The 111,137-nt window shown below is 63.0% G+C and carries 112 protein-coding genes and 1 tRNA gene (1 of these 113 running past the window's edge); 64 read left to right on the top strand and 49 right to left on the bottom strand.

The annotated features are described in order from the left end of the window. The 5 genes from RHIZ70P_RS17165 to RHIZ70P_RS17140 form a co-directional block, all read right to left on the bottom strand. Positions 1-913, bottom strand: the 5' portion of a protein-coding gene (locus RHIZ70P_RS17165) for a replication endonuclease (protein WP_147294016.1). 1,193 nt of this gene lie to the left of the window's left edge; 913 of the gene's 2,106 nt are visible here — the first part of the coding sequence; the start codon lies at positions 911-913; the stop codon falls past the left edge of the window. 141 nt (positions 914-1,054) lie between these two features. Further along, on the bottom strand, positions 1,055-1,348 hold the full coding sequence (locus tag RHIZ70P_RS17155; RefSeq protein WP_115671701.1) for a hypothetical protein: 294 nt from the start codon (positions 1,346-1,348) through the stop codon (positions 1,055-1,057). Further along, positions 1,348-1,536, bottom strand: a complete 189-nt coding sequence (locus tag RHIZ70P_RS17150; protein ID WP_113447224.1) for a hypothetical protein — start codon at positions 1,534-1,536, stop codon at positions 1,348-1,350. Before RHIZ70P_RS17150 ends, RHIZ70P_RS17155 begins: the two co-directional genes overlap by 1 nt. Further along, positions 1,523-1,855: a hypothetical protein gene (locus tag RHIZ70P_RS17145; protein WP_115671700.1), complete on the bottom strand. Its 333-nt coding sequence runs from the start codon at positions 1,853-1,855 to the stop codon at positions 1,523-1,525. The genes RHIZ70P_RS17150 and RHIZ70P_RS17145 overlap by 14 nt, the downstream gene beginning before the upstream one ends. Then, the gene (locus RHIZ70P_RS17140; protein ID WP_113447222.1) at positions 1,852-2,289 is read right to left on the bottom strand and encodes a hypothetical protein; all 438 of its coding nucleotides are present in this window, start codon (positions 2,287-2,289) and stop codon (positions 1,852-1,854) included. The genes RHIZ70P_RS17145 and RHIZ70P_RS17140 overlap by 4 nt, the downstream gene beginning before the upstream one ends. A gap of 979 nt (positions 2,290-3,268) precedes the next feature. Here RHIZ70P_RS17140 and RHIZ70P_RS17135 point away from each other — a divergent pair. Both RHIZ70P_RS17135 and RHIZ70P_RS17130 read left to right on the top strand, forming a co-directional pair. Continuing rightward, positions 3,269-3,505 carry a hypothetical protein gene (locus RHIZ70P_RS17135; RefSeq protein WP_115671699.1) on the top strand — a complete coding sequence of 79 codons (237 nt, stop codon included), beginning with the start codon at positions 3,269-3,271 and terminating at the stop codon, positions 3,503-3,505. A 154-nt stretch (positions 3,506-3,659) separates the two neighbouring features. Then, entirely contained in the window at positions 3,660-3,938 is a 279-nt protein-coding gene (locus RHIZ70P_RS17130) for a hypothetical protein (protein WP_115671698.1), read from the top strand. A 4-nt stretch (positions 3,939-3,942) separates the two neighbouring features. On the opposite strand, the gene RHIZ70P_RS17125 is transcribed toward RHIZ70P_RS17130, so the two are convergent. Together RHIZ70P_RS17125 and RHIZ70P_RS17120 are read right to left on the bottom strand one after the other, a co-directional pair. Then, the gene (locus tag RHIZ70P_RS17125) at positions 3,943-5,628 is read right to left on the bottom strand and encodes a hypothetical protein (protein ID WP_147294015.1); all 1,686 of its coding nucleotides are present in this window, start codon (positions 5,626-5,628) and stop codon (positions 3,943-3,945) included. A 109-nt stretch (positions 5,629-5,737) separates the two neighbouring features. Further along, positions 5,738-5,813: transfer RNA gene (locus tag RHIZ70P_RS17120), tRNA-Ile, on the bottom strand. 155 nt (positions 5,814-5,968) lie between these two features. On the opposite strand from RHIZ70P_RS17120, the gene RHIZ70P_RS17115 reads away from it, so the two are divergent. After that, positions 5,969-6,709 carry an SIMPL domain-containing protein gene (locus tag RHIZ70P_RS17115; RefSeq protein WP_115671696.1) on the top strand — a complete coding sequence of 247 codons (741 nt, stop codon included), beginning with the start codon at positions 5,969-5,971 and terminating at the stop codon, positions 6,707-6,709. Positions 6,710-6,814: 105 nt separating this feature from the next. Here the strand turns inward: RHIZ70P_RS17115 and RHIZ70P_RS17110 are convergent, their stop codons facing one another. After that, positions 6,815-7,180: a hypothetical protein gene (locus RHIZ70P_RS17110; RefSeq protein WP_115671695.1), complete on the bottom strand. Its 366-nt coding sequence runs from the start codon at positions 7,178-7,180 to the stop codon at positions 6,815-6,817. Positions 7,181-7,341: 161 nt separating this feature from the next. After that, positions 7,342-7,764 carry a secondary thiamine-phosphate synthase enzyme YjbQ gene (locus RHIZ70P_RS17105; protein WP_115671721.1) on the bottom strand — a complete coding sequence of 141 codons (423 nt, stop codon included), beginning with the start codon at positions 7,762-7,764 and terminating at the stop codon, positions 7,342-7,344. A 191-nt stretch (positions 7,765-7,955) separates the two neighbouring features. Here RHIZ70P_RS17105 and RHIZ70P_RS17100 point away from each other — a divergent pair, with 191 nt between their 5' ends. Next, on the top strand, positions 7,956-8,432 hold the full coding sequence (locus tag RHIZ70P_RS17100; protein WP_115671694.1) for a heme-degrading domain-containing protein: 477 nt from the start codon (positions 7,956-7,958) through the stop codon (positions 8,430-8,432). Positions 8,433-8,455: 23 nt separating this feature from the next. Here the strand turns inward: RHIZ70P_RS17100 and RHIZ70P_RS17095 are convergent, their stop codons facing one another. Both RHIZ70P_RS17095 and RHIZ70P_RS17090 read right to left on the bottom strand, forming a co-directional pair. After that, on the bottom strand, positions 8,456-8,830 hold the full coding sequence (locus RHIZ70P_RS17095) for a nuclear transport factor 2 family protein (RefSeq protein ID WP_115671693.1): 375 nt from the start codon (positions 8,828-8,830) through the stop codon (positions 8,456-8,458). An 83-nt stretch (positions 8,831-8,913) separates the two neighbouring features. Then, on the bottom strand, positions 8,914-9,804 hold the full coding sequence (locus tag RHIZ70P_RS17090) for a LysR family transcriptional regulator ArgP (protein ID WP_115671692.1): 891 nt from the start codon (positions 9,802-9,804) through the stop codon (positions 8,914-8,916). Between the two features lie 93 nt (positions 9,805-9,897). On the opposite strand from RHIZ70P_RS17090, the gene RHIZ70P_RS17085 reads away from it, so the two are divergent. Then, positions 9,898-10,503 carry a LysE/ArgO family amino acid transporter gene (locus RHIZ70P_RS17085; RefSeq protein ID WP_115671691.1) on the top strand — a complete coding sequence of 202 codons (606 nt, stop codon included), beginning with the start codon at positions 9,898-9,900 and terminating at the stop codon, positions 10,501-10,503. A 33-nt stretch (positions 10,504-10,536) separates the two neighbouring features. Here RHIZ70P_RS17085 and RHIZ70P_RS17080 read toward each other — a convergent pair whose 3' ends face one another. The 4 genes from RHIZ70P_RS17080 to dnaG all read right to left on the bottom strand — a co-directional run bounded on the left by RHIZ70P_RS17080 (position 10,537) and on the right by dnaG (position 17,678). Further along, the gene (locus RHIZ70P_RS17080; RefSeq protein WP_235842261.1) at positions 10,537-11,646 is read right to left on the bottom strand and encodes a DUF930 domain-containing protein; all 1,110 of its coding nucleotides are present in this window, start codon (positions 11,644-11,646) and stop codon (positions 10,537-10,539) included. Positions 11,647-11,808: 162 nt separating this feature from the next. Continuing rightward, the gene (gene rpoD, locus RHIZ70P_RS17075) at positions 11,809-13,863 is read right to left on the bottom strand and encodes an RNA polymerase sigma factor RpoD (protein ID WP_115671689.1); all 2,055 of its coding nucleotides are present in this window, start codon (positions 13,861-13,863) and stop codon (positions 11,809-11,811) included. A 416-nt stretch (positions 13,864-14,279) separates the two neighbouring features. Further along, positions 14,280-15,581, bottom strand: coding sequence for an adenylate/guanylate cyclase domain-containing protein (locus RHIZ70P_RS17070; RefSeq protein WP_235842258.1), 1,302 nt, complete (start codon positions 15,579-15,581; stop codon positions 14,280-14,282). 78 nt (positions 15,582-15,659) lie between these two features. Beyond that, positions 15,660-17,678: a DNA primase gene (gene dnaG, locus RHIZ70P_RS17065; RefSeq protein WP_115671720.1), complete on the bottom strand. Its 2,019-nt coding sequence runs from the start codon at positions 17,676-17,678 to the stop codon at positions 15,660-15,662. Positions 17,679-17,931: 253 nt separating this feature from the next. On the opposite strand from dnaG, the gene RHIZ70P_RS17060 reads away from it, so the two are divergent. Further along, entirely contained in the window at positions 17,932-18,486 is a 555-nt protein-coding gene (locus tag RHIZ70P_RS17060) for a peptidase inhibitor family I36 protein (protein ID WP_147294014.1), read from the top strand. Between the two features lie 146 nt (positions 18,487-18,632). On the opposite strand, the gene RHIZ70P_RS17055 is transcribed toward RHIZ70P_RS17060, so the two are convergent. Further along, complete coding sequence (locus RHIZ70P_RS17055; protein ID WP_115671719.1) at positions 18,633-19,085, bottom strand: GatB/YqeY domain-containing protein; 453 nt, start codon at positions 19,083-19,085, stop codon at positions 18,633-18,635. Positions 19,086-19,411: 326 nt separating this feature from the next. Here RHIZ70P_RS17055 and carA point away from each other — a divergent pair, with 326 nt between their 5' ends. Then, entirely contained in the window at positions 19,412-20,617 is a 1,206-nt protein-coding gene (gene carA, locus RHIZ70P_RS17050; RefSeq protein WP_115671686.1) for a glutamine-hydrolyzing carbamoyl-phosphate synthase small subunit, read from the top strand. Between the two features lie 37 nt (positions 20,618-20,654). On the opposite strand, the gene RHIZ70P_RS17045 is transcribed toward carA, so the two are convergent. The 4 genes from RHIZ70P_RS17045 to RHIZ70P_RS17030 form a co-directional block, all read right to left on the bottom strand. Continuing rightward, complete coding sequence (locus tag RHIZ70P_RS17045) at positions 20,655-22,055, bottom strand: MATE family efflux transporter (protein WP_115671685.1); 1,401 nt, start codon at positions 22,053-22,055, stop codon at positions 20,655-20,657. A gap of 159 nt (positions 22,056-22,214) precedes the next feature. Beyond that, the gene (locus tag RHIZ70P_RS17040; protein ID WP_115671684.1) at positions 22,215-23,141 is read right to left on the bottom strand and encodes a neutral zinc metallopeptidase; all 927 of its coding nucleotides are present in this window, start codon (positions 23,139-23,141) and stop codon (positions 22,215-22,217) included. A gap of 113 nt (positions 23,142-23,254) precedes the next feature. Beyond that, positions 23,255-23,929, bottom strand: a complete 675-nt coding sequence (locus RHIZ70P_RS17035) for a glutathione S-transferase family protein (RefSeq protein ID WP_115671683.1) — start codon at positions 23,927-23,929, stop codon at positions 23,255-23,257. Between the two features lie 109 nt (positions 23,930-24,038). After that, the gene (locus RHIZ70P_RS17030) at positions 24,039-25,565 is read right to left on the bottom strand and encodes an amidase (protein ID WP_235842257.1); all 1,527 of its coding nucleotides are present in this window, start codon (positions 25,563-25,565) and stop codon (positions 24,039-24,041) included. A 226-nt stretch (positions 25,566-25,791) separates the two neighbouring features. Here RHIZ70P_RS17030 and carB point away from each other — a divergent pair, with 226 nt between their 5' ends. The 6 genes from carB to RHIZ70P_RS16995 all read left to right on the top strand — a co-directional run bounded on the left by carB (position 25,792) and on the right by RHIZ70P_RS16995 (position 34,325). Next, positions 25,792-29,274, top strand: a complete 3,483-nt coding sequence (gene carB / locus RHIZ70P_RS17025) for a carbamoyl-phosphate synthase large subunit (RefSeq protein ID WP_115671681.1) — start codon at positions 25,792-25,794, stop codon at positions 29,272-29,274. Positions 29,275-29,529: 255 nt separating this feature from the next. After that, positions 29,530-29,979, top strand: a complete 450-nt coding sequence (locus RHIZ70P_RS17015; RefSeq protein ID WP_115671679.1) for an SRPBCC domain-containing protein — start codon at positions 29,530-29,532, stop codon at positions 29,977-29,979. Between the two features lie 121 nt (positions 29,980-30,100). Then, complete coding sequence (locus RHIZ70P_RS17010; RefSeq protein ID WP_328588190.1) at positions 30,101-31,432, top strand: T6SS phospholipase effector Tle1-like catalytic domain-containing protein; 1,332 nt, start codon at positions 30,101-30,103, stop codon at positions 31,430-31,432. Positions 31,433-31,567: 135 nt separating this feature from the next. Continuing rightward, on the top strand, positions 31,568-32,044 hold the full coding sequence (gene greA, locus RHIZ70P_RS17005) for a transcription elongation factor GreA (protein WP_115671677.1): 477 nt from the start codon (positions 31,568-31,570) through the stop codon (positions 32,042-32,044). Positions 32,045-32,067: 23 nt separating this feature from the next. Continuing rightward, positions 32,068-33,120, top strand: a complete 1,053-nt coding sequence (locus tag RHIZ70P_RS17000) for a glycosyltransferase family 4 protein (protein ID WP_115671676.1) — start codon at positions 32,068-32,070, stop codon at positions 33,118-33,120. Between the two features lie 11 nt (positions 33,121-33,131). Next, positions 33,132-34,325 carry a nitrogen fixation protein FixF gene (locus RHIZ70P_RS16995; protein WP_181904052.1) on the top strand — a complete coding sequence of 398 codons (1,194 nt, stop codon included), beginning with the start codon at positions 33,132-33,134 and terminating at the stop codon, positions 34,323-34,325. On the opposite strand, the gene RHIZ70P_RS16990 is transcribed toward RHIZ70P_RS16995, so the two are convergent. Further along, on the bottom strand, positions 34,283-35,206 hold the full coding sequence (locus RHIZ70P_RS16990) for a glycosyl transferase (protein ID WP_115671718.1): 924 nt from the start codon (positions 35,204-35,206) through the stop codon (positions 34,283-34,285). The genes RHIZ70P_RS16995 and RHIZ70P_RS16990 overlap by 43 nt on opposite strands. Positions 35,207-35,364: 158 nt before the next feature. Between RHIZ70P_RS16990 and RHIZ70P_RS16985 the strand changes: the two genes are divergently transcribed. Both RHIZ70P_RS16985 and RHIZ70P_RS16980 read left to right on the top strand, forming a co-directional pair. Next, positions 35,365-36,408: a polysaccharide pyruvyl transferase family protein gene (locus tag RHIZ70P_RS16985; RefSeq protein ID WP_181904050.1), complete on the top strand. Its 1,044-nt coding sequence runs from the start codon at positions 35,365-35,367 to the stop codon at positions 36,406-36,408. Beyond that, positions 36,405-37,490: a glycosyltransferase family 29 protein gene (locus tag RHIZ70P_RS16980; protein WP_115671673.1), complete on the top strand. Its 1,086-nt coding sequence runs from the start codon at positions 36,405-36,407 to the stop codon at positions 37,488-37,490. Before RHIZ70P_RS16985 ends, RHIZ70P_RS16980 begins: the two co-directional genes overlap by 4 nt. Positions 37,491-37,515: 25 nt before the next feature. On the opposite strand, the gene RHIZ70P_RS16975 is transcribed toward RHIZ70P_RS16980, so the two are convergent. After that, a complete protein-coding gene (locus tag RHIZ70P_RS16975; protein ID WP_115671672.1) occupies positions 37,516-37,983 on the bottom strand; it encodes an Lrp/AsnC family transcriptional regulator in 468 nt (155 codons plus the stop codon). Positions 37,984-38,206: 223 nt separating this feature from the next. On the opposite strand from RHIZ70P_RS16975, the gene trxB reads away from it, so the two are divergent. From trxB to RHIZ70P_RS16950, 5 genes are all read left to right on the top strand, one after another. Beyond that, a complete protein-coding gene (trxB, locus tag RHIZ70P_RS16970) occupies positions 38,207-39,181 on the top strand; it encodes a thioredoxin-disulfide reductase (RefSeq protein ID WP_115671671.1) in 975 nt (324 codons plus the stop codon). Between the two features lie 20 nt (positions 39,182-39,201). Beyond that, positions 39,202-40,098, top strand: a complete 897-nt coding sequence (locus RHIZ70P_RS16965; protein WP_115671670.1) for a LysR family transcriptional regulator VtlR — start codon at positions 39,202-39,204, stop codon at positions 40,096-40,098. A 387-nt stretch (positions 40,099-40,485) separates the two neighbouring features. Further along, positions 40,486-40,779, top strand: a complete 294-nt coding sequence (locus RHIZ70P_RS16960) for an ArsR/SmtB family transcription factor (protein ID WP_115671669.1) — start codon at positions 40,486-40,488, stop codon at positions 40,777-40,779. 61 nt (positions 40,780-40,840) lie between these two features. Next, positions 40,841-41,941, top strand: coding sequence for an alkene reductase (locus RHIZ70P_RS16955; RefSeq protein ID WP_115671668.1), 1,101 nt, complete (start codon positions 40,841-40,843; stop codon positions 41,939-41,941). An 81-nt stretch (positions 41,942-42,022) separates the two neighbouring features. Next, positions 42,023-42,214: a hypothetical protein gene (locus tag RHIZ70P_RS16950; protein WP_115671667.1), complete on the top strand. Its 192-nt coding sequence runs from the start codon at positions 42,023-42,025 to the stop codon at positions 42,212-42,214. Between the two features lie 46 nt (positions 42,215-42,260). Here the strand turns inward: RHIZ70P_RS16950 and RHIZ70P_RS16945 are convergent, their stop codons facing one another. Continuing rightward, positions 42,261-42,527: a DUF2188 domain-containing protein gene (locus RHIZ70P_RS16945; RefSeq protein ID WP_115671666.1), complete on the bottom strand. Its 267-nt coding sequence runs from the start codon at positions 42,525-42,527 to the stop codon at positions 42,261-42,263. A 182-nt stretch (positions 42,528-42,709) separates the two neighbouring features. On the opposite strand from RHIZ70P_RS16945, the gene RHIZ70P_RS16940 reads away from it, so the two are divergent. Both RHIZ70P_RS16940 and RHIZ70P_RS16935 read left to right on the top strand, forming a co-directional pair. After that, on the top strand, positions 42,710-43,756 hold the full coding sequence (locus RHIZ70P_RS16940) for a calcium:proton antiporter (RefSeq protein ID WP_419178309.1): 1,047 nt from the start codon (positions 42,710-42,712) through the stop codon (positions 43,754-43,756). Between the two features lie 155 nt (positions 43,757-43,911). Then, on the top strand, positions 43,912-45,135 hold the full coding sequence (locus RHIZ70P_RS16935; protein ID WP_115671664.1) for an OpgC family protein: 1,224 nt from the start codon (positions 43,912-43,914) through the stop codon (positions 45,133-45,135). A 79-nt stretch (positions 45,136-45,214) separates the two neighbouring features. Here RHIZ70P_RS16935 and RHIZ70P_RS16930 read toward each other — a convergent pair whose 3' ends face one another. Further along, positions 45,215-46,417, bottom strand: coding sequence for a pyridoxal phosphate-dependent aminotransferase (locus RHIZ70P_RS16930; protein WP_115671663.1), 1,203 nt, complete (start codon positions 46,415-46,417; stop codon positions 45,215-45,217). Positions 46,418-46,634: 217 nt separating this feature from the next. On the opposite strand from RHIZ70P_RS16930, the gene RHIZ70P_RS16925 reads away from it, so the two are divergent. From RHIZ70P_RS16925 to RHIZ70P_RS16895, 7 genes are all read left to right on the top strand, one after another. Continuing rightward, positions 46,635-47,561, top strand: a complete 927-nt coding sequence (locus tag RHIZ70P_RS16925; RefSeq protein WP_115671662.1) for an EAL domain-containing protein — start codon at positions 46,635-46,637, stop codon at positions 47,559-47,561. A 163-nt stretch (positions 47,562-47,724) separates the two neighbouring features. Further along, positions 47,725-48,117 (top strand): hypothetical protein, encoded by a 393-nt coding sequence (locus RHIZ70P_RS16920; RefSeq protein ID WP_115671661.1) that lies wholly within the window; start codon positions 47,725-47,727, stop codon positions 48,115-48,117. After that, positions 48,107-48,307 (top strand): hypothetical protein, encoded by a 201-nt coding sequence (locus RHIZ70P_RS16915; RefSeq protein WP_115671660.1) that lies wholly within the window; start codon positions 48,107-48,109, stop codon positions 48,305-48,307. The genes RHIZ70P_RS16920 and RHIZ70P_RS16915 overlap by 11 nt, the downstream gene beginning before the upstream one ends. Positions 48,308-48,401: 94 nt before the next feature. Next, the gene (locus RHIZ70P_RS16910; protein WP_115671659.1) at positions 48,402-49,568 is read left to right on the top strand and encodes a PQQ-dependent sugar dehydrogenase; all 1,167 of its coding nucleotides are present in this window, start codon (positions 48,402-48,404) and stop codon (positions 49,566-49,568) included. A gap of 185 nt (positions 49,569-49,753) precedes the next feature. Further along, positions 49,754-50,647: a DMT family transporter gene (locus RHIZ70P_RS16905; RefSeq protein ID WP_115671658.1), complete on the top strand. Its 894-nt coding sequence runs from the start codon at positions 49,754-49,756 to the stop codon at positions 50,645-50,647. Between the two features lie 456 nt (positions 50,648-51,103). After that, positions 51,104-51,319 carry a cold-shock protein gene (locus RHIZ70P_RS16900; RefSeq protein ID WP_115671657.1) on the top strand — a complete coding sequence of 72 codons (216 nt, stop codon included), beginning with the start codon at positions 51,104-51,106 and terminating at the stop codon, positions 51,317-51,319. 152 nt (positions 51,320-51,471) lie between these two features. Further along, positions 51,472-51,900 carry a BA14K family protein gene (locus RHIZ70P_RS16895; protein WP_115671656.1) on the top strand — a complete coding sequence of 143 codons (429 nt, stop codon included), beginning with the start codon at positions 51,472-51,474 and terminating at the stop codon, positions 51,898-51,900. Positions 51,901-51,976: 76 nt separating this feature from the next. On the opposite strand, the gene RHIZ70P_RS16890 is transcribed toward RHIZ70P_RS16895, so the two are convergent. Next, on the bottom strand, positions 51,977-52,624 hold the full coding sequence (locus tag RHIZ70P_RS16890) for an MBL fold metallo-hydrolase (protein ID WP_115671655.1): 648 nt from the start codon (positions 52,622-52,624) through the stop codon (positions 51,977-51,979). Positions 52,625-52,873: 249 nt separating this feature from the next. On the opposite strand from RHIZ70P_RS16890, the gene RHIZ70P_RS16885 reads away from it, so the two are divergent. The 4 genes from RHIZ70P_RS16885 to RHIZ70P_RS16870 are packed head-to-tail and all read left to right on the top strand — an operon-like array spanning position 52,874 to position 56,116. Beyond that, positions 52,874-53,389, top strand: a complete 516-nt coding sequence (locus RHIZ70P_RS16885; RefSeq protein WP_419178308.1) for a MarR family winged helix-turn-helix transcriptional regulator — start codon at positions 52,874-52,876, stop codon at positions 53,387-53,389. Position 53,390: 1 nt separating this feature from the next. Further along, complete coding sequence (locus tag RHIZ70P_RS16880) at positions 53,391-54,092, top strand: response regulator (RefSeq protein WP_115671653.1); 702 nt, start codon at positions 53,391-53,393, stop codon at positions 54,090-54,092. Between the two features lie 33 nt (positions 54,093-54,125). Continuing rightward, positions 54,126-55,505, top strand: coding sequence for an ATP-binding protein (locus RHIZ70P_RS16875; protein WP_115671652.1), 1,380 nt, complete (start codon positions 54,126-54,128; stop codon positions 55,503-55,505). 23 nt (positions 55,506-55,528) lie between these two features. Further along, entirely contained in the window at positions 55,529-56,116 is a 588-nt protein-coding gene (locus RHIZ70P_RS16870) for a DUF1349 domain-containing protein (protein ID WP_181904049.1), read from the top strand. Between the two features lie 14 nt (positions 56,117-56,130). On the opposite strand, the gene RHIZ70P_RS16865 is transcribed toward RHIZ70P_RS16870, so the two are convergent. The 4 genes from RHIZ70P_RS16865 to RHIZ70P_RS16850 all read right to left on the bottom strand — a co-directional run bounded on the left by RHIZ70P_RS16865 (position 56,131) and on the right by RHIZ70P_RS16850 (position 58,534). Then, entirely contained in the window at positions 56,131-56,490 is a 360-nt protein-coding gene (locus RHIZ70P_RS16865) for a tRNA-binding protein (protein WP_115671651.1), read from the bottom strand. Further along, positions 56,487-57,305, bottom strand: coding sequence for a pyrroline-5-carboxylate reductase (gene proC / locus RHIZ70P_RS16860; RefSeq protein ID WP_115671650.1), 819 nt, complete (start codon positions 57,303-57,305; stop codon positions 56,487-56,489). Before proC ends, RHIZ70P_RS16865 begins: the two co-directional genes overlap by 4 nt. Positions 57,306-57,307: 2 nt before the next feature. Continuing rightward, positions 57,308-57,808: a YbjN domain-containing protein gene (locus RHIZ70P_RS16855; RefSeq protein ID WP_115671649.1), complete on the bottom strand. Its 501-nt coding sequence runs from the start codon at positions 57,806-57,808 to the stop codon at positions 57,308-57,310. 465 nt (positions 57,809-58,273) lie between these two features. Next, the gene (locus RHIZ70P_RS16850) at positions 58,274-58,534 is read right to left on the bottom strand and encodes an accessory factor UbiK family protein (RefSeq protein ID WP_115671648.1); all 261 of its coding nucleotides are present in this window, start codon (positions 58,532-58,534) and stop codon (positions 58,274-58,276) included. A 190-nt stretch (positions 58,535-58,724) separates the two neighbouring features. Between RHIZ70P_RS16850 and lgt the strand changes: the two genes are divergently transcribed. From lgt to RHIZ70P_RS16815, 7 genes are all read left to right on the top strand, one after another. After that, positions 58,725-59,570, top strand: a complete 846-nt coding sequence (gene lgt / locus RHIZ70P_RS16845) for a prolipoprotein diacylglyceryl transferase (protein WP_115671647.1) — start codon at positions 58,725-58,727, stop codon at positions 59,568-59,570. A gap of 21 nt (positions 59,571-59,591) precedes the next feature. Continuing rightward, the gene (locus tag RHIZ70P_RS16840) at positions 59,592-60,692 is read left to right on the top strand and encodes a class I SAM-dependent methyltransferase (RefSeq protein WP_115671646.1); all 1,101 of its coding nucleotides are present in this window, start codon (positions 59,592-59,594) and stop codon (positions 60,690-60,692) included. Between the two features lie 124 nt (positions 60,693-60,816). Next, entirely contained in the window at positions 60,817-61,611 is a 795-nt protein-coding gene (pgeF, locus tag RHIZ70P_RS16835; protein WP_115671645.1) for a peptidoglycan editing factor PgeF, read from the top strand. A 1-nt stretch (position 61,612) separates the two neighbouring features. After that, positions 61,613-62,770, top strand: a complete 1,158-nt coding sequence (locus RHIZ70P_RS16830) for a M24 family metallopeptidase (RefSeq protein WP_115671644.1) — start codon at positions 61,613-61,615, stop codon at positions 62,768-62,770. A gap of 115 nt (positions 62,771-62,885) precedes the next feature. Beyond that, positions 62,886-63,740, top strand: coding sequence for a hypothetical protein (locus RHIZ70P_RS16825; RefSeq protein WP_115671643.1), 855 nt, complete (start codon positions 62,886-62,888; stop codon positions 63,738-63,740). A 116-nt stretch (positions 63,741-63,856) separates the two neighbouring features. After that, entirely contained in the window at positions 63,857-64,789 is a 933-nt protein-coding gene (locus RHIZ70P_RS16820) for a ribose-phosphate pyrophosphokinase (RefSeq protein ID WP_115671642.1), read from the top strand. Positions 64,790-64,904: 115 nt separating this feature from the next. Next, the gene (locus RHIZ70P_RS16815) at positions 64,905-67,184 is read left to right on the top strand and encodes a methyl-accepting chemotaxis protein (RefSeq protein WP_115671641.1); all 2,280 of its coding nucleotides are present in this window, start codon (positions 64,905-64,907) and stop codon (positions 67,182-67,184) included. A 64-nt stretch (positions 67,185-67,248) separates the two neighbouring features. Here RHIZ70P_RS16815 and RHIZ70P_RS16810 read toward each other — a convergent pair whose 3' ends face one another. From RHIZ70P_RS16810 to RHIZ70P_RS16800, 3 genes are all read right to left on the bottom strand, one after another. After that, the gene (locus tag RHIZ70P_RS16810; RefSeq protein WP_115671640.1) at positions 67,249-67,644 is read right to left on the bottom strand and encodes a DUF779 domain-containing protein; all 396 of its coding nucleotides are present in this window, start codon (positions 67,642-67,644) and stop codon (positions 67,249-67,251) included. A gap of 238 nt (positions 67,645-67,882) precedes the next feature. Continuing rightward, the gene (gene adh, locus RHIZ70P_RS16805) at positions 67,883-69,397 is read right to left on the bottom strand and encodes an aldehyde dehydrogenase (protein WP_115671639.1); all 1,515 of its coding nucleotides are present in this window, start codon (positions 69,395-69,397) and stop codon (positions 67,883-67,885) included. Between the two features lie 138 nt (positions 69,398-69,535). After that, positions 69,536-70,495, bottom strand: a complete 960-nt coding sequence (locus RHIZ70P_RS16800) for a helix-turn-helix domain-containing protein (protein ID WP_115671638.1) — start codon at positions 70,493-70,495, stop codon at positions 69,536-69,538. Between the two features lie 359 nt (positions 70,496-70,854). Between RHIZ70P_RS16800 and RHIZ70P_RS16795 the strand changes: the two genes are divergently transcribed. The 6 genes from RHIZ70P_RS16795 to RHIZ70P_RS16770 all read left to right on the top strand — a co-directional run bounded on the left by RHIZ70P_RS16795 (position 70,855) and on the right by RHIZ70P_RS16770 (position 77,119). After that, positions 70,855-71,454 carry a 50S ribosomal protein L25/general stress protein Ctc gene (locus RHIZ70P_RS16795; protein WP_115671637.1) on the top strand — a complete coding sequence of 200 codons (600 nt, stop codon included), beginning with the start codon at positions 70,855-70,857 and terminating at the stop codon, positions 71,452-71,454. 231 nt (positions 71,455-71,685) lie between these two features. After that, positions 71,686-74,061 carry an EAL domain-containing protein gene (locus RHIZ70P_RS16790; RefSeq protein WP_115671636.1) on the top strand — a complete coding sequence of 792 codons (2,376 nt, stop codon included), beginning with the start codon at positions 71,686-71,688 and terminating at the stop codon, positions 74,059-74,061. 30 nt (positions 74,062-74,091) lie between these two features. After that, positions 74,092-74,808 carry a substrate-binding periplasmic protein gene (locus RHIZ70P_RS16785; RefSeq protein WP_115671635.1) on the top strand — a complete coding sequence of 239 codons (717 nt, stop codon included), beginning with the start codon at positions 74,092-74,094 and terminating at the stop codon, positions 74,806-74,808. A 91-nt stretch (positions 74,809-74,899) separates the two neighbouring features. Further along, the gene (gene pth / locus RHIZ70P_RS16780) at positions 74,900-75,628 is read left to right on the top strand and encodes an aminoacyl-tRNA hydrolase (RefSeq protein WP_115671634.1); all 729 of its coding nucleotides are present in this window, start codon (positions 74,900-74,902) and stop codon (positions 75,626-75,628) included. A 4-nt stretch (positions 75,629-75,632) separates the two neighbouring features. Continuing rightward, positions 75,633-76,106 carry a GNAT family N-acetyltransferase gene (locus tag RHIZ70P_RS16775; protein ID WP_115671633.1) on the top strand — a complete coding sequence of 158 codons (474 nt, stop codon included), beginning with the start codon at positions 75,633-75,635 and terminating at the stop codon, positions 76,104-76,106. Between the two features lie 53 nt (positions 76,107-76,159). Beyond that, the gene (locus RHIZ70P_RS16770) at positions 76,160-77,119 is read left to right on the top strand and encodes an oxygenase MpaB family protein (protein ID WP_115671632.1); all 960 of its coding nucleotides are present in this window, start codon (positions 76,160-76,162) and stop codon (positions 77,117-77,119) included. On the opposite strand, the gene clpS is transcribed toward RHIZ70P_RS16770, so the two are convergent. Continuing rightward, on the bottom strand, positions 77,097-77,408 hold the full coding sequence (gene clpS, locus RHIZ70P_RS16765) for an ATP-dependent Clp protease adapter ClpS (RefSeq protein ID WP_115671631.1): 312 nt from the start codon (positions 77,406-77,408) through the stop codon (positions 77,097-77,099). The genes RHIZ70P_RS16770 and clpS overlap by 23 nt on opposite strands. A gap of 191 nt (positions 77,409-77,599) precedes the next feature. On the opposite strand from clpS, the gene ychF reads away from it, so the two are divergent. After that, the gene (gene ychF, locus RHIZ70P_RS16760) at positions 77,600-78,703 is read left to right on the top strand and encodes a redox-regulated ATPase YchF (RefSeq protein WP_115671630.1); all 1,104 of its coding nucleotides are present in this window, start codon (positions 77,600-77,602) and stop codon (positions 78,701-78,703) included. A gap of 147 nt (positions 78,704-78,850) precedes the next feature. Here ychF and RHIZ70P_RS16755 read toward each other — a convergent pair whose 3' ends face one another. Both RHIZ70P_RS16755 and RHIZ70P_RS16750 read right to left on the bottom strand, forming a co-directional pair. Beyond that, a complete protein-coding gene (locus tag RHIZ70P_RS16755; protein WP_115671629.1) occupies positions 78,851-79,057 on the bottom strand; it encodes a YgaP family membrane protein in 207 nt (68 codons plus the stop codon). Positions 79,058-79,134: 77 nt separating this feature from the next. After that, positions 79,135-79,797, bottom strand: coding sequence for a Crp/Fnr family transcriptional regulator (locus RHIZ70P_RS16750; RefSeq protein ID WP_115671628.1), 663 nt, complete (start codon positions 79,795-79,797; stop codon positions 79,135-79,137). 67 nt (positions 79,798-79,864) lie between these two features. Here RHIZ70P_RS16750 and RHIZ70P_RS16745 point away from each other — a divergent pair, with 67 nt between their 5' ends. From RHIZ70P_RS16745 to RHIZ70P_RS23060, 4 genes are all read left to right on the top strand, one after another. After that, on the top strand, positions 79,865-80,332 hold the full coding sequence (locus RHIZ70P_RS16745) for a MaoC family dehydratase (RefSeq protein ID WP_115671627.1): 468 nt from the start codon (positions 79,865-79,867) through the stop codon (positions 80,330-80,332). Then, the gene (locus RHIZ70P_RS16740; protein WP_115671626.1) at positions 80,329-80,811 is read left to right on the top strand and encodes a MaoC family dehydratase; all 483 of its coding nucleotides are present in this window, start codon (positions 80,329-80,331) and stop codon (positions 80,809-80,811) included. The genes RHIZ70P_RS16745 and RHIZ70P_RS16740 overlap by 4 nt, the downstream gene beginning before the upstream one ends. Continuing rightward, positions 80,808-81,287 (top strand): glutathione peroxidase, encoded by a 480-nt coding sequence (locus tag RHIZ70P_RS16735; RefSeq protein WP_115671625.1) that lies wholly within the window; start codon positions 80,808-80,810, stop codon positions 81,285-81,287. The genes RHIZ70P_RS16740 and RHIZ70P_RS16735 overlap by 4 nt, the downstream gene beginning before the upstream one ends. 149 nt (positions 81,288-81,436) lie before the next feature. Beyond that, entirely contained in the window at positions 81,437-81,586 is a 150-nt protein-coding gene (locus tag RHIZ70P_RS23060) for a hypothetical protein (RefSeq protein ID WP_181904048.1), read from the top strand. Positions 81,587-81,660: 74 nt separating this feature from the next. Here RHIZ70P_RS23060 and RHIZ70P_RS16730 read toward each other — a convergent pair whose 3' ends face one another. From RHIZ70P_RS16730 to petA, 4 genes are all read right to left on the bottom strand, one after another. Then, positions 81,661-82,203, bottom strand: a complete 543-nt coding sequence (locus RHIZ70P_RS16730; RefSeq protein WP_115671624.1) for an adenine phosphoribosyltransferase — start codon at positions 82,201-82,203, stop codon at positions 81,661-81,663. A gap of 128 nt (positions 82,204-82,331) precedes the next feature. After that, entirely contained in the window at positions 82,332-83,210 is an 879-nt protein-coding gene (locus RHIZ70P_RS16725; protein ID WP_115671623.1) for a cytochrome c1, read from the bottom strand. Positions 83,211-83,233: 23 nt separating this feature from the next. Beyond that, positions 83,234-84,502, bottom strand: coding sequence for a cytochrome b (locus RHIZ70P_RS16720; protein WP_115671622.1), 1,269 nt, complete (start codon positions 84,500-84,502; stop codon positions 83,234-83,236). Between the two features lie 14 nt (positions 84,503-84,516). Then, entirely contained in the window at positions 84,517-85,095 is a 579-nt protein-coding gene (petA, locus tag RHIZ70P_RS16715) for a ubiquinol-cytochrome c reductase iron-sulfur subunit (protein ID WP_115671716.1), read from the bottom strand. A 291-nt stretch (positions 85,096-85,386) separates the two neighbouring features. Between petA and RHIZ70P_RS16710 the strand changes: the two genes are divergently transcribed. Next, the gene (locus tag RHIZ70P_RS16710) at positions 85,387-86,331 is read left to right on the top strand and encodes an endonuclease/exonuclease/phosphatase family protein (protein ID WP_115671621.1); all 945 of its coding nucleotides are present in this window, start codon (positions 85,387-85,389) and stop codon (positions 86,329-86,331) included. A gap of 19 nt (positions 86,332-86,350) precedes the next feature. On the opposite strand, the gene RHIZ70P_RS16705 is transcribed toward RHIZ70P_RS16710, so the two are convergent. From RHIZ70P_RS16705 to RHIZ70P_RS16685, 5 genes are all read right to left on the bottom strand, one after another. Then, positions 86,351-88,252 (bottom strand): ABC transporter ATP-binding protein, encoded by a 1,902-nt coding sequence (locus RHIZ70P_RS16705; RefSeq protein WP_181904047.1) that lies wholly within the window; start codon positions 88,250-88,252, stop codon positions 86,351-86,353. Positions 88,253-88,357: 105 nt separating this feature from the next. Continuing rightward, the gene (locus RHIZ70P_RS16700) at positions 88,358-88,780 is read right to left on the bottom strand and encodes a DMT family transporter (RefSeq protein WP_115671620.1); all 423 of its coding nucleotides are present in this window, start codon (positions 88,778-88,780) and stop codon (positions 88,358-88,360) included. Then, positions 88,780-89,250, bottom strand: a complete 471-nt coding sequence (locus RHIZ70P_RS16695) for a DMT family transporter (protein ID WP_115671619.1) — start codon at positions 89,248-89,250, stop codon at positions 88,780-88,782. The genes RHIZ70P_RS16700 and RHIZ70P_RS16695 overlap by 1 nt, the downstream gene beginning before the upstream one ends. 219 nt (positions 89,251-89,469) lie before the next feature. Continuing rightward, entirely contained in the window at positions 89,470-91,401 is a 1,932-nt protein-coding gene (locus RHIZ70P_RS16690; RefSeq protein WP_115671618.1) for a HAMP domain-containing methyl-accepting chemotaxis protein, read from the bottom strand. A 225-nt stretch (positions 91,402-91,626) separates the two neighbouring features. Continuing rightward, positions 91,627-93,480 (bottom strand): ABC transporter ATP-binding protein, encoded by a 1,854-nt coding sequence (locus tag RHIZ70P_RS16685; RefSeq protein ID WP_115671617.1) that lies wholly within the window; start codon positions 93,478-93,480, stop codon positions 91,627-91,629. Positions 93,481-93,857: 377 nt separating this feature from the next. Here RHIZ70P_RS16685 and RHIZ70P_RS16680 point away from each other — a divergent pair, with 377 nt between their 5' ends. Both RHIZ70P_RS16680 and RHIZ70P_RS16675 read left to right on the top strand, forming a co-directional pair. Beyond that, positions 93,858-94,313 carry a tRNA (cytidine(34)-2'-O)-methyltransferase gene (locus RHIZ70P_RS16680; RefSeq protein ID WP_115671616.1) on the top strand — a complete coding sequence of 152 codons (456 nt, stop codon included), beginning with the start codon at positions 93,858-93,860 and terminating at the stop codon, positions 94,311-94,313. A 231-nt stretch (positions 94,314-94,544) separates the two neighbouring features. Further along, positions 94,545-95,927, top strand: a complete 1,383-nt coding sequence (locus RHIZ70P_RS16675; RefSeq protein ID WP_115671615.1) for a cell envelope biogenesis protein OmpA — start codon at positions 94,545-94,547, stop codon at positions 95,925-95,927. A gap of 74 nt (positions 95,928-96,001) precedes the next feature. Here the strand turns inward: RHIZ70P_RS16675 and RHIZ70P_RS16670 are convergent, their stop codons facing one another. Together RHIZ70P_RS16670 and RHIZ70P_RS16665 are read right to left on the bottom strand one after the other, a co-directional pair. Next, entirely contained in the window at positions 96,002-96,961 is a 960-nt protein-coding gene (locus RHIZ70P_RS16670; RefSeq protein ID WP_115671614.1) for a flagellin, read from the bottom strand. A 237-nt stretch (positions 96,962-97,198) separates the two neighbouring features. After that, the gene (locus RHIZ70P_RS16665; protein WP_115671613.1) at positions 97,199-97,459 is read right to left on the bottom strand and encodes a hypothetical protein; all 261 of its coding nucleotides are present in this window, start codon (positions 97,457-97,459) and stop codon (positions 97,199-97,201) included. Positions 97,460-97,624: 165 nt separating this feature from the next. Here RHIZ70P_RS16665 and hemF point away from each other — a divergent pair, with 165 nt between their 5' ends. The 3 genes from hemF to RHIZ70P_RS16650 all read left to right on the top strand — a co-directional run bounded on the left by hemF (position 97,625) and on the right by RHIZ70P_RS16650 (position 99,278). Beyond that, complete coding sequence (gene hemF, locus RHIZ70P_RS16660) at positions 97,625-98,539, top strand: oxygen-dependent coproporphyrinogen oxidase (protein ID WP_115671612.1); 915 nt, start codon at positions 97,625-97,627, stop codon at positions 98,537-98,539. 138 nt (positions 98,540-98,677) lie between these two features. Next, positions 98,678-98,950, top strand: a complete 273-nt coding sequence (locus tag RHIZ70P_RS16655) for a hypothetical protein (RefSeq protein ID WP_115671611.1) — start codon at positions 98,678-98,680, stop codon at positions 98,948-98,950. Positions 98,951-99,092: 142 nt separating this feature from the next. Then, a complete protein-coding gene (locus RHIZ70P_RS16650) occupies positions 99,093-99,278 on the top strand; it encodes a DUF1059 domain-containing protein (RefSeq protein WP_115671610.1) in 186 nt (61 codons plus the stop codon). A 118-nt stretch (positions 99,279-99,396) separates the two neighbouring features. Here RHIZ70P_RS16650 and RHIZ70P_RS16645 read toward each other — a convergent pair whose 3' ends face one another. The 3 genes from RHIZ70P_RS16645 to RHIZ70P_RS16635 are packed head-to-tail and all read right to left on the bottom strand — an operon-like array spanning position 99,397 to position 101,902. Continuing rightward, positions 99,397-100,653 (bottom strand): CCA tRNA nucleotidyltransferase, encoded by a 1,257-nt coding sequence (locus RHIZ70P_RS16645; RefSeq protein WP_115671609.1) that lies wholly within the window; start codon positions 100,651-100,653, stop codon positions 99,397-99,399. Next, positions 100,650-101,282 carry a CoA pyrophosphatase gene (locus RHIZ70P_RS16640; RefSeq protein WP_115671608.1) on the bottom strand — a complete coding sequence of 211 codons (633 nt, stop codon included), beginning with the start codon at positions 101,280-101,282 and terminating at the stop codon, positions 100,650-100,652. Before RHIZ70P_RS16640 ends, RHIZ70P_RS16645 begins: the two co-directional genes overlap by 4 nt. Next, on the bottom strand, positions 101,279-101,902 hold the full coding sequence (locus RHIZ70P_RS16635) for a DUF1285 domain-containing protein (RefSeq protein ID WP_115671607.1): 624 nt from the start codon (positions 101,900-101,902) through the stop codon (positions 101,279-101,281). The genes RHIZ70P_RS16640 and RHIZ70P_RS16635 overlap by 4 nt, the downstream gene beginning before the upstream one ends. A gap of 160 nt (positions 101,903-102,062) precedes the next feature. Between RHIZ70P_RS16635 and RHIZ70P_RS16630 the strand changes: the two genes are divergently transcribed. The 7 genes from RHIZ70P_RS16630 (at position 102,063) to RHIZ70P_RS16600 (ending at position 111,053) form a co-directional block, all read left to right on the top strand. After that, complete coding sequence (locus tag RHIZ70P_RS16630) at positions 102,063-103,076, top strand: AAA family ATPase (protein ID WP_115671714.1); 1,014 nt, start codon at positions 102,063-102,065, stop codon at positions 103,074-103,076. A 23-nt stretch (positions 103,077-103,099) separates the two neighbouring features. Beyond that, positions 103,100-104,020, top strand: a complete 921-nt coding sequence (locus RHIZ70P_RS16625; RefSeq protein ID WP_115671606.1) for a DUF58 domain-containing protein — start codon at positions 103,100-103,102, stop codon at positions 104,018-104,020. Then, complete coding sequence (locus tag RHIZ70P_RS16620) at positions 104,017-106,824, top strand: DUF4159 domain-containing protein (protein ID WP_115671605.1); 2,808 nt, start codon at positions 104,017-104,019, stop codon at positions 106,822-106,824. The genes RHIZ70P_RS16625 and RHIZ70P_RS16620 overlap by 4 nt, the downstream gene beginning before the upstream one ends. Position 106,825: 1 nt before the next feature. After that, positions 106,826-108,895 (top strand): hypothetical protein, encoded by a 2,070-nt coding sequence (locus tag RHIZ70P_RS16615; protein WP_115671604.1) that lies wholly within the window; start codon positions 106,826-106,828, stop codon positions 108,893-108,895. Positions 108,896-109,192: 297 nt separating this feature from the next. Beyond that, entirely contained in the window at positions 109,193-109,615 is a 423-nt protein-coding gene (locus tag RHIZ70P_RS16610; RefSeq protein ID WP_235842259.1) for a type II toxin-antitoxin system VapC family toxin, read from the top strand. A gap of 71 nt (positions 109,616-109,686) precedes the next feature. Beyond that, positions 109,687-110,004 (top strand): DNA-binding protein, encoded by a 318-nt coding sequence (locus RHIZ70P_RS16605; RefSeq protein ID WP_115671713.1) that lies wholly within the window; start codon positions 109,687-109,689, stop codon positions 110,002-110,004. A gap of 218 nt (positions 110,005-110,222) precedes the next feature. After that, complete coding sequence (locus RHIZ70P_RS16600; protein ID WP_115671602.1) at positions 110,223-111,053, top strand: GIY-YIG nuclease family protein; 831 nt, start codon at positions 110,223-110,225, stop codon at positions 111,051-111,053. Positions 111,054-111,137 lie beyond the last annotated feature (84 nt).

Genomic DNA, 111,137 nt, shown 5'->3' with positions numbered 1-111,137 from the left:
CGGAGACGAATTTTTTGGACATCCGGCCCTTGTGATCGCCGACCAATTCCAGAACCTGAGATAGCCACAGGCTGCATTCTTTCCGCTTCTGCTTCAAAATCCGGATGCGATGCTCTGTTGAAAAAGCCTTCAGGCTCTCCACGATGTGCGCCTCGTTGAGGGGCAACATGTGATGAACTCTCAGGAAATCCCAGGTCTCGTTGAAATTGTCGAACACGATCTGGTCCGTCTCTTCGAGCCTGGCGTACAGCCCGCTATGAAGATCGCGGATATTGCGAGACTGCCGACTGCTCAGCGAAAGAATTTCGTCGTCGGACATGCTGATGAGGTCGAAAACCGCCCGTGGAAGCTTCAAGATGTCGCGAGCCAGCCAGCACAGATGCAGAAGCCGCTCGTGACCTTCAATGCGCGACAAGGCATTCTCGAAAGCGAGAATAGTCGAGGTTCCGTACGAGACCAGCGCCGCGTAAGCGGTCTCGATTTCGCCATCCGATAGGCGAGGAAAGCCAAAAGCCTTCGAATGATCGGGAACTAATTGGAACCGCTCAATAATCTCGAAAATCCAAGCGATTTTCTTGTCGGGACGCCGATATCCGGGGTCATACTCGACGCCTTGGACAAGTGCGTCCATCGCATGGCGATACTTTTTTAAATTGGATTGCGGCGACTTCCGCTTTTTCTTGGAGGCTGCAATTCCCGGTGCCTTCGGCTGCGCACCGGGACCGCAGTGCGGCGCATCACTATCCGCAAACGCGTCGATGAAGGGCTGAGGCCCATGGACGTCATCTACGCCAAGATGAAGGGAGGTTTGGCTGTTCGCCTCATCGCAACCTTTAGGCGAGTAATGTTGACATTTTTTTGTGACAGAATGGGGCGTTTCATCGGCTGGGTTATGTCCCAGCCGGGCGGTCACTCAATCGTCAATGGGAGCTTTACAATAAACATGAATTCGTTCATCTTTATAAAACAGTGATTGAAAGACGCCGGAGGGGTTCCCGCCCCAGAGATGGCGTCTTTTTTTATGGTCATGGCAGGCGGAATCGGCGTCAATCGATCAGATGCCGAAAGTGTCATCGAGTGCTACGGCTGCGAATGTCGGGTGAACGCCATGGTCAAAGACCGCGAGACGTTGCCACCTATCGAGCATCCGCCAGATTGCTTCGTCGCTCCAGTTTGTCTTCCACACCCGATCTCCGACGACGAAAGCAACGGCCATCTGTATGGTGGATGAGCATTGGAGATCATGAACCGACGTGCCACGCGCAACGGCGGCCACGCATAGCCCAATCTCCAGATATACGCTGTCGTGGCGGAGAGACTCGTCGTCCTTTGAAAGCTGTATGAACATCAACCTAACTCCCGGTCGTGCAGCAGCGCCATAAGCTCATCCATGGTGATGGTCTCATCAGGGGAGCTATCGAGCTTTTCGCCGACCGCCGCCCAGAACTCTGGCGGTTGCCCCGCAACTAGCTTGGCCAACCGCTCCGTACGCCAGCGTGCGTAGAATTCGCCAAAATCGATTTCATTTGCCGCCATGTTGCCCCCCTGAGTAAACAAACCCGTGAAGGTGGTGGCTTTGGCGATACTGGAGCGGCGGCAGGCCGCGCTCTTTGCGGATGATTTGGCAAACACGAATCTGTTCCGCGTCGAGCGTGTCAAACGCGCCCTGCGTGGAGCGACTGCTTCCCATTTCCTCAAAGCGATCCAGCGCGAAACCCACGGTGTAGGTTATGGTGGTGCTGCCCGGAATTTCATCGTAGCGAAGACGGTATTCGCCAGCTTCGATTTCAGCGGTTTTCTCGCGTACCATGCGGAGCATGTGAGAGGCGTCATGGGTTTTCCGGTGGAGCGTCATGGCGCAACCTCAAAATTTGAGACTGCTCGCTCTTGAATGGCGGCATACTCGCTACGGTCGATTGCAATCTTGTGCTTCTCAGCCTGTCCCGCGTACACGGTCACGCGATCAGCCATCATAAGCCGCCATCCGCCATCATAGCGGCGAAGATAAACGACCGTGCCTATAGCCTGCGGCGTCCAACGAGCCGTTTTCCGCGACCGATCAGGCCCAGCACTGCGAACTACGGCGGTAACACCCGTCCGATTGCTTTGCGCAATACCAGCGCCATCAAGCTCCTTCTCCAAATTCGACGCTATACGGCGCAGGTCGCGAACGTCGTATGCGTACTTCTCCGCCCTTCCGTTCGTCTGTTTCAGATAGTTGGCGCATCCGTCACCCTCGGCATCAAGCCGAAAGCCGTGGCGCGGCGGCATAACCATTTCTTGGCTCATTTACATTCCTTTCGTTCGGCAAAGCTCCGCCCTTCCGTGGGAACGGACGCCCAAATTGTTGATGATGGTTAGAAGTGGGAGCGCACGGATGCGCTCCCTGACTCTGCCAAAGCAGAGAAAGGCCACTGTCGATGACAGAAGCGGGACATCCCTGCTGACGCAGGGAATAGAAGAGCCGCCTATTCGGCGGTACAACGCGACCTATTCAGGGCCGCATGTGCCTTCAGAGTCACCTACACGGCGGTGAAAGTCCGTTCGTTCAAATCCATGCCAAGTTTGGACCCAGGCGATAGGAAAGACCGATCAAGCTGAATAAAAGTCCGAGAACTTTAATTCCAATCCCCCTAGGGGTGACAAAAAACCCTGATCGGCTTTCCTGCAAACAAAGGTAGGTGAAGAGCGAAAATAGCGCAAGAGGCGGATTAAAAAAGCCAATGAAAACAAAGCAAAGTGCAAAATGCAAGTTGCATTTTGCTTTCTGTTATTCCGTTGACAAACAACCGTTTTCAGAAAATTTTCCTCGAAATCAGGTCCCGAAACCTCCCTCAAAAAAAATTTTGCTGACGTACCTCGCGGGGGCTTTGCCCCCTGTCGCGGCCTGCGGCCTTGCCCGCCTCCACCCTCATTGCCGGGGGGCTAGTCCGGAGCAGGGCATTACGGGCTGTGCCCTCCTTGTCCTGCTCCGGTTGCGGTAGGATTGGGTCGCTGCGGTCCGTCAACGGCACTCAGCGGGACCGTGGCTCAGTCGCTACGCTCCCTGCGCCCGCACCACTCCCGCAGAGTCCCATTGACCGACCTCCCGCTCCGTTTGGCACCCGAAACAAGGCAAACGATCCCCCTGAAAAATCATTAGAATCCGAACGACCCGGTTAACGAACGCTATCCCATCCACGACATCTTTCCCGGCCAAAGGATTCTCAAGAATCCCAATCTCTGCTATATATTTCTCAATGAATTCAAAGAGAAAGCAGGGATTTCAATGCGCCAGCAGATCACCAAAATCAAAGGTCTGACAGTTAACGTCGAGATCGTTGAAGTGTCCCAGGCGGACAAGAACGGCGGCATCCTCTGCTACGTCGCGGCGATCTATATTCAGGCACACGGAAGCGCGGAAAAGCGCCTCGTGCGCAAGTCCCGTCTGCCTGGAGCAGCGGCTGAGTTGAAGCGGGAAATCCAAAGGGACGGGCTGCGGGCGTTCTACAAGCTGACGGCTTGACGTACTTAGATCGGCCCCTAAATATGGCGTACCAGTCTGGAGAGCCATGGACTGTATTTTCCTCTGCAAACGCAGTGATGCGGCTCATATCAGCGCAATCGATCACCGCTTGCGTGCCGTTTATCTTGTTCAACGCGAAAGCAGAGGAAATGTTATGATTAATCTCGTTTGTCAGAATAGTGGAAACGTCTGGCTTTCAGGCGAAACCGTTCAAGCCGCCGTTGAGAAGGTCGGTGAGATCGGCGCATCCGACTACGCATATTTCGACGTTTCGGAATACGACCGGCGCAACAGCGTAGAGGCTAAGCGCCGTTGGTACTTCAGCGTATATAAGTCCGACGACGAATTCACCGCAGATGACGCCGAGGAGCTTGCTGAAGGCGGCGAATTCCTTGGCTACATCGCGCTCGTTGAGCGCGACCGGGCGGAGTAGCCACTTACTCAGTCCGACGTCGCCATTCGATGAATGGTGAGAAGTCGACGCCGCGCGGGGCCGGAATAGACATTATCTTTTGAATCTCTTCCGGCTCCATCGCTTTAAACCCATACTTAGCTCCGACCGTTGAAGCAGAATGTCCGCATTGCTTGTCTGCAAGACCATCGCCGACATTTATTCGGAACCATGATTTTGCGTTGTGTCTCAACGAATGAAAAACTTGACGCTGAGACTCGTGGATGTCGAGCGCCCCCATCCAATTCGACATTTGCTTCTGAGCCGCGTCAGCGGGGTCTCGTGCAGTATGATAATGGGGAAAGATAAATCCCCCACGCCCTCGTTGCTTTTTGGCGAAATCGATAAACCCACATTCTTGAAGGAGAGGGTGGATTGCAACAATTCGCACAGAGGTACGAGTCTTTAGCGGTCGATCAACTTTCTTGCCATCAATGGTCAATGGCAGTCGCAGGTCGAAAACCTCATTCCCTTCGATGGTGACAATGTCAGACGATTGAAGGTAGACAATTTCGGAAAGCCGCATGCCCGTCAGAAGACCGACAAGCGGCAACCAAGCCTTATGCGGTTTTTTCATTATCCTGGAACTGACACTGTCCGCCAACCATGTGTTCAACGAAAGTGGTGGCAGGCCTTCCCGATTAATGGCAGGTGTGGCGGCGGTGGGCATAGTGACGTTAAATGATCGGATGTCCCGAATTCCGGTAACACCAGCCGTTGCCTTCTCCCAGATGAGTTTAATCTGGGCGACATGCTCTTTAACAGTCGTCTGAGACAAGCTGTTTATGCGGTCCTTTTCTGGCAACTTGTCATTCTTTTCGACCATCTGCTTCAGATTCAGACCGGCGAAGATTGGGTGCTTCGTCCGATTTTTGGGAACTTTTGCCATAACCGTCGCAAAGTCCTGAAGGTGTATAGGCAAATAGAAACTGAGTGGATGATCGCCGACGACGTTCAGGAACGCCGAGAACGTGTTTTCAAGCCGCTCCTCATAGCGAACTCTATCTTTATCACCGTTGTCCAGCGCTTCTTTTCGAGCATCGAGAACTACGCGGCCTGCGACGCTGAACTTGGTGGATGCCGTCACCGTTCGCGCATCCCGATATTCGGTGGGTTGAGGCTCAGGAGGCTGAACCTGCTGCTCACGCTGAACTTGAGGCAAGTGAACCGGAGCGCCCAAAGAACCAAGGGTGCGCACCACGGATTGAAAGGTTTCTCGTTCCGACTCCCAGGCAATCGAGTCCTTGGAAAGAGCGTCAGCGATGGATTCTAGCCTCTGTCGAAAATTAGCTATTCCCGCTTTTTCGGCGGCGAGCCGCTGAGCTTTTTCTCGTAAAGTGCGGGCGTAGCTTTCAGCCCCCTCAGCTTCAAGTTCGTCCGCTTCCTGACCTGCTCTTACGACAAGAGCGCCGAGAGGAAAGTTCTTGTGCTTGAGGACTTGCAACTCAGCATTCAGAGCACGCAGGCTGTGAACGAGGGTTTCTCTGGTCATAGTCGGATCGTCCATCAATTGCATGGCCGCACCCGAAAGAATAATTGCTCTTTTCCGTGCCGCAGCGGCAGGAAGTGGCCCCAAATTCACGCGGATGGGTGATTTCCCAAATTGAGATTCGACGCTAACGGGAATTCTTTGCTGATAAGTGAATCCGTTTTCTCGTTTCCATAGATACATTCCGCGCCTCTCAAACCGGCTCGAAATGTGTACGTAGCGGGGTATTTTGCCGTGTACAGTGAAAAAACGCCTTGAAAATTCTCGTTTAAAATCAATAGATTATGGCGATTGGTGGGCCCGGAGGGACTCGAACCCCCAACCAAGCGGTTATGAGCCGCCGGCTCTAACCATTGAGCTACAGGCCCAGCCCGGCAGAGATGCCGCAGGCGGCGGGCAATGGCACCCGCGCCTTGAAGCGACCGCTCTAGCCCAATTCGCCGAAGGCGACAAGTCTTCGCCGCAATGGCTTCACAATCACCCGTCATCAAGGCAAGTGTAAGGGACGCCAATCCGAGGAACCATGATGAACCACCTGAAGACCCAAAGGCTCGCGCTTGCCGCCACGCTTTCCTGCGCTCTTTTTCTGCCGCTTGCCGCGCTCGCCGCCGAGCCGGAGATCCGCGAAGCGACCATCATCGTCTCGGGCGAAGGCGAGGCGGCGATCGCCCCCGACATGGCCGTACTCGGCTTAAGCGTCGTGCGCGAGGCCGAGACCGCCGAGGCGGCGCTGAAGGCCAATAGCCAGGCCATGGCCGAAGTGATCGCCGACCTCAAGGCCAAGTCCATTGCCGATCGCGATATCCAGACCTCGGCCTTCTCCGTCGATCCGCTCTATCGCCAGGACAAGGCCGACGACGACACCTACGAGGCGCCGGTGATCGTCGGCTACCGGGTCACCAACGGCCTGACGCTGCGCGTCCGCGACCTGTCACAACTCGGCGCGCTGATCGACGCCGCGGTCAAGCTCGGCGTCAACCAGGGCGGCGGCATCAGCTTCACCAATGACAATCCCGATGCCGCGATCGCCGAGGCCCGCAAGAAGGCGGTGGCCGAAGCGATGGACAAGGCCAGGGTGCTGACCGAAGCCGCGGGCGTCAAGCTCGGCCGCGTGATCGAAATCAGCGAGAATTTTGCCCGTCCCATGCCGCAGCCCATGTACCGCGCGGCCATGGCCAAGGAAATGGCCGATGCAGCGCCGATCGCCGCGGGCGAGAACGAATATACGGTAACCGTCAACATCACCTATGCCATCGCGCAGTAAAGGGTGAGAAGGCGCCAGCAGCGACGCGCGCCTCAAGCCACCGAGCGCCAGACATGAGGAGGCCCGCCATTCGGCGGGCCTCTCTTCGTCATATCCTCGGCGTCGTCAGTAGCGGATGATCGGGCAACCGCGGACATTGGCGAAGACCATCCGGTCGAATTCGCCATGGCGGAAGCCGGCGACGACCACGCGGCGCGGGGTGACATTGTGGACGCGGGCGCGGCGCAGGCCGCTCCAGCGCGCCTCCTCGACGGCGCGCCGCGGCGAGCAGCCCTGCGGGCGATGGCGACGCGGCTCGTGGCCCCATCCCGGGCGGTAGTCGTCGCGGTAGTGCCGGTCGTAGCCGGGTCCGCCCCCGACATAGACGCCCCAGCCGAAGTTCGAGTCGGCGGCGGCGGTCGACACGGTGCCGACGGTCGTGGCGAAGGTGACGAGGGCGGCAAAGCCCAGTTTTGCAAGCATTCCGGCCATGGTTCTCTCTCCTTTGGCTGCCCGGTCTCGGCCGGGGAAAACTCCCGCTCTCATCAGCGATTGAAAGGAGAGTGCCAGGGGTGGCCTGAATGCGAACCGAACCGCTTATTCAGCCATCGTTCATGGATATGCGCCGCTTTGTCCGGCTCCAACCATCCGCCTCAACCGGCCATGTGCAGGACGATCTCGCGCCGGTGGGCCGCGTCGCGGTGCTCGAAGAGATAAAGCCCCTGCCAGGTGCCCAGCAGCAGCCGACCACCGGAAAAGGGAATGCCGATCGACACCTGCGTCAGGGCCGACTTGATATGGGCCGGCATATCGTCCGGCCCTTCCTGGCGGTGCTCGATCCAACCCATGGCGGGATCGCTGGACGGCGGCACCAGCCTGGCGAAGAAGGCCTTCAGGTCCCTCTGCACCGAGGGGTCGGCATTTTCCTGGACAACCAGCGAACAGGAAGTATGACGGACGAAGACCGTGAGCAGGCCCTCGCCCCCGTCGCCCTCCTTGAGAAACGCCTCGGCCTCGCGGGTGAACTCGTAAAGCCCCTGGCCGTCGGTCCTGATCTGTAGCCGCCGCAAGACCATCGCCACCTCCTTCATCTCATTTCGGTACCGGAGGCCGACTATCGCCGGTGTCCGGCGAAGGTCAAGTCGGGCGAGCCGCCGGCCGCATCGCGCCATCGGTTGGCTGGCCGGCGCAAAACATCGGCATGGTCTTTCCGCGCCGTGCGCCAGGCGCTAGTCTCAACTGACGCCCAAGGATGAGGACAAGAAGAATGACGCACGATCGTACCCTGCTCGACACCCTGGCAGACCAGGAGGAAGCCCTGGTATTCAAGGGCTTCGACGAGATCACCGCGATCGAGATTGGCGGGCACCTGATGCGTGCCGCCCGCGCCGGCGACCTGCCGGTGGTCATCAACATCCGCACCGCGGACCGTGTGCTGTTCCATGCGGCTCTCCCCGGCTCGTCGCCGGACAATGACGAATGGGCGCGCCGCAAGAGCAATGTCGCGCTGCGCTTTCACAAGTCATCCATGCGGGTGGGGGAAAACTATCGGCTGAAGGGCCGCGAAATCTGCGCCGAACTGGGGCTGGATCCGATCGACTATGCCAGCCATGGCGGCAGCTTTCCGGTGCGCGTCGCCGGCACCGGCGTGGTCGCGGCCATCACCGTGTCGGGTCTCGCTTCCGAGGATGACCACGGGCTGATCATCAGGGTGCTCGAGGATTATCTGGCGGAGGAACAATAGCCCCCAGGCCAGTCTCCGGATGATCAGAGCGCGGTCGACAGGTATAGGCTGAGCCGCGTGAGGTGATCGTCCTCGCTTTCGAAGACCAGCACACAAGGCAGCGAAAACCGCCCGCCTTTGCCGGTATTCGACTTGCCCTCCCGGTCGCTGCCGTCGATCGTGCCGTCATAGGCGCCGCGCAGGCCGGCCTCGTCGGCCATGGCAACACCATTGGCGAAACGCGCGTCGTGACGCAGCAGGTAGGCCGACAGCGTGTCGCGGATCGACGCCAAGCCGATCACCCGCTGGCCGTCCGGCATGTCGAGCACCGCATCGGCATCGAAAAGGGCTTCGAGGGCGGCAAAATCGCGCTGGTTGAGCGCCTGGATCGCCAGTGACATCTGTTGTCGGATCGGCATGGAAATATCCTTTGGTGAAATTCTCCCCAGGCATCTAGGGCACGGCGCACATATCGGCAATGGCGGTGAAAGGCTCGTCACCCTCAACGGCCGTGCGGGCGCAGCGCCGTTCGCGCCGTCTCGCCGACCGCATGGTTGAGCGGGCTCAGGGCCGAAGCCACCGACCGGCTGAAGTGCCAGAAGAGCGGCACATCATAAGCCGCGTCCGGCAGAAGCGGCACAAGCCGCCCCGCAGCGATGGCGTCCGCCACCAAAACCTCCGGATTGAGCCCCCAGCCAAGACCGGCTTGCGTCGCATCGACGAAGGCCTGCGACGACGGCAGCCAATGGGTCGGAGGCACGACCCCCTCGCCGACATGCTTCTCGATCCAGCGGGCCTGCAGCATGTCCTTGGCATTGAAGGTCAGCGCCGGCGCGCGCGCCAAGTTCCTCGTCGTCACCCCGTCGGCAAACCAGCGAGCCACGAAGTCCGGGCTCGCCGTGGCAATGTAGCGCAGCGACCCCAGCGGCCGGCAGTCGCATCCCTGCACGGGCGCGTCGGAGCCGCTGACCGCGGCCCTGACTTCGCCGCGGCGAAGCCATTCGGCGCTGTGTTCCTGGTCGTCGAGCACCAGATCGAACAGGCAATCCGGCACCGCCGCCATTGCCGCGACGAACCAGGTCGCCAGACTGTCCGCGTTCACGGCGATACGGATGGTGGGTATCCGCCCATCGATCGCCTCGCGGCCCATATCCTGAGCCAGCGTCCGTTCCAGAAGCGCGACCTCTTCGGCATGCCGCGCCAACCGCAGTCCGGCCTCAGTCCCTGAACAGGGCTGGCCCCGAATGACGAGCACCGAGCCGACGCGTTCTTCGAGCAGCTTGATGCGCTGTGAAATCGCAGAAGGCGTGACACCGATCTGTCGGGCGGCCCGCTCGAAGCTGCCGGTTCGCACGACAGACACCAGCGCGTCGAGAAGCGCATAATCAAGCATTGATTAGAATTCCTTATGCGCATGAAGAATTATTAGCTTTTCTAAATTTCCAGAGCCCGCTAGTCAAGGCGAAGACCTTTCCGGAGCCTTGCCATGCTGACTGCCGCCACCGCCGGTTTCTTCCTCGGTCTCAGCCTGCTCGTCGCGATCGGGGCGCAGAACGCCTTCGTGCTGCGCCAGGGATTGCGGCGCAGCCACGTGCTTGCCATCTGCCTCGCTTGCGCGGCCTCCGACGCGGCGCTGATCGCCGCCGGCGTCGCCGGTCTCGGCAAGGCCATCGCCGCCCTGCCCTGGCTCACGCCCCTCATGCGCTATGGCGGAGCCGCCTTCCTCGCCTTCTATGGAATTCGTAGCCTGCGGGCAGCGCTCAGCAGCAATGCGGCGCTGAAGCCGGAAGGGGAAGCGCAGGAAAGCCTCGCCGCAGCGCTCTTCACCTGTCTGGCGCTCACCTGGCTCAACCCGCATGTCTATCTCGACACCGTGGTCCTGCTCGGCTCGATCTCCACCCAATATCCCGGCCAAGGACTGGCCTTCGGCCTTGGGGCGACGACCGCGTCTTTCCTGTTCTTCTTTTCCCTAGGCTACGGCGCGCGCTATCTGCGCCCGCTTTTCGCCCGTCCCGCCGCCTGGCGGATCCTCGACGGACTGATCGCCCTGGTGATGGGATCGATCGCAATCAGTCTGGTGTGGACCAGTTGATCCGCCGCCGATCGGGGAAGGACGAACGGGACCTCAGAACTCCGGGAACCCATAGCGTTTCCAGTCGCGCTTCGGGATCGCTACGCCGACCTCGAAGGCAAACGACAGGACGCGGGTGGCGTCCGGGTCGATCTCGCAGCGGAAGCGCAGATTGAACCACTGCCCATTGGCACGAAACGCCGCCTTGTTGACCGTGAGGACATCGCCGTCCTTGAGCTGGAAGGATGGCAGGAGCTCGGGCCGGTAGGCAGGCGTAGCGTTTCGCAACTGCTCGCGCAATTCGGTGACGCACAGCTGATCGGCCCGGTCCGGACGTGGAATATCCCCCATCGCCGTCATCGCGGCGCTGTCTCCGGTCAGGCTGGTCGAATAGAGTTTCGTTACCTCGTCCAGCTCGGTCTTCGCCTGCACCGCTTCGTCCGCCGATGTTTCGAGCGGCTGCGCAGGCTTTTCCGCAGGTCTGTCCTGGGTCAGGGCGACGGTGGTATCGTCAGGCTGCTGCGCCGGCTGCGCCCCGTCGCTTTCGTCCCCGGCCGAAGCGGCATCGATTTCTGGAACGGCGATATCGTCGGGCAGCGGCGTAGCCGGCGGCTGATCGGCTTCCTCGACCGCCTCTTCCGCAGGCGGCTCCGGCTCCGGTTCTTCAACCGGCACCTCATTCTCTTCGGGCGGCATCTCGGCGGGCTTGGCGGCCTCCTCCACCGCGTTGCCGCTCGTATCCTGCCGCGGACCGCTGTCCTTCTCACCAAACTCGAACACCGGCCGGAGCAAGGGCAGCGACGGCGCCGGCTCATCGGCCGCCGCCTCTTCCGGTGGCTGCTCGGCTGGGGGCTGCTCCACCGGCGGCTGCTCGGCCGGTCGCTCGGGCGGTGCAGGCACGCTCTCCGGCGGCGGCGGCTCCGCCTGCTCTTCCTTCGAAGGCTCTTGCTGCTCTGGGTGAGCCTCCTCCGCCTTTGGTGGCTCCGGCTCCTGCTCCTCCGGCGGCGGCACGATCTCGACGGCCACGCTTTCTTCCGGCTCGGGCTGGTTTATCGGCTCCGGCATGTCGATGAACAGCACCGCAAAGATCATGAGGTGCAGCAGGATCGAGACGACAAGGCCCCCACCCAGCTTTCTCCAACGTCTTGCCGATGTCTTTTCCATGCGGATCAAAAGGCTTTCCAAAGTTGTGGCTGATGTGGTCCCAAAAGACGGCGCCATCAAGGGACAGATGCGAGATCCTTGCCCGATGTGGACGTGAGCCAAAAGAAAACCCGACTGGATCGCTCCGGCCGGGTTGTCATTTCGTCGAACCTGTCGTGCGTCTCAACTATCCAGGAACGAGCGCAGCTTGCGGCTGCGGCTCGGATGCTTGAGCTTGCGCAGCGCCTTGGCCTCGATCTGGCGGATACGTTCGCGGGTGACCGAGAACTGCTGGCCGACTTCTTCGAGCGTGTGGTCGGTGTTCATGCCGATGCCGAAGCGCATGCGCAGCACGCGTTCCTCGCGCGGGGTGAGCGAGGCGAGAACGCGGGTCGTCGTTTCGCGCAGGTTCGCCTGGATGGCCGCGTCGATCGGCAGAAGCGCGTTCTTGTCCTCGATGAAGTCGCCCAGATGCGAATCCTCTTCGTCACCCACCGGGGTTTCAAGCGAGATCGGCTCCTTGGCGATCTTCAGCACCTTGCGGACCTTTTCGAGCGGCATGGCGAGCTTTTCGGCCAGTTCTTCCGGCGTCGGCTCGCGGCCGATCTCGTGCAGCATCTGGCGCGAGGTGCGGACGATCTTGTTGATCGTCTCGATCATGTGCACCGGAATGCGGATGGTGCGGGCCTGGTCGGCGATCGAGCGAGTGATCGCCTGCCGGATCCACCAGGTCGCATAGGTCGAGAACTTGTAGCCGCGGCGATACTCGAACTTGTCGACCGCCTTCATCAGGCCGATATTGCCTTCCTGAATGAGGTCGAGGAACTGCAGGCCGCGGTTCGTGTACTTCTTGGCGATGGAGATGACGAGACGCAGGTTCGCCTCGACCATTTCCTTCTTGGCGATGCGGGCTTCCCGTTCACCCTTCTGCACCATGTGCACGATGCGACGGAATTCCGTCACCGAAATGCCGGTCTCGGTCGCCAGGTTCTGGATCTCGCCGCGGATGTCGCGGATCGTCTGGTTCTCCTCGCGGGCAAAATCCTTCCAGCCACGGGCCGACAGGTTGCCGATCGACTTCATCCAGTTCGGGTCGAGTTCAGCACCCTGGTACTGCTCGAGGAAACTGTCGCGCTTGACGCCATAGGATTCGGCCAGACGCAAAAGGCGGCCCTCGTTCTGCACGAGACGCTTGTTGATGTCGTAGAGCTGCTCGACGAGGCTGTCGATGCGGTTCTGGTTGAGCGACAGCGACTTCACCGCCGTGATCAACTGATCCTTCAGTTCCTTGTAGCGACGCTCCTGGCCGGACGACAGCGTGCCGGTGCAGGCGAGACGAGCCTCGACCTGCTGGTCCTGCAGCTTGCGCAGCTTCTTGTAGGTGTCGGCGATCGTGTCGAGGGTTTCCATGACCTGCGGTCTGAGTTCCGCTTCCATGGCGGCGAGCGACAGGTTCGATTCGTCCTCGTCCTCTTCCTCCTCTTCCGGCGGAGCACCATCGCCGCCGACATCCGTGATGTCGTCGTCGCCGCTCGGGGAGCGGGCGCGCCGGGTCTTTTCCTTCTCCTCGGCCGCCTTGCGGTCGGCCTCGATCTTTTCCGGGCTCTGGAACTGCGGGGCAGCCTTGGCCTCGGGGCCGGAATAGGTGGTTTCGAGATCGATGATCTCGCGCAAAAGCGTCGTGCCTTCGTTGAGTTCGTCGCGCCAGATGATCAGCGCTTGGAACGTCAGCGGGCTTTCGCACAGGCCGGAGATCATCGTCTCGCGGCCGGCTTCGATGCGCTTGGCGATGGCGATTTCGCCTTCGCGCGACAGTAGTTCGACCGAACCCATTTCGCGCAGATACATGCGCACCGGGTCGTCCGTGCGATCGGTCGGTTCCTTCTTCTTGGCGGTCGCCAGCTGCGTGCCCTGAGACGGCGCAAGTTCGCCGCCCTCGCTCTCGCCGTCGCTGTCGTCGTCGCCGTCTTCGGCCGGAGCCGCCTCTTCGGCGTCCTCGTCCTCGATGACGTTGATGCCCATGTCGGAGAGCATGGCCATGGTGTCCTCGATCTGCTCGGAGGTGACTTCCTCCGAAGGCAGGACCGAGTTCAGTTCGTCCATGGTGACATAACCGCGCTTCTTGGCGGCCTTGATCATCTTCTTGACCGCGTCATCCGAAAGGTCGAGAAGCGGACCGTCGGTAGCGCCGTCGCGTTCGCTGTCTGCTTCTTCGTTTTCTTTGACTTTGGATGCCATCTATTTCGTCGCTTTCCTGACGTCTGATCTTGTCCGCACGATGCAAAGCGGAGAGTGGCCGCAAGGCCCCTGCCCGCTACGATTTCTGTCAATGACCTAACGGAATGGTGCTTAATTCCCGATTAACTAAGGACCGCATCGCCGCCGTGCAAAGTCCTCGTTCTTCCGAATGACCGGTCATGGTACTAGAGATTCGCTGGACCCACTTCACCCTTGTGTGCCTGTACTGGTGATTCCCACAATTTTCCCTGCCGTCAAGCTTTTCCGGTACGATTGCCCGGGAAAACGGGAAAATTCTTAACGCTTACGCCTGTGCAAACCGCTGTGGGCGAATGTAGGTGTGAAAGCGCCGAAAACAAGGGGCAGCGCCGGCAAGGCCGCGACACGCGTGTCACCGCGGTACACCAGCCAACCGTCTAAAGGCCGGTTTGTGATCTTAGGCCATTGAGGAACCAGACACGCATCGGGCCTTTGCCCTTGACGTCGATCTCGCCGCGCAGTTCGAAGTCGAAGCGGTCCTCAAGCATGTTCTTCACGCGGTCCCCGACCTGGATCCGGCCAGCGACCCCATGGGACTCCATTCGCGCCGCCGTGTTCACCGCATCGCCCCACACATCGTAGAGCAGCTTGTTCGAACCGATCACGCCGGCAACCACCGGACCGCTGTCGAGGCCAATTCGCACCTCGACCGCCTCGCCGCCTTCCGCCGAGATCTTTCGGCAACATTCCAGTATGTCCAGCGCCATCAATGCCACGCTCTCGGCATGGTCGGCGCGCGGCTCGGGAAGACCGCCCGCCACCATGTAGGCATCGCCGATCGTCTTGATCTTCTCCAGCCCGTGGGCCGCGGCGAGCGCGTCGAAACTGCGGAACACCCGGCTGAGAAAGGTCACCACGTCGCGCGACGGCCATTTGGCCACCCGCGGTGTAAAATTGACGATGTCGGCAAAGAGAATGGTCGCTGAGCCGATCTGATCGGCGACCATGGCGGTTTCGCTGTGCCTGAGCCGCAAGGCAACCGAACGGGGCAGCATGTTTTCCAGCAGGCGCTCAGAGAAACGGTGCTCCTTCAAGAGCGCCAGTTCCGCCCGGCTGGCCTCCTGGAAGGCAAAGAGCACGGTCATGAAGATCAGAAGGAACACGAGAGGGACAGTGATGAAGAACAGGATGTCGAGAACGGCGGGATCGACCTTCAGAAATCCTGCCGGCCCCGCAAAGAATATCTCCGTCGCCAGGAATGCGGCCAGCGCCAGGACCATCACGACGGCCGACTGTGCCAGGCGCTCGGCCCCGAAGATCAACATTGTCGCTGCGGCCCCCGGCAGGAAGAACAGATGCAGGCCGGATTCGCGGCCGAAGAGGAAGCAATAGCCGACGCCGTAGGCGAGCCACATGGCCGACAAGTAGACGGCCGCTGCGACTGACCCGAAACGATGGAAATACGGGGTCGCCGCATAGACTATGATCTGCGGGGACAGCAGCGCCACCGCCGGCCAGAGAGCCTCGAGATCGTAAAAGGAATAGAAGAGGATATAGGGCACGGTCATCAGGCTGGCGAGCAGCGAACCGAGATTGATGACCGCCATCCGACGGCGGACATGCGGCGAATACCCTCGCGTGCCGCTTGCGGCCACCAGCCGCAGCAAGGCCATCGGCTGCCACGATGCCCCGGCCCGGTAGCCGCGCGGGGTTGAGATGTGAAATTCCTGCGTCGACACGACCTGTCCCGCTTTGCGGTTGTGACTGCTGAATGGTACATCCGCCGGACAAGGGCAACCGTTTAATCGCCACTGGCTCTACGTATTGTGACCTGTGGCTGCTCCCTTGACACGCCCGGACATCACTCCGAAACCGTCGATGATCGCTTCCTGGTTCTCCATCCGGGTGATCTCGAGCTGCACCTCATGCAGCGCGCCGATCAGTTGGCCGATCCGCTCGGCATCTTCGACCTCGGTGGCCTCGGCCACTTCGCGTTCCAGTTCTATACGCTGGCGCCTCAGCGCCTTGGTGCGCTTGTGCAGCGAGAGCGCCTGCCGATAGCCCTCGCCCGCATCCTCGGCGGCCGCGATCTCGGTCGCGGTCCACAGGCGCGCATTTCGGATCTGCTGGTCGAGGCTCTTGATCAGGGTGCCATGACCCTGCTCTTCCAGGCGGGCAAGCAAAACCTCCCGGGTGAGCTGGGCTCCGGTGCCGGCGGCAATCGTCAGAAGCGAGGACCACAGCTTCTGCAGCGCGCGGTTCTCGTAGTCGATCGAGGCGATTTCGTCGTAATCGTCCTGGAGCAATTGCGGATGGTTGACGATGGTCAGCGCCAGCACGCTTTCGCGAAGCGCCGGCTGGTCCTGATGCCCCTTGACGAGCCCGGATCGCGCCAGACGGTCCGAGACCGCACCGCCGCCCCCGGCTGAGGGCCCTGGCGCCCGACCGCCGAACCGCCCCTGCCCGGCCGCCCCGCCACGGCCGCCGCCACCGCGATTGCCCGGCTCGAAACCGCCGCGACGCTCGTTGCGCGCCGCCTGGTTCGGCTGGAAGAAGGCATTCAGCCGGTCGCGGACATCCTGCTGGTAGTGCCGGCGGACGTTTTCGTCGGCGATCACCTGGACCACCTGCTTCATCCGCGCCTCAAGCTCGGCGCGCTTTTCCGGCGTGTCGAACTGCCCGCCGCCCGCCTCGCGCACCCACAGCATCTCCGCGAGCGGCCTGGCCTCGGACAGCACCTTGTCGAACGGCGCGCGTCCATCCTGCTTTACCAGATCATCCGGATCCTTGCCGTCCGGCAGCATGGCGAAGCGGACCGACCGGCCCGGCTTCAGATGCGGCAGCGCCAGGTCGACGGCACGGAACGCCGCGCGCTGACCGGCACCGTCGCCGTCGAAGCAGAGCACCGGCACCGGCGTCATCTTCCACATCAGGTCGAGCTGGTTTTCAGTGAGCGCGGTGCCGAGCGGTGCAACGGCGTTCTCGATGCCGGCCTGGTGGAGGGCGATGACATCCATGTAGCCTTCGACCGCGATGATCGTGTCGGCTCCGGCGGCGCCCTGGAGCGCACGACGGGCGCGGGAGAAATTGAAGAGCACATTGCCCTTGTGAAAGAGCTCGGTCTCCGGCGAGTTCATGTATTTCGCCATGGCATCGGGCGCCATGGCGCGGCCGCCAAACGCGATCACCTTGTCGCGCGAGGACAGGATCGGGAACATGATGCGGTCGCGGAAATAATCGTAGGAGACGGGAATGTCCGGCCCGTGCCGCACCAGGCCGCAGGCCTCGATCTGCTCCTTGGGCACACCCTTGCCGGCCAGATATTCCTTCAGCGCGTTGCGGCTCTCCGGCGCATAGCCGAGGCGGAAGGTTTCGATCGTCCGCCCCGAAAGCCCACGTTCGCGCAGATAGGCCCGCGCCCTGGCGCCGCTCGCCGTCTGCAACTGGTCCTGGAAGAACTGCGTCGCCATTTCCATGACGTCCTGCAGCGTGGTGCGTTCCTTCTCCCGCCGCTCGGCCTGCGGATCGGCCTTCGGCATGGCGATACCGGCCATGTCGGCGATCTGCTGCACCGCTTCGGGAAAGCTCAGCCCCTCGAGATCGGTGAGAAAGCGGAAATGGTCGCCGGAAACGCCGCAACCGAAACAGTGGTAGCGTCCCTTGCGGTCCTCGCAGTGAAAGCTCGGGCTTTTCTCGCCATGGAACGGGCAGCAGGCCCAATAATCACCTCGCGACACATTTGTCTTCTTGCGATCCCACGCCACGCGTCGACCGACCACCGCGGAAATCGGTACGCGGTCGCGTATCTCGTCGAGAAAGTCGTTGGAAAAGCGCATCATGTCCCTTGTGATAGATGGTTCGCTATAGGCCGCCTCCGAGGCAAAAGCCATCGCTCCAACCAACAGTGCCCAATATTCACAGCCGAACCGGTTCACGGCAAACAGAATGCCCCCCGGCTCGATACGTCGCCCGATTGAACGAATTGACAAAGATCAATGCGCCGCCGTCGTGGAAGATGCAGACTATTTTTGCCCGCGGATCAATGGTTGGTAAGCGATGCACATCAGCAACAATATCGGAGGATCACCCATGAACAGATTTTGTCTTTTGTCCAGCGCGGCAATCGCACTGGTTGCCCAGCCCCTGGCAGCCGCTCCGCTGACGGATTCGGAACAGAATTCCCGCGCAGCATCCGCTTATGTGCAGATCGCACAGAACCAGAACCAGAACCAGAACAACAATCAAAGCGGCAACCAGAACAACAATCAGAACAACAATCAGAACACCAACCAGAACACCAACCAGAACCAGAACCAGAACCAGAATTCCGATGACGGCACCGGACCGGATACGGTCGTAACGGCAGCCACTTCGGCCGCTGCCGAGACGGCTGCCGCCCACGCCTGTTTCTATGAAGATGCCGGCTACAAGGGCGAGAAGTTCTGCACGACGGGCGGAACGCACGCAAAGACCATCGGGCAAGGCTGGGACAACCGGATCTCCTCGATCAAGGTCGCAGGCAGTGTGACGGTAAAGATCTGCACGGATGGCAACTATGGCGGCTCGTGCATGGAGACGACCACAAGCATCGAGAAACTGGCCGGCGACTACGATAATGCCGTCTCTTCCTGGCAGGTGAAGTAAGCGGCACCGACACTATGCTGGCCCAGCCGATTGGCAGGGACTAGCATTCCGATATCCACGCCGGGACTTCTTTCGAAGGTCTGAAATACAGAAGGCAGCACGCGAGTGCTGCCTTTTGCCGTAATGCAGACGAATGCGGGGCCAGCCTACTTCAACAGATCCTTCACCACGCCCGAGGCCTTGGCGAAATCGATCTGACCGGGATAGCGCTCCTTCAGCGTGTTCATGCACTTGCCCATGTCGCGCAGCCCTTGCGCCCCGGTTTCGGTGATCACCGAAGCGCAAAGCTCGCGCACCTTCTCCTCCGGCAGTTGCTCCGGCATGAAGCTCTTGATGATGCAAATTTCCTGGCGCTCCTGCTCGGCAAGCTCGGGCCTGCCGTTATCGGCATAGATTTGCGCCGATTCGTCGCGCTGCTTGATCATCTTCATCAGTATCTGCATGATCTCGTCGTCGGTCACCGGATCCTTGCCGACACCGCGATTGGCGATGTCGCGATCCTTGATCGCGGTCTGGATCAGCCGCACGGTCGAGGTGCGGCGCACGTCCTTCGCCTTCAGCGATTCCTTCATAACGTCGGTAAGTCTGTCGCGCATCATCTCTTCAATCTCCATGGAACAGCCGGCCTGCGGGCTTCGCCAATTGTGGCTTTTCCTTGTCATTTCGGCCGGACTCATACCCAGCCCTGCCGCACTGCGCAAATCAATTAGACAACCCATTGAAATACATGGGGCTAAATTCCACGCTTTCCACAGCAACGAATTGACCTTGCGGATCGATCCGTCTATTTTCCGGCACCTGCACGAAAATTGAAATCAGGGGAAAAGCGCGCGCTTTGCTGCGCGACCTTGATCTGCGATCATAAATGGCGCGTGACCTCCGGTTCTTCAAGGGATCGGCGGCCTCGGCCGGACAAGGAACGAACATGACCTCGACAGCTCCCTGGACCACCCGCAAGCCGACCGCGCTCCTCGTCCTCGCCGACGGCACCGTCATTGAAGGCCACGGGATCGGCGCCACCGGCAAGGTCCAGGCCGAAGTCTGCTTCAACACGGCGCTGACCGGTTACGAGGAAATCCTGACCGACCCCTCCTATCTCGGCCAGATCGTCACCTTCACCTTCCCCCATATCGGCAATGTCGGCACCAATGACGAGGACATCGAGGACCTGACGCCGGCGGCACGCCACGGCGCGGTCGGCGTGATCTTCAAGGCCGACATCACCGACCCGTCGAACTACCGCGCGGTCAAGCATCTCGACGCCTGGCTGAAGGCCCGCGGCATCATCGGCCTTTGCGGCGTCGATACCCGGGCGCTCACCGCCTGGATCCGCGAGCACGGCGCGCCGAATGCGGTCATCGCCCATGACCCGAATGGCGTCTTCGACATCGACGCGCTGAAGGCCGACGCCAAGGCCTGGAGCGGCCTCGTCGGCCTCGACCTCGCCAAGGTCGCCACCTCCGGCCAGTCCTCGACATGGGACGAAAAGCCCTGGGTGTGGAACGAAGGCTATTCGACGCTCGGCCCGGCGGATGCCAGGTACCACGTCGTCTGCGTCGACTTCGGCGTGAAGCGCAACATCCTGCGCCTGTTTGCCGGCCTCGACTGCAAGGTAACCGTCGTTCCGGCGTCGACCAGCGCCGAGGACATCCTGGCTCTCAATCCGGACGGCATCTTCCTGTCGAACGGCCCGGGCGATCCGGCGGCAACCGGCGAATATGCCGTTCCGGTCATCCGGAACCTCATCAAGGCCGACAAGCCGCTGTTCGGCATCTGCCTCGGCCACCAGATGCTGGGCCTGGCGCTCGGCGGCAAGACCGAAAAGATGCACCAGGGCCACCATGGCGCCAACCATCCGGTCAAGGACTTCACCACCGGCAAGGTCGAGATCGTCTCGATGAACCACGGCTTCGCGGTCGATTCGAAGTCGCTGCCGGAAGGCGTTGAAGAGACTCACGTTTCCCTGTTCGACGGTTCGAATTGCGGCCTGCGCCTCGCCGGCAAGCCGGTCTTTTCGGTGCAGCACCACCCGGAAGCTTCGCCCGGCCCGCAGGACAGCCACTACCTCTTCCGCCGCTTCATCAACATGGTGCGCGAGACGAAGGGTGAGCCGGCGCTGGCAGAGCGCTGATCCGACTCTCACATTAGAAATCGAAGATGCGGCCCGGTCAGACCCGGGCCGTTTTCATTTCAAGGCGCACCTTGTGGAAGAAGCGCAGGCAGAGCAGCAGCGCCGCGCTCATCAGGCCGATCAGGAAGCCGAGCCAGATGCCGATGCCGCCGAGCCCGAGCGGAAAGGCCATGACCCATGCGAGGAAGAAGCCGATCGGCCAATAGGAGACCAGGGCCATCACCATCGGGATGCGGGCATCCTTCAAACCGCGCAAGAGGCCGCTGGCGATTGCCTGCAATCCGTCCACCAGCTGGAAAATGCCGGCGATCACGACGAGCGGCACGGCAAAGTCGAGCACGGCCGCGGCCTCCGGCGTGGTCGCGTTGATGAAGGCGCTGCTGAGCTTCCTCGGCATCAGGTAGAACAGAAGTCCGCCGGCAATGGCGATGGCGCTGGCGATCGCGAGCACGGCGTAGGCCGCCCGCATCAGGTCGAGGTAATCTCCTCGTCCGTGCGCCACACCGATCCTGACCGTTGCCGCCTGCGACAAGCCGAGCGGGATCATGAAGGCGATCGAGGCGAGCTGAAGCGCGATGCCGTGGGCTGCAAGCTCGATCGTACCGATCTTGCCCATCATCAGCGAGGCGGCGGTAAACAGGCTGACCTCCGCCAGAACCGTGATGCTGATCGGCAGGCCGAGATGCACCACTTCCCACAGAGCATGCCAGTCCGGCCGCCAGAAACGGACGAACAGCTCGTAGCGGCGCGTCTGTTCACGCGTCTCGATATAGGCGACCATGAACAGGAAACTCGCCCACTGCACGATCACAGCGACGATCGCGGCACCGATCATCCCGAGCCGCGGCAGGCCGAAATGGCCGAGCACCAGCGCATAGGCCAGCACCGCATTCATCAGAAGCACGGCGAGCGTGACGTAGAGGATGATCCCGGCCCGGCCGATCGCGCTGACCAGGGCCCGAAGCACGGCGAAGAGCAGGGCCGGCAAGAGGCCGAACTGCACGATTATCACATAGTCGGCAGCAAGCGCCGCGACCTCGGGTTTCTGACCGAGCATCAGGAGGATCGCCTCGGCATTGAAGAACAGCGGCGCGGTCAGAAGCGTGTAGCCGATCGACACCCACATGCCCATGCGGATCGCCCGGCGAACGGAAACGACGTCGCCTCGCCCAAAGGCCTGCGCCACCATCGGCACGACGGCGATGGAAAAACCCGACCCGAAGATGAAGATCGTAAAGAAGAACTGCCCCGACAGGACCATGGCCGCCAGCGACTGCGCGCCGAGCTGTCCGACGATGACCACGTCCGTGGTGTGGATGCCGAGCTGTGCGAGCTGCGCGCCGATCAACGGGATGCCGAGCGCAAGCGTCGCGCGAATGTGCGAGGCCCAGCTTTTGGCCTGACTGCCTGATCCAACGGGTGCAAAATGGCGAGACATGATACGATCCAAGACGAAAAAAGCCGCTTCCAGAGATTGCTGGCGAGCGGCGTGTAGACCCTGGATAGAAGAAAGCCGCCGCGGGAGCAAGCCGCAGCGGCTTAGTGCAGAAAATATCGTCGATCGATCACAAAGCCTTATGGAAGCTGAAAAAGCGCCTCAGATCGAGCCGGAAAACGTGTCGCAGGACGAGACTTCGCCACTTTCAAAGCCGCGCTTGAACCATTTCGCCCGCTGCGCCGAGGTACCGTGGTTGAAGCTGTCGGGCACGACATAGCCCTGGCTGCGCTTCTGCAGCGTGTCGTCGCCGATCTGGTGGGCGGCATTGAGCGCTTCTTCGAGGTCACCGGCCTCGAGCAGGCCCTTCTGCTCGGTATAGCTCGCCCAGATCCCGGCATAGCAATCGGCCTGCAATTCAACGCGCACCGACATCTGGTTTGCTTCGACTTCGCTCATCTGCTGGCGCAGCTGGTTGAACTTCGGAAGCACGCCCGTCAGGTTCTGCACGTGATGGCCGATCTCATGGGCAATGACATAGGCTTCGGCAAAGTCGCCTGACGCGCCGAACTGCTGCTGCAACTGCGTGAAGAATTCGGTGTCCAGGTAAACCTTGCGGTCGCCCGGGCAATAGAACGGCCCGGTCGCCGACGATGCAAAGCCGCAAGCAGAGTTGACCTGGCCGGAGAACAGCACCAGCGTCGGCTCTTGATAGGTCTGGCCTTCCGACTGGAAGATGCCGTTCCAGGTGTCCTCGGTCTCGGCAAGCACGGTGCGGACGAAGGCCGTCATCTCGTCGGCTGCGGGAGTGGTCGGACGCTCGCCAGTCGACTGCTCATAACCGGAAGGCGGCGCCGTGCCCTCGCCCAGCATCTGCAGCATGTCGATGCCCATCATCTTGAGCACGAAGTAGATGACCACGAGAAAAATGATCGTGCCAATGCTCAAACCGCCGCCTCGGCGGCCGCTACCCATCGGGATCTGGATGCCGGAACGGCCGAACGGATTGCGACCCAGGCCTCCCCGACCGACGGACGTGCCGCGCCGATCCTCGATATTGTCCGACTGACGCCGACCCTTCCATTCCATGATGCGGTTCCTCTCCGTCACATATGCCTGCGGCTTGAAACACTTCATAAAGCAAAGCGTTCCGACCGGCCATGGAAATTAGAGTCGGCCTCGCCGACAAGCCCACCCAAAGCTCAGCTCGTGGCGTAGTCATACGCCCCGCCGCGTTCCAGCGCGCGCCGGTATGCCGGCCGGGCGCGGATCGCCGCGAGATAGCGGCGGATCGCCGGCGCGGTCTGCTCTTTCGCCCCATCGATCCGCGACATGGCGGCCTCGACCGGAAAGCTCATGGCGATGTCGGCCGCGGAAAAGGCAGCACCGGCGAAGTATCCGTCCCGGCCGAGTTCGCTTTCCCAGAAGGCAACGTGATCCTTGAGTTGCGGATCGAGGAACTTGGCGCCCACACCCTTGGCGATCAGCGCAGCGACTGGCCGCAACAACAACGGCACCTGGCTCGGCAGCTTCGAGAAAATCAGCTTCATCACCAGCAGCGGCATGGCCGATCCCTCGGCATAGTGCAGGAAATAGGTGTAACGCAGCCGCTCGTCGGTTACCGCTGGCGGGCGCAGCGCATCCCCGCCATAGGTTTCGATCAGGTATTCGATGATCGCTCCGCTTTCCGCGATCACCTTGCCGTCAACTTCGATCACCGGCGACTTGCCGAGCGGATGGATGGCCTTGAGGCTTTCCGGCGCCCGCATGTCGCCTCCACGTCGATAGACATTGATGTCGTAAGGAATGCCGAGTTCCTCAAGCAACCAGAGGATGCGATGCGCGCGGGAATTCTCGAGATAGTGAACAATGATCATCGGCGGCTCCATGGGAAAGCCCGGCAATCACGCCGGGCGTCATGCAACCAATACGCTTTCGCCGCCCCGGTGGTTTCACGACCCGGGGGTTTCCACAGATCCAGCGGCCTTACACCGGTGGGCGTCGATCCCTCCAGGGCCGCGCCCGCTCCAGTTCGCCGGCAAGGCTGAACAGGGTCTCCTCGTCGGCAAACCGCCCGACGAAGTGCATGCCGATCGGCAGCCCCTCGGGCGACCAGTTGAGCGGTACCGACATGGCCGGCTGGCCGGTGACGTTGAACACCGGGGTCCAGGGGATGAATTCGAAGGTCTGCGCGGCGAGCTGGTCGGCAATGCCGAGCTTCTTCAGCAGCGACCCGCCATGAATATGCCCCATGAAGCGGATCAGCTTCTTCTCGAACGGTTTCGGCTGGAGCGCGCCGATCTTGACCGGCAGGCTGGAGAGAACCGGCGTCATCAGCACGTCGTGGGTCTCGAAGAAACCGAGCACCGATCGCGCCGAAAGCTTCAGGTAGCGAAGCGCCGCGGCCAGTTCGGCGGCGGAGAAAGCCTGGCCGAGCAAGCCGAGGCCGAAGGAGGACGCATCGAAATCCTCGGGCCGCACCCGAACACCGCTCAATGCGGCGATGAACTCGATGTCGGCGCGCAGTTCGGCGGCAAGGACGGTGAGGAAGGCGAGCGAGAACCGCTCGCGCTCGACCGGGGGAGCCGCCTCCACCACCTCGTGCCCCAGTTCTTCAAGCAGGCGGACCGTCTCGGCGAAGGCCGCGCGAACCTCCGGGGCGACCGCCTTGCCGAGCATGGGCTCAGCGGACACCGCGATCCGCAGGCGTTTCGGCGCGCGCCCGACGGCCTCGAGCCACGATCCGCGAAACTCCGGCAGCGGATGCGGATTGCCGATGTCGGACCCATGGGTGGCGTCGAGCATGGCGGCGGAGTCGCGCACCGAGCGGGTCAGCACATGCTCGCCGGCAAAGCCCGACCAGGCCTCGCCGATAAAGGGGCCGACAGGGGTTCTCCCTCGCGTCGGCTTCATCCCGAACAGGCCGCAGGCCGAGGCCGGGATGCGGATCGAGCCGCCGCCGTCGCCGCCGGATGCGAGCGGCACCATGCCCGAGGCAACCGCCGCCGCCGAACCGCCGGACGAACCGCCCGGCGTTCGCGTCACGTCCCAGGGATTGCGGGTCGGGCCAAAGGTCTCCGGCTCGGTATAGGGCGTCAGCCCGAACTCCGGCGTGTTGGTCTTGCCGAGAATGATCAGGCCGGCCCGCTTCCAGCGCGTCACCAATTCGTTGTCGCCGGAGGCCGGGATCTTGGCCCAGAGCCGGTTGCCCTGCGAGGTCGGAATGCCGTCGACCTGCGACAGCAGGTCCTTCAGCAGGAAGGGCACGCCTGCAAACGGTCCGTCGCCAATAGGCCCCGAAGCAGCGCGCCGCGCCTCGTCGAACATCGGCCGGATCACGGCATTGAGCGTTGGGTTCAGCCTTTCAATCGCAGCGATTGCGGTTTCGACAAGCTCGGGCGCACTGACCTCGCCGCGCCGCACGAGTCCGGCCAGAGCAAGGCCGTCAAATTCCCTGTAGTCTTCGAGCACGTCTTCCCCTTCGCTTGGCATTCCCCCGAGCGACAGTAGCATGGCGCCACCCCATGACAATGCGGCCGTCCGCAACAACGCTCACACCGGAGATCCGGCATTGCCGCGCCCCGGAAGATTCCTGTCGGATTCGTCAATTTCGGGGTTCCGCTTCGATCAACATTTCCCTATAAGCCGCTTCTAGCCTTCAAAGACCCTGTTTGCGCCCGGCCGGTGAAATCATCACCCTGGCCGGCTTTTCGCGCAGCCTGAAAAGCGGAATGTGACCATGCCCAAGCGCCAAGATATCAAGTCCATCCTCATCATCGGCGCGGGGCCGATCGTCATCGGCCAGGCTTGCGAATTCGACTATTCGGGCACGCAAGCCGTCAAGGCGTTGAAGGAGGAAGGCTACCGGGTCATCCTGGTCAATTCCAACCCCGCGACCATCATGACCGATCCGGGCCTGGCCGACGCAACTTACGTCGAACCGATCACTCCCGAAGTCGTCGCCAAGATCATCGCCAAGGAGCGTCCGGACGCGCTGCTCCCGACCATGGGCGGCCAGACGGCCCTCAACACTGCACTCTCCCTGAAACGTATGGGCGTACTCGACCGCTACAATGTCGAGATGATCGGCGCCAAGCCGGCGGCCATCGACAAGGCCGAGGACCGCGCGCTGTTCCGCGAGGCCATGGCCAAGATTGGCCTCGAAACCCCGAAGTCGATGCTGGCCAATGCCACCGACATCAAGGACGCCGACCGCAAGACCCACGAGGCAGCCCGCAACGACCTCAAGGCACGCCTGTCCGGCGCAGAGCTCGACAAGGCGCTCGACGAACTGGAGAACCAGTGGAACCTCGGAGAGAGCGACCGCAAGCAGCGCTACATGAGCCATGCCATGGCGATCGCCGCCCAGGCGCTCGACGTCGTCGGCCTTCCGGCGATCATCCGTCCGTCCTTCACCATGGGCGGCACCGGCGGCGGCATTGCCTACAACCGCTCGGAATTCTTCGAGATCATCGGCTCGGGCCTCGACGCCTCGCCGACCACCGAAGTGCTGATCGAGGAATCGGTGCTCGGCTGGAAGGAATATGAAATGGAGGTCGTCCGCGACAAGGCGGACAACTGCATCATCATCTGCTCGATCGAAAACATCGATCCGATGGGCGTCCACACGGGCGACTCGATCACGGTTGCGCCGGCGCTGACCTTGACCGACAAGGAATATCAGATGATGCGCAACGCCTCGATCGCGGTTCTGCGCGAGATTGGGGTGGAGACCGGCGGCTCGAACGTCCAGTTCGCCGTCAACCCGAAGGACGGCCGTCTCGTCGTCATCGAAATGAACCCGCGCGTGTCGCGCTCGTCCGCACTCGCATCGAAGGCCACCGGCTTCCCCATCGCCCGGGTCGCCGCCAAGCTCGCCGTCGGCTACACGCTCGACGAACTGGAAAACGATATCACCGGCGGCGCCACCCCGGCCTCGTTCGAACCGTCGATCGACTATGTCGTCACCAAGATCCCGCGTTTCGCCTTCGAGAAATTCCCCGGCGCCGAGCCGACGCTGACCACCGCGATGAAGTCGGTCGGTGAGGTCATGGCCATCGGCCGCACCTTTGCCGAGAGCCTGCAAAAGGCGCTGCGCGGGCTTGAGACCGGCCTGACCGGCCTCGACGAGATCGAGATCCCTGGCCTTGGCGAGAGCGACGACAAGAACGCCATCCGCGCCGCGATCGGCACGCCGACGCCCGATCGCCTGCGCATGGTCGCCCAGGCGCTGCGCCTCGGCATGTCGCCGGAAGAGGTGCACGAGGGCTGCAAGATCGACCCGTGGTTCATCGCCCAGTTCAAGGCCATCATCGACATGGAGGCCCGCATCCGCGAGCACGGCCTGCCGGAAGACGCCGAGAACCTGCGCATGCTGAAAGCCATGGGCTTCTCCGACGCCCGCCTTGCCAGCCTCACCGGCAAGCGCCCGAAGGAAGTCGCCGAACTGCGCAACGCCTTGAATGTCCGCCCGGTGTTCAAGCGCATCGATACCTGCGCCGCCGAGTTCGCCTCGCCGACCGCCTATATGTATTCGACCTATGAAACGCCCTTCGTCGGCCAGCTTCGCTCGGAGGCTCAAGTCTCCGACCGGAAGAAAGTCGTGATCCTCGGTGGCGGTCCGAACCGCATCGGCCAGGGCATCGAGTTCGACTATTGCTGCTGCCATGCCGCGTTTGCCCTGAAGGACGCCGGCTTCGAAGCCATCATGGTCAATTGCAACCCGGAAACCGTCTCGACCGACTACGACACCTCGGATCGCCTTTATTTCGAGCCGCTGACGGCGGAAGACGTGATCGAGATCATGCGTGCCGAGCAGGAAAAGGGCGAACTGGTCGGTGTCATCGTCCAGTTCGGCGGCCAGACGCCGCTGAAGCTCGCCGAAGCACTGGAAAAGAACGGCATCCCGATCCTCGGCACCGCGCCGGACATGATCGACCTTGCCGAAGACCGCGACCGCTTCCAGAAACTTCTGATGAAGCTCGACCTCAACCAGCCGAACAACGGCATCGCCTATTCGGTCGAGCAGGCCCGCCTGGTCGCCTCCGAGATCGGCTTCCCGCTGGTCGTGCGCCCGTCCTACGTGCTCGGCGGCCGCGCCATGCAGATCATCCACGACGAGAGCATGTTGCAGAGCTACCTGCTCGACACGGTTCCGGGCCTGGTGCCGGAAGACATCAAGCAGCGCTACCCGAACGACAAGACCGGCCAGATCAATACCCTGCTCGGCAAGAACCCGCTGCTGTTCGACAGCTACCTGACCAATGCCATCGAAGTCGACGTCGATGCGCTGTGCGATGGCACCGACGTCTTCGTCTCGGGCATCATGGAACACATCGAGGAAGCCGGCATCCACTCGGGCGACTCGGCCTGCTCGCTGCCGTCCCGCTCTCTCTCCAAGGAAACCCTCGACGAACTGGAGCGCCAGACCAAGGCCATGGCCAAGGCGCTCAATGTCGGCGGCCTGATGAACGTGCAGTATGCCATCAAGGACGGGGTGATCTACGTTCTCGAAGTCAATCCGCGCGCCTCGCGCACCGTGCCCTTCGTCGCCAAGACCATCGGTGCGCCGATCGCCAAGATCGCCGCCCGCATCATGACCGGCGAAAAGCTCGATGCCGCGATTGCCGCCTATGGCGCCAAGCCCGACCCGCGCAACCTCAAGCACATCGCCGTCAAGGAAGCCGTCTTCCCGTTCGCCCGCTTCCCCGGCGTCGACACGCTGCTCGGACCGGAAATGCGCTCGACCGGGGAAGTCATCGGCCTCGACACCGATTTCGCCCTCGCCTTTGCCAAGAGCCAGCTCGGCGCCGGCGTCGAGCTGCCGCGTGACGGCACGGTCTTCGTCTCGGTCCGCGACGAGGACAAGGTCCGCGTCCTGCCCGCCATCAAGCTCCTGACCGAGATCGGCTTCAAGGTCATGGCGACCGGCGGCACCCAGCGCTTCCTCGCCGAACAGGGCATCGAGGCGATCAAGATCAACAAGGTTCTGGAAGGCCGCCCGCATATCGAGGACGCCATCCGCAACCGGCAGGTCCAGCTGGTGATCAACACGACGGACAGCAACAAGGCGATCTCGGATTCCAAGTCGCTGCGCCGCGCCGCCCTGATGCAGAAGGTGCCCTACTACACCACCATGGCCGGCGCACTCGCTGCCGCGGAAGCGATCCAGGCGCTGAAGAAGGGCCAACTCGAGGTTCGCCCGTTGCAGAGTTATTTCTGAGGGTAACCATGAACAAGCCGCTCCGCTTCACCGCCCATTCGCAGACGGTGATCCTGGAGCGGCAGCTCGATAGGGCCTGGATCGAACATACGGTCCGTGATCCGGACTGGCGGGAAACTGCCCCTTCCGGACCACCCACGGAAAGACGCTTTCGCCTCATCCCGGAATGCGCCGCCGGATTTTGCGGGTAATTTGCCTGGAAAGCGAAGAAGAATTCCGTATCATCACGGCATTCCTCGATCGAAAAGCACCAATATGATTGAGAAGACAGAAATCCTCAACGACCGCCTGTTCGGCGTCGATCCGGCAACCCTGTTCGACGCCTTTGCCGATCCGGCCAAGCTCGCCGCGTGGTGGGGTCCGGACGGCTTCACCAACGAGATCCATGAATTCGACCTCAAACCCGGCGGCCGTTGGGTGATCCTGATGAGAACCGAGGAAGGGGCGGAATTCCTCAACCATTCCACCTTCCAGGAGGTCGTAGCGCCCGAGCGCATCGTCTTCCTGCACCACGACCCGATCCATGTCTTCACGCTGGAAATGGATTTCCAGCCGGAGAATGGCGGCACGCGGCTGTCCTGGCGCATGCTGATGGAGCCGAACGAGGAGAATATCCAGTTCAAGCAGTTCATCGCCTACGCCAACGAGCAGAACTTCGACAGGCTGGAGAGGGTCCTGGGGCTGTCCATGGCTTCAAGCGGCTGATCGTCCCCACCGCCCTGCAAGTGGCGTCGCCGGCGATCATCGCGACTGGCCGCAGAGGTACCGAAGCGTTCCGGCGCTCAGGTTAACGACCGCAAAATCCACCTAAGATTGCAGAGACGGCATGCCCGTGATAGCCTTCGTCGGTCACGATGACGGGGCAGACATGGGCAAGAACATCGTTCTTCTGTTCGACGGAACCTCGAACGAGATCGCCGCCGACCGCACCAATATCCTGCGCCTGTTCGGCACGCTCAGGCGCACCGACGAGCAGATCGTCTACTATGATCCCGGCGTGGGCACCTTCGGCGCGGACAACGCCTGGTCGCGCGGCTGGCGCAAGACGGTCGAGATCTGGGGCCTGGCCACCGGCTGGGGCATCGACGCCAACGTCAAGCAGGCCTATCGCTTCATCGTCGAGAACTACCAGGCCGCGCCGCGGGACAAGAAAGGCAAGAGGATCGGCGAGGACGACCGCCTCTATCTCTTCGGCTTCAGCCGCGGCGCCTACACGGCGCGGGTTCTCGCCGGCTTCATTCACAGCCTCGGCCTGATCCGTCCGGAGCAACTCAATCTGATCGACTATGCCTACCGCACCTACAAGGGCATTTCCGACCACAAGGCGTCCCCCGTCGACAGTTCCGGAAGTGGCGAGGACGAAGGACGATCCGCCTTTGCCGACATGCGCATCTATGAACGCACGTTGAAAGGCCATCGTCCAGCGATCGAACTGCTCGGCCTGTTCGACACCGTCGCCTCGGTCATCGAATCCGGCAAGATCGGCCTGACGCTGAAGACCCATCCCTTCACCCACCGCAATCCGAGCGTCCGGGCCGTCCGCCATGCCGTGGCAATCGACGAGCGGCGCACCATGTTCCGGCCGGAGCCCTGGACGCCGGACCAGCCGTTCTGGGGCAGCCCGTTCCCGCCGCAGGACCGGCCGGTGGTGCCGCAGGACGTAAAGGAAGTCTGGTTCACCGGCGTGCACGGTGATGTCGGCGGCGGGTCACCGGAACAGGAAAGCGCCCTGATCAAGGTGCCGCTGGCCTGGATGATCGAGGAGACGAAGCCCATGGGGCTCGATTATTCGACCCGCACGGTCAACGAGATCGTTCTCGGCAAGAATGACAAGAAGACCTACGTCAAACCGGATGCGATGGCGCAGCCGCAGGATTCGATGAACCTCGCCTGGCGCGCAGTCGAAATGCTGCCACGCCGCGTTCCCTCCTCCTCGTGGCGTCGCGGCGGAAAGGGCGGCGGGATCTATCTACCGCTCTCCGATCCGCGATTCATCCCGCCGGAGGCCCTCATCCACCAGTCGGTGGTCGACCGACTGAACGGAGCGCCGGCCGGCGGCCCCTATCGCCCCGTAAATCTTCCCAGCCGGTACACGGTCGAACCTTGGGGATCGATTTTCAACGCACCGCTGGAACCCTCGACCGGGGGGCAGAATTAAATCTCTGGAAATTGCGACAAGCAATCTGCTATAGTTTCCAGATCGTTGATTTGAACTGGTTCCGGGGCGCCGCTTCGGGACCTGTTTTCTTTTATGTCCAGCGCCATGCGGGCATGAAATGCGAAGGAAGATGACATGGTTGAAAAGGTACCGATGACTCAGAGCGGCTTTGTCAAGCTGAACGAGGAACTGCGTTGGCGCCAGCAAGAAGAACGGCCCCGCATCATCGAGGCGATCGCCGAAGCGCGCGCCCATGGCGACCTTTCCGAAAACGCCGAGTATCACGCCGCCAAGGAAGCCCAGAGCCATAACGAGGGCCGGATCGGCGAACTGGAGGATCTGATCGCCCGCGCCGAGGTCATCGACCTGTCGAAGATGTCCGGCTCCACGATCAAGTTCGGCGCGACCGTCAAGCTCATCGACGAGGACACCGAGGAGCAGAAGACCTACCAGATCGTCGGCGACCAGGAAGCCGACGTCAAGCAGGGTCGCATCTCCATCTCCTCGCCCATCGCCCGCGCCCTGATCGGCAAGGAAGTCGGCGACAATATCGAGGTCGTCGCCCCCGGCGGCTCCAAGGCCTACGAGATCCTCGCGGTCAACTGGGGCTGATTTGGCCCGGAAGGCTCTGGCCCTTGCCTCCCCTTGACGACATCACGGTTATCGCGCCGCATTTCAAGCGGCGCCTTTCCGGCGTGACCTCGACCGTCGTTCAGCTCATTCCCGAGCAAAGACGGCTGGGGCGCGGCATCGTCACGCTCGGCCCCGGCCTTCCCGACGATCTGCCGAAAATGACGTGGAGCCAGCTGCCGGCGCTGTGGCGTCGGCCGAGGTCTGCGGCAAATCGCGTCTGGCATGCCCGCCGCAACAACGAGATGCTGGCGGGCATCCTGTTGCGCGACGTCTTGCGCATGCCGCTGAAGCTGTTGTTCACCTCGGCGGCGCAGCGGCATCACACCGGCTACACCCGCTGGCTGATTTCGAGGATGGATGCGGTGGTCGCCACCAGCGCCCGCTCCGGCTCCTTCCTCAAGGTGGCGCATACCGTGATCCGTCACGGCATCGACATCGACCGTTTTCATCCGGGAGAAAGTGCCGACGACGCCATCGCCGCGACCGGTCTGCCGGGCAAGTATCTGGTCGGCTGCTTCGGCCGGGTCCGCCACCAGAAGGGCACCGACCTCTTTGTCCGAGCCATGATCGATCTTCTGCCCCGCTATCCGGACTGGACCGCGGTAATCAGCGGCCGGATCACCGCAGAGAACCAGGGTTTCGCCGACCAGCTGAAGGCCGACATCGCGCTCGCCGGATTGTCGTCGCGCATCGTCTTTCTCGGCGAGGTGGACGATATCAGGCCCTGGTATCGCCGGCTGACCCTCTATGTCGCGCCCTCGCGCAATGAAGGCTTCGGCCTGACCCCGCTGGAAGCCATGGCGTCGGCCACGGCTTGCGTCGCCAGCGATGCCGGCGCCTATGCGGAGTTGATCGTCGAGGATATCACCGGCAAGGTCGTGCCCGCCGGCGACTATGCGCGCCTGCGCGACGCGATCGCTGGCTATCTCGCAAATCCGGCCGAGGCAATCGAAGCCGGAAGCCGCGGGCGCACCCATGTGGTGGAGAATTTTGCCTTGGTGCGGGAGGCGTCGGCTCTCGAGACGGTCTATAACGGGCTTCTCGACGACAAATGACGGACAGGGCCATGGGCGACAGGGATTTCATCGTTTGCCGCACCAGCCACATGCGCGGCTTCGTGTCGAGCTTTCAAGGCCGCGTCGCCGCCCTGCCCTCCGACCTGAGGAGCGCGGCGAAGGCGGTCCTGCGTCGGGATGGCGTTGCGGGTCTGCTGAGAACCGTTTCCGGCGACAGCGACCCGGTGATCGCCGATCTGGCCGAGCGCAACCTAAAACGCCGGCAGATCCGCTTTCGCGCCGTCTTCTCCAACCCACTGGTCGCCTTTTTCTATCGCCGGGCAACCCGCATCCAGTGCCGGCTCGTCGCCGCGGCCTTTGCAGGCTGGCTCGATGAGAACCCGAAGGCAACAATCGTCGTGTTCAACGGCTATCTGATGCCGGATTCGATCCTCGCCGCCGTGGCGACACGGCGGAAACGCCAGATGGTCTTCCTCGAAAAGGGCTTCTTTCCCGCCACGCTGCAATGCGATCCGCACGGCATCAACCATCAGAGCACCCTGCCGCGCGATGCCGACTTCTATCGTGCCTTCGACCCCGCCGAACTGGGCGAAAAGCCCGCCGCATTGGTCAAACGCCAGTCGAAATTGAAGGACGACGGCCCGGCCACCCTGCCCGACCGCTATGTCTTCGTTCCCTTCCAGGTGCCGAGCGACATGCAGATCCTGGCGCTATCGCCATGGATCCGCGACATGCGCCACCTCTATGACGAAATCTTCCGGCTCGCCGACGCGGAAGGCCAGAGCCATTTCGTCATCAAGGAACATCCGAGCTTTCCGCTGTCGATCCGCGCCGAAGTGAAGCCCCATCCGCGCATCCATTTCGCCAACCACCACGATACCCAGACGCTGATCGAAGGCTCCGATGCGGTGATCACCGTCAATTCCACGGTCGGCCTCGAATCGGTGCTGCTGGAGAAGAAGGTCATCACCCTTGGGCTTGCCCCCTATGACATCGAGGGATTGGTGCTGGAGGCCGGCAATGCCGCCGAACTCTTGGCAGCGTTTCGCGCGCTCGACACCTGGTCGCCGGACGCGGCCTTGCGCGAACGGGTCATTCGCTACATCCAGAACGTCTTCCTGCTCAAGGGTGAGCTGAAGAACCCCGATCCCCGCCTGCCGGACATGATCGTCGCCCGCCTTGCCGGCACGGATCGGCACGGTCAGGCGGTCGCGGCCTTCGCTGCGGCGAAGCGCGGATCATAAGGAAAGCCCGCACCGATCAGCGCGGAGACCGGCGAAAAATTCAGGAGCTCGATATTGTGCTCGGCGCAAACACGGCGCGCGAGGACGAAATGAGCGACGATGCGCCCGGCCGCCCCGACGATCCCCGAACCTGCCGTATCGCCGGCGGTTTCGTAGAAGCGCGGCTCGCCGGCATTGGTGATGTCGATGCCGAACAGGCCGATGATCCTTGGCCGGCAATAGGCGGCGAACTGAACGGCCGAAACGGCAACCGAGCCCCCCTGAAACACGCCCCGCGACGGATCGCGCGAGAAACCGGCGCCCCGACCATCGACCACCGCAAAGTCGAGTGCCCCGAGCTCCCTGTCCGAACGCCGCCGCAGCCGGTAGGGCTTGCGCAGATCGTCGATCAGCACCACGCTCTTGTCGGCGAGCCAGGTCCGGTCGTTCTCGCAAATCGCCCGAATCACGCCGACCGAGAAAAGGCAAAGGGTCCCGGCACCGATCCTGTCCCGCATCAATGGGAAATGGCGCCAGACGAAGCGCTCGTCCTCGACGGCGATCGCCAGTGGCGCGGCAATCGCCTCGCCCATCAGGCTGATGGCGCCGTTGAGCAGGATGGCCTCCCTTGGTCCAACCTTTGAGAAGTCGATGCCGGCAATCGAGGGCCCCGAGCCGACGATATGGACGACCTCATGGGCGGCTGCGCGCAACACCTCGACGTGAGAGAGACCGCCAACAGGCTGCCCCTTGTAGAGAATGCTCCCCATGTCCTGCGGGCTCTTCGGCTGGTGCAAGACGAGACCCGGCAGCCAGTTCTGCGCATGCGCGAAGCCTTTGCCGAGAAAGATCGTTGCCGCGAGCTTGACGATGGATCGCTTGAGCGGGCGCTCCGATTTCAGTTTCAACACCATTCTCCTGCATCCCGCCCGACCGGAATGTCCCGGCCTTCGCGCCGCCATGGCGCTTGATTGTCCCTCGGCTCTCGGCCTAAATGCCTCACAATTCAAGCATGGCCCGGCAGAACCGGCCGTTTCGGCATACGCGAAAGATCGATCCCTTGCCACTCAAAGCCGTCATATTGAACGATACCCGTGGCGACAATCACTTCGGCTGCATGCGCGTCATGCGCGTCATTGAAGACAGCCTCAGGTCAAGGGGAATCGATATTGCCGCCACCAGCCTGGTGCGGAACGACTGGACACGGGACGCCGACTTTCTTGCGGCGATGAGCCGGGCCGATCTCATTGTCATCAATGGCGAAGGCACGCTTCACCATGGCAGCAGGCAGGGATCGAAACTGCTTGATGTGGCTGACCATCCGGCGCGCGGCAAGACACCGGTGGCGCTGATCAATGCCGTCTACCAGGACAATCCGTCCGCATGGAATGCGCGCCTGTCCCTGATCGACCTGATCTCGACACGCGATTCGTGGAGTGGCGCCGAAGTCGAGAAGGCGATCGGCCGCAAGGTCGGCTTCGTGCCGGACCTGTCACTGGCCGAAGGAGCGGTAACGACGCATTCTACCCGCCCGCGCGACCGCCTGCTGATCGGCGATTCGGTCAATCGCGATATCGGCCGGCAACTGCTGGCCCTTGCCGACGGGCGCAGCGACGCGCGCTATCTGCCGATCCTGACCTCGATCAAGCCACCCAAGCCGCATTATCCGGCACCTTTGCGCGCGCTCCGTCAGGCCTATATCGATCTTCACGCCCGGGCCTTCGGACTGCGGCACGGTCATACCGAATTCAATCGTTCGGAAGCCGGTTTTCTGGCAAGCCTCCAGACCGGCTACCTGCACCTGACCGGGCGTTTCCACGCCGTGTGTCTTTGCCTGGCAACCGGAACGCCCTTTCTTGCGCTGGAATCGAACTCCTGGAAAATCGCCGCCCTGCTCAACGATTTCGGTCTCGGCAGCGAGCGTATCGTCACCCTCGACGAGGCGAGACGGCGCATCGAGGCGCAACAGCGCTTCGACTTCACGACGCAGGAACGCGAAATCATCGCGGCCGGCCTGGCGGCCGCCCGAGAAGGCGCCCATGACCTCTTCGACCGTCTGCTGGCACTGGCACGGTCCCATCAGGCCGGAGCCGGAACGCGATGAACAATGCCTATGCCCGGATCGTCGACATTCTCGCCCGCGCGCTCGGGGCATCCAGCCTATCGCTTCACGGTGAAGGAATTGCCGCCCGGCAAATCGCCGACCTGCCGATCGCCTCCGCCCCGCCTGCGGCAGCACCAGTGGAGCCCCCCCTCCTCATATCCGTCAACGAACTGGAGAAGACCGACCCGGCCGCTCTCGATGCCCTGATCGAGATCCGCAAGGCCGGCGCGACGCACCATCTCTTCGTCGTCTCGACCATATTCTCGCTGTCGCTCGATGACGCCGGCGTCAACGTCAATCGCACGATTGAACGCCCGGAATGGTGGCGCAATCAGTTGGCCCGGCATTTCCCCGCGGTCACGCAACTGCCGGAAGTCGAGCCGCACGAGGTAATCTTCCTCAGTTGGGCACCCGAACCGGCGGTCAGCCGACGGCTGGACAAGGCGTTGAAGCGGATGAAGCTCGCAAGCCGAATCCGCGCCCTGCCCGGCCGGTTGCTGCAGCCATTGCGGGTCAAGCGTGCCCGCTTCATGTCCGAGCGCCTGCTGTCGCATCTGCTCGATGGCAAGTCTGTCGCGCTGGTCGGAAACGCGGTCAGCCTGCGCGACAAGGATCATGGTGCGGCAATCGACGCCAGTGACATCGTCATCCGCTGCAATCGCGCGCCGATCATCACCACCCGCTCGCACGGAACCCGCACCGACTGGATCGCCACCAGCATCGACATTCCGCGAGAGGTCGCCGACATCCGCAAAGCCTCGGTCATCCTGTGGATGTCGCCGAAACTCAAGCGCCTGCCGTCCTGGCTGTTTGGCTGGCCGCAGGTCTTCATGAACCCCAAGGAGGCCAACCAGCAACTGGCCGGCCGGCTCGGCAGCCGTCCCTCGACCGGGGCCATGGTGATCGATCTTCTGTCGCGGTCCAACTGCCGCAGCGTCGAGCTCTACGGCTTCGACTTCTTCAACGGACTATCCCTTTCGGGCGTCCATACGCGCGAGACGACCCCGCACGACTTCGGCGCGGAAGAAGTCTGGGTCCGGCAACTGCTCGAAATGGACAGCCGTTTTTCATTGCGGCTCTGACGATACCCCGAACCGCCGGCAGGCGTCAGATCTCCACCAGCCCGGCCTTCTTCACCTGGCGGATCGTCAGCATGGTGCGCACGGTATGCACATGCTCGTTCGCCGTCAGCACCTCGATGACGAAATCCTGGAACTTGGTCAGGTTCTCCGCCACGCAATGCAGCAGGAAATCGCTGTCGCCCGAGACCATCCACGCCTGGCGCACCATCGGCCAGCTGTCGGTGGCGGCGGCAAAGGCCTTCAGATTGCTCTCTGACTGGTGCTTGAGACCGATCATGCAGAAGGCGACCAGGTCGTATCCGAGCTTCGGGGCGTTCAGCATGGCGTGATAGCCCTCGATGAGGCCCGCCTCTTCGAGCTTGCGCACCCTTCTCAGGCACGGCGGCGCGGAAATGCCGACGCGCTCGGACAGTTCGACATTGGTCATGCGACCGTCGCTCTGTAATTCGCGGAGGATTTTCAGATCAATAGCGTCCAGCTCGGCTCTCAACACGGATCGACCTTTCGTGGAATGAAGATCGATATCTAGCTGAATCGCGCCAATAGGCAAGAATCTGTCCGAGCCGAGCACAAAAATTGCCGCGCCCTCCAATGCCTTGTTGGTATTGCAAAGCTGACCTTGAATAAATGCATAGACCGATCATAAATGAACCTTCAAGGAAGCGGCCCGCGAGCTTATATCGCCTTTCCCCTCGCCCGCTTTGAAAGGACTTGCCATGACTGCCCGCCACACCAAGGTGCTGATCATCGGTTCCGGCCCGGCCGGATACACCGCCGCGATCTATGCCGCTCGCGCCATGCTGAAACCGGTCCTGATCGCCGGGATGGAACAGGGTGGTCAGTTGATGATCACCACCGATGTCGAGAATTATCCAGGCTTCGCCGACCCGATCCAGGGCCCCTGGCTGATGGAGCAGATGCTCAATCAGGCGACCCATGTCGGGGCCGAGATCGTCAACGACCTGGTGACCGAGGTCGACCTGTCGCGCCGGCCCTTCACCGCCCGCACCGATTCGGGCACGGTTTGGACCGCCGACACGCTGATCATCGCCACCGGCGCCAAGGCAAAATGGCTCGGCATCGAGAGCGAACAGCATTTCCAGGGTTTTGGCGTCTCGGCTTGCGCCACCTGCGACGGCTTCTTCTATCGCAACAAGGACGTGATCGTCGTCGGCGGCGGAAATTCGGCGGTGGAGGAAGCTCTTTACCTGTCGCATATCTGCAAATCGGTCACGGTCGTGCATCGCCGCGACTCGTTCCGTTCGGAGAAGATCCTGCAGGAGCGCCTGTTCGCCAAGGACAATATCCGCGTGATGTGGAACACCGAGGTCGCCGAAATCACCGGCACGCCGGCCAAGCCGCCCATGCCGCCATCGGTCTCGGGCGTGAGGCTGCGCGACACCCAGAACGGCGCGATCACCGAGATGCCGATCGACGGCGTGTTCGTTGCCATCGGCCACGCACCGGCGGTCGAACTGTTCAAGGGCAAGCTCAAGCTGAAAGCCAATGGCTATCTGTGGACAGCACCCGATTCGACCGCGACGGACGTCGAAGGCGTCTTTGCGGCCGGCGACGTGACCGACGACATCTATCGCCAGGCAATCACCGCCGCCGGCATGGGCTGCATGGCCGCCCTCGAGGCCGAACGCTTCCTGTCTGCCGCACCTGTCCGCGCCGAAGCCGCGGAATAAGCATCATGAGAGGGGGCGGCATGCCGTTGGATTGGGACAAGCTGCGTATTTTCCACGCAGCAGCGGAAGCGGGGTCGTTCACCCACGCAGCCGACAAACTGCATTTGTCCCAGTCGGCGATCAGCCGCCAGGTCAGCGCGCTCGAGCAGGACATCGGCGTCAAGCTGTTTCACCGGCATGCGCGCGGCCTGATCCTCACCGAACAGGGCGAACTGCTCTATCGCACCGCCCATGACGTGCTGCTGAAGCTCGAAACGGTGAAGATGCAACTGACCGAGACGACGGAAAAGCCAAGCGGCAAGCTCCGCGTGACGACGACCGTCGGCCTTGGCCAGGGATGGCTCACCGACAAGATCCAGGAGTTTCTCCAGCTCTATCCGGAAATGTCGATCCAGCTGATCCTCGACAACGAGGAACTGGACGTCAACATGCGCCATGCCGACTGCGCCATCCGCCTTCGCCAGCCGCAGCAGTCCGACCTCATCCAGCGCAAGCTGTTCACCGTGCACATGCACGTCTATGCGGCCCCCTCCTATATCAACCGCTACGGCGAACCCCAATCGATCGAGGATCTCGACAACCACCGGATCATCACCTTCGGGGAGCCCGCGCCGGGCTATCTGCTCGACGTCAACTGGCTGGAAGTGGCCGGCCGCACCTCGGACAATCCCCGCCAGCCGCATCTGCAGATCAACAGCCTGACCTCGATCAAGCGCGCCGCGCTGCTCGGGATCGGCATCGCCATGCTCCCCGACTACATAGTCGGTCGCGACCCCGGTCTGCTGCAGTTGGTCACCAGTGCGGATGTGCCGTCGTTCGACACCTATTTCTGCTATCCCGACGAGATGAAGAACGCCGCCAAGCTCAAGGCCTTCCGCGATTTCATCGTGGCCAAGGCCCGCAACTGGAACTTCTGAACGCGCTCGGCAGATCAAAAGGTTAAGGCCTGCGGCAAATGCATGCCTGACATGCATAAAAAAGCATTGTTCACTGCACAAAAAACCACCATATCGCACTCAGCTGATGCACATGGTGGCTTTTTCCTCCCAGTTCCACCGCAGCAGCTGTTCCCCTCTGGAGGTTTTTGACCTTCACACTTCAAAGGGCCCTGGAGCGATCCGGTGGCCCTCTTTTTTTTGTTAAGAAACGAAGGGCCTGCCGCCGCTTCTGTGGCCGGGCGAAATTTCACGGGAAAACTTGTACCAATATTGGACACTTTTTCATGATCTTTCGCTCACGCGTCCGTTGACGCATCGATTTCCTACCATATGTGCAATAGCATACGCGCACACGGATCACTGCTCATGAACTTGGACGAAACACTCAAAGCGCTTGCACACCCTGCAAGAATTGAAATGCTGAGATGGCTCAAGGAGCCGGAACTTCATTTCGCCCCTCAGCCTCAGCCTCTGGCGCTCGGCGTCAGCGCCGGCCAGTTCGAGCGCTGCGGCTTGTCGCAATCGACCGTTTCGGCTCATCTCGCCACGCTGCAGCGGGCCGGCCTGATCTCGTCCACGCGGGTCGGCCAATGGGTTCTTTACCGCCGCAACGAAGATGTCATCGGCGCGTTCTTCAACGCCTTGAATGAGGCTCTGTAACGCCCCAGATGCTGGGGGCCGGCGATCTCCTCCCAATCCGCCGGCCAATCTGGAGATATTCATGACCACTCTTTTTGATCCGATCAAAATCGGACATCTCACCCTTGCCAACCGCATTGCCATGGCGCCATTGACGCGCAACCGTTCGCCGGGCGCCGTTCCCAACGATCTCAACGTCACCTATTACGAACAGCGCGCCTCGGCCGGCCTGTTGATTTCCGAAGGCACGCCGATCAGTCATCAGGGCCAGGGCTACGCCCAGGTGCCGGGCCTTTATCTTCCGGAATCGATCGAAGGCTGGAAGCGCGTCACCTCCGCGGTTCACGCCGCCGGCGGCCATATCGCAGCCCAGCTCTGGCATGTCGGGCGTGTATCGCACACCTCGTTGCAGCCCGAGGACGGCCAGCCGGTCGCACCCTCCGCCATCCGCGCGAAGTCCAAGACCTATATCATCAACGAGGACGGCACCGGCGGCTTCGCCGACACCTCCGAGCCCCGGGCCCTCAGCCTCGACGAGATCCCCGGCATCCTTGACGATTACCGCCGCGCAGCCCGCGCCGCGATCGATGCCGGTTTCGACGCCGTCGAGATCCACGCCGCCAACGGCTACCTGATCGACCAGTTCCTGCGCTCGAGTTCCAATGCTCGAACCGATGCCTATGGCGGATCGATCGAGAACCGCGCCCGCTTCGCGATCGAGGTGGTAGAGACCATCGCCAACGAAATCGGCGCCGAGCGCACCGGCATTCGTATCTCCCCGGTCACGCCGGCCAACGACGTGTCCGATCCGGATCCTCAGCCCCTCTTCAATCATCTCGTCGAAAAGCTCGCGGCCTTCGACCTTGCCTTCATCCACGTGATCGAGGGCGCGACAGGCGGCGCGCGCGACAATCTGCCCTTCGATTGGGCGGGCCTGAAGGCCGCCTATCATGCCAAGGGCGGCAAGGCTGCCTGGATGGTCAACAACAGCTATACGCGGGACATGGCAATCGAGGCGGTGGCCTCCGGCCGTGCCGACATGGTGTCCTTCGGCCGGCCGTTCATCGCCAATCCCGACCTGGTGGAACGGTTCCGACAGAATGCACCGCTGAACGAGCCGGATCGCGCCACCTTCTACGGCGGCGGCGCCGAGGGCTACACGAACTATCCCAAGCTCGCCTGACGCGTCATCAGAACCTGCACGACCTGTCGAAGCCCCGCTGGCACCCCCAGCGGGGTTTTGCACATTGCAGACAAAAATAGGATGCTCTTCCTCGACACCCATGCCGAGCCCTTCGGGCGCGGCATCACCTTGCAGATCGCGACCGACGATCTTCCACATGAAGATCTTCGCAAACTGGATTGGCCGCTCTTCGAGGGGCCGAGCGAAATCTGGTATCGCATTGGCGAGACCGAAGTGGCCGGATCGCGGGGATTTCCTCGTACAGGACCCTGACGGCTATCTGATCCGCCGCCCAATCAACCGGTACCCGAGGCGTCCGCTAGGCCGGCCGCTCGCCGGACTGGTAGCGGTCGACGATCTCGACCTCCGGCCGGTCGCCGCCATCGCTATACTCGTAGTGCCACTTGCCCTTCTCGTCCTGATAGCTGATCTTGACGGGCTCGTCGCCGACCTGCTGCTCCTGCATGACGATACGTGCTGCCTCCAGGGCCTCGTCATGGCTGGCAAAGCTTTCGGAGAAAACATCGCCGAGCTTGTAGGCCCATCCCCCGTCATGGGGAACGATCTCGTAGGCAACCTTGGTCATTCTGTCCTCCTTTCTTGTTCTTTGAGCCAGTATCGCATCAAGCGCACCAATCCGCAAACCCGAAGCGGAGTGGAACAGTTCCAACCACTCGCACGTTCCGGGCTTTCTTTCGGGCGAAATTACCAGGGGGCTCCGGGCGAACCATGCTCAGACAGGAAAAAATCCTTCTCTTTCCAATCCTTATGGCCGTTGTCGGATTCACTTTGGAACACGAGATCCTCGCCATGGGCACGGCCGTGTCGCTTGCCGCGGCCGCACTCCTGATTGCCGCCATCGTCGCGGTATCGCTGCGCGTCGCCCATCATGCGGAAGTGCTCGCGGTCAAGGTCGGCGACCCTTACGGCACCATGATCCTGACGCTGTCGGCGGTGGCGGTTGAAGTGCTGATCCTTGCCATCATGATGAACAACGAGGGGTCGCCGACGCTGGTGCGCGACACGATCTATTCGGCCGTGATGCTCGACATCAACGGCATCCTCGGGCTTGCCGCCCTGATCGGTGGGTTGAAGCACGGCGAGCAGCCCTACAACGACGACAGCGGCAAGACCTATGGCGTGATGATCCTCACCGCCATGGGAATTTCGATGATCGTCCCGGAATTCGTGCCCCGTGACAAATGGCAGTTCTATTCGTTCTTCACCATCTTCGCCATGGTCGCGCTCTATGGCCTGTTCCTGCGCATGCAGGTCGGCACGCACAGCTATTTCTTCAGCTACAGCTATCCGCGCGGCAAGAGGCGCGACGCGGAAGAACACGATCCGGCCGATGCCGACGAACCGACCGCCCGTTCGATCGCCGTCATCCTTTTCGGCGTCGTTTTGATCGGCGTGCTCGCTGAACTGATGTCGGCCTTCATGAATACCGGCCTTAAGGAAATCGGCGCGCCGATCGCGCTCACCGCCATCTTGGTCGCCGGCATTTCCGCCGGCCCGGAAATCCTGACCGCCCTCAGGGCAGCGCTCGCCGACCGCATGCAGGCAACGGTCAATATCGCCATGGGCGCCTCGCTGTCGACCGTCATCCTGACCGTGCCGGTGATGGAGGCGATGGCGCTCTATACCGGCCAACCCTTCATCATGGCGATGACGCCCGTCCAGACGGTGATGGTCGCCATCACGCTGATTGCGGCCGCGATCAACCTCAACGACGGCGAGACCAATGCGATCGAGGGCATGACCCATTTCATCCTCTTCGCCACTTTCATCATGCTGTCCTTCCTCGGCCTTTGACGACATCGCCTGTCTCAGAGGGGCGGAACTTTTCCCGCCCTCGCCTCTTTCCCGGACATGGTCCCCGGCGTGATGAAGGGCTCGCCCCATTGTCACCAAGATGGCGGACCAGAAACTTCCCGCGGGTCGCGGGGGGCAAACTCGGGAGCCGAACCTTGAAGAGACTCGACGTTATCGACGGCATGCGCGGCTATTTCCTGGTCTTCATGCTGATCAACCACCTGGTCTTCACCGGCGGCCTCTGGCTCGTCCAGATCAACCACCGCAATCTCGCCTTCGTCGAGGACGCCCAGGGCTTCGTCTTCCTGTCCGGCCTGCTCACCGGCATGGTCTATGCCCGCAAGATGATGAAGGACGGCTATACCGCCGCTCGAGACCGCATCTGGTCGCGCGTCTTCGAGCTCTATCGCTATGCCATGGGCATCGTACTGGTCATCCTCGCCCTGCAGTTCCTCCTGCCGCAAGCGGCCGACATCTGGACCAACTGGCTCGGCGGAACACGGATCGACGACCCGCTGCGCCTGGCAGCCATTGCGACATTCCTGTTCCAACCGACCTTCATGGACATCCTGCCGCAATACATCATCTACATGTTCTTCGCCCCCGCCATCATCTGGCTGTGCATGAAGGGCCGATGGAAGACCGTGGCGATCATCTCCGTCCTCGCCTGGATGGCAGCACAGCTCGGGCTCCAGCGCGCCTTGACCTATCCGCTCAGCGACTGGCTGGCCGGCGGTACGGATTCGGAAAAGGAAGGCATTCGCGCCTCGTTCAACCTGCTCGGCTGGCAGATCGTCTTCTTCGCCGGACTGATCGCCGGAACGCTGACCTCGATGAAGAAGGTCGAGTGGACCCGCGTCTTCGATCCGCGCAAGGATTTCATCGCCAAGGCGGCGCTCGCCGTCTGCGTTTTCTTCCTCCCGCTGCGCATCCTGACCGCCCACGGCATGATGCCCGGCATTGTGCTGGAAAAATTCGGTTTCATGGAAGTGCGTGCCGACTTCGGGCCGGTCTACCTGCTGAACTTCGCCGCAGTCGCATACGGCCTTGCCTGGCTGCTGATCGCCGGCCCTCGCCACGAGAATGCGACGATCCGCAGGATTGCCGCAGGGCTCACCGGCCTGTTCTCGCTCAGCTTCCTGCAACTGCTCGGCCGACATTCGTTGCAGATCTATGTCTGGCACGTATTGATCGTCTATGGCGTTTTCTACATCGACGGTCGCTTTGGCGCCTTCTCCGACGCGACCAAGACCGTCATCACCTTCGGCTCTTTGGCGCTGCTCAGCCTTCCCGCCCTCTGGCGTGAGCGCAACCGCGCGACCGCCAATCCGGCGCCCGTGCCGAGCAAGCCGCTGCCGAACATGAAGCCGGCGACCTGACGACCGCTACGAAAACGACCAACGAGAAAGGGCGGGACCGCGAGGCCCCGCCCTTTCTCGTTTCATTGGCTCGTCCTGGTTACTTGCAGGCGGCGCAGAAGCGCTGGATGCGCTTGCAGGCTTCTTCCAGCTGCTCTTCCGACGTCGCATAGGAAATGCGGAAGTTCGGGCCGAGACCGAAGGCCGAACCGTGGACGACGGCCACGCCTTCCGATTCCAGCAGTTCGCTGACGAAGTCCTCGTCCGTTTCCATGACCTTGCCCGAAGGCGCGGTCTTGCCCATCAGCCCGGCGCAGGATGGGTAGACATAGAAGGCGCCTTCCGGCGTCGGGCATTTGATGCCGGTCGCCTGGTTCAGCATCGAAACCACCAGATCGCGGCGGCCTTCGAAGATCTTCTTGTTGGCCGGAATGAAGTCCTGCGGACCGTTGAGCGCCTCGACGGCGGCCCACTGGGCGATCGAGCAGGCGCCGGACGTCTGCTGGCCCTGGATCATGTCCATGGCCTTGATCAGCTCGATCGGGCCGGCAGCATAGCCGATGCGCCAGCCGGTCATGGCATAGGCCTTGGACACGCCGTTCATCGTCAGCGTACGATCATAGAGCTTCGGCTCGACCTCGACCGGAGTAACGAATTTGAAATCGCCATAGGTCAGGTGCTCGTACATGTCGTCGGTCAGGATCCAGACATGCGGATGCTTGACCAGCACATCGGTCAGCGCCTTCAGCTCGTCATGGCTGTAGGCCGCACCCGACGGGTTGGACGGCGAGTTGAAGATGAACCATTTGGTCTTCGGCGTGATGACGCTTTCGAGTTCAGCCGCCGTCAGCTTGAAGTTGTTCTCCTGCTTGGTCGAGACGAACACCGGCGTGCCGCCGCACAGCGCCACCATTTCCGGGTAGGACACCCAGTAGGGCGCCGGAACGATGACTTCATCACCCGGGTTCAGGGTCGCCATGAAGGCGTTGAAAAGAATCTGCTTTCCGCCGGTGCCGACGATCGTCTGCTCGGGCTTGTAGTCGAGGCCGTTCTCGCGCTTGAACTTCTCGGCGATCGCCTTGCGCAGTTCCGGAATGCCGGAAACCGGCGTGTACTTGGTCTCGCCGCGGTTGATCGCGTCGATCGCAGCCTTCTTGATATTGTCGGGCGTATCGAAGTCCGGCTCGCCGGCGCCGAGGCCGATCACGTCGCGGCCCTTGGCCTTCAGCTCGCGGGCTTTCTGCGAGACTGCGATGGTTGCGGAGGGCTTTACACGGGAAAGGGCGTCGGCGATGAATGCCATGGTGTTTGTCCTGAAGCTGTTGATCGGGGAACCTCGATCGGCCAAGGCTCCAGGTTCAAGTTCTATGGCGAAATCACTGCGGCGTTTCAAGCGGAAAGCGTTTTTCCGCCGGCAATCGACAAAGTTTTCATTTTTAAGTCTTTCTTAATCCGCGGGTAAGTCTTCGGCGATAGACTTGCGTGCAAGATCTATCCGAAACAATCATGGCGCGAAGCCGATGACCTCGAACAGCATCTATGCCCAACTCGTCAAGACCGGAGACGCATGGTCGACGGCCTATGGTCCCTTCGTGCTGCGCACCGCGCTCCAGCCGATCTTCAGGAGGGTGGCAGACGACCTCTTCGACATCCATTCGTTCCAGGGCCTGGTGCGAGCCGAGCGCAACGGCGAGGCCTATCCGCCCTCGCAGTTCTTCCCGCTGGTCGATCCGCAGGACCTCCCTTCCGTCGACAGCCTCTTGCGCAGCATCCATATTCTCAATGCCGGGCTCTTGCAGCGCGAGCGCTCGAACGTCCTGGTCAGCTTCCAGCCGCTGCTTTTCACCGGGGCCATGGAACTGCGCCACGAACTCGACCGCATGCGCCTGATCGCCCACGAGGCCGCGCTGTCACCCGACCGCATCGTCTGCGACATCTCCGCCAGCGCCGGCAACGGCAAGATGAGCGCCCGCGCCATCGATCAGATTCGCCAGGCGGGGCTCGGCGTCTCCATGTCGAATTACGAGGCCAGCGAACACGACATCCAGGACGTCCTGGCGCTTCGCCCCGACTTCGTTCGTTTCGATGGCGACTGGGTGCGCGACTATCTGCACAACTCGGCGGGGTTCGCATTATTGCGGGTCATCGTCAGGCAATTGCAGGATGAAGGGATAGAGCCGATCTTCGAGCGGCTCGAGGAGAGCTGGCAGGTGGATCTCTGCCTTGAACTCGGCGTGACGCTGTTGCAGGGCTATGCCCTCGCCCGGCCGGAACTCGCGCCCACCGCATTCAACCAGGAATTCCCCGAAATGCTGCTGCCTCCGGCCCTGCCGGCCTCCGTCGCGCCGGCACCGGTGAATGAGCGGGAGCGGGCCACCTTGGCCCTGGCGCCGTCGCGCAGTGAAGTCCTTCAACGTCCGCCCCCCGTATTCGGCAAGCGGCGCTAGCGGGCGCCTGTCGAAACGGCATGGTGCCCACGGTAGGGGCAGCCTCGGGGCCCGCCTTGACATTGCCACAATAAATACCGGGTGAAGCCGCAATTCCGTCCCCGTGAAGCCCATAAACAGGTCTTTTCTCCTCGAATTGGCGATTGATTGCGAGGGAAGACCCATGTTTCTGGACGACGATATTGCCAAAGCGCGTCCGTGGTTCGATCGGATCATCCAAGGTGGCCGCCTTGCGCTTTTCGCCATGCTGGCCGCCACAGTCCTGCTGATCGGCATCGCTGCCGATGCACAGGCGGAAACCACCGCCGCACCCGCGGCGCAGACGCTTGCCACCATTGACCCGATGACGACCGCCTCCACGCCAGTCGTCGCGCCCCTGTTGACCACCAGCGCCCACCGGCTTCCGCTGCTGCAGACCGAAACGCTCGCCGACCGCTACATCCTGCTCGGCCTGATGATGCTCTGCTTCGCCGCCATGGCCGCCGGCAGCCTGGCGCTGTGGCGCAGCAGCCTTAAGGAATTGCTGCGCGTCCAGGCCAGGCGCCATGACGCCTGAGCGACCCTCGCTCTGGCGCCGCCTCGGCCCGGCCGAGCGCGCTTTCGCCCTTGTGATCGTGGCCATGGCAATCGGTGGCCTCCTTCTGATCGCCGATGGCCTCTACCTGAAAGCGAAGGCCGACCAGGTTCCTTCCCCTCGGACGCACCAGGGGCCGGTCTCGCCGAACGGCGCGGCCGGGACCGAATAGCAACGGCACGTTCCCCTTCTCACGTTCTTGTCAGCAGCACTTGCCAAAGCGTCGTCAATCTCCAGATAGGTCGATGATGACAGGAGGACCCGATATGCCGAAGTGCGAAGCAGCAGCAAACCCCGTGCGCGCGATTCCGTCCACCGCCCTTCTCGGCCTCGCTTTGGCAATGGCGGCGGTTCCAGCCCTCGCCGCTGATCGCGTTGCCACGCAGAGCGTCGAGATCGAGGTCACCGAGATCGTCGGCGGCCTCGAGCACCCGTGGTCGGTGGAAGCCCTGCCCGACGGCGCCTATCTCGTTACCGAGCGGCCCGGTCGTCTGCGGGTGGTGCGCGACGGCACGGCATCGGCCCCGGTCGACGGCCTGCCCAAGCTTTTCGTCGGCGGCCAGGGTGGCTTGCTCGACATCGCCCTGTCGCCCGATTTCGCCACAAGCCGGAAACTCTATTTCACCGCATCCGTGCCGGGAGAAGGTGGACAGGGCACCGCGCTCTTTGCCGCCAGGCTGTCAAACGACGAGAAGAGACTGGAAGCGGTCGAACGGCTGTTCGCCATGAACCGCTTCACCGGCACCGGTCAGCACTTCGGCTCGCGCATCGCCATCGGCGCGGACGGCACACTGTTCTTCGGCATCGGCGACCGCGGCGAGATGGACCGGGCCCAGGACCCGCAAGACCATGCCGGCTCGATCCTGCACCTCAACCCGGACGGCACGCCGGCCGCCGGCAATCCTTTCGCCGGTGGCAGCAAGGGCCAGCCGGAAATCTTCTCGACCGGGCACCGCAATCCCCAGGGCATCGTCATCGATCCGGCTGAAGGTACTCTCTTTACCGTCGAACACGGCGCACGCGGCGGCGATGAGATCAACATGCCCAAGGCCGGGAGCAATTACGGTTGGCCGATGATCTCCTACGGCAAGCACTATTCCGGCGCCGACATCGGCATAGGCAGTTCTGCCGAGGGTTATGAACAGCCCGTCCATTACTGGGACCCGTCGATCGCGCCGGGCGCCATCGATGTCTATCGCGGCGCCATGTTTCCTGAATGGAATGGCGACTTCCTCGTCGCCGCCCTCAAGTATGAACTTCTGGCGCGTATCGAGCGTGATGAAAGCGGCGCTATCACGGGAGAGGAGCGACTGCTGGAGGGAGCCTACGGCCGCCTGCGCGACGTAAAGGTCGCGCCGGACGGCGCGATCCTTCTGGTGACCGACGAGGTGGATGGCCAACTCCTGCGCATCAGCCGCGCCGCGGCGCCGTGATTTTCATCCGACCAGCCGCTCGCCCGGCGGCGAACGGCTCGACCACCCGCTGATCCGCAATGCCGAACCAAAGCGTCACGGCATAAACCCGGCGCGTCGATCGACCTTGTCGAGACCGAACGCAGCTGATACCCGTCTTCCTCCCTCGCCTCACCTTCTTCCGTTCCGCTGCAATCCGGTATCCGATGTCTCGTGTTCAAGCCAATCTCCTCTTGCTGCTCGCGGCGGCCATCTGGGGCGGCGGCTTCGTCGCCCAGTCGGAAGCAATGGAATGGCTGGGGCCGAACTGGTTCAATGCGCTGCGTTTCGCGCTCGCCACTTTGGCCGTTCTGCCTTTCGCCCTCACAGAGAACAAGCGCGCCACCCGCCCGCTGAGCCGCCGGGAACTGGGATGGTTCCTGCTGGTCGGCCTCTCCCTGCTCGCCGCGCAGACCCTGCAGCAGATCGGCATCCAGTCGACCAGCGTGACCAATGCCAGCTTCCTGACCGGCCTCTACGTCGTTCTCGTTCCGGTGATCGCGGTCGCCTTTCTTCGCCGCCGCCCGCACTGGATCATCTGGCCGACGGCTCTGCTGACCGTGATCGGCATCCTCCTGCTGAACGGCGGATCGCTGTCTTCCCTGGGTGACGGCGATGTCCTCGTCATTCTCTGCGCGGTGTTCCTGGCGGCGCAGATCACACTGACCCCGATCGCGGTCGGCATCAGCCAAAGGCCCCTGGCGCTTGCCACGGTACAATTCGCCGTCTGCGCGGCCGGTGCCGGCCTTGCCGCTGCGGCTCTCGAGCCGATCAGCATGGGCGCCGTCGCCTCGGCCCTGCCGGAGATCCTCTATGGCGGCCTGCTCTCCTCCGGCGTCGCCTTCGTCCTGCAGATCATCGGCCAACGCTACACGACGGCGCCGCAAGCTGCGATCTTCCTGTCCTCGGAGGCCCTGTTCGGCGCCTTGTTCGGGGCGGTCCTGCTGGCCGAGACCCTTCCCGCGATCGGCTATCTCGGTTGCGGCCTGATCTTCTCGGCCATGCTGCTCGTCGAACTCGTGCCGGAACTGACCCGGCGCCGCGCGACTGCCGCACCCTGACGCTTATTTCACCGATAGCGAAAATGCGCCAAACTTTTCCATTTTGGGGAAGGTTTCGACGCAAAAATTGCATTTGAACCGGTGCCAGATATACTTGTGGGGCGAAACATTCCCCCTACCGCACGAATGGCCGCTTCACCTCAATCGCGAGGCTCCCCGGGAGCAAGGTGCTGGAAAACTTTCGCTTGCCAATTTTTAATAAACCAAGCAATCTTCGCGCGTTCGGGCAATTTTGCGAGCACGGGAAGACCTTATAATACATGCGCGCCGGATACGCGAAGAGTTCCGGGCAGGTTGGCTTCTATAATTGCGAGTATACTCGCTTTTATGGGGGTAGCTTGCGGTAACAGGGGCCCCTTTCCTCAACCATCGAGAAATGCCTGTCGAGCACCCGTATACGGGTAACATTGCAATGCTGCCCCGCCGACACAGGGCAGAGAGAAAAGGACCTGACGCATGGCCGAGACTGGCATCGTAAAATTCTTCAATACCGACAAGGGCTTTGGCTTCATCAAGCCTGACAATGGCGGCGCAGACATCTTCGTGCATATTTCCGCCGTGCAGGCCTCCGGACTCCAGGGGCTTTCTGAAAACCAGAAGGTTAGCTACGACACGGAACCGGATCGTCGCGGCAAGGGCCCGAAGGCCGTCAACCTGCACATCGACGGCTGATACTCCGGATTTCGCTTCGACATTCGCATTGCGGCCCGGCAGGTTTGCCGGGTTTTTTCGTTCAGGCTGCGTTCAGCCTGTGGCCCATATCCTGCCGTCATTGATCGTTAAACAACGATCGTCCCCATTGCAGGCCACAGGAAGGCAAAGCCATGAAGAAGATCGCGAAACTCTCCCTGCTGGCGGCGGTGATCGCCGTCGCACCACTTGCAGCGTCGTCGCAGGCCATGGCAGGCGACCGTTACCGACGCCACCACGATCAGGACATGCTCGCCGCCGGCGCGATCGGTCTGGCCGCCGGCCTGGTCACCGGCTCGGTCATCGCCAGCCAGCCGCGCACCGTCTACGTCGAACCTGAACCGATGTATGTCGAGCCGGCACCGCGCCGCATCTATGTCGAGCCGGAACCCGTCTATGTCGACGATTACCCGCCGGCACCGCGGCCGGTCTACCGCGCAGCCGTGGAGCCCTGGTCGCCGGAATGGTATGACTATTGCGCAGCCCGCTATCGCAGCTTCAACGCCCGCTCCGGCACCTATGTCGGTTATGACGGCCGCTCGCACTTCTGCACCGCCGGCTGATACGGCCCGCTTGCCGAACGGATAGAAATGCGCCGCATCGCCGGCGCATTTTTCGTTTGGGCGTCAGGCCAGAATTTCAGATTCCGCGCAGGAAGGGATTGGTCCGGCGCTCCTCGCCGATCCGACCGCCCGGCCCGTGGCCGCAGATGAAGCCGACATCGTCGCCGAGCGGCAGAACCTTGTCGCGAATCGAGTCGAGCAGCGTCTGGTGGTCGCCTCCCGGAAGATCCGTGCGGCCAATCGAGCCGGAAAACAGAACGTCACCGAGATGAGCGAAGTTCTGCGCCCGATTGTAGAAGATGACGTGTCCCGGCGCATGTCCCGGGCAGTGGAACACTTCGAACTCGTGCTCGCCGAACGAAACCGTGTCGCCCTCTTCCAGCCACCGATCGGGCACGGTGTTGCGCACCTTCATCGGCACGTTGAACATGACCGCCTGCTGCTCGAGTTTCTGCAGTAGGGGCAGATCATCCTTGTGCGGGCCGACGATCTGGATGCCGAGCGCCTCCTTCAACTCCTCGGCCCCGCCGGCATGGTCAATATGGCCATGGGTCAGCCAGATCTCCTTGAGCGTGATGCCGTTTTCCTTCAGCGTTTGCAGGATCACATCGACGTCGCCGCCCGGATCGACGATCACGCCTTCACGCGTATCGTCGTCGAACAGGATCGTGCAGTTCTGCTGGAAAGGGGTGACCGGAATGATCCCGGCCTGCATCTGTCCCATGGGTCGGTTCCTTGTTTTCGCGCCGGTTGCGCATAACACGTCCCCGTCGAAACGCCAATGCGAGCCACCAGGTCGAGAAGCTGTGCGATCCCGGTAATTTCGTTGGAGTTTTTGCGCGTCTGCGCTTAGTTTTGCGGCAAAACACGCGCCGGCTGACGGCCATGCGCGCGTATCGCGAATGACCGTCCCCTGATCGCCACAGCGTCATGCCGCAGCGACAGGGAGACCGCCAGCACAAGGGAATGCAACGTGGCTCGACAGTCTGCGGGCAAGGCTGCCAGGAAGGAACTGCCGGGAATGCCGGTCGTCGATGACAAGACCATCGATTTCGAAACGATCGAGCTTTTGTTCTTCGCCTATCGAGACTTCGTTTCCGATCCAGACGCGATCCTCGCCAAGATCGGCTACGGCCGCGCCCACCACCGCGTCGTCTACTTCGTCAGCCGCCGGCCGGGCATGACGGTCGCCGATCTCCTCGCCATCCTGCAGATCACCAAGCAGAGCCTCGCGCGCGTGCTGAAGGAACTGATCGATTCCGGCTATATCCGCCAGATGGCCGGCCCCGCCGACCGCCGCCAGCGCCGGCTCTATCCGACCTTGGCCGGCCGCGAACTGGCACTGGCACTGTCCGAGCCGCAATCGCGACGGATCGCCGGCGCCATGGAGGGCTTTACGCCGGAAATGCGCGACGGGGTGCGCACCTTCCTTGAAAGAATGAGCCGCTCGGACGGCACGACGCCAACGGATATGGCCGGAGTGGACTGACATGGCGCGCAAGATCCTTATTGCCGATGATGCCCCCCATCTCCTCGTCGTCGACGACGACACCCGCATCCGTGACCTGTTGCAGCGCTATCTCACCGAACAGGGATTTCGCGTCACCGTCGCCGCCGATGCGAGCGAAGCCCGCCGCAAGCTGGAGGGACTGCATTTCGACCTGCTCGTGCTCGACGTGATGATGCCGGGCGAATCCGGCCTGTCGCTCACCCGCAGCATCGCGGCCGACAAGCAGATCCCCGTCATCCTGCTGACCGCCCGTTCGGAAGCGGAATCGCGCATTGCCGGCCTGGAGGCCGGCGCCGACGACTATCTCGCCAAGCCATTCGACCCACGCGAACTGGTGTTGCGCATCAACAATATCCTCAAGCGCAGCCCCAATGCCGACCAGCCGAAGATCGAGCAGGTCATGTTCGGGCCATACAGTTTCTCCATCCTGCGCAAGGAGTTGAAGCGCGGGCCGGAAGTGATCAAGCTCACCGATCGCGAGCAGGACATCATGCTTCTGTTCGCCTCCCGCGCCGGCGACACCATTCCCCGCCAGGAACTGATCGGCAATGACACCGATGTGGGCGAGCGGACGATCGACGTGCAGATCAACCGCCTGCGCCGCAAGATCGAGGACGATCCGGCCAATCCGGTCTGGCTGCAGACCGTGCGCGGCATCGGCTACCGGCTGAGCATGGACTAGCGCCACAGGCGCACCAACGGAAAAGAAGGCGAGATGACGCTGTTCGACAGCATCCGCAGGGACAATGATCGCAACCCCGGCGGGCTCAAGGGCCTGTCGCGCTGGCTCCGGCACCAGTTGCCGACCGGTCTTTTCGCGCGCTCGCTGCTGATCATCATCCTGCCCATGCTGATCCTCCAGACGGTCCTGGCAGCCGTCTTCATGGAGCGCCACTGGCAGATGGTGACGGAGCGCATGTCGAGCGCCGTCACCCGAGACATCGCCGCCATCATCGCGCTGATCGAGGCCTATCCGGCGGAGGCGGATTTCAAGAATGTCGTGCGCATCGCCCGCGACAAGCTGAACATGACGGTATCGATGGAGGCGGGCGGACAACTGCCGGCGACGCGACCAAAGCCGTTCTTCTCGATCCTCGACCAGATCCTTTCCGACCAGATCGAGAACCAGATCGCCCGGCCCTTCTGGATCGACACGGTCGGCGATTCCCGCCTCGTCGAGATCCGCATCGCGCTCGACCAGGGCGTTCTTCGCATCTTCGCCCGCCGCAACTCGGCCTATGCCTCCAACACCCACATCTTCCTCCTGTGGATGGTCGGCACCTCGCTGGTGCTGATCGTCATCTCCACGCTCTTCCTGCGCGGCCAGATCCGCCCGATCCTGTCGCTCGCCAAGGCGGCGGAGAGCTTCGGCAAGGGCCAAAGGCCACCGGAGAATTTCAGCCCCCGAGGCGCCGACGAGGTGCGTCGCGCCGGCCTCGCCTTCATCCTGATGCGCGAACGCATCGAGCGGCAGATGGAGCAGCGCACCGCCATGCTGACCGGCGTCAGCCACGACCTGCGCACCATTCTCACCCGCTTCAAGCTGCAATTGGCGCTCGCCGGCGACAATCCCGACCTCCAGGGCCTCAACCAGGACGTCGAGGACATGCAGACCATGCTCGAGGGCTATATGGCCTTTGCCCGAGGCGAGGCTGAGGAAGACGTCGGCAAGCTGAGGCTCGGAGAACTGTTGGACAAGCTCAAGGCCGACTTCGAACTGCATGGCAAGACGCTCTCCTACCGCATCGAAGGCGACGAGGAGGTCGCGGTACGGCCCACCGCCTTCGCGCGGCTGGTCACCAACCTCGCCTCCAACAGCCGCCGCTACGCCAACCGCGTCGAGATCGAGGCGAAGCACAGCGCGAAATGGCTGACGATCGTGATCGACGACGACGGTCCCGGCATTCCGGCCGATTATCGCGACGACGTGTTCAAGCCGTTCTTCCGACTGGACGAGGCGCGCAATCTGGACGCCTCCGGCACCGGGCTGGGCCTGGCGATCGCCCGCGACATCGCCCGTAGCCATGGCGGCAACGTGACGCTGAGCGACAGCCCGCTCGGCGGCCTGCGCGCGACGATCCGTGTGCCGGCCTGATAGACAGTCGAGGAGAACCACCCATGTCGACCACCGACTGGAACGCCATGACCTGGCTCAACCCGCCCGCAAGCACGCATGTGGGGCCCGACGGGCTGCATCTCGTCACCGGCAACGAGACCGACTTCTGGCAGAAGACCTATTACGGCTTTCACCACGACAACGGCCATTTCCTCCACCTGCCCCGCACAGGCGAGTTCACCATCGAGACGCGTTTCACCGGTCGCTTTGAGGCACTTTACGATCAGGCGGGCCTGATGGTCCGGCACGACGAGCACCACTGGCTGAAATGCGGAATCGAATTCACCGACGGCCTTTGCCATCTGAGCACGGTGGTCACCGTCGACGGCCGCTCCGACTGGTCGGCCTTTGCGCTTGCGGATTTCTCCGGTGCGCTCGAACTTCGTCTGAGCCGGCTCGGCGATGCCATGTTCGTGCAATACCGCGTGCAGCCCGAAGGGCTCTGGCGGATGGCGCGGCTCGCCTATTTTCCGCCCGGTCTGGAGAGTCTCGAAGTCGGGGTGATGACCTGCTCGCCGCAGCGCGCCGGTTTCGAGGTGGTGTTCCACCATTTCCGGGTGAGCGACCCGGTCAGCCGCGACATCCACTGACGCCGCGGACGGCCTCACATCATCTTCATGCCGTTCGGCACCGGCTGCTCGACCGCCGCAAGCACGATCGCGCCGTTCTCATCGGCAAATCCGAGGGTCAGCACTTCGGAACGGAAGGGGCCGATCTGACGCGGCGGGAAATTGACGACGCCCAGCACCTGCCGGCCGATCAGGCTCTCCGGCGTGTAGTGCACGGTGATCTGCGCCGACGACTTCTTGATGCCGATCTCGGGGCCGAAATCGATCTTGATCTTGATCGCCGGCTTGCGCGCTTCCGGAAAAGGCTCCGCCTCGACGATCGTGCCGACACGGATGTCCACCTTCTCGAAATCGGCGTAGCCGATCTCGGGCTGAACCTTGGGCGCCTCGCTCATCCTGCTAGTTCCCCGGCCCGCTTGCGCGCCGCCTCGATCGCCTTGTCGAACAGGGGCTGCATGCCGTCCTCGGCCATCAGCACGGATAGGGCCGCGGCCGTCGTGCCGCCCGGCGAGGTCACGTTCTGCCGCAGTTTCGCGGCGGCGTCGGGGGACTGGTGAAGCAGTTCACCAGCCCCCGCGACCGTTTCCCGTGCGAGACGCATGGCCAGGTCCGCCTGCAGGCCGGCCTTGCGGCCTGCCTCAGCCATGCACTCGACGAGATAAAACACATAGGCCGGACCACTGCCCGACACGGCCGTCACCGCATCAATCTGCTCCTCGCTGTCCAGCCACTCGACCGGGCCGGAAACCTTGAGCAGGCGGTGAACCATGTCGCGCTGCGCGGCGCTGACGGCATTGTTGGCGAAGGCGCCGGTGACGCCGCGGCCGATCATTGCCGGGGTATTCGGCATGGCGCGCACCATGGCGGCGGCGCCGAGATGCTCTTCCATGAAGTCCAGCGTCTTGCCGGCGGCGACCGAAACCACGACGGTCTGCGGTCCGACGAGCGACTTCAGGCCCGGTAGCACCGCTTCCATCACCTGCGGCTTGAGCGCGAGGAAAAGGATATCGGCTTTGAGCCCGTCCGGCGCGTGGCTGGTATAGCGCGCGCCGGCATCGGCGATCTGCTTCAGCATGACTTCCGACGGACCGGGATCGATCACGGTGACGGACGAACCCGGCACGCCGCTCTTCAGCCAGCCGGACAGCATGGCGCCGCCCATATTGCCGGCACCGACCAGCACCACCTGCCCCATCGTCGAATAGCTCATGCTCAGGCTTCCCCGGCCGTTTCGAAAAGAACCGCATCCATGGCGCTCTTGGCGTCCATGCCCGACCAGACCACGAACTGGAACGCCTGGAAATAGGCCTCGCAGGCATCGACCGCACTCGACAGAAGGACTTCCACCTGCCGGTTGGTCGGCTCGGCGCCACCGGCGAGCAGCAACGATTGGCGGAAGATCACCACATCCTCGTGCCGCCACAGGTCGAAATGCCCCATCAGGACCTGGCCGTTGACATGGGAGAGCAGCCTGATCACCTCGTTGACGCGGGCATCCGGGATCTTCAGGTCGAAGGCGACCGCCAGATGCAGCGCCTCGAACTCCTCCATCCAGGAGAACGACACCTGATAGTCGGCCCACCGGCCCGCGACCGTCATGGCAAGCTCGTCCTCGCCCGAGCGCTCGAACGACCAATCATTGTTGGAGGCGACGAACTCGATCATGTCGACCGGGTTGGACTGTCGTTCGAAGTCAAATTCCATGAGGCTCATGCGGCACCTTCTTGACCGGAGTGAATGCGATATTCGAGTGAAAACACCGAAGGACACAAACGACTGAACCGGAAACAACACTGGGAATGATTCCGACTGGACCACAGGATAAAACACCCACCCTGTCCGAAACTTGCGAAGGTCCGTCTCGAATCATCATTTAAAATCAGTGTATAATGGCAAAGACCAAGTACCAGCCCCCGGCCGGCCTTTTGCTCGACGGGTCTGTGGACAGCACTTGCGTCACAACCTGCGCAGTCACCGATAAACGACTCTGCCCATTGGCTTTTTTCGTGCCGCGAGCATGTGGATAAATAACCTGTATGAACCATTCGCCAGCCGGTCAGCACCGCCGGGGGCGAAACGACGAAGGCCCGCCACGGAGTATCGTGGCAGGCCTTGAAAAACAGCAGCTTTCCTGCCTTGAGGGAAGCAAGAGGAGCGGTATCGCCCCGTCCGGCGAGCCTACTTGCCTTCGGCGGCCAGCTTCGCCTCGAGCGCCTCGATGCGCTTCAACAGAATGTCGTTCTCGTCGCGCGCCTTGATCGCCATCTCGCGAACGGCCTCGAATTCTTCACGCTTGACGACATCCATGCTGTTCAGCCAGCGCTCGGCCTGGGCGTGAAAGGCGGTTTCCATTTCCTTGCGCACGCCCTGGGCGGCGCCCGCGGCATCGGTCATAAGCTTGGCGAAATCGTCCATAATACGGTTCGGGCCCGTCGACATGGCTGTGGCTCCTCTTGCGTTCGATCCCCGGACGGTGTCCTCGGTAACAACAGTTGAGGTAGGCATTCAGCCGAGCCGTTGCAAGCGAATTTCGCGCTCGCCCCCGCGTGCGAAGGCCGCATGCGCGATTCCATCTTGACCGTGCCAGATCGGAACGCCATTTTCCGGCAACATTGGAGAAAGAGCACCCTTGTCCTCAGCCGCCGAACTTCTGTCCATCCTCACCTTTCCGGCGATCGATCCCGTGGCCTTCTCCCTCGGTCCGCTGGCGATCCATTGGTACGGCCTTGCCTATGTCGCCGGCATCATGCTGGGATGGCTGGTAGCGCGCGGCATGCTGCGCAATGCGAAACTCTGGCCGAACGACACACCGCCCTGCACGGTGTCGCACCTCGACGACTTCCTCGTCTGGGTGTCTCTTGGCATCGTGCTCGGCGGACGCATCGGCTACATCCTGTTCTACGACTTCGCCGCGATCCTCGCCGACCCGATCCGCGCGATCCAGATCTGGAATGGCGGCATGTCATTCCACGGCGGCTTTCTCGGCGCGGCGCTGGCCATGGCCTTCTTTGCACGGCGCCACGCCATCCCCCTGTGGAGCCTGTTCGACATCGTCGCGAGCGTCGCCCCGCTCGGCATCCTGTTCGGCCGCATCGCAAACTTCATCAACGGCGAGCTCTGGGGACGGCCCTCCGACGTCCCCTGGGCCATGGCCTTTCCAACGGGGGGGCCGTTCCCGCGCCATCCGAGCCAGCTCTATGAAGCCCTGCTCGAGGGACTGCTGATCTTCGTCGTGCTCCAGTTCGTCGGGCGCCTGCTGGGCGGTTTCCGTTCGCCAGGTCTGATCACCGGCCTGTTCGTCATTCTCTATGCCTTGTCGCGCGTCACCGTCGAGTTCTTCCGCGAACCGGATCCGCAACTCGGTTATCTTTTCGGCGGCTGGCTGACCATGGGCATGCTCTTGTCCCTGCCCATGCTCGCGGTCGGCGTGTGGGCGCTGCTGAGGGCGCGCCGTGCCGCCGGCCCGCGGTCGTGAAACGAGAATGAGGCGCCCTCGATGACAACTGCCCTTGCCGAGAAAATCAAGTCGCTGATACTGGCCGGCGGTCCGATGAGCGTCACCGACTATTTCGCACTTTGCCTGGCCGACCCGCAGCACGGCTATTACAAGACCCGCAATCCCTTCGGCCGGGCCGGCGACTTCGTCACCGCGCCCGAGATCAGCCAGTTGTTCGGCGAGATGGTCGGCATTTTCCTCGTCGTCGCCTGGCAACGCCATGGCGAACCGCTCGATGCCCGCATCGTCGAGATCGGCCCTGGACGCGGCACGATGATGGCCGACATGCTGCGGGTGATCGCAAGGCTCGCGCCGCGGCTCTACGAGACCGCCAGCATCCACCTCGTCGAGACGAGCCCGGCCCTGCAGGACGTCCAGCGCCGGACACTGTCCGCCCATGGAGACCGGATCGCCTGGCATTCGAGCTTCGACGAGGTTCCGGAAGGCTTCACCCTGATCGCCGCCAACGAATTGTTCGATGCCATTCCGATCCGCCAGTTCGTCAAGACGCCGACGGGCTTTCGCGAACGCATGGTCGGGCTCGACGCCGACGGAGAACTCTGCTTTGCCGCCGGCGTCGCCACCCTCGACCCGGCGCTCCTGCCGCCGCGCCAGATCGCCCCGCCCGATGGCGAGATCTTCGAAATCGCCCCCGCCCGCCAGGCGGTCATGACCACGCTGTGCGACCGCCTGCTCAAATGCCATGGCACCGCCCTCATCATCGACTACGGACACATGGTCAGTGGCTTCGGCGACACGCTCCAGGCCGTCCTCGCCCACGAATACGATCCGCCGCTCGCCCATCCCGGAATGGCGGATCTCACCAGCCATGTCGACTTCGAAAACCTCGCCCGCACGGCGCTGGCGGCAGGCGTTCACGTCAACGGCTGCATGTATCAGGGCGACTTCCTGATCGGGCTCGGCATCGAGGACCGTGCGGCCTCGCTCGGGCGCGGCAAGGACGAAAAGACGCAGGGCGAAATCGTCAAGGCGGTCGAGCGTCTGGCGGGTGCCGGCGAAGGCCGCATGGGCGAGCTTTTCAAGGTCATGGCGATTTCCAGCCCGGCCGTGGCCCTGCCGCCTTTCAAGGGAGCCAATTGACAGCGGCGGCGGCGATAAGCCAACATCCCGCCGACTGAAACTGCGGCAAGATCCTTGTTTCCCTAATGTTTTCAGGGGCGACGCGGTCGAATCGATCGCCCGCCCGCCGCTTCGGAGGCTGCTCATGCAGGACCACGATCTACCCGAACCGCTCACCAGCCCGCTTCTCGCCGATGCCGAGGACAAGGGTATCCGTCACGGCTTCTTCAGCCGCAGGGGCGGCGTTTCGCAAGGCATCTATCGCGGCCTGAACGTCGGCATCGGCTCGAATGACGAACGGGAAAAGGTCCATGAGAACCGCCGCCGCGTCAGCGGCTGGTTCGGCCTTTCACCGGAACGGCTGGCGACCGTGCATCAGGTTCACTCGCCCGACGTCGTCGTGGTCGATCGCACCTATGACGGCAACCGCCCGACGGCCGATGCCCTCGTCACCGCCTCCCCCGGCGTCATCCTCGGCGTGCTTACCGCCGATTGCGGTCCCGTGCTGTTTGCCGATGCCGAGGCCGGCATCATCGGTGCGGCCCATGCGGGCTGGAAGGGCGCGCTCGGCGGCGTGCTGGAAAACACCATTCTCGCCATGCAATCGCTCGGCGCCCGCCGCGAGGCGATCTCCGCCTGCCTCGGCCCGTCGATCAGCGGCGCCAATTATGAGGTCGGACCGGAATTCGTCGACCGCTTCATCGCCGTGAACCCGGATTTCGCCCGCTTCTTCAGCCCCTCGACCAGGCCCGGCCATGCCATGTTCGACCTGCAGGGCCTGACGGTGAAGCGGCTGATCGATGCCGGAGTGCGGGCCGAGAGCCTTGGCATCTGCACCTATGCCGACCCCGACGCCTTCTATTCCTATCGCCGCACCACCCATGCCGGTGAGCCTGACTACGGACGACAGATTTCCGCGATCGCCATAAGGGAGGACTGACATGGCCCTGCATTTCGACGCGAACGAATACGCCGCAAGGCTCGAGCGGCTGACCGCGCGCATGGCCGAGCAGAAGCTCGACGCCATCCTGCTCTTCGCCCAGGAAAGCATGTATTGGCTGACCGGCTACGACACCTTCGGCTATTGCTTCTTCCAGACGCTGATCGTCAAGGCCGATGGGTCGATGACGTTGCTGACGCGTTCGGCCGACCTGCGCCAGGCCAAGCGGACGTCCAATATCGAAAACATCGTCATATGGGTCGACCGGGTCAATGCCGATCCCACCATGGATCTGCGCAATCTGTTGAGCGAGATGGACCTGCTCGGCGCCCGGATCGGCATCGAATACGATACCCATGGCATGACTGGCCGGGTCGCGAGGCTCCTCGACAACCAGCTGACCAATTTCTGCGAGATCGTCGAGGCATCCTATGTCGTCAGCGAACTGCGACTGATCAAGAGCCCGGCGGAGATCGCCCATGTCGAGCGGGCAGCGGCCCTTGCCGACGACGCACTCGACGCGGCCCTGCCCCTCATCAGGGCGGGCGGCGACGAGGCCGCCATCCTCGCCGCCATGCAGGGCGCGATCCTGGCCGGCGGCGGCGACTATCCGGCCAACGAATTCATCATCGGCTCGGGCCCGGATGCGCTTCTGTGCCGCTACAAGTCGGGCCGCCGCACCCTGTCGGACAAGGACCAGCTGACACTGGAATGGGCGGGCGTCAGCGCGCACTACCACGCCGCCATGATGCGCACCATCGTGATCGGCGAGCCGAGCGCACGCCAGCGCGAGCTCTATGCGGCCTGCCACGAAACGATCAAGGCGATCGAGGCGGTGCTGCGACCGGGCTTTACCTTCGGCGACGTCTTCGAGACCCATGCCCGCATCATGGACGAGCGCGGTCTCGCCCGCCATCGGCTAAATGCCTGCGGCTACTCGCTCGGCGCCCGCTTCTCGCCGTCCTGGATGGAGCATCAGATGTTCCATACCGGCAACAGCCAGCCGATCCTGCCCGACATGACGCTCTTCGTGCACATGATCATCATGGACAGCGAACGGGACACGGCAATGACCCTCGGCCACACCTATCTCACGACCGCAGAGGCCGCACGTCCGCTTTCGCGACATCCCCTGCAGCTGATCCAGAGCCAGAGCTAAAGCTGGAGCCTGACGCCCCCGGTACGCGGCCTCGCAATCGCCCTCTAAGGAATTGATAGGATTTTAAGGTTATCCTCATCAAATCCGACGGAGGTGCACGAGGACGCCAGCGACGATGAAACTCTCCCGAACGGCCACGGCCGGGCTGATCGCGGCAGCCGCGCTCACCGCCTGCAACACGCCCGACGCCCTGGTGCCGCCGATGGAAATTGGCGATGGTGGCCAGCCTGTAAGCGAGAGCGACATGGCCCTGGCCCAGGGCCAACAGTCCAGCTATGGGCAGACATCCTACGGCCAGAGCGCAACGGTCGCCGAACAGGGCTACGCAACGCAACCCCAGAATTCGCTCGAGGCCCAGGCTGCGGCGCTGGCTGCCGGCCAGGGTAATCCGTCCGCATCCCCGCCGCTCTACGGCGACCAGCCGAACGACGCGGGCTATCCGGTAGCGCCGAGCCCCGGCGGACAGACGCGCGGCGCGCCACCGTCCCAGTTGCAGGCGCCGGTGCAGAGCGCGCAACCCGTCCAGGTGACCCAGCCGGTTCAACCGTCGCAACCGGCGGCGCAGGCCCAGCCGGAAGTCGCCGCCCTTACCCCGGCCGGCGCTGCCGGCACCATCCGCTTCCTGCCGATCATCGGCGCACCCGTGCAATCCGTCACCCCCCTGTCACGCCAACTCGGCGCGGAGGCGCGCGGCAAGGGCCTGACGATCAAGGGCGCAAGCGACCCGGCGAGCGAGCACATCCTCAAGGGCTATTTCTCCGCCTTCGGCGACGGCGGCACCGTGACCGTCGTCTATGTCTGGGACGTGCTGGATAGCGGCGGCAACCGGTTGCACCGCATTCAGGGTGAGGAGAAGGTGCAGTCCGCAGCGACCGATCCGTGGGCCGGCGTACCGGCCTCACTGATGCAGCAGATCGGCACAAAGACCATCGCCGAATACACGTCATGGCGGCAGGCGCGCGGCGGCTGAACGGCACCGCTTAGAATCTTTTCACGAAAAAGGCGGGCATTTCCGGCAAACCACTTGCATTCGGGGGGAAGGGCGCTAAAAAGCGCCCATCTCAGCATGACAACAGGCGGACCAACATGAAGGTTTTCGCAGGTAATTCGAACCGGCAGCTCGCCGAGGCAATCTGCAATTATCTCAACGTACCACTCGGAAAAGCCAGCGTCAGGCGGTTCGCAGACCAGGAAATCTTCGTCGAAATCCAGGAAAATGTACGTGGCGAGGACGTTTTCGTCGTCCAGTCCACCTCCTTTCCCACCAATGATCACCTGATGGAACTGCTCATCATGATCGATGCCTTCCGCCGCTCCTCGGCGAAGCGCATCACGGCGGTTCTCCCCTATTTCGGCTATGCCCGCCAGGATCGCAAACCCGGCCCGCGCACCCCGATCTCGGCCAAGCTCGTGGCCAACCTGATCACCGAGGCCGGCGCCGACCGAGTGCTGACGCTCGACTTGCATGCCGGCCAGATCCAGGGCTTCTTCGACATCCCCACCGACAACCTCTATGCCGTGCCGCTTCTCGCCCGCGACGTGAAGGAACGCTACGACACCAAGAACGTGATGGTCGTTTCGCCTGACGTCGGTGGCGTGGTGCGCGCCCGTTCGCTCGCCAAGCGCATCGACTGTCAGTTGGCGATCGTCGACAAGCGCCGCGAACGCGCTGGCGAATCCGAGGTGATGAATGTCATCGGCGACGTGTCCGGCAAGGATTGCATCCTGATCGATGACATCGTCGACAGCGGGGGCACGCTGTGCAATGCCGCCGAAGCCCTGCTGAAGCACGGTGCGACCAGCGTCACCGCCTACATCACCCACGGCGTGCTGTCGGGCGGCGCAGTCACGCGCGTCACCTCGTCGAAGCTGCGCGAACTGGTGATCACCGACTCGATCCAGCCGACCACGGCCGTGCAATCGGCGCACAATATCCGCGTCCTGACCACGGCCAATCTGCTCGGCGAGGCGATCAACCGGACCAGCGCCGAAGAATCGGTTTCCAGCCTGTTCGACTGACAGGGGTCGGCGCGTTTGTCGCGCCCCCTCCAAGATCATCTACCGGCGGCTTAACCTGACCGTAATCAATTGTCGTGAAACTTTCCGCGGGCTGTTTGCCCCTGGGAGGTTATTCATGTCACCAAGCCATCTGGGCGTCGCCAAGCCGGGCGCCCTGTCATCCGTCAAAGCCAAGTTTGCCGGGCTCGTCGTCGGCGCCACGCTGGTATCCTGTTTTGCCGTCGGCATTCTCAGCTACCAGGTCGGCAAGAGCGGCCTGATCGAGGCGAGCAAGCTCCGGCTCGAATCCGTCGCCAAGACCCAGTCGAAGGACCTCAACGCCTATATCAGGCGCGTCGAGCAATCGCTCTCCGACCTCGCCCAGAATACCGCGATCGGCGAAGCGACCGACATGATGGTCAACATCATTCCGCTTGAGGCCAAGGACATCAAGCAGGTCTTCCAGCCGAGCGGCTCGTCGGTCGACGAACGCGTCGCCATGGACGGCACCAAGCTCAAGCTGCTCTACGGTGTGCGCCACGCCGGCTTCCACGGCACGGTCGCCAGCGCCTGGAAGAACACCAATGCCAGCGACGTGATCATCGTCGATAACGCCGGGACGCTGGTCTACACCGTCACCAAGGGCAAGGAATTCCTGACGAACGTCGCCGATCCGGAAAACGCCGCGATCAAGGAGATCTTTGATCGGGCCAATGCCGGAAAGCTGGATGAGACCCATGTCTCCGGCTTTGCCGACTATCCCCAAGGGGACGACGGTGCCTCGGCTCTGATTGCAAAGCCGCTGGCGATCTCCGTATGGGGCGAGACGGTGAAGAAGGGCGTGGTGATCATTCGCGTTTCCGCAGCCAAGCTTTCCGCCATGGTCACGCCTGACGGGCTCGGCACCACGATCGACGACGCCTTCGTCCTCAACGCCGACGGGACTGTCCGCGGCGGCACGGTCAGCGGCGGCAAGGATGCCGTGATCGCCCCCGAACTTGTCAAGGCCGCGGCAAGCGGCGCGACGGGCTCGACCTTCGCCGTCTCGGGTGACCATTCCGCCTTCTATTCCTATCTGCCGGTCGCGCTGTTCGGCCAGAACCATCTGCTCGTCGTCGGCCAGGACGAAGCCAAGGTGCTCGCTTCCGCCAACGAGCTTGCCTGGTGGGCACTCCTGACCACCGTCGCGGTTCTCGTCTGCATGGGCGGCGTCGGCATCTTCGTCTCGTCGAGCCTGACCCGCCCGCTCACCGACCTGGCCACGCTGATGAACCGGCTGAACCAGGGTGACAAGGCAATCGACATCAACGCGACGGGCCGCGCCGACGAAATCGGCGTGATGGCGCGGGCGCTGGAATCCTTCCGCCAGAACGCGCTCGAAAAGGAGCGCATGGAAGCCGAAACGGTCGAGCGCAGCGCGCAGATCGACGACGAGCGCCGCCAGCGCGAAGCGGAAAAGGCCCGCAGCGCCCAGGAACTGGAAGATGCCGTGTCGGCCCTAGCCACGGGCCTGCAGAACCTGTCGAGCGGTCGCCTCAATCTGCGCATCGAACGTCCGTTCGTCGCCTCTCTCGATCATCTGCGCATCGATTTCAACAATTCGGTCGAGCGGCTGGAGGACACCATCCGCACCATCACCGAAAGCGCCGACACGATCCGGGCCGGTTCCTCCGATCTGAAGGGCGCCTCGGAAAACCTCGCCCATCGCACCGAGCGCCAGGCGGCCTCGCTGGAAGAGGCAGCCGCGGCCCTCGGCGAAATGACCGGTTCGGTCAACGATGCCCTTCGGCGTTGCGAGACCGCGGTCAAGGTCACGGCCGACACGCTCTCGGATGCCAAGACCTCCTCGACCGTGGTCAACGAGGCGATCGTCGCCATGGAGCGGATCGAAAGCTCCTCTGCCAAGATTCGCCAGATCATCGACGTCATCGACCAGATCGCCTTCCAGACCAACCTTTTGGCGCTCAATGCCGGCGTCGAAGCGGCCCGCGCCGGTGAAGCCGGCAAGGGCTTTGCCGTCGTTGCCCAGGAAGTGCGGGAGCTTGCGCAGAAGTCTTCGGGTGCGGCCCGTGACATCAGCCAGTTGATCAACACCTCGACCACCGACGTAGCCGATGGCGTGGCGCTGGTGCTGAAGACCGGTGAGAGCCTGCACAAGATCGAGGGCAATATCGAGACGATCAACACCCATATCGGCTCGATCGCCGCAGCCTCCCGCGAACAGTCGCAGCGGCTGGGCGAAATCAACGCCTCGGTCAACGACCTCGACCAGGTGACGCAGCAGAACGCAGCCATGGTCGAGGAAACCACGGCCGCCGCCTTTGCGCTTGCAAGCGAGGCCGACGGGCTGACGGACCAGGTCAGCAGTTTCTCCATCGGCAACCGGCCCGCGCCTGCCGCACGCCGCGCCGCCTGAGCCCATCCGGTCGCCCCATCAAAGTCCCGCGGAGCCTGTGCTTCGCGGGACTTTTCATTTCGAGCTACTCGGCCGGCCGCGCCTCATCGATCGGCAAGGCACAGGCCTCGCCGCCGGTGAATAGCCGCGACCGCGTGAGAAAGCGCCGCTCGCGCCCGTTGTCGAGCGAGAACATGCCCCCTCGCCCCGGCACCACGTCGATGATCAACTGCGTATGCTTCCACACCGCATACTGGCTTGCGCTGATATAGACCGGCACGCCGCCGATCTCGCCGAGCTTCACGTCGGTCTCGCCCACCCGGTATTCGGCGACCGGATAGCACATCGGCGATGAGCCATCGCAACAGCCGCCGGACTGGTGGAACAGGATGTCGGGATGGTCGCGACGGATTTCCGCCAGAAACACCAGCGCCGCCTCGGTGGCGATGACGCAGGGTTCCGTGCCTGCGGTGTCGGTCATGGCTGGCTCCTTCCAAGATGGCGCAACGGGCGAAACTCCCCTTTGGCGGACGCCTCTTGCCCCTAAACGAAAACCCCTCCCCACCCTCCCCACAAGGGGGAGGGCTTAACCCAGCCGCCACGTCGTCGGATTGAGACGAGCGGTTTCGGCTGGGTCTTCTCCCCCCTTGTGGGGGAGATGGCCGGCAGGCCAGAGAGGGGCCTTTTAAGAGAAAGCCCCCTCCATCGAGGTAGAAGCCTCAGAAGAAGCCCAGCGCCTTCGGGCTATAGCTCACCAGCATGTTCTTGGTCTGCTGGTAGTGATCGAGCATCATCTTGTGGGTCTCGCGACCAATGCCGGACTGCTTGTAGCCGCCGAAGGCCGCGTGGGCCGGATAGGCGTGGTAGCAATTGGTCCACACACGGCCGGCCTGAATGTTCCGACCGAAATTGTAGCAGCGATTGGCATCGCGGCTCCACACGCCCGAACCGAGACCGTAGAGAGTGTCATTGGCGATTTCGAGCGCTTCGGCATCGTCCTTGAAGGTGGTGACCGAGACCACCGGTCCGAAGATCTCCTCCTGGAACACCCGCATCTTGTTGTGGCCCCGGAACACAGTCGGCTTGACATAATAGCCGCCGGCGAGATCGCCGGAGAGGTTGTTTCGCTCGCCGCCGATCAGCACTTCGGCGCCCTCCTGCCGGCCGATATCCATGTAGGACAGGATCTTCTCCAGCTGTTCGCTGGAGGCCTGGGCGCCGATCATCGTCGACATGTCGAGCGGGTTGCCTTGGCGGATGGCGGCAACGCGCTTCAAGGCCTTCTCCATGAAACGGTCATAGATCTTCTCATGCACCAGCGCACGGCTCGGGCAGGTGCAGACCTCGCCCTGGTTGAGAGCGAACATGGCAAAGCCTTCCAGCGCCTTGTCGAGATAGTCGTCGTCCTCGCGCATCACGTCTTCAAAGAAGATGTTGGGCGACTTGCCGCCGAGTTCCAGCGTCACCGGGATGAGGTTCTGGCTGGCATATTGCATGATCAGCCGGCCGGTCGAGGTCTCGCCGGTAAAGGCGATCTTGGCGATGCGCGGGCTGGTGGCCAGCGGCTTGCCGGCCTCGAGGCCGAAACCGTTGACGACGTTCAGCACACCCGGCGGCAGCAGGTCGCCGATCAGTTCCATCAGCACCAGCATCGAGGCCGGCGTCTGCTCGGCCGGCTTCAGCACCACGCAGTTGCCTGCGGCCAGCGCCGGAGCGACCTTCCAGGCCGCCATCAGGATCGGGAAATTCCACGGAATGATCTGGCCGACGACGCCGAGCGGCTCATGGAAGTGATAGGCGATCGTGTCGTGGTCGACCTCGCCGATCGTGCCTTCCTGGGCGCGAATGCAGGCGGCAAAATAGCGGAAATGGTCGATGGCGAGCGGAATGTCGGCCGCCATGGTCTCGCGCAGCGGCTTGCCATTGTCCCAGGTTTCGGCGCGGGCGAGCAGCTCGAGATTGTCCTCCATCCGCTGCGCGACCTTCATCAGGATGTTCGAGCGTTCGGTGGTCGAGGTCCGGCCCCATTTGTCCTTGGCGGCATGGGCGGCATCGAGCGCCAGATTGATGTCCTGCTCGTCGGAGCGCGCGACATCGCACAGCTTAGCCCCGGTCACCGGCGTGGTGTTTTCGAAGTAGCGGCCATTGACCGGCTCGACCCACTGCCCGCCAATGAAATTGCCATAGCGCAGCTTGAAAGGCGTACCCGCAACCGTCTGGACTTGAATATTCATGCTGTCATCCTCCCTGATAAGGTCCCTCCAACGGACCGATGAGAGGATGATTGCGGAGTTTTTCCGAGGAACGATAGAGACCCGAATTTATACCGCAGCGCACAGTGTTTCAGTAATGCGACATATGCGAAAGCGGTCCTACTGCAGCGAATAGCGCTTCATCTTGCGATGCAGGGTGGCGCGGCTGATGCCGAGAACTTGCGCGGCCTGCGAGACATTGCCGTTGGTGCGCGAGAGCGCGCGGCGCAGCGCCGCCCGCTCCGCGTCGTCCAGATCGGAGCTCGCATCACCCCGGCTCTCGAGCAAGGCGTCGGCCGCCGGAAGCCCCTGGGCGATGCGCTGGTCGTCGAGCTTGAGCGCCGTCCGCGCCGCCTTGGTGGCCCCGAGGATGAGATCGTCGAAGTCGACCGCGATCAGCGCCGCTGTCGCGGCATGGGCGGTGGGAACCATGATGATCCGCGCACCCGGGAAGGCATTACGGAACAATGTCGCCTCGACCCGCGCGGCAACGTCCCGCACCGCCTGCGACAGGATCGACAGCGTCATGTCGGTCACGTCCGTCCGGCAGGTCGAGATATCGAGCGCCGCCGCGACCCGCCCCATATGATCGCGGATCGGCGCCGTCGCACAGGAGAGCCCGATATTGGCACTGAGAAAATGCTGGTCGCGATGGATGATGACGGCGCGTTCGTCGGCAAGTGCGGTGCCGATGCCATTGGTGCCGACGCTCGCCTCGGTCCACACATTCTGTTGCCACAGGCCAAGCTCACGGAAATCCGCATCGTCGCCGGCCGCACCCCGCCGATCGAGCACGATGCCGTCGCGATCGGACAGCACGATGCAGCAACCGGAGCGGCCGACGGTCTGATAGAGGCGGTCCACCTCGTCTGCGCAGGCCGTCACCAGGTGGTCCAACCGCTCACGGGCGTAGCGAAAGACGGCCTCGTCGGCGAGCACGGGCCTGCGCCCCTCTTCCGGTGCAAGCTGGTGAAGGTTGAGGCAGCGCCGCCATGAGGCGGCGATCGGCGAACTCGCAGCCGCCGAATTCTGCAGCGCGGTCGCATAGACCAAGTCCGAATGGCTGGATGGCTGGCGCATCGGCTCCTCCCAAAGCGATAATGCCCATGTCGCCGGACTCTTTCAATGACGATCGACTGAAACAAGAAGCGCCGCGTCTTCGTTGGCACAACTGTCGCAGATGTGCGACAATTCCGCGGGGCACCTGCCGCCTGCCCGAGACGGCGCCCGGCAGAACAACCGATATGCCGTTCACCGACGCCTTGCGGCAAAACCTCCCGGCAAAGCTTGCCTTTTCCACGCTTCTGTTCTATAGCGCGCCCGTCCGTGTAGACACCCTTGGAGGCAACGCGGATGAGGTTCTTCCGAGAACCCCGGTTTCGACCGGCGCCATTAACGTGCGCCTTCGGGACTCTCCAGACAACTTGAAAGGAACTGCCATGAGCCACTCTTCTTACGAGCTCAAGGCCGAGGCGCGCGAACGGGTAGGTAAGGGGTCCTCCCGCGAACTTCGCCGCAACGGTTTGATTCCCGCTGTCATCTATGGTGACAAGCAGGCCCCCATTGCCATCTCGCTCAACACCAACGAAGTGACGAAGCGTATCCACGCCGGCGGTTTCATGACCACCATCGCCACCATCGAAGTCAACGGCGAGAAGATCAACGTCCTGCCGAAGGACTACCAGCTCGATCCGGTGCGTGACTTCACCATGCACGTCGACTTCCTGCGCGTCTCCGCCGACAGCAAGGTCACCGTCGAGGTTCCGGTTCACTTCATCAACGAAGAGAAGTCGGCCATCAAGATCGGCGGCGTGCTGAACATCGTGCGTCACGCAGTCGAGCTGCACTGCCCGGCCAACGACATTCCGGAATTCATCACCGTCGACCTCGCCGGCCACAAGATCGGCGACAGCCTGCACATCTCGCATGTCAAGCTGCCGGCTGGCGTGACCCCGGTCATCACCGACCGCGACTTCACGATCGCTACGATCGTTGCTCCGGCCGGTGGCGTCTCCGAAGCCGAGACCGAAGAAGCCTGATAAGGTTCGGCAGAATTCCTGCCGCATGATGATCCCGCCTCCCTCCGGAGGCGGGATTTTTCGTGTTTGGAACGGGGTGACAATTGCAGCTTGCACGCTTGATTTCGCACCACCCCTTTAGCGAGATTTAACAAATATATGAAAACCTGCATCCTGGTTGTGGGGCATCGGGGAGCGTATGGTCTTGGCTTTGATCAAGAACCCTCATGGAATTGATGGGGCCGCCGCGGCATGACCCGGTCGATCGAAAGCCGTTTCCTGGCGATCGTCGCCATCACCGTCTTCATCCTCGTGGTGCCGCTGTTCGCCCTGTTTCTGACCCTCTCCTCGGACCGGGCCGCCCGGGAACTGCACGACCATGTGGAAATCCTGCTGGCCACCAACTCCCAGGCGCTCGCCAAGCCGATGTGGGATTTCGACCGCGAAAGCGTCGAACAGATTGCCGCAACGATCGTTTCCGCCAATGCCGTGAGCAAGGTTCAGGTCAGGGATCTGTCCGGAGGCATCAATGTTTCCATGCCCCCCCTGCCGACCTGGCCGAAATCCGGCGTGGAATCCAAGACCCGTGAAATCGTCTACGACGGCGTCGACGGTCGCAAGCAGGTGGGAACGATCACCATCTACTACGGCCGCTTCGATGCGCTGTCCTCGCTGCGCGATGCCGAAGCCATCCTGATCGGCATTTTCATCGTCGCCGTCCTCGGCGTCGTGCTTGCCGCGATCTTCGGCAATCGCATCATGATCATCCAGCCGCTGATGAAGCTCGCCGGCGCGATCGAGGCGACCCGCCAGCTCGGTTCGCGCCATCACGTCGACTGGCAGTCGAACGACGAGATCGGCAAGCTGGCGAAAAGCTTCAACGCCATGCAGATCCAGCTCGAGCAGGAAGAACGCGAGCTCAAGATCGCCCATCGGCGCGCCACCGACATCTACAATCTGACCCCGGCCATGCTGTTCTCGCTCGACGAGCAGGACCGCATTACCGGCGTCAGCGACTATTGGCTGCTGGCCACCGGCTACGAGCGTCCGCAGGTTCTCGGCAAGCGCTTTGCAGATCTCGTGCACGCCGAGGCGCGCGAGGCCTATCTGGAGCGCAAGCGCCAGAAGAGCCAGAGCGACGCGGTCGTCGAGAGCACGACTAAATTCGTCCGCGCTGACGGAAATCTGATGGATGTGCTGATCGTCGAGGCGAGCAAGGAAGGCACGTCCGGCGAGACCGGCCTTTCCCTCAGCGTCATGACCGATGTCACGGCGTTGAAGCAATCCGAGGCCCGCAATCACCGCCAGGCGATCACCGATCACCTGACCGGCCTGATGAACCGGCAGGGCTTCGAGAACGCCCTCGACATCGAGATCCGCGCGACCGACGAGATGAACGGCGAACTCGCCTGCATCTTCGTCGACCTCGACCGTTTCAAGTGGATCAACGACAATCTGGGCCATCAGGCCGGCGACACCGTGCTGCGCATGCTGGTCGACCTGATGCGCCCGCTCCTGCCGCCCGGCGCGGTCGCCGCGCGCCTCGGCGGCGACGAATTCGCGGTCCTCCTGCGATCGGCTAAGGTCGAGCATGACGCGCTGGAACTCAGCCATCGCCTCTGCGCCACTTTCGAACAGCCGCTTCTGGTACAAGGCGTGACCGTCCGCCTCAGCGCCAGCGTCGGCGTGGCCCTCTATCCCCGCCATGCCGGCAATGCCGCCGAATTGCTGCAGAAGTCCGACATGGCCATGTACAGCAAGAAGCGCGACGGCAAGAACGGCGCGCTGCTCTACGATCCGCTGATCCAGGACACGACGCGCCAGCGCGCCGCCATCGAACGTGACATCGAGACCGCACTCGACGAGGACTGGTTCGAGGCCTATTTCCAGCCGATCGTCGACCTTGGGGACGGTCATGTCGTCGGCTACGAGGCCCTGCTCAGGCTGGAACACCCGATCAAGGGTACGCTCCCTCCCGCCGAAATCATCAAGATCGCCGAGGAGACCGGCGCCATCACCCGCATTGGCAACCGCATCCTGGAAAAGGCGCTCGACAATCTCGTGCAGCTTTCCGAGGCGACGGGTGATTTCGACGCCTACATCGCCATCAATTTCTCGCCGCTACAGTTCGAACAGAACATGCCGATCCGGCTCGCGGCGCTCGCAGCCCGCCATGGCATCGCGCCGCACCGCATCGTCATCGAGATAACCGAAGCGACCCTTCTGCACGATAACCCGCAGATCCGCACCATCCTCGACGAATTCAACCGCTTCGGCTGCCGTATCGCGCTCGACGATTTCGGCACGGGCTACTCTTCGCTCAGCTACCTCAACCGCTTTCCCGTGGACATCGTCAAGATCGACCAGTCCTTCATCCGCTCGCTGTCGGCGGAGGAGCCGGAACTGCAGCACAAGAGCCGCATGCTGGTCGAAGGTATCACCGCAATTTCCCACAAGATGGAATGCACGGTGGTGGCCGAGGGCATCGAGACCGAAGAACAGCAAGAGATCCTGCGACAGTTCGGCGTCGAGCTCGGCCAGGGCTATCTGTTCGCCAGACCGCAGCCGGTCCGTCAATTGATCAAGACCCTGATACATTCACCAAGACGCGGGGGCTCGGTCGCCTGAGCAGCCCTCATATCGCGAAGGAAAGTGCCTATGAAATATGCCGCATTTCTCCTGTCGATGACATTGGCCGGCGCCGCAGGTGCCGAGACCATCCACTTCACCACCGAGGACTATCCACCCTATAATTACCGCGAGGGCGGCGAGTACAAGGGCGTAGGCTACGAGCAGACGGTCGGCCTGATGAAATATGTCAAGGCCGATCACACGATCGAAATGATGCCCTGGGCCCGCGCCCTCCAGCTCGCCGAGAGCGAGAGGACACACTGCGTCTTCACCACCGCCCATATCGCCGAGCGCGACAAGCGGTTCAAATGGGTCGAGCCGCTTGCCATCGATCGCAATGTGATGATTGCCAACAGGGCGTCCGGCATCAAGCCTCGCTCGATCGAGGAAGCCCGCCAGTACACGGTCGGCACCCAGCGCAACGACTACACCCAGGATCTTCTGGAGCGGAACGGTTTCCCCAAGATCGACCTCGCCACCGACCTGAAGCTCACCTTCAAGAAGCTGATGAGCGGGCGCATCGACCTGATGCCGATCTCAGAGAAATACTACGAGGACCTCAAGGCCGAGGGTAATGCCATCGAGGCGCTGTTCATCCTGTCCGAACAGAAGTTCGCCATCGCCTGCAACATCGACTTCCCCGATGCGCTGCTGGCCGAAATGCAGGCCGGGCTCGACAAGCTGATCGCCGACGGGACGCAGAAGTCGATCTTCGAGAAGTACAAGATGCCGACCGGCGACTGACCGGCCCGCCATCACAGCCGCAAACCGGGTTGACAACGCGACCGTTTCGCGGTGCTGAGAGGTGACCTTTCACCACCGACGGACATGGCTCATGATCATCATAGCGGGGCTCGGCAATCCCGGCGCGCAATACCGGGACAACCGCCACAATATCGGCTTCATGGCGGTGGACGCCATCCACCGGCGCCATTCCTTCTCGCCCTGGGCGAAGAAGTTCAAGGCCGAGATCGCCGATGGCGAGATCGCCGGCGAGAAGGTGCTGCTGATGAAGCCGCAGACCTTCATGAACCTGTCCGGTGAATCGGTTGGCGAAGCGATGCGCTTCTACAAGCTCGGCCCCGGCGACATTATCGCCGTGCATGACGAGCTCGACCTCCTGCCCGGCAAGGTGCGCATCAAGGTCGGCGGCGGCCATGGCGGCCATAACGGACTGAAATCCCTCGACGCCCATTGCGGCAAGGACTATCGCCGGCTTCGCCTCGGCATCGGCCATCCGGGCGACAAGGATCGCGTTCACGGCCATGTGCTCGGCGACTTTGCCAAGATCGACCGCATCTGGCTGGAACCGCTCATCGATGCCATCGCCGACAATGCCGACCTTCTGGTCAAGGGCGACGACGGCAAGCTGATGAACAAGCTGGCCCTCGCCACCGGGGCTAAGGAGGACGCCCCCGCCCCGGTCAAGGCCGACAAGGCGGCAAAGCCGGCCGGCCAGTCGCATATCCGCCAGGCGCGCAACACGGCCCAGCCGAAGAAGCTGCCGGAAACGGGACCGATGGCGGAAATGCTGAAGCGCATGTTCGGCAAGAAGGACGACTGATCCCATGCCGATGCCTGTCGAGGTTCGCGCCCTGCAGCAAGGCGACCTGCCGGGTCTCCTCGCGCTCTATGCGCAGCTGATCGAAAACGACCTGCCGCTTGCTCCTGCCTTGGCCGAGACACGATTCGATGAAATGCTCAAACGTGACGGCCTCACCGTATTCGGTGGTTTTGCGGACGGCATTCTCGCCAGCACATGCGTTCTGATCGTGGTGCCCAATCTCACCCGTGGCGGCATGGCTTACGCTTTCATCGAAAACGTCGTGACCGACGGAGCGCATCGTCGCACCGGCCTTGGGCGCCAGACGGTCAGGACCGCGATCGATGCGGCATTGGACACCAGATGCTACACGGTTCGGCTGCAGACGGGTGGAACGCGGCCCGGCACGCTGGACTTTTACAGAAGCTGCGGCTTCGACTTGACGAAACACGGGCTGGAGGTACGCCGGATCCCACCCCGCGAGGTTTTACCGACCTGAGCGGCGGAACAAGGACGGCCGCTGCGGCATTGACCAGCCCTGGAGGCCCCCTTATGCAACTCGCCTTATCTCCGCTGCCCCTGCCCGGTCCCTTGAGCCGCAGACTCGATCTCTTCGCCCTCAAGCTGTCCCAGCCCAAGGGCATGACCTTCGACTTCTCCACGCCGCACGGCGAACCAGCGCTGGTGCCGGCCGATTCGGTTTCCTGGCAGGTGTTCAAGAACCCGGTCACCGTCTTCATCGGCGGCATCGCCGCCGTTCTTCTCGAACTGGCCGAACCGCATGTGCGCGACGGGGTCTGGCAGCACAGCAGTTTCACGACCGACGCCCTTGCACGCATGCAGCGCACCGGGCTTGCCGCGATGATCACCGTCTACGGCGCACGCAGCAAGACCGAGGCGATGATCAAGGGCGTCAACCGCCGTCACGGCTCGGTGAGAGGCCTGACGACGGAAGGCAAGCCCTACCGTGCCGACGATCCGATCCTGCTGGACTGGGTCCAGGCGACCGCCGCCTTCGGCTTCATGGAGGCCTATCATCGCTATTCCCGTCCGCTTTCCGACGGGGAGCGCAATCGTTTCCTCGCCGAGGGAAAGGCTGCGGCCGACCTCTACGGCGCGACGAGTGCGCCCGTCTCGGTCTCCGAGATGAACATGCTGTTCGAGGTGATGCGGCCGCGGCTGGTAAAATCGGAGGTCGTCTTCGCCTTCCTCGATATCGTCCGCAAGGTTCCTGCCCTGCCCCCCGCTTTGCGGCCCTTCCAGGAACTGCTTATCACCGCAGCCGTCGAGCTCTTGCCCGCCTGGGTGCGCGACAGGCTTGGGCTTCGGCAGCTAGGGTCGCTCACCCCCATGCAGCGGGCATTGGTGAAGGCCGCGGCCTTTGGCGCCGAACACATCATGCTCCCGTCGTCCGCACCGGTTCAGTCCTGCCGCCGCCTCGGTCTTGCCGACGACTACCTCTACCGCCGACGCCGTTCAGGTCAGCCGATCACTCCTCCGGCTCGGTGGTAAACATCAGCGGAAAGCCCGCCTCCTTGGCGAGATCGGTAGCCTCCTTGGCCTTTGTTTCGGCAATGTCGCGGGTGCAGACCACGACCACGGCGGAGCCGAACTTGTGGGCCGTCATCATCACCCGGTAGCCGGTCTCCTCGCTCATCCGGAACACCGCCTTCAGCACCAGGGTGACGAAGTCTCGCGGTGTGTAATCGTCATTGAGCAACAGGACCTTGTAGAGCCTCGGCCGCTCCGGCTTGGGCTTGGTCACGGTCTTCGGCTTGAGGGCGACATCGTCTCCCGTCATCGTAACCTCTCCAGCGATGACATCGGGTCCCGGCCCTTTGGCGACCGGCCCGGCGGATGCATTCTAGCGCATCTGACCGCGACCGTCGACGGTGGCAGAAGGTCCGCACCGTTCCAGAGACTTGACCGCACCCTTCCTTTATCCCATAGGCGTGGGCAAAGATCATTCCAAGCTAAGCAGGTACTCTGGCCATGGGCTTCAAATGCGGTATCGTCGGCTTGCCCAATGTCGGCAAGTCCACCCTCTTCAACGCGCTGACCAAGACGGCGGCGGCGCAGGCCGCCAACTACCCGTTCTGCACGATCGAGCCGAACACCGGCGAAGTCGCCGTTCCCGACCCGCGCATGCAGAAGCTCGCAGCCGTCGCCGGCTCCAAGGAAATCATCCCGACCCGCATTTCCTTCGTCGACATCGCCGGCCTGGTGCGCGGCGCGTCGAAGGGGGAAGGCCTCGGCAACAAGTTCCTCGCCAACATCCGCGAAGTCGATGCCGTCGTGCACGTGCTGCGCTGCTTCGAGGACGACGACATCACCCATGTCGAAGGCCGCATCAACCCGGTCGGCGATGCCGAGACGATTGAAACCGAACTGATGCTCGCCGACCTCGAGAGCCTGGAGCGCCGCGTCGAACAGACCCGCAAGCGCGCCGCTTCCAAGGACAAGGATTCGCTCGCCCAGTTGCCGGTCATGGAAGCCGTGATCAAGCTCTTGAACGAGGGCAAACCGGCCCGCCTGCTGCTGAAGACCCTGGCTGCCGACGAGATCGAAGTGCTGAAGGGCCTGAACCTCCTGACCTCCCACCCGGTGCTGTACGTCTGCAACGTCGCGGAAGCCGACGCTGCGACCGGCAACGAGCACACGCAAGCCGTCGCCAAGATGGCAGCCGAACAGGGCGCCGAATGCGTGATCATCTCGGCTGCGATCGAAGCGGAGGTCGCCCAGTTGCCGGAAGAGGAATCCAAGGAATTTCTCGCGGCACTCGGCCTGGAGGAAGCCGGCCTCGACCGTCTGATCCGTGCCGGCTACCACCTGCTGGATCTCATCACCTATTTCACCGTCGGCCCCAAGGAAACCCGTGCCTGGACCATTGTCCGCGGCACCAAGGCACCAGCCGCCGCCGGCGTCATCCACACCGACTTCGAGCGCGGCTTCATCCGCGCCTTCACCATTGCCTATGACGACTACATCAATTTCAAGGGTGAAGTCGGCGCCAAGGAAGCCGGCAAGGGCCGCGACGAAGGCAAGGAATATGTCGTCCAGGACGGCGACGTGATCCACTTCCGTTTCAACACCTGAGACGGACTGACAGGACCACGATTCACATACAAGTTTCAAACCGCCGCCCTTTTCGTGAAGGGCGGCGGTTTTTGCTTTGCTTCATTGTATCGACGTCAAGACCACGGACCCAGGATCCGAAGATCCGGCGACATCAGGCTCCGGTCTTCAGACCTTCTTCATCGGGCAGGTCGACATGCCGAAGAGCGAATAGAGCGGGCAAGTCGAGAGGAGACCCGTGAGCAGCGGGACGACGCCGATCAGCGTCCAGTAACGCCACGAGGCGTCCGGATAGATGAAGAACAGCGACAGTACGACGAGACCCACGACAATGCGCAGGATACGATCGATCGATCCGACATTCTTGGCGAACATGGCAATTCCTTTCGAGGCTGGGCAGGTTGCACAGTAAAATCATCATAGCTGCGGCCAAAGACATGTCAGTGACTAAGTCACGCTTTCGGCGAAGTGGCCATGCGCGCCAGTTCGGCCGCATCGAGCACGCGGATCAGCCCGCGCTCGTTGGCGACGATGCCTTTCGAGGCCAGAGCCTCCAGGCGCCTCGACACCACTTCGCGCGCCGTCCCGATCACCGCCGCCAGTTCCTGATGCGTCGCCTCGATCACGTCGCCGCCGGCGGCCCGCTCGATCAGCGCAAGGGCGAGCCGCTTCTCCACCTTGACGAAAGCGACCTGTTCGAGGACGAACATCAGATCGCTGAGACGCGCCGCAAAGGCGCGAAACACGAAACTGCGGAACGCGGCCGAAATCGCCATCAGGGTTTCAAAGACGGGTTGGGGTACCATCACGGCGACGAGATCGCTCTCCGCCACCGCCTCGCCGGTATAGGCCGCCCCGCCCAGCACACCGAGCGTGGTCTGCACGCAGGTTTCGCCGGGCGTCACGGCATAGAGCAGAAGTTCGCGCCCGCCACGACCGGTGAGATAAACGCCGATGCGGCCGGATAGCAGGATGACGAAGGCCTCGGCCTGGTCGCCGGGCCGAAACAGCGTTGTCCGGTCCGGTACGTGCTGCGGCCGCAAAACCTCGAGTTGACGGCGGGCCTCGCGGTCGAGTTCCGAAAGGAACGACGCCTGTTCGATCCATCCCGCCATCCGCGCTCCTTGTCATTGCTCGTCTCGGCGGTCATTCTGCACAGAAACGCCCACAAGGAAATGTCGCATGCCATCCCCGAAACTCTATTTCGAAGACTTCCACATAGGAAGGATATTTGCGCTTGGACCGAAGACCGTCAGCGCCGATGAAATTGTTGAATTCGCGACGGAATTCGACCCTCAGCCGATGCATCTATCGGAAGCTGCCGGCAAGGCCAGCATCCTCGGCGGGCTGAGCGCATCCGGCTGGCACACCAGCAGCATGTTCATGCGCATGATGATCGATTCCTATCTCCTCGCCTCCGTTTCCGAGGGCGCGCCGGGCATCGACGCGATGGAGTGGCGAAAGCCGGTGCTTGCCGGGGACACGCTCAAGGGCCGCTCGACCGTCGAGGCGGCGCGACCGATGCGCTCGCGCCCGCATATCGGCATCGTCACCTTCAACCACGAACTGGAAAACCAGCGCGGCGAGATCGTCTTGCGCTCGCGCAATTCGATCATGTTCCGCCGACGCGATGCGGAGAACGCCGCATGAAGATGATCGAACTCTATCCCGCCGGCCACAAGGTCGAGACCGGTTCGCGCCTGTTCACCGCCGAGGACATCATCCGCTTCGCCGAGAAGTTTGATCCGCAACCGTTCCACACCGACGCCGATGCAGCGAAGTCCTACGTCTTCGGCGCGCTCTGCGCTTCCGGCTGGCACACCTGCGCCGGATGGATGCGCTGCTTCATCGATTTCTGGGGCGCGGAGTTCGAGCGGCTGAAGGCGGAGGGTCTGGTACCCCCAAGGCTCGGACCCTCTCCCGGCTTCGAGGAACTGCAATGGCTGAAGCCGGTCTTTGCCGGCGACACCATCACCTATAGCCTGACCAGCCTGGAAAGCCGGCCCCTCGCATCGCGTCCGGGCCTGATCCTCAACACCGGCCTCGGCGAAGGCGTCAACCAGAAGGGCGAGCCCGTGCTGCGCTTCAAGACCAAGATCCTCGAATTCGTGACGGAGACAGTCCCATGAACCTCCATGACTTCCATGCGGTCGATATCGACGGAAAGAACCGCGACCTGTCCGAATTCGCCGGAAAGCTGGTTCTCATCGTCAATACCGCCAGCGCCTGCGGCTACACGCCCCAATATGAGGGTCTGCAGAAGCTGCAGGAGACCTTTGCCGGCGACCTCGTCGTCCTCGGCTTCCCCTGCAACCAGTTCGGCGGACAGGAGCCGGGCAGCGAGGACGAGATCAAGGCCTTCTGCCAGATCAACTACAAGATCGGCTTTCCGTTGTTAGCCAAGGTCGAGGTCAACGGAGCGAATGCCCATCCGTTGTTCAAGTATCTGACGCATGAGGTGCCGGGTATCCTCGGCACCGAGGCGATCAAGTGGAACTTCACCAAGTTCCTGATTGGCCGCAATGGGCAGCCGATCGCCCGCTATGCCCCCGGAATCAGACCGGAAGCGATCGAGGACGACATCCGCAAGGCCATCAAGGCTTGATACCACGCGGCCGGGCGCGGGCGTGACCGTCTCAAGCCGTGCGCCCGGATGGAAGCCTGCGACATGTGCCGCCTGCCTGGATGTGTGCCGCGATGGAACCCCCTGCCCCCGTGTTCGTTCTACCAGTGGTTCAAGAACAGGAGCACACCATGCAAAAGGACAAGCGGCAGCAAGAGGCTGAAGACAAGGGTGATCTCGATCACCGAATCATCGTCGCCGGACCCGAGACGCGTGCCCGCGAGAATGATGGCAGGGATCCCCAGCCGGCCAAGACGGTCGTCAAGAACGGCGACAACTGAACTTCCAGCAAGAACGAACGCCCGAGGCGCGATTGCGCCCCGGGCGTTTTCACGACGGCGATTGCAAATGTCGCTCAGTGGCCGGAAAACTCGACCAGGGTGCGGACCTCGACCCCCAGTGCCTCCAGCTTCTTGCGGCCGCCGAGATCCGGCAGGTCGATGACGAAACAGGCCGAGACGACATCGGCGCCGAGCTTTCGCAGCAGTTGGACCGCACCCACGGCCGTACCGCCGGTAGCGATCAGATCGTCGCAAAGGATGACCTTCTCGCCCGGCTCCACCGCGTCGACATGCATTTCCATTTCATCGACGCCATATTCCAGGCTGTAGGCGATGCTGACCGTTTCGTGCGGCAGCTTCCCCTTCTTGCGGATCGGCACGAAGCCGGCCGACAGCTGGTGCGCGAGTGCACCGCCCAGGATGAAGCCGCGCGCCTCCATGCCCGCGACCTTTCCGACCTTGAGCCCGGCATAGGGCTGCACAAGCTCGTCGACGGCCCGGCGAAAGGCGCGCGGATTGCCAAGCAGCGTGGTGATGTCGCGGAAGATGATCCCCGGCTTCGGATAATCGGGAATGGAGCGGATCGAGGAAGCGAGCTCCAGCGCGAAATTGTTCATGTTAAGTCCATGATGAATTGGTGTGTTGGGAGGATTGCACGCGACATTATCAAGTCTCGCGGAGGCAGACCAATGAAAAAGGCGACCCGAAGGCCGCCTCTTCCTGTCATTGTCTGAACCCGTAGAGCTCAGTGTTCCTTGTTGGCGTAGACCGACTTCTTCGTCAGGTAGACCAGCGCCGTGAAGATCGCCAGGAACACCATGACCATGAAGCCGGTGCGCTTGCGGTCTTCGAGATGCGGCTCGGCGGCCCACATCAGGAAGGCGGACACGTCCTTGGCATACTGGTCGAGCGTCTGCGGCGTCCCGTCGTCGTAGGTCACCTGGTCATCGCTGATCGGCGGAGCCATGGCGAGCGAGGCGGAACCGACGAAATAGGGGTTGAAGTGGGTCCCCTCCGGCACTTCGACGCCTTCCGGCGGCTCCTGGTAGCCGGTCAGCAGCGAGTAGATATAATCCGGGCCGCCTTCCTGGTACTGGGTGAAGATGTCGAAGACGAAGGTCGGGAAGCCACGCTCGACACCGCGCGCCTTGGCGATCAGCGAGAAGTCCGGCGGAGCGGCACCGCCGTTGGCCGCAGCAGCCGCTTCCGTGTTCGGGAAGGGCGACGGGAAGTAGTCCGACGGAACGGCCTTGCGGGTAAACATTTCGCCGTCGGCATTCGGGCCGTCTTCGACCTCGTATTCGGCGGCAAATGCCTTCACCTGCTCCTCGGAATATCCGAGAGCGGTCAGTGTGCGATAGGGCACCAGTTCCATCGAGTGGCAGGCCGAACAGACTTCCTTGTAGACCTTCAGGCCGCGCTGCAACTGGGCCTTGTCGTACTTGCCGAACGGGCCGGCGAAGCTCCAGTCGAGATTATGCGGCTTGAGGATCGGATAGTGGCTGGTCGCCGCCGCGTGCTCGACCGCGGCGGCAAGGCCATGACCTTCCTCCGCAGCCGATGCGCCGGACGAAAAACCGGCCAGGGTTGCGACCAGAGCGATGCTTGTAACAAGCTTTTTCATCTTATTTCCCTCTCTCGCAGCGCTTAGACGGTTGCGTCGGCGGACTTGCCGCTCTTTTCGAGAACCGCCTCGGTGATCGAGTTCGGAATGCGGCGAGGCTTCTCGAACAGGCCGAGCAACGGCATCAGGATGAGGAAGAAGCCGAAGTAGTAGGCCGTCCCGATCTGCGACAGAATGACATACAAGCCTTCTGCCGGACGCGAGCCGAGCCAGCCGAGCATGATCGCGTTGGCGACAAAGATCCAGAAGAACAGCTTGTACCAGGGGCGATACACAGCCGAGCGGACCTTGGACGTATCGAGCCAGGGCAGGAAGAACAGGATGATGATCGAGCCGAACATCACCAGCACGCCGCCGAGCTTCGAGTCGATCGGGCCGACATTGAAGGTGATGGCGCGCAGCATCGCGTAGAACGGCAGATAGTACCATTCCGGAACGATATGGGCCGGCGTCTTCAGCGGGTTGGCCATGGTGTAGTTGTCGGGATGGCCGAGATAGTTCGGCATGTAGAAGATGAACCAGGCGAACACGATCAGGAAGACCGATACGCCAAAAGCATCCTTGAGCGTTGCGTAAGGCGTGAACGGAACAGTGTCCGTCTTCGACTTCACTTCGACGCCGGTCGGGTTGGTCTGACCGGTGACGTGCAGCGCCCAGACGTGCAGGATGACGACGCCGGCGATCATGAACGGCAGCAGGTAGTGCAGCGCGAAGAAGCGGTTCAGCGTCGGCTGGTCGACGGCGAAGCCGCCGAGCAGGAACTGCTGGATCCACTCACCGACCAGCGGGAAGGCGGTGAAGAAGCCGGTGATGACGGTCGCGCCCCAGAAGGACATCTGACCCCAGGGCAGAACATAACCCATGAAGCCGGTCGCCATCATCAGCAGGTAGATGACCACGCCGAGAATCCAGAGGATTTCACGCGGTGCCTTGTACGAGCCGTAATACAGGCCACGGGCAATGTGCAGATAGACGGCGATGAAGAAGAACGAGGCACCGTTGGCGTGCATGTAGCGCAGGAGCCAGCCGTTGTTGACGTCGCGCATGATCTTCTCGACCGAGAAGAAGGCGATGCTGGTGTCGGCCGCATAGTGCATGGCCAGAACGACGCCGGACAGGATCTGCACGATCAGCATCACCGAGAGCATGGCGCCGAAGGTATAGGCGTAGTTCAGGTTGCGGGGAACCGGGTAGGCGACAAAGCTGTCGTAGATCATGCGCGGCAGCGGGAGCCGCGCATCGATCCACTTCTCAAGGCCGCTCGACGGCTGGTAACTGGAATGATCACTCATATTTCTGAATCCCCTCAGCCGATCTTGATCACAGTATCGGAAACGAATGCAAATGTCGGAACGGGCAGGTTCTGCGGTGCCGGACCTTTGCGGATACGGCCCGCGGTATCGTAGTGCGAACCGTGGCAGGGACAGAACCAGCCACCGAAGTCGCCGGCCTGACCGAGCGGCACGCAGCCGAGATGGGTGCAGACGCCGATCATCACCAGCCAGTTTTCCTTGCCTTCGCCGGCCGAGCGGGCAAGGTCGGTGGCTTCGGCGGCCGCATCGCCATTGGCGTTGCGGGCGACCGGGTCCTTGAGGTCGGCGAGCGCGACGGCCTTGGCCTCTTCCACTTCCTTGTCGGTGCGGTTGCGGATGAAGACCGGCTTGCCGCGCCACTTGACGATCAGCGACATGCCGGGCTCGAGCGCCGAGACGTCGACTTCGATCGAGCCGAGCGCCAGCGTCGAGGCGTCCGGACGCATCTGGTCGATGAACGGCCAGACGAAGGAAGCGGCGCCGACGGCACCGGCCACACCCGTGGTCAGGTAAAGGAAGTCGCGGCGAGAAGGCTCGCCCAAGGTTTCGCTATTCATCTCGTGCTCGCTCACGGTCAAACCATCCTCTTCGCAAAATCCATGCGACACACCGCATTGCTAAGGCGACGACGAATCCCGGGCAATCACGATTGCGCCACAGATTCCCCGCCAATTTGGCGCCTTCTAAGCTTGATATCGGATTATGTCCAGTCTTCACAGGGGGATGGGGGCACATTGTCGCGGTTTTATTCACGCCTGTTTGGCGGTTGTTTGGCGCCCTGCCGGCCGTGTTGCAATGCAATGTGAATTGCGGCATGGTCGCCGCTTTCGCACAGGGTTTCCGCCCACGGACTAGCCGCTTTGATGAGAGATCGAATTTCCTCCGCTCTGGGCCTGCTCGTGTCCGTCGGCCTGATGGTCGTCGCCCTGCGCTACGTGACCGACTTCTGGCTCCTGTCGTTCTTCTTCAGCCTCCAGCCGCAGCTGGGCGTGGTCGCGGCCCTGGGTGCGTTGGCCTGCCTGGTGCTGAGGCGCAGCGCCTTTGCCTATGTCCTGCTCGCCGTTTCGCTGTTTCTGTGCGGGCACGCACTATGGATGCAGAGGGAATTCCTGCCGTCCGCCACGAGTGATGTGGCGGCGGATGCGACGCGATTTCGCGTCCTGTCCTTCAATATGCTGGGCAACAACCACTCCAATGTCGGACGCATCATCGACATGGTCAACGGATCCGGCGCCGACGTCGCCTACCTGATGGAATCCGGTCCCCTGCTCCATCATCTCGACGCCCTTTCGGCCGCCTATCCCTACCGTATCGGCTGCGGCATCCTGGTCGAGGAATGCGACCTGATGATCCTGTCGAAACATCCGCTCGAGCATCCCGAGTATCTCAGCCTCAGCGACCTGCGGAGCAACCGCTTCGCCATGGCGACGGTCCACATCGGCGGCCATGCCGTGCAACTGGCAGCAATACACCTGACCAAACCCTATTTCGACGATTACCACACGACCGAACTGCGGCGCGCCGGCGCGGCATTGCGCAAACGCGGCGGATCGGTCGTGATCGGCGGCGACTTCAACTCCGACACCATTGCCCCGGACATGCAGGCCTTCCTGCGGCGCCACGCCTTGCAGGCCACAGGCTCCGAGCCCGCCACATGGCCGGTCGCAGCCGGCGTCTTCGGCATCCCGATCGATCACATCTACGTCTCGAAGGACATCGCGCCGCTGTCGCTGACGCGCATGGCCGACCATTACGGCTCCAACCACTACGGTCTCATCGCCGACCTGGCGCTCTCCCCGCCCCGGTAACGGACGGCCCGACGACACTTCAGACGGCGGCGTTCCGCCCGTCGGCGGCCTCGTCGGCCTCATTGTCATGCGTATGCAGGAAGCCGCCGGACTGGCGGGCCCAGAGCTCGGCATAGAGCCCACCGCTGGCGACGAGTTCTGAGTGTGTCCCTTCCTCGATGATCCGCCCCTTGTCCATCACCACGAGGCGGTCAAGCGCGGCGATGGTCGACAGCCGGTGGGCGATCGCCAGCACCGTCTTGCCCTGCATCAGCCTGTCGAGATTGGACTGGATGGCGGCCTCCACCTCGGAATCGAGCGCCGAGGTCGCCTCGTCGAGCACAAGGATCGGCGCGTCCTTCAGCATGACGCGGGCGATCGCGATGCGCTGCCGCTGGCCGCCGGAGAGCTTGACGCCGCGCTCGCCGACATGGGCGTCGAACCCCTTGCGGCCGCGCTGGTCTTCCAGCCGTTCGATGAAGTCGAGCGCCTCGGCCCGTTCCGCCGCCTTGCGCAGCATGTCCTCGCCCGCATCCTCGCGACCAAAGACGATATTGTCGCGGATCGAGCGATGCAGCAGCGCGGTGTCCTGCGTCACCATGCCGATCTGCGAGCGCAGGCTCTCCTGGGTCACCGTCGAAATGTCCTGGCCGTCGATCAGAATGCGCCCATCCTCGACGTCGTAGAAGCGCAGGAGCAGGTTGACCAGCGTCGACTTGCCCGCCCCCGAACGCCCGACGATGCCGACCTTTTCGCCTGGACGGATGGTCAGGGTCAGGTGATCGATCGCCCCCTTCTTGCGCCCGTAGTGGAAGGAAACGTCCTCGAAGCGGATCTCTGGGCTCTCGACCTTGAGTTCACGCGCATCCGGCTTGTCGGTGAGTTCGATCGGCCTGGAGATCAACTCGGCCGAATTCTGGATCGTGCCGATATTGCGCATGATGCCGTTGAGTTGCGTCATCATTCGGCCGAGCAGCATGTTGAGCCGCAGCACGAGGCCAAGCGTGAAGGCTACGCCACCGGCCGTGATCGCGCCGGAAAACCACAGGTCGACCGAAAGGGCCCCAATCATCAGGATCATCGCGCCCGACAGCATGGCGAGCGACGAGCGCACCCCGGTGAGAAGCCGGGCGAACGGGGTGAGTGTCGCCTGGAAACGGTCGAAGCCGGCCCGGATATAATGGTCGTTCTGGCGCTCGCGCCCGAACAGTTTCAGCGTCTGGATGTTGGAATAGGAATCGACCATCCGACCGTTCAGCATGGAGGCGGCCTCCGCCGTTTCCTTGGCATGGCGCCGGATGCGCGGCACGAAGATGCGGGCGAGCACTAGGAAGACGGCAATCCAGGTGGCGATGATTGCGGCGAGCCGCCAGTCGAGCTGTGCGACCAGCGCCATGGTCGACGCCGTATAGATCACCATGAACCACACGACCTGCAGCAGCGAGGTCAACAGATCGCCGGTCGATTGTCCCGCCGACCAGACCTTGGTGACGATCCGGCCGGAGAAATCGTTCTGGAAGAAGGACAGCGACTGGCGCGCCACATGGGCATAGGCCTGCCAGCGCACCAGATTGAAGAAGTTGAGGACGATCACCTGTTCCTCGACCAGTGCGCCCACCGTCACCACGACGAAACGTCCGGCGAGCACGATCAGCGCCATGGCGAGGAGCTCATAGCCGTGGGCGGCGATCAACCCGTCCCATCCGGCCTCCTTCGGCACGGTATCGAGCAGGTCGACGAGGCGCCCGACGAACCAGAACAGCGCCGCCTCCAGCATGGCGACCGCGCCGCCGAACACGGCCATCATGACGAAGGGCAGCTTGGCCTGGCGGACATAAAACCAGACGAAGGCCCAGGTTCCCGACGGCGGCCTGAGGTCGTCGGCGCGGGCAAAGGGAGAAATCCAGTTTTCAAACAGGCGGGCGACGGCGCGGAAGATCATGCCAAGCGATATAGGCGGTTTCCGCAGCGGGGCAAAGAAAATGCGGACGAAACGGAAGGCTATTCCACCATGCGCCGAGACGGGCCCGATCGAGCCTCGATCCCCTCACTTGGAAAAACGCGTCAGATAGATGCCGAACAGGATCAGCGCGACGCCGGCCGGCTGCCCGATGGAAAACTGGGCCGTGCCGCGCAGGTAGTCGATCGCCAGCCCGGCGATCATCTGCCCGCCGATGATCAAGAGCGCCGAGCGCGCCGCCCCGATGCGCGGGAAGACATAGGACGAGATCGCCACGAAGACGGCTCCGATCACGCCGCCGGTAAAGGCCCAGCCCGGAACCTGCCCCAGCAGCGCCAGCCCCTGCCTCTCGAATAAGACGACGAAGACGGTGAGCAGGGCAAAGCCGATGAAGTGGTTCCAGAACGAGGCGCGAAACGCCCCGCGGTCCATGGTGAGCCGCCCGTTGATCGACCGGCTCATGCCGACCGCAGCGCCGCCGGCCAGCGCGATGAGGATCGAGGTCAGCATCAGGCACCTCCCGAATAGATGATGAGCGCGCTGCCGCCGATGACACAGATGGCCGCCAAGAGGTCGAACCGATTGAGTATCCGCTTCGGCGTGCCGAACAGGCCCCAGAGGTCGGAGATCAGGCCGAACAGGATCTGCCCGACCAGAAGCAGCGAAAGACCGCCGGCCAACGCCAGTTCGGAATTGACCGCGATCGAGGAGAGCGCAACGGCGAAGGCGCCCGGCGCGCCGCCGAGATAGGACCACAGCGGCGGCTTCGACATCCCCTGCCCGGCCATGCCCGCCGACTTTGACATAAGCAGCAGGTTGACGCGCAAGAGGAAGAAGGCGGCAACCGCCCCCACGCCGTGCACCACCCAGGAAGCGACGAAAGGCGTCGAATGGGCGGCCAGCCCGCTGTTGATGGTGATCATCACAGCCAACAGGCCGCCGGCCAGCCCGGCCCATATCCAATCGAGATAGTGTCGCATCCCGCCCCGCTCAGTCGCTCTATCGGTTCGCCGGCACGGGCGAAGGGCTTGCATAACCGCCGGTCCAAGCTGCGGCAATCGATTTGTCCGCGACCGATGTTGAGACAATCTTCAGGCGCAGGCCATGCTCGGCGGCCCTCACGCCATCTCGCCGCCGCTTGAAACGGAAAATGGGGCATTGCTGCCCCATCTCCCAAGCACATCAGTGGATCGCGACGTTCAGAATTCGGTCCAGTTCTCCTGGGCAACCGCTGCATTGCCGCGGAACGCACCGGCGAGCTTCTGGCCGAGCGCGCGAGCCGGCGAGGTGGCGGGACGCGAAGCGGGCGTGGCCGCCCGCACCGGCTGCACGGGTTGCGCAGCCCCCTCGCCACCGACCTTGAACTGCGCCATCAGCGCGGTGAGCGCCGCCGCCTGCTGGGCAAGGCTGTGGCTCGCCGCCGTCTGCTCTTCGACCATGGCGGCATTCTGCTGGGTGCCCTGGTCCATCGTGTTGACGGCCGTATTGATCTCGTGAAGGCCGGTCGACTGTTCGCGCGCCGAGGTGACGATCGCCCCCACATTGCGGTTGATCTCCTGCACTTCGGCGACGATCTTCTCCAGCGCCTTGCCAGTTTCGCCGACCAGTTCCACGCCGTTGCGGACCTGATCCCCCGAAGTGGTAATCAATGCCTTGATCTCCTTGGCGGCATTGGCCGACCGCTGGGCAAGTTCGCGGACTTCCTGGGCAACGACGGCAAAGCCCTTGCCGGCTTCGCCGGCGCGGGCCGCCTCGACGCCGGCATTCAGCGCCAGAAGGTTGGTCTGGAAAGCGATGTCATCGATCACGCCGATGATGTTGCCGATCTCGCCGGACGATTTCTCGATCGCCTGCATGGCTTCGACCGCGCGGCGGACGACCTCGCCGGAGCGTTCCGCTCCCTCTCGGGTCCGGGAGACCAGCGCGCCGGCCTCTTCGGCACGCACCGAGGAATCCTTGACCGCCGTGGTTACCTGTTCCAGCGCCGCTGCGGTTTCCTCCACGGAGGCTGCCTGCTGCTCGGTGCGCTTCGAAAGATCGTCTGCAGCGGACAGGATTTCCTTGGCGCCGGCATCGATGGCCCGGGCGTTTTCGCCGACGGCGCGCATCGCATCCTGGAGCTTGGAGACCGAATGGTTGAAGTTGACGCGCAAGGCATCGAGCTGGCCGGCAAAGGACGCGCTGATCTCCACGGCGAGGTCGCCGTCGGAAAGACGCTTCAGGCCCTCGGCGAGCTGGTCGACGGCAAACTGCACATCGGCGGCTTCGCGTGCCTTCTGCTCTTCGCGGGCGATCCGCTCCTCTTCGCTGAGATTGCGGTTCTCCTCGGCCTGGCGTTCCAGGTTTGCGCGCTCGATGGCATTGGTACGGAAGACCGCGACCGCCGCCGCCATCTCGCCGATCTCGTCTTTGCGGCCGGCAAAAGGCACTTCGCTCGCGGTATCACCGCCGGCGAGGCCGTTCATCGAACGTGTAATCTGGCCGATCGGCTTGACGACCCGCAGGATGCTGATGGCAATGGCGCCGGCGGCGATCGCGCAGCCGACGAGCAGGAAGCCCAAAGTAGCGTAAAGGGCGAAGGCGGAGACGCTGTCAGCCTGAGCGATCGCCGCCTTGCTCGTGTCGTTGTTGGCCGCGGTCATCTCGGTCATCCGGGCAGTGGCCTCCTTGGCGACGGCGGTCATATCGCCCACGAAGATCGCCCGCGCGCCCTCGGAATCATAGGCGGCCTTCAGCTCCATCAGCTTGGCGCCGAGCGCATCATACTTGGCGATTTCTGCGCTGAGCGCGCCGAATTGGGCACGCGTCGCGTCATTCGCGATACCGCTCTCGAAAGCGCGGAAAATCGCGTCACGATCCGCAACCGACTGCTTCAGGATCTCGCCCACCCGGGCGACTTCCTTGGCCCCAACCGAGCTCAGCATGACGGCATAGTTGCGCCGCACTTCAGCGAAGCGCGCGTCCATTTCGGCAATGGCCAGGGTGCGCGGCAGGCGTTCGCGGCCAATGATATCGACCTGCGTCTTGATGTCCGTGATGAACTTGACGGCCATGACGCCCTGGCCGAAGCCGAGGAGCACCACCACGGCGAAAAGCAGCGGCAGCATGATCTTGATTTTGATGTTTGACATGAACTTCGATCCGGAAGATGCGGGGACATCCCAACGGCGGGGGCAAGACTGCCCAAGGAAGATCATTTCCCATCGAGAAACGTCGGGTACTTTTCAATAGTGCGCGGCGCATGAACGGAAGCTTGCCAAAGGCCTTGCTAAATCTCGCACGCCTTTTTTGGGGGGGTCGCCCCCGCTCACCTCCCGCCTTGAACCGGAGGGTGAGCGGGCGGGCGCAGGCCGCGGCTATTCCGCCGCAGCTTCGGCCTCGTGCTGGTCGGCAAGGAAGCCACCCGACTGGCGATTCCAAAGGTCGGCATAGATACCCCCCTTGGAAACCAGATCGCCATGCGTCCCCGTCTCGATGATCCGGCCCTTGTCGAGCACGACCAGCCGGTCCATCTGGGTCAGCGTCGACAGGCGGTGGGCAATCGCGATGACCGTCTTGCCCTCCATCAGCGAGAACAGGCTTTCCTGGATCGCAGCCTCGACCTCGGAATCGAGCGCCGAGGTCGCCTCGTCGAGGATCAGGATCGGCGCGTTCTTGAGGAACACGCGGGCGATGGCGATACGCTGGCGCTGGCCGCCCGACAGCTTCACGCCGCGTTCGCCGACCTGCGCATCGAGCCCCTTGCGCCCCTGCATGTCGACCAGGCCCTCGATGAACTCGAGCGCATTGGCGCGCCTGGCCGCCTCCAGAACCTCCGCGTCGCTCGCCTCGGGCCGACCATAGGCGATATTGTCGCGGATCGAGCGATGCAGCAGAGAGGTATCCTGCGTGACGACGCCGACCAGCGACCGAAGACTGTCCTGCGAAACCGCGGAAATGTCCTGCCCGTCGATCAGAATATGGCCCTTCTCCAGGTCGTAGAAGCGCAGCAGAAGGTTCATCAGCGTCGTTTTGCCGGCACCGGAGCGTCCGACCAGGCCGACCTTCTCGCCAGCCTTGATGGTGAGCGAAAAATCCTCGATCACGCCCTTGTCCTTGCCATAATGGAAACGGACATGGTCGTAGACGATCTCGCCCTTCGGCGCGTCCAGAGCCTTGGCCCCAGGCGCATCGACGATGTCGTGCGCCTTGGTCATCATGCCCATGCCGTCATAAACCGTGCCGATGTTTTCAAACAGCGCCGAGACCTCCCACATGATCCACTGCGACATGCCGTTGATGCGCATGGCAAGGCCGATGGCGACAGCGATCGCACCGACCGACACCGTGCCGCCCAGCCAGAACCAGATGCTCAAGCCCGAAACGGCAAACAGCACGATGGCATTGTTGATGTCGACGAAGACATTGAGCAGTGTGATTTGCCGCATCTGCCGATGGACGGTGTCGAGGAAGGCGTCCATGCCGTCCCTGGCATAGGCTTCCTCGCGGCCCGCATGGGAAAACAGCTTCACCGTTGCGATATTGGTATAACTGTCGACGATCCGTCCCGTCATCAATGAGCGCGCATCGGCCTGCTCGCTGGAGAGCCGGCGCAGGCGCGGCACGAAGAAGGTCAGGATCAGGGTGTAGAGGACGATCCAGATGATCAGCGGCGCCACCAGCCGCCAGTCGGCGGCAAAGACCAGCGCCAGCATCGAGACGAAGAAGCTGATGGCATAGACGAACACGTCGATGATCTTCATCACCGATTCTCGAACCGCAAGCGAGGTCTGCATCACCTTGGTGGATACCCGGCCGGCGAACTCGTTGGCGAAGAAAGTCATCGAATGACGCAGCAGGAAGCGGTGCATCTGCCAGCGGGCGATCATCGGGAAATTGCCGGCCAGCACCTGGTGCATGGTCAGCGTATGGACGAAGCCGACCACCGGCAGGCCGATAAGAAGAAGTGCCCCCATCCACATCAGCCTGCCCTTCTCCGTGTCGAGGAAGGTGGCGCGATCGGCGACCGACAGCCAGTCGACGATGTTGCCGAGGAACTGATAGAGCAGGACCTCGCCGACTGCGATCAGCATCGAGCACAGCCCGAGCAGCAACAGCCAGGGTGCGGCCGGTTTGGTATAGTGCCAGCAGAACGCCACCAGCCCCTTCGGCGGCAGCACCGGATCCTCCGGCGGATAGGGATTGAGGCGGTTCTCGAACCACGAAAACATGGAAATTCTCCAGAAATCGGCGGCCCATGAAAAACCGGAGCCCGCAATGCGGCGCCGGAAGGGCCAAAAATCAGACAATGAGGCCGCACCCGGCCGCAAGGCTATTCAAATATACAGGTCTTGGAAGAGGGGCGACCAGGTCGCCGTCACGCAGCCTGCAGGTAATGCGGCACCGGAAGGCGCGTCATGCCAATGGATGTCATCGATGCCTCCCTGTTGCGTGTTGAAGAGGACTGTTTTCTACCTGTCCCAGGTGAAATTGAAAAGCGTCAAAGCTCCAATGAAGACGCGATCCGTCGCCCGCTGTTGCCTGAAGACCACAGGCGAAGGCGCCCGCGCCCCTTGAGCCAAAAGGCCGCCCCGCGCTAGGAAGAGCCATGACCGCACTCCGCATCGCCCTCTACCAGCCCGACATACCCGGCAATACCGGCACCATCCTCAGGCTCGCCGCCTGCCTCGGCCTCGGCGTCGACATCATCGAACCGGCCGGCTTCGACATTTCCGACCGCAACCTGAGGCGCGCCGGCATGGACTATCTGGCAAACGTGTCGCTTGTCCGCCACGTCAATTTCGATCGCTTCGAGGAATGGCGGCGGGAAAGCAGGCGACGCTTGGTCCTCGCCTCGACCAAGGCCGCAGAATGCTACACCGATTTCGCCTACCGCGCCGACGACATCCTGCTGTTCGGCCGCGAAAGCGCCGGCGTCCCCGAGACCGTCCACGACAGGGCCGACGCCCGCATCATCATTCCGATGGTCGAGGGACAGCGCTCGATCAATGTCGCGATGTCGGCGGCGATGATCGCCGGCGAGGCGTTGCGCCAGACCCGCTGAGGGCCAGCACCCGGCCCACTCAGGGCCGGAACCGGGGCCCGGCCGCCCGCACCTTCGTGCCCTGCCCCTCAAAGAACCGTCGTGAAACCGCGCTAGACTGTTCGCGGAGCCGAGATCCTGCGCCTCGCTTACGTCTGCAACTGCGACATGATCGCCCGAGGCTCCCGCAGCATTTGCTAATTCTACCGATGAATGATATTGTGCAGCGCAGCATAAACCGGGAGACGATCGATGTTCGAGACCGCATTCGCCCTGAGTTTGACCCAGTTTGCCAGAAGCCTGAGCTTTCCGGAGCGGCTCCAGCACCGGCCGGCCCGCAATGCCGCGCTCGAACCCTGGCGACTGCGCAATACCGGCCTCGACGCGCTGTTCTACGACGTGAAATCGCTGACGGCCGAGGAGACCTTCTACATCAGCGATTCGCTTGCCTCCGAAGGCCTGATCATGATCGTCCCGCCGAGCGGCGGCGCCATGCTGACCATCTGCGACAGCGTCGCCGAGTACAAGCTGCGCGGCGGACGTGATGTACACGCCCTCGCGGTCGCCGGCATCGGCGGCTCGGCCATCGGGGCCGCAGCCTTCGCCCGCAATGTCGCCGACGCCATCGGCGAACCCGTCGCCGCCGTGGTGTCGGGCTACGGCCTCGGCGACATTATCAACGAGACGATCGGCGGCTCGTTCTTCTTCGGCTGGCTCGGCCACATGCGCAACGATCTCGAAGTGATCGACGACGTCGTCGGCCGGCCGCATCTCGGCGCCTACGAGGACCGCCACAAGCTCGCGCTGAAGGCACATCCGAGCGCGCTCGACACCGACACGGTGGAGACGCTGCTGGCCGACCCCAGCCTTTCCTTCCATCTGCTCGCCGGCCATTCGCGCGGCAACCGCGTGCTGTCCGAGGCGCTCTACGCCATCAAGGAAGAGGACCGGCAAAGACTGCGCGCCCTTGCCGGCGGCCTGCGTATCGTCACCTTTGGCGGTCGCATCACCATGCCGCCGGACTGCCGCGACGTCATCGACGTGATCGGCGAACTCGACTGGTTCGGCGAGATCAATTCTCGCCCACAGATCGACAGCGACATTCGGGTGCCGCTCGCCGGCCACTCGACGAATACCGACTTCGCAGGCGCCCTGCAGGTCACCAGGATCCTGAAGGACATCATCGCCCGCAGCCTGCCGGCGGTGATGGAACAGGCGGACACGACCCTGCCGGTGGAGACCGTCGCGGAGGCTCCCGCGGCTTCCCCGATCCCGGAGCTGGAGGCTGAAGCCAGCCCCGACACCGAGATCAGCGAAGCGCAGCCCGTCGCCGAAACCGCAGCTGAACCGATCGAGACACAGGCGTCGGAGGAGATCGAACAGCCGGCCGCGGTCGAGGAAGTGGCCGAAACCGACGCGGTGATTGCGGACAGCGCCGCTCCGGTCCTGGCCGCCGATGAGGAAGAGCCCATCGCCTCCCTCGAGCCGATCGCACAGGAAGCCGCCCCAGGCCCTGCTGCGGAAATGGAACCTGAGCCCACACCGGCCCCGGATGCCGCCGCCCCGCATCGCACCGCACGCGGGGCCAATGGGCGGCACAAGGCTTCTAAACCAAAGGCTGCACCGCGTCGCTGACAGCGCCGGCACATTGGACCAACGACAAAGGCCGGCGATCCCCTCGCCGGCCTTCCGAGTTCATGCTGCAAGTGTCAGGCGAAAAGCTTGAGCGTGGCGCCCATCGAATTGTTGGCGATATTGAGACCGATGGTCTGCAACTGTTGCTGCACCTTCTGCGCCGAAAGCTTGGCCGATTCCTCCTCCATGTCAGCATCCACCAGACGGCCGATGCCGATCTCGGTGATGTCCTGCAGGTCCTGCACGAATTCCGTGCTGGAGGCGATCCGGCTGCGGGTCGCGCCGAGACTGGCGCTGGCGTCGATCATGTTGGTCATCATCGTGTTCATCGCCGAGATCATCCCGTCGAACTCGTCTCGCGTGGTCGTGTCCGACACCGCGATTTCCTTCGATGCGGCGGCAACCGGAACCGCGGAATTGGCGTCGAGCAGATGGTAGTCATAGGCCACGCCGCTCCTGGTCGTGCCCGAATAGCTTTGGGTGAGCAATCCGTCCTGCGCGTCCTCGCCGCTGATCAGCGTCGATTTCGCTGTATCGAAGTCGATCACGTTGACCGACACGTCACCGTCGCCATTGCTTGTGACCGAGGCGACCATGGACTGCACCTTCGGCTGCCGCCCGGCCTCCAGGTTCAACCAGTTCTGGCCGTTGAACGAACTGGATTGGGCGATTGTGCCGAGCTGCGCCTTGAGCTGGGTGATCTCCGCATTGACCGCCGAGCGGTTCGTGCCGACCGCCTGGGCGAGGATCAGCTTGGACTGGATCTCGGCGACGATCGAGGTCGCCGCTTCCATGCCGAGCGCCGCCGTATCCGTCACGGCAGCCGACAGCCCGGTCGCGTCCTCGGCGCTCGACAGCGACATGGCGTCGGCGCTCATCGTCGTGGCGATCGACCAGTAGGCGGCATTGTCCGATGCCTCGTCGACCCGCTTGCCCGAAGCGACGCGCGTCTGCGTCGCTTCGAGCGCTCGGCTCGATCCGGTCAGCAACGACAAGGCCGAGGCGGCCGTCGAATTAAAGGAAACGCTTGTCATCAATTGTCCTTGCTGTGAACCACGAAAAATGCCGGGCGTTGGCCATGGCTTTGACGACGGGCTTCATGCCGGGTCTGTGCACGGACGCGCAGACCGTCAACTGTCAAAAGAATGCCAGAGCGGGTTTGACATCCGCTTTAAGAAAACCTTAGAAATTTAGCGATTACTGCCGAAACCCCGAAAATTGTGGGGCCAGAAAATAGACCACGGGAAAAAGCGTGGAGAAGCCCCGCTTCGTCAATCGGCGGACGGCAGGCGGCGCATGGTGAACTCGATCCGGTCGCCCTCGAGCTGGCGCCAGCTCTCGACTTCCGTCCAATAGGCCGCCTTCGGGAAGCTGTCGAACCATTCGCGCGCCTTGGCCCGCGCCTCGTCGCGCGTCAGGCAGAAACTCTCGCGGACGAAATGGCCGCCGTCCGTCCCGGCCTTGGCCTGCCGTTGGGAGGCAATGCGCTTTTTCAGGCCGTCGAACGACGGCGGACCGGGCATTCTCGTCATGAAACACCTCGCAGGCTTGTAAATTAATCGCAGCAGGTCCGTTTTGCGAGTCGATTCTCAACGAATGCGTGAGCGCGGACTGGCCGTGGACCGGACGTCCTGTTAATTCCGGGATAGGGATAGGCGCCGAGTCGCCAAGCAGGGGCGGATGCCCCGGGGGAAGCCATGCAAAGACCTGATCTGCCGAAAGGCCTGCCAGACGATATCGAGGACAAGAAGCTGGCGGCACGCGCCTGGTTCGAGAGCCTGCGCGATACGATTTGCGCCTCTTTTGAAACGCTGGAGGACGAGCTTTCAGGCCCGCTTTCCGACCAGGCGCCCGGCCGCTTCACGGCCAAGGACTGGCTACGCGACAATGGCGATGGCGGTGGCGGCCGCATGTCGATGATGGAGGGTCGCGTCTTCGAAAAGGTCGGCGTGCACACCTCCACCGTGCATGGCGAATTCTCCCCCGAGTTCCGCAAGACCATGCCAGGCGCCGAGGAGGACCCGCGTTTCTGGGCTTCCGGCATCTCGTTGATCGCCCATCCGGTCAATCCGAACGTGCCCGCCGTGCACATGAATACCCGCATGGTGGTCACCACCAGCCAGTGGTTCGGCGGCGGCGCCGACCTGACCCCGGTGCTCGACCGGCGCCGCACCCAGGAAGACCCGGACAGCCGCGTGTTCCACCGTGCCATGGAAATCGCCTGCGACCGCCATGCCAAGGTCGCGGATTATCCGAAATACAAGGCCTGGTGCGACGAATACTTCTTCCTGCCCCACCGCAACGAAGCCCGCGGCATTGGCGGCATTTTCTTCGACTGGCTGCATTCCACCGAGGAAGTCGGCGGCTGGGCGGCGGACTTCGCCTTCGTCCAGGACGTGGGACGGGCCTTCAACCTGGTCTATCCGAAGATCGTCCGGGGAAATTTCAACCAGCCCTGGACCGAGCAGGATCGCGACGAACAGCTCGTGCGCCGTGGCCGGTATGTGGAGTTCAATCTGCTCTACGATCGCGGCACGATCTTCGGCCTGAAGACCGGCGGCAACGTCGAGTCCATCCTGTCGTCCATGCCGCCTGTGGTTCGCTGGCCCTGATCGGGACACCTTGCCCGTCTCGCCCCGCCGGCGACAGCCAGGCGCGGCTTGTCGCTTGCGCGCATGCGACATAAAATTGCATTTGGATCGGCCTGCCCTCGTGTTATCCTTCCGGTGATTTCATGGAGGAGAAGTGCGATGGCATATCAGAGCAGCATTCCACCCCAGCAATCCACCACCAGCCGTCTGGCATTCGACAAGCCCGAACTCATCGACCGTCTTGCCGAAAAACTGAGGGCGACGAGTGACGTCGACCTGCCTCACGCCTATTTCGTCGAGCAGGTCCGCCTTGGGCTGGCCGGCCGCGATCTGGCGGATCTCGCCGCCGCCAATCATGTCGAGGGCGCTTCGCGCCGACCTCCGCCGCAAGTCAGCGGCTCGGTGTTCCGCGCTTGGGCCATGCCGGAATAGGCAGCCTCGGAGCCGACTGCAACAGCGTGAAAAAAGCCGACGCCAAGCGTCGCCGCTGCACGCTTGGCGTGTTCCGCTTGGCCCAACTGGCGTTTCATGATATGTTCCCAGCTGTTGAACCCAGTCGAAGAGGAGATGCGACATGAAGCAGTTTGAATGCGGTTCACTGGTTCCGGGCTGCCCTTGGCACACCCGCGCCGAAGAGGAGGCCGAGGTCGTCCGCCGCGCCGTCGAACACATGCGTACAGCGCACGGCGAGACGGTCATCCGCGAAACCATGGTCGACAATATCAAGGTGCGGATCACCGATCAGGCGCAGGCCGCCTGAAAAAGCGCTGCATCCGGCGCGTGCCGGACAATCGATCAGGAGCCGGCACGAACCGGAAATACGGCTTCAATTCAAGACCATAGAGGCAGAAAGAGACTCTCTTTCGCAACGACTTGAATCAGTTCCTGATGAGATCATCGAGCCGGGCGAGCAGTTTCGCCCGGTCGAAGGAAAAGTTGGAGCCGATCCACGTCTCCTCGAGCTGTTTCAAGGCCTCGCCGACCTTGGGGCCCGGCGCCAGCCCCGCCGCCAGCACATCCGCGCCGCTCAAGGGAAAGACCGGCCGCTCGAATTTCTCCGCCCGTGCCAGAAGCGCCGACAGCCGCCCGGTCTTCGTCATCGCCTTCGGATCGACCCCGGCTTGGGCACGGGCCTGCGCCAGATCGATCTTCAGCGAAGCGATCACGCCGTCCTTGCCAAGGCGATAGAGTTCCCGGTCGAAGGCCGCATCCGTCACCTCGCCGTTCGGTTTCGGCGCCCTGGCAAAGCGATCGAGGAAAGCGGCCTCGGCGTTCGACAGGCGCAGGCGTTGCGCAAGGGCCGCCAGCCGCTCGGCGTCCTTGGGCACGATTGCGGCAAGCCGCAGCATCGGCTCCGGCTCCCATCCGAGCGCCTGCTCGGCGGCGACCAAGGCCGGGATGGCGTCGATCCCCCACTTTTCGGTTTCGGGCAGGATGGCCCCGAGCACGCCGGATTGGCGCATCCACAACAGCGCGCGGCCCGGATCGCTGGCTGCGAGAAGCTTCTTGGTCTCCGCCCAGACCCGCTCCGCCGAAAGCGTCGAGAGCTTGTCCTTCGCCCGCGAACACGCCTTGAGGCCCGCCGGATCGGGACGGCCGCCGCCGTAATGGGCAAAGAAACGGAAGAAGCGCAGGACGCGCAGATAGTCCTCGGCGATCCGCGTGTCGGCGTCGCCGATGAAGCGCACCGTCTTCGTCTCGACATCCGGCAGTCCGCCGATGAGGTCGATGACCTCGCCGTCCGCCCCGACATAGAGCGCGTTGATCGTCAGATCGCGCCGCTCGGCGTCCTCCTGCCAGTCCTCGCCGAAAGCCACCTTGGCACGGCGGCCGTCTGTCTCGACGTCGCGGCGAAGCGTGGTCACCTCGAAGCCCTTGCCGTCAAGCACCAGCGTCACCGTGCCGTGGTCGATCCCAGTCGGCACCGCCTTGATGCCGGCAGCCTTGGCCCGCTCCATCACCGTCTCGGGAGGAAGCGTGGTGGCAAGGTCGATGTCGGCGACCGGCAGCCCCATCAGGCTGTTGCGCACCGCCCCGCCGGCCACCCGCGCCTCGCCGCCGTCGGCATTGAGCAGCGCAAACAACCGCTGCAATGCCGGGTCGGTGAACCAGGTCTCGTTCGACAGGTTGGTCATGCATAGAGCCTTTCATAAAGCGTGCGGATGATCCCGGCGGTAATGCCCCAGATTTGGCGCTCGCCATAGGGCATCACGTAGAAATGCCGGACGATCCCCTGCCAGGTCCGGCTGTCGCGCTGGTGATTGTCCGGATTCATGAGGAAGGACAGCGGCACTTCGAACACTGCATCCACCTCGTCGGGATTGGGCTCGATGACGAAGCCGCGCCGGACCACCGAGAGCACCGGCACGATGCGAAAGCCCGTGCCGGACAGGTATTGCGGCAGCCGTCCGACCGTCTCGACGAAGGACGGATCAAGCCCGATCTCTTCTCTCGCCTCGCGCAATGCCGCTACCTCCGGCGACAGATCGCCCTCGTCGATGCCGCCGCCGGGAAAGGCGACCTGGCCGGAATGTTTTCGCAGCGTCGCCGTGCGCTGGGTGAGGATTACCTTCGCCCCGTCCGGATCGTCGACCACCGGCACCAGAACGGCGGCGTCCTTGAGCTTCAGCCCCTCGACCTCGAGCAAGCTCTGCGGATTGAGCACATGGTCGCCGTGATCGCGCCAGGCATGCTCGATCGGCGCGCCGATCTGGTTCAGCGCCCGGTGGCGGAAGTCGGCGGCGGAATAGATGTCGAGGCTCATTGCGCCAGCCGGTCGAGTTCTGCCGCCGGCATGACCGGAAATATCGCCCCGCCAGAGCGGACCGCGAACATCTCGACCTCGTCGATCTCCACCGTCTCGCCCTGCTCCACAAGGTCATACATGACGGCGCGCGACACCAGAGCCTCCAGCCGCCCACGCACATGCAGATAGGGCTTCAGCTCATGGTTCTCGCCATGCACGACAAAGCGCAGCGCATGGCCCGGCCCGGCCTCGACCACGTCGCCGACATTGGTGCGGAAGGTCATGACCTTGTCGCCGTCGCGCTCGGTAACGCTCATCTCGACGGCGAGAAAGGGCGCATCCTCGACGCGGATGCCGACTTTCTCCACAGGCGTGACGAGATAGGTCTTGCCGTCCTCGTCCTTGCGCAGCACCGTCGAGAACAGCCTGACCAGCGGCGCTCGGCCGATCGGCGTGCCCATGTAAAACCAGGTCCCGTCGGCACGGATCTCCATGTCGATATCGCCGCAAAAGGGCGGTTCCCAGCGCTCCACGGGCGGCAGGCTCGGCTTGCCGCCGGCCGTCTGTGCGGCCGCGCGCGAAATCATCGCCGCCAATCCCGCCGCATCCGTCGTCGCCTTCAAGGTGTCGCCTGCCATCTTTGCGTCCCGGTTGGTGCCTAATCAGTGCTATGTCACGAGATAGTCATTCGAAACGCGCTTGTCAGCCGCCCTTTGGGGAATAAGTTAGTTGCATGTGCCGTCACCGGGAAGACTAGTTCCGATTCGGCCGCGCCGGCGAAACCAGATGGAGAAGACCATGGGCCTGATGCCAACCCCGGATGCCGCCCCCGACGAAAAGGCCATCATCGAGGCCGCCGAAAAGGCGCTGGCCGACATCGCCTCGGTGCGCCAGGCGGTTTCCAGGGTGATCTTCGGCCAGGAAAAGGTGGTCGAGAACACCCTGCTCGCCATCCTCTCCGGCGGCCATGCTCTGCTGGTCGGCGTGCCGGGCCTTGCCAAGACCAAGCTGGTCAACACGCTCGGGACCGTCCTCGGGCTAGACGCCAGCCGCATCCAGTTCACCCCCGACCTGATGCCCTCCGACATTCTCGGCACCGAGGTGATGGATCAGGACGAAAACGGCCGACGCTCCTTCCGCTTCGTCAAGGGACCGGTCTTCGCCCAGTTGCTGATGGCCGACGAGATCAACCGCGCCAGTCCCCGCACCCAGTCTGCGTTGCTCCAGTCGATGCAGGAGTACCAGGTGACAATCGCCGGGCGGCCCTATGACCTGCCCGCCCCCTTCCACGTGCTTGCGACCCAGAACCCGCTGGAGCAGGAAGGCACCTATCCCCTGCCCGAGGCCCAGCTCGACCGCTTCCTGCTGCAGGTCGATGTCGGTTATCCGGAACTCGCCGCCGAACGTCAGATCCTCTTGGAGACGACCGGCATCAGCGACCAGAAGGCGGTCGGTGTGCTCTCCGCCGAACGGCTGATCGAGATCCAGAAGCTGATCCGCCAGATGCCGGTCTCGGACGGCGTTGTCGACGGCATCCTGTCGCTGGTGCGCTCCGCGCGCCCCGGCCACGGCAATGCCGAAACCGACAAGGCGGTCGCCTGGGGTCCGGGCCCCCGTGCCGGCCAGGCGCTGATGCTCTGTGCGCGTGCCCGCGCACTCTATGAAGGCCGCCTCGCCCCCTCGCTCGACGACGTTCATGCACTCGCCGAGCCGGTTCTCGAACACCGCATGGCGCTCACCTTCGCCGCTCGCGCCGAGGGTATGTCGGTGCGCGACGTGATCGCCGGACTGGTGAAGCAGGCGCGCAGCTAGAAACCCGGAAGGATCGCGGACACGTGGCAGCCATCGGCCAGATCGTCGAGCAGACCTCCGCCGGAGACGCGCTGACCCGCGCCCGCCAGCGCGCCAGCCTCGTGCCCGATTGCATGGTCGAGGCCCACCGCATCGCCAATACGGTGATCGCCGGCTGGCACGGTCGGCGCAAACGCGGCATCGGCGAGAATTTCTGGCAGTTCCGCCCCTATTCCGAAGGCGAAAGCTTTGCCCGCATCGACTGGCGCCGCTCCGCCCGTGACGACCACACCTATATCCGCGACCGCGAATGGGAGGCCGCCCACACCGTCTGGCTCTGGGCCGATCTCTCGCCGTCGATGATGTACAAGTCGACGCTGGCCCCGGTCTCGAAGGAAAGCCGCGCGCTGGTGCTGATGCTGGCGCTCGCTGAAATCCTCGCCCGCTCCGGCGAGCGCATCGGCTGCCCGGGCGTGATGGAGCCGGTATCGGCCCGCAACGCCGCCGAACGCCTGGCGACGGCCATTCTGCATACGCCGCTGATCAATGGCCTGCCGGACACGACGATGATCCGCGGCTCCAGCGATATCGTGTTGATCGGCGACTTCCTCGACGATGCCGACGCGATCATGGAGAAGATCGCGCCGCTCGCCCGCCGCGGCCTGCGCGGCCATCTGGTCGAGATCGCAGATCCGGCCGAGGATAGCTTCCCCTATGCCGGCCGTACCGAATTCACCGATCCGGAGACCGGAGAGAAGCTCATCTCCGGCCGCGCCGAGGGCCTGCGCGACGATTATCGCCGCGCCTATCTCGCCCGCCGCGAAAATCTCGGCGAACAGCTTCGCCGCCTCGGCTGGAGCTTCGTCCACCATTCGACCGACCGCCTCGCTTCCGAAGCACTGGTCGCGGTCCACATGTATCTCTCCGGCACCCCGCCGCTTACCAGCCGGAGCGTTGCGCCATGAACGCCCTGCCGCTTGCCTTCGCCACCCCCGCCGTGCTGATTGCGCTCGCCGCCCTGCCGCTGATCTGGTGGCTGCTGAAACTCACCCCGCCGCGCCCGAAGACCGAAATATTCCCGCCGCTGCGCATTCTCGCCGGCGTCCTGAAACGCGACGAGACGCCGTCGAAGAGCCCGTGGTGGCTGACGCTGCTGCGCATGATGCTGGCGGCCCTGGTGATCTTCGCCCTGGCCGATCCGGTGCTCAACCCACGCAATGCTTCGCTGTCGACCGACGGACCGCTGGTGCTGGTCGTCGACAATGGCTGGGCAACCGTCGCCGACTGGGAGCGCCGCGTCGCAACCGCAGAAGCGCTGATCGGCGATGCGGACGATCGCGACCTGCCGGTGTCGATCGTCTTCACCGCCGATGCCAGCCACGACGCCGTGCCGACCGGCGCCGCAGCCGCGCTGGAGAAACTGCGCGCCGCAAGCCCGAAGCCGCTACGCCCGGAGCGCGCCCGCGCACTCGACGCCCTGAAGGCAGCCCTTGACGGCACGCCCCCGGGCACGCTGGCGGTGTTAGCCGATGGCATCGCCGTCGATGACGAGGAACGCCTGATGACGGAGCTTTCCGCGCTCCAGCCGGCCCAGTTCCGCCTGATCCAAGGCGACAACGCCGCCGCGACCGCCATCACCGGCGCATCGAACGGCGCCGACGCGCTGACCGTCACCCTGTCGCGCCTCGACGGCAGCGCCGCCCGGAGCCTGATCGTCGACGCCCAGGACCGCCAGGGCCGCGTCATCGCGTCGGGCAATGTCGACTTCGCCCCCGGCGCAACCGTGGCCAGCGGCCAGGTCGTCGCCCCCTTCGAACTGCGCAACGACTTTGCCCGCCTGTCGATCGCCGGTCTTGCCACGGCGGGCGCGACGCACCTGCTCGACGACGGCTTCCGCCGCCGCCGCGTCGCGCTGATCTCGGGCGACACGGGAGACGCTTTCCAGCCGCTGCTTTCGCCGCTCTATTATATCGAACGGGCGATCGCGCCCTATGCCGACCTGATCAAGCCCGGCGTCGCCGATCTCGCCGTCTCCTTGCCCGAAATCCTCGCGCAGAAGCCATCGGCCATCGTGCTGGCCGATATCGGCCGCCTGCCGGAAGCAGTGTACGAACCGCTGCAGTCCTGGATAGCCGATGGCGGCACACTCATCCGCTTTGCCGGACCTCGTCTTGCCGCCGCCCCGGTTGGCGATCCGCTGGTGCCGGTCATCCTGCGCCAGGGTGAACGCGAACTCGGCGGCGCGCTTTCCTGGGCCGAGCCGCAGCCGCTTGCCGACTTCCCGAAATTCGGCCCCTTTGCCGGCATGCCGAGGCCGGAGGGCGTGCTGATCAAGCGCCAGGTGCTGGCCGAACCGACCCCGGATCTTGCCGAACGCACCTGGGCGAGCCTTGCCGACGGCACGCCGCTCGTCACCGTTCGGGAAAACGGCGCCGGCCGCACCGTGCTCTTCCACGTTAGCGCCGAGGCGACCTGGTCGGACCTGCCGATCTCCGGCGAATTCGTCGAAATGCTGCGCCGGGTCGTACAGTTGTCGCGCGCCGGCACCGCCGCCGCCAATACCGATCCGTCCGCCAAGGCGACACTCGCTCCCTTCCGCCTCTTGACCGAGCGCGGTGCGTTGACCGCTGAACCCGGCAATGCCCGCCCGCTCGACATCGGCCCTGCCCGGCCGGCATCCGCAACCTTCGACAACCCTCCCGGCCTCTACGGCACCGAGGACGGCTTTGCCGCGCTGAACCTTCTGCCCGCCGGCGCCGAACTGAAGCCGCTCGACATCACCGCCCCGCTGCCGATCGCCCGCGAGCCGCTGGCCGGCACGGCGGCCACACCCTTGAAACCGGTGCTTCTCTCGATCGCCTTCGCCCTCCTGGTCATCGACAGCCTCGTCGTGCTGTCCATGGGCGGCGCCTTTTCCCGCATACCGCGCCGCACCGCCAGCGCTTCCGTTCTGGCATTTGCTGCTATCCTGCTTCTTGCTCCGAGCGAGCGCGCCTTGGCCGACGACGCAAAACCGGGTGACGACGTCATCCTCGAGCGGCTCGACAATACTCACCTCGCCTATGTCGTCACCGGCGAGGCCGAGGTCGACCGCCTGTCGGAACGGGGCCTAGCCGGCCTCACCGATTTCCTCACCTACCGCACGACGCTGGAGCCGGCCCCGCCCGTCGGCCTCGACATCAGCAAGGACGAACTGTCCTTTTACCCGATCATCTTCTGGCCGATCTCGGCGACCGCCCCCATGCCCTCGTCCGCCGCCATCAGCCGGATCGACGCCTATATGCGCGCCGGCGGCACCGTATTGTTCGATACCCGCGACCAGTTCTCCGCGCTTGGCGGCGACAACGGCCCGAGCCCCAACGGCGAGCGGCTTCAGGCGATCCTCGCCAATATCGATATTCCGCCGCTGGAACCGGTGCCGGCCGATCATGTGCTGACGCGCGCCTTCTATCTCTTGTCCGGCTTTCCCGGCCGCTACACCGGCAGCCCGCTCTGGGTCGAGGCGCGCCAGGAGGCCAGGACCTCCAACAGCGGCGTCGCCTCCACCGGCGACGGCGTCTCGCCGATCCTGATCACCGGCAACGACCTTCTCGGTGCCTGGGCGATCGATGCCAATGGTGCCTCGGTCCTGCCGACCGTGCCGCCGGACGAGATGCAGCGCGAAATGTCCTTCCGCTCCGGCGTCAATATCATGATGTACATGCTGACCGGCAACTACAAGGCCGACCAGGTGCATGTGCCGGCCCTCCTCGAACGGCTGGGGCAGTGACATGACACTCCAGTTCGCTCCCTTCATTCCCTGGTTCATCCTTCTGGCCCTCGCCGTGCTGGCCCTTATCCTCGCCACGGCGGGTTTCGCCCGCGGCGTGCGCGGCACCGGCATTCGCCTGCTCGCCTCGGCAGCCGTGCTGGCAGCCCTCGCCAACCCGCTTCTGATGCAGGAGGACCGCGAGGCGCTCTCCACCGTCGTTCCGGTCATCGTCGACCGCAGCCAGAGCCAGGAAACGCCGGAGCGCATCGCCATGACCGATGCGGCGCTCGAGGGCCTGAAGGATCGGCTGTCGCGCTTTGCCCGTATCGAGCCGCGCATCGTCGAGGTCCGCGATCCCGCCACCTCCGACGCGCCCTCGACCCGCCTGTTCGAGGCGCTGGCCTCGGCCATCTCCGATGTGCCGCCGGCCCGCATCGGCGCCGCCGTCTTCATCACCGACGGACAGGTCCACGACGCGCCCGCCGCCGGCCAGGCGCTTGGCTTCAATGCCCCCGTCCACGGCCTCGTCACCGGCAAGGCCGACGAGTTCGACCGCCGCATCGAGGTGCTGCGCGCGCCGCGCTTCGGCATCGTCGACGAGGACCAGGAACTGAGCTTACGCGTCTTCGACGACGGCCGCCGCACCGATACGCCGGCCACCGTCACCGTGCGCATGAACGGCGAGGAGATCGCCACGCTGAATGCCACCCCCGGGGTCGAGACGCCCTTCGGCTTCAAGGTGCCGCGCGGCGGCAACAACGTGCTGGAATTTACCGTCTCCGCCACGCCCGGCGAGGTCACCGAGGTCAACAACAAGGCGATCCACCTGATCGAGGGCATCCGCGAGAACCTGCGCGTGCTGCTGGTCTCCGGCGAGCCCCATGCCGGCGAGCGCGCCTGGCGCAACCTGTTGAAATCCGATGCCGCGGTTGACCTGGTCCATTTCACCATTCTGCGCCCGCCGGAAAAGCAGGACGGCACGCCGATCAACGAACTGTCGCTGATCGCCTTCCCGACGCGCGAACTCTTCGTCGAGAAGATCAACGATTTCGACCTGATCATCTTCGATCGCTACCAGCACCGCGGCGTGCTGCCGATCCTCTATTACGACTACATCGCCGAATACGTGAAGAAGGGCGGTGCCCTGCTGATCGCCGCCGGCCCGGAACATGCCGGCGAGGACTCCATCGCCATCACCCCGCTCGCCTCCGTGCTGCCCGCCGCCCCGACGGGCAACATGCACGAGGCGGCCTTCTATCCGCGCCTCTCCGACCAGGGCAAGCGCCACCCCGTCACCCGCGGGCTTGACGGCTCGGCCATCGAGCCGCCGCAATGGGGCCGCTGGTTCCGCAGCGTCGATGTCGACCCGCCGCGCGGCGAAACCGTCATGACCGCCGCGGACGGCCGCCCGCTTCTGGTGCTCGACCGCGCCGAGGAAGGCCGCGTCGCCATGCTGCTGTCCGACCAGGGCTGGCTCTGGGCCCGCGGCTTCGAAGGCGGCGGCCCGCATGTCTCGCTCTATCGCCGCATCGCCCACTGGCTGATGAAGGAACCGGAACTCGAGGAAGAGGCGCTGAAGGCCCGCGCTAGCGGCCGCACGCTGGAAGTGACCCGCCAGACGATCGCCGGCGATCCGGGTGCCGCCACCCTCCGCACGCCGTCGGGCAAGACCGAGACGCTGGCGCTCACCGAAACCGCGCCCGGCCTCTATCGCGGCGAAAAGCGCATGGACGAGACCGGCCTCTTCACCATTGCCAACGGCGAATTCTCCACCCTCGTCCATGTCGGCGCGGTCGACGCGCCCGAATTCAAGGCCATGGTCTCGACCCTCGACACGCTGAAACCGATCGCCACCGAGACCCGCGGCAGGATCGCCCGCCTCGACGACGGCAAGGGCGGCCTGCGCCTCCCCGACATCCTCCCCGTCCGCGGCGACGTCCGCATCGCCGACGACCGCCGCCTGCTGGTGCGCCTCACCGACGAAACGGTGCTGAAGGGCGTGAACACCCTGCCGCTGTTTGCCGGCTTTGCGGGATTGGCGGTGCTGCTGCTGGCCATGTCGGCGACATGGTGGCGCGAGGGGCGGTAGGGCGTTTGCGGTGTTCTGGTGTGGCTGAAATGTTGAGCGCTGGCACTGCCAGCAATTTTGCGCTATTTTATTCCAATGACAAAAGCAGAGCTGAAGCAAGAACCGACCGGAAAATGGGTGGTCCGCGATTCTCATAGCGGCCGCTTCATCGAAGTGCGCGGCGCAAACTCGATGAGTTCATCACAACTGCCTCTGAAGAAGGGCTTGGACCTCACGAAGCCAATCGCCGCGCAGGCACTGGAAGTCGATACGGACAATCCGTATAGGCCCACGAAGAAAGACTAGTCTTTGGCCGGCGTGCTGCTCGATACGCACACGCTTTACTGGCTGATAACGGCCGCAGGCACGCTGTCGGAAGAAGCTCTGATCGCAATCGCCGACAATCAGACTAACGGCACACTTTACGTGTCGCCGATCACCGCTTGGGAATTGTCAATCGCGTCGCGCAAACCGCCACACAAGGATCCGCCAAGCCTCGGCACCCAATCGCCGTCCCGATGGTTTTCAGATGCCGTGGCCGCGACTAAGGCACGCGTCGTGCCGATCCACCAGAGAATTGCCTGCGAAGCAGCCGCGGTGGTGACCGATACGGGCCATAGGGACCCAGGTAACTGCTATCTGATCGCAACTGCGCGGGTAAAGAAAATCGCCATCATTACGCGGGATTCTGTCATGCTGAGGCTCGCCTCGCCCCCGTATTTCAGCGTTATCGTGTGCTGAAATCTATTCCCAAAGTCCTGCACCCAAGCGGCAAACCGCTCTCAGCCGCACCGAATGAAGGAGTGATGTTGATGAAAGACCGCAGCCATGACGATGCGATGGCGGATCTCTTCCGAGATGATCCGCAGATGGCGGCTGCCACGCTCGACGCGATCCTGGCAGACGGCGATCAGGGTGAGTTGCTGGTGACGCTTCGCCAGATGACCAAGGCCTTCGGCGGGATGCCCGCCGTCGCGAAGTCGGCCGAACTGAACCCGAGGCAACTCTATCGGACCCTCTCGGAAACAGGGAATTCGGAACTACGCAACCTGAGCGCCCTGCTTCGCAGCATGGGCATGCGCTTGTCCGCGCAACCGCTCGACAAGCCCACCTCGCACACTGCGTCCTAGGCCGAGAACTGGCTGAGCCACGAACGAGTCAGAATCGCATCTGCATGGTTCGGCGCCCATCCATGCCCCGTTTCAAGCTCATGATGTGGCGCCACCTCAAGCGGAGCCATGACAGAAACGGCAGGAGGCGGTATTCTGGAAAAGTATGACAAGCGGGCTTTTCTCCGGCGATGCCAAAACCGCTTGCTTAGACTGTTGGGGCCGAGCGGAAAAAGATCATGTTATCATTCGGTAACCTTCTCGATCTCGCCGGAATAGGGCGAGGCAGCGTAAGACTGCTTCGGCATCAGGACAATCGCCATACTGGTTACCCCTCCCCTTACGCGCTATGGCGCGACTATCGCGAGCGTTTCGAGGCATATCAGGAAACGCAAGCGATTGGAGACGAGGCGCGCTTGCGGGCTCCTTATTGGGCATCGTTTGTCGGCGCACCAAATCGAGAGACCCTTTTTGTAGGTCTCTATTCGGCGGAGTTGGTCGGTGTTCTTCCCGCGAACAGGCAACATCCTGTCACGGGAGGCATAGAGGAAGCCGGCAGTTGTCATTTCTATAAGCTCCGACTCCTTCCTGAACTGGCGGAGTATGCTGGACGACTCTGGGTCGAATGGGGCGCTGGTTACCGCTCTTGGATCCAGAGGGGCGACAGTGTCCAGAAGCCGATTCTGGAACTGCGCAAGAACCTTGGCGAGCCTCCTTTTCCGGGCTTTTCGGCGCTCATTTTTAACCTTTCTGATATCGAAAACATGCCCGCGACCTGGACAGCGGCATTGTCATCCACGCGCGGCATTTACCTGCTGACGTGCCCCAAGACACGCGAGCAATACGTCGGAATGGCATCTGGAACAGATGGTTTTTTGGGCCGATGGCGCGAATACTTCATTACGGGGCATGGCGGCAACGTCGGGCTGAGGAGTCGTGACCCAAGCAATTATCAGATTTCGATCCTTGAGACTGTTGGAAGCGGGGCAACGATCAACGATTTGGCGACACTGGAGACACGCTGGAAGCACAAGTTGCAGAGCCGCGAGATGGGGCTAAATCGGAACTGAGGGCAAGAGCAGCCGTCACGCTATCAGCCCCTCTCCTAACGCGCGTCAATCCCCCATCGACACCCACCTCAATTCCCCCTACCC

Origin of the sequence: Paenirhizobium selenitireducens ATCC BAA-1503, assembly GCF_900492185.1 — a bacterium.
In the GTDB taxonomy this organism is placed as follows: domain Bacteria; phylum Pseudomonadota; class Alphaproteobacteria; order Rhizobiales; family Rhizobiaceae; genus Allorhizobium; species Allorhizobium selenitireducens_A.
The sequence above is the reverse complement of the archived record's forward strand: the minus strand, read 5'-3'. Positions and strand labels throughout refer to the sequence as shown.

Bases quoted from the DNA above. Each gene is read 5' to 3' on its own strand.
- RHIZ70P_RS16840 (WP_115671646.1), top strand. From the start codon at position 59,592: ATGACAACTGCCCTTGCCGAGAAAATCAAGTCGCTGATACTGGCCGGC.
- RHIZ70P_RS17125 (WP_147294015.1), bottom strand. From the start codon at position 5,628: ATGTATCTATGGAAACGAGAAAACGGATTCACTTATCAGCAAAGAATT.
- RHIZ70P_RS16665 (WP_115671613.1), bottom strand. From the start codon at position 97,459: ATGACGAGAATGCCCGGTCCGCCGTCGTTCGACGGCCTGAAAAAGCGC.
- RHIZ70P_RS16950 (WP_115671667.1), top strand. From the start codon at position 42,023: ATGCTCTTCCTCGACACCCATGCCGAGCCCTTCGGGCGCGGCATCACC.
- RHIZ70P_RS16750 (WP_115671628.1), bottom strand. From the start codon at position 79,797: ATGGCGGGATGGATCGAACAGGCGTCGTTCCTTTCGGAACTCGACCGC.
- RHIZ70P_RS16945 (WP_115671666.1), bottom strand. From the start codon at position 42,527: ATGACCAAGGTTGCCTACGAGATCGTTCCCCATGACGGGGGATGGGCC.
- pgeF (WP_115671645.1), top strand. From the start codon at position 60,817: ATGCAGGACCACGATCTACCCGAACCGCTCACCAGCCCGCTTCTCGCC.
- RHIZ70P_RS16670 (WP_115671614.1), bottom strand. From the start codon at position 96,961: ATGACAAGCGTTTCCTTTAATTCGACGGCCGCCTCGGCCTTGTCGTTG.
- dnaG (WP_115671720.1), bottom strand. From the start codon at position 17,678: ATGCGCTTTTCCAACGACTTTCTCGACGAGATACGCGACCGCGTACCG.
- RHIZ70P_RS16905 (WP_115671658.1), top strand. From the start codon at position 49,754: ATGTCTCGTGTTCAAGCCAATCTCCTCTTGCTGCTCGCGGCGGCCATC.
- RHIZ70P_RS17010 (WP_328588190.1), top strand. From the start codon at position 30,101: ATGCCCGTGATAGCCTTCGTCGGTCACGATGACGGGGCAGACATGGGC.
- RHIZ70P_RS16795 (WP_115671637.1), top strand. From the start codon at position 70,855: ATGAGCCACTCTTCTTACGAGCTCAAGGCCGAGGCGCGCGAACGGGTA.
- RHIZ70P_RS16880 (WP_115671653.1), top strand. From the start codon at position 53,391: ATGGCGCGCAAGATCCTTATTGCCGATGATGCCCCCCATCTCCTCGTC.
- greA (WP_115671677.1), top strand. From the start codon at position 31,568: ATGGTTGAAAAGGTACCGATGACTCAGAGCGGCTTTGTCAAGCTGAAC.
- RHIZ70P_RS16755 (WP_115671629.1), bottom strand. From the start codon at position 79,057: ATGTTCGCCAAGAATGTCGGATCGATCGATCGTATCCTGCGCATTGTC.
- RHIZ70P_RS16820 (WP_115671642.1), top strand. From the start codon at position 63,857: ATGAAGGTTTTCGCAGGTAATTCGAACCGGCAGCTCGCCGAGGCAATC.
- RHIZ70P_RS16775 (WP_115671633.1), top strand. From the start codon at position 75,633: ATGCCGATGCCTGTCGAGGTTCGCGCCCTGCAGCAAGGCGACCTGCCG.
- RHIZ70P_RS16675 (WP_115671615.1), top strand. From the start codon at position 94,545: ATGTTCGAGACCGCATTCGCCCTGAGTTTGACCCAGTTTGCCAGAAGC.
- RHIZ70P_RS17095 (WP_115671693.1), bottom strand. From the start codon at position 8,830: ATGCCGATCCGACAACAGATGTCACTGGCGATCCAGGCGCTCAACCAG.
- clpS (WP_115671631.1), bottom strand. From the start codon at position 77,408: ATGACGGGAGACGATGTCGCCCTCAAGCCGAAGACCGTGACCAAGCCC.
- RHIZ70P_RS16645 (WP_115671609.1), bottom strand. From the start codon at position 100,653: ATGACCAACCTGTCGAACGAGACCTGGTTCACCGACCCGGCATTGCAG.
- RHIZ70P_RS16920 (WP_115671661.1), top strand. From the start codon at position 47,725: ATGTTTCTGGACGACGATATTGCCAAAGCGCGTCCGTGGTTCGATCGG.
- RHIZ70P_RS16680 (WP_115671616.1), top strand. From the start codon at position 93,858: ATGACCGCACTCCGCATCGCCCTCTACCAGCCCGACATACCCGGCAAT.
- RHIZ70P_RS23060 (WP_181904048.1), top strand. From the start codon at position 81,437: ATGCAAAAGGACAAGCGGCAGCAAGAGGCTGAAGACAAGGGTGATCTC.
- trxB (WP_115671671.1), top strand. From the start codon at position 38,207: ATGACTGCCCGCCACACCAAGGTGCTGATCATCGGTTCCGGCCCGGCC.
- RHIZ70P_RS17045 (WP_115671685.1), bottom strand. From the start codon at position 22,055: ATGTCTCGCCATTTTGCACCCGTTGGATCAGGCAGTCAGGCCAAAAGC.
- RHIZ70P_RS16930 (WP_115671663.1), bottom strand. From the start codon at position 46,417: ATGGCATTCATCGCCGACGCCCTTTCCCGTGTAAAGCCCTCCGCAACC.
- RHIZ70P_RS16620 (WP_115671605.1), top strand. From the start codon at position 104,017: ATGAACGCCCTGCCGCTTGCCTTCGCCACCCCCGCCGTGCTGATTGCG.
- carA (WP_115671686.1), top strand. From the start codon at position 19,412: ATGACCTCGACAGCTCCCTGGACCACCCGCAAGCCGACCGCGCTCCTC.
- RHIZ70P_RS16785 (WP_115671635.1), top strand. From the start codon at position 74,092: ATGAAATATGCCGCATTTCTCCTGTCGATGACATTGGCCGGCGCCGCA.
- RHIZ70P_RS17140 (WP_113447222.1), bottom strand. From the start codon at position 2,289: ATGAGCCAAGAAATGGTTATGCCGCCGCGCCACGGCTTTCGGCTTGAT.
- RHIZ70P_RS16810 (WP_115671640.1), bottom strand. From the start codon at position 67,644: ATGACCGACACCGCAGGCACGGAACCCTGCGTCATCGCCACCGAGGCG.
- RHIZ70P_RS16650 (WP_115671610.1), top strand. From the start codon at position 99,093: ATGAAGCAGTTTGAATGCGGTTCACTGGTTCCGGGCTGCCCTTGGCAC.
- RHIZ70P_RS17055 (WP_115671719.1), bottom strand. From the start codon at position 19,085: ATGATGCGCGACAGACTTACCGACGTTATGAAGGAATCGCTGAAGGCG.
- RHIZ70P_RS16700 (WP_115671620.1), bottom strand. From the start codon at position 88,780: ATGCTGACCTCGATCCTCATCGCGCTGGCCGGCGGCGCTGCGGTCGGC.
- RHIZ70P_RS16690 (WP_115671618.1), bottom strand. From the start codon at position 91,401: ATGTCAAACATCAAAATCAAGATCATGCTGCCGCTGCTTTTCGCCGTG.
- RHIZ70P_RS16825 (WP_115671643.1), top strand. From the start codon at position 62,886: ATGAAACTCTCCCGAACGGCCACGGCCGGGCTGATCGCGGCAGCCGCG.
- RHIZ70P_RS16900 (WP_115671657.1), top strand. From the start codon at position 51,104: ATGGCCGAGACTGGCATCGTAAAATTCTTCAATACCGACAAGGGCTTT.
- RHIZ70P_RS16800 (WP_115671638.1), bottom strand. From the start codon at position 70,495: ATGCGCCAGCCATCCAGCCATTCGGACTTGGTCTATGCGACCGCGCTG.
- RHIZ70P_RS17145 (WP_115671700.1), bottom strand. From the start codon at position 1,855: ATGACGCTCCACCGGAAAACCCATGACGCCTCTCACATGCTCCGCATG.
- RHIZ70P_RS17110 (WP_115671695.1), bottom strand. From the start codon at position 7,180: ATGGCCGGAATGCTTGCAAAACTGGGCTTTGCCGCCCTCGTCACCTTC.
- RHIZ70P_RS17100 (WP_115671694.1), top strand. From the start codon at position 7,956: ATGACGCACGATCGTACCCTGCTCGACACCCTGGCAGACCAGGAGGAA.
- rpoD (WP_115671689.1), bottom strand. From the start codon at position 13,863: ATGGCATCCAAAGTCAAAGAAAACGAAGAAGCAGACAGCGAACGCGAC.
- RHIZ70P_RS16980 (WP_115671673.1), top strand. From the start codon at position 36,405: ATGAACAATGCCTATGCCCGGATCGTCGACATTCTCGCCCGCGCGCTC.
- RHIZ70P_RS16685 (WP_115671617.1), bottom strand. From the start codon at position 93,480: ATGTTTTCGTGGTTCGAGAACCGCCTCAATCCCTATCCGCCGGAGGAT.
- RHIZ70P_RS16925 (WP_115671662.1), top strand. From the start codon at position 46,635: ATGACCTCGAACAGCATCTATGCCCAACTCGTCAAGACCGGAGACGCA.
- RHIZ70P_RS16630 (WP_115671714.1), top strand. From the start codon at position 102,063: ATGGGCCTGATGCCAACCCCGGATGCCGCCCCCGACGAAAAGGCCATC.
- RHIZ70P_RS17135 (WP_115671699.1), top strand. From the start codon at position 3,269: ATGCGCCAGCAGATCACCAAAATCAAAGGTCTGACAGTTAACGTCGAG.
- RHIZ70P_RS16955 (WP_115671668.1), top strand. From the start codon at position 40,841: ATGACCACTCTTTTTGATCCGATCAAAATCGGACATCTCACCCTTGCC.
- RHIZ70P_RS16960 (WP_115671669.1), top strand. From the start codon at position 40,486: ATGAACTTGGACGAAACACTCAAAGCGCTTGCACACCCTGCAAGAATT.
- RHIZ70P_RS17080 (WP_235842261.1), bottom strand. From the start codon at position 11,646: ATGGAAAAGACATCGGCAAGACGTTGGAGAAAGCTGGGTGGGGGCCTT.
- RHIZ70P_RS16815 (WP_115671641.1), top strand. From the start codon at position 64,905: ATGTCACCAAGCCATCTGGGCGTCGCCAAGCCGGGCGCCCTGTCATCC.
- pth (WP_115671634.1), top strand. From the start codon at position 74,900: ATGATCATCATAGCGGGGCTCGGCAATCCCGGCGCGCAATACCGGGAC.
- RHIZ70P_RS16745 (WP_115671627.1), top strand. From the start codon at position 79,865: ATGCCATCCCCGAAACTCTATTTCGAAGACTTCCACATAGGAAGGATA.
- RHIZ70P_RS16915 (WP_115671660.1), top strand. From the start codon at position 48,107: ATGACGCCTGAGCGACCCTCGCTCTGGCGCCGCCTCGGCCCGGCCGAG.
- RHIZ70P_RS17035 (WP_115671683.1), bottom strand. From the start codon at position 23,929: ATGATCATTGTTCACTATCTCGAGAATTCCCGCGCGCATCGCATCCTC.
- RHIZ70P_RS16740 (WP_115671626.1), top strand. From the start codon at position 80,329: ATGAAGATGATCGAACTCTATCCCGCCGGCCACAAGGTCGAGACCGGT.
- RHIZ70P_RS16720 (WP_115671622.1), bottom strand. From the start codon at position 84,502: ATGAGTGATCATTCCAGTTACCAGCCGTCGAGCGGCCTTGAGAAGTGG.
- RHIZ70P_RS16735 (WP_115671625.1), top strand. From the start codon at position 80,808: ATGAACCTCCATGACTTCCATGCGGTCGATATCGACGGAAAGAACCGC.
- RHIZ70P_RS17115 (WP_115671696.1), top strand. From the start codon at position 5,969: ATGATGAACCACCTGAAGACCCAAAGGCTCGCGCTTGCCGCCACGCTT.
- RHIZ70P_RS16710 (WP_115671621.1), top strand. From the start codon at position 85,387: ATGAGAGATCGAATTTCCTCCGCTCTGGGCCTGCTCGTGTCCGTCGGC.
- RHIZ70P_RS16725 (WP_115671623.1), bottom strand. From the start codon at position 83,210: ATGAAAAAGCTTGTTACAAGCATCGCTCTGGTCGCAACCCTGGCCGGT.
- hemF (WP_115671612.1), top strand. From the start codon at position 97,625: ATGCAAAGACCTGATCTGCCGAAAGGCCTGCCAGACGATATCGAGGAC.
- RHIZ70P_RS16850 (WP_115671648.1), bottom strand. From the start codon at position 58,534: ATGTCGACGGGCCCGAACCGTATTATGGACGATTTCGCCAAGCTTATG.
- RHIZ70P_RS17015 (WP_115671679.1), top strand. From the start codon at position 29,530: ATGATTGAGAAGACAGAAATCCTCAACGACCGCCTGTTCGGCGTCGAT.
- RHIZ70P_RS16865 (WP_115671651.1), bottom strand. From the start codon at position 56,490: ATGAGCGAGGCGCCCAAGGTTCAGCCCGAGATCGGCTACGCCGATTTC.
- RHIZ70P_RS16995 (WP_181904052.1), top strand. From the start codon at position 33,132: ATGGGCGACAGGGATTTCATCGTTTGCCGCACCAGCCACATGCGCGGC.
- RHIZ70P_RS16870 (WP_181904049.1), top strand. From the start codon at position 55,529: ATGTCGACCACCGACTGGAACGCCATGACCTGGCTCAACCCGCCCGCA.
- adh (WP_115671639.1), bottom strand. From the start codon at position 69,397: ATGAATATTCAAGTCCAGACGGTTGCGGGTACGCCTTTCAAGCTGCGC.
- RHIZ70P_RS16855 (WP_115671649.1), bottom strand. From the start codon at position 57,808: ATGAGCCTCATGGAATTTGACTTCGAACGACAGTCCAACCCGGTCGAC.
- RHIZ70P_RS17040 (WP_115671684.1), bottom strand. From the start codon at position 23,141: ATGGAATGGAAGGGTCGGCGTCAGTCGGACAATATCGAGGATCGGCGC.
- RHIZ70P_RS16705 (WP_181904047.1), bottom strand. From the start codon at position 88,252: ATGATCTTCCGCGCCGTCGCCCGCCTGTTTGAAAACTGGATTTCTCCC.
- RHIZ70P_RS16695 (WP_115671619.1), bottom strand. From the start codon at position 89,250: ATGCGACACTATCTCGATTGGATATGGGCCGGGCTGGCCGGCGGCCTG.
- RHIZ70P_RS17090 (WP_115671692.1), bottom strand. From the start codon at position 9,804: ATGCTTGATTATGCGCTTCTCGACGCGCTGGTGTCTGTCGTGCGAACC.
- RHIZ70P_RS16940 (WP_419178309.1), top strand. From the start codon at position 42,710: ATGGCCGTTGTCGGATTCACTTTGGAACACGAGATCCTCGCCATGGGC.
- RHIZ70P_RS16770 (WP_115671632.1), top strand. From the start codon at position 76,160: ATGCAACTCGCCTTATCTCCGCTGCCCCTGCCCGGTCCCTTGAGCCGC.
- RHIZ70P_RS16635 (WP_115671607.1), bottom strand. From the start codon at position 101,902: ATGGCAGGCGACACCTTGAAGGCGACGACGGATGCGGCGGGATTGGCG.
- RHIZ70P_RS17130 (WP_115671698.1), top strand. From the start codon at position 3,660: ATGATTAATCTCGTTTGTCAGAATAGTGGAAACGTCTGGCTTTCAGGC.
- RHIZ70P_RS16640 (WP_115671608.1), bottom strand. From the start codon at position 101,282: ATGAGCCTCGACATCTATTCCGCCGCCGACTTCCGCCACCGGGCGCTG.
- RHIZ70P_RS16615 (WP_115671604.1), top strand. From the start codon at position 106,826: ATGACACTCCAGTTCGCTCCCTTCATTCCCTGGTTCATCCTTCTGGCC.
- ychF (WP_115671630.1), top strand. From the start codon at position 77,600: ATGGGCTTCAAATGCGGTATCGTCGGCTTGCCCAATGTCGGCAAGTCC.
- RHIZ70P_RS17030 (WP_235842257.1), bottom strand. From the start codon at position 25,565: ATGCTACTGTCGCTCGGGGGAATGCCAAGCGAAGGGGAAGACGTGCTC.
- RHIZ70P_RS16730 (WP_115671624.1), bottom strand. From the start codon at position 82,203: ATGAACAATTTCGCGCTGGAGCTCGCTTCCTCGATCCGCTCCATTCCC.
- RHIZ70P_RS17105 (WP_115671721.1), bottom strand. From the start codon at position 7,764: ATGGTCTTGCGGCGGCTACAGATCAGGACCGACGGCCAGGGGCTTTAC.
- RHIZ70P_RS16965 (WP_115671670.1), top strand. From the start codon at position 39,202: ATGCCGTTGGATTGGGACAAGCTGCGTATTTTCCACGCAGCAGCGGAA.
- RHIZ70P_RS16830 (WP_115671644.1), top strand. From the start codon at position 61,613: ATGGCCCTGCATTTCGACGCGAACGAATACGCCGCAAGGCTCGAGCGG.
- RHIZ70P_RS16600 (WP_115671602.1), top strand. From the start codon at position 110,223: ATGTTATCATTCGGTAACCTTCTCGATCTCGCCGGAATAGGGCGAGGC.
- RHIZ70P_RS16790 (WP_115671636.1), top strand. From the start codon at position 71,686: ATGACCCGGTCGATCGAAAGCCGTTTCCTGGCGATCGTCGCCATCACC.
- RHIZ70P_RS16910 (WP_115671659.1), top strand. From the start codon at position 48,402: ATGCCGAAGTGCGAAGCAGCAGCAAACCCCGTGCGCGCGATTCCGTCC.
- RHIZ70P_RS17150 (WP_113447224.1), bottom strand. From the start codon at position 1,536: ATGGCGGCAAATGAAATCGATTTTGGCGAATTCTACGCACGCTGGCGT.
- RHIZ70P_RS17085 (WP_115671691.1), top strand. From the start codon at position 9,898: ATGCTGACTGCCGCCACCGCCGGTTTCTTCCTCGGTCTCAGCCTGCTC.
- RHIZ70P_RS16895 (WP_115671656.1), top strand. From the start codon at position 51,472: ATGAAGAAGATCGCGAAACTCTCCCTGCTGGCGGCGGTGATCGCCGTC.
- RHIZ70P_RS16605 (WP_115671713.1), top strand. From the start codon at position 109,687: ATGAAAGACCGCAGCCATGACGATGCGATGGCGGATCTCTTCCGAGAT.
- RHIZ70P_RS16655 (WP_115671611.1), top strand. From the start codon at position 98,678: ATGGCATATCAGAGCAGCATTCCACCCCAGCAATCCACCACCAGCCGT.
- RHIZ70P_RS16890 (WP_115671655.1), bottom strand. From the start codon at position 52,624: ATGGGACAGATGCAGGCCGGGATCATTCCGGTCACCCCTTTCCAGCAG.
- proC (WP_115671650.1), bottom strand. From the start codon at position 57,305: ATGAGCTATTCGACGATGGGGCAGGTGGTGCTGGTCGGTGCCGGCAAT.
- carB (WP_115671681.1), top strand. From the start codon at position 25,792: ATGCCCAAGCGCCAAGATATCAAGTCCATCCTCATCATCGGCGCGGGG.
- RHIZ70P_RS16875 (WP_115671652.1), top strand. From the start codon at position 54,126: ATGACGCTGTTCGACAGCATCCGCAGGGACAATGATCGCAACCCCGGC.
- RHIZ70P_RS17060 (WP_147294014.1), top strand. From the start codon at position 17,932: ATGAACAGATTTTGTCTTTTGTCCAGCGCGGCAATCGCACTGGTTGCC.
- RHIZ70P_RS17155 (WP_115671701.1), bottom strand. From the start codon at position 1,348: ATGTTCATACAGCTTTCAAAGGACGACGAGTCTCTCCGCCACGACAGC.